113 protein-coding genes, 2 tRNA genes and 1 riboswitch (1 of these 116 only partly in view) are annotated in these 113505 nt (G+C 60.3%); of the genes, 45 read left to right on the top strand and 70 right to left on the bottom strand.

Annotated elements, in window-relative coordinates; all coding sequences use genetic code 11:
• The 8 genes from QZ196_RS03735 to QZ196_RS03700 all read right to left on the bottom strand — a co-directional run.
• On the bottom strand, nt 1-286 hold the start of the coding sequence (locus QZ196_RS03735) for an RDD family protein (protein WP_296424025.1). 641 nt of this gene lie to the left of the window's left edge; the window shows 286 of its 927 coding nt (coding positions 1-286); its start codon is at nt 284-286; its stop codon lies beyond the left edge, outside the window.
• Nucleotides 283-1305, bottom strand: coding sequence for a stage II sporulation protein M (locus tag QZ196_RS03730; RefSeq protein ID WP_296424024.1), 1023 nt, complete (start codon nt 1303-1305; stop codon nt 283-285). Before QZ196_RS03730 ends, QZ196_RS03735 begins: the two co-directional genes overlap by 4 nt.
• Complete coding sequence (locus QZ196_RS03725) at nt 1302-2606, bottom strand: DUF58 domain-containing protein (protein ID WP_296424022.1); 1305 nt, start codon at nt 2604-2606, stop codon at nt 1302-1304. Before QZ196_RS03725 ends, QZ196_RS03730 begins: the two co-directional genes overlap by 4 nt.
• Before the next feature lie 4 nt (nt 2607-2610).
• On the bottom strand, nt 2611-3567 hold the full coding sequence (locus QZ196_RS03720) for a MoxR family ATPase (RefSeq protein ID WP_296424019.1): 957 nt from the start codon (nt 3565-3567) through the stop codon (nt 2611-2613).
• Nucleotides 3536-4852 (bottom strand): hypothetical protein, encoded by a 1317-nt coding sequence (locus QZ196_RS03715; RefSeq protein WP_296424018.1) that lies wholly within the window; start codon nt 4850-4852, stop codon nt 3536-3538. Before QZ196_RS03715 ends, QZ196_RS03720 begins: the two co-directional genes overlap by 32 nt.
• Before the next feature lies 1 nt (nt 4853).
• Nucleotides 4854-5570: a hypothetical protein gene (locus QZ196_RS03710; RefSeq protein ID WP_296424016.1), complete on the bottom strand. Its 717-nt coding sequence runs from the start codon at nt 5568-5570 to the stop codon at nt 4854-4856.
• The gene (locus QZ196_RS03705; RefSeq protein WP_296424014.1) at nt 5570-6028 is read right to left on the bottom strand and encodes a DUF805 domain-containing protein; all 459 of its coding nucleotides are present in this window, start codon (nt 6026-6028) and stop codon (nt 5570-5572) included. The genes QZ196_RS03710 and QZ196_RS03705 overlap by 1 nt, the downstream gene beginning before the upstream one ends.
• Before the next feature lie 125 nt (nt 6029-6153).
• Nucleotides 6154-7809 (bottom strand): iron ABC transporter permease, encoded by a 1656-nt coding sequence (locus QZ196_RS03700; protein WP_296424012.1) that lies wholly within the window; start codon nt 7807-7809, stop codon nt 6154-6156.
• 85 nt (nt 7810-7894) lie between these two features.
• On the opposite strand from QZ196_RS03700, the gene QZ196_RS03695 reads away from it, so the two are divergent.
• Nucleotides 7895-8776, top strand: coding sequence for a hypothetical protein (locus tag QZ196_RS03695; protein ID WP_296424010.1), 882 nt, complete (start codon nt 7895-7897; stop codon nt 8774-8776).
• Nucleotides 8777-8779: 3 nt separating this feature from the next.
• On the opposite strand, the gene QZ196_RS03690 is transcribed toward QZ196_RS03695, so the two are convergent.
• Nucleotides 8780-9037 (bottom strand): DUF2312 domain-containing protein, encoded by a 258-nt coding sequence (locus QZ196_RS03690; protein ID WP_296424008.1) that lies wholly within the window; start codon nt 9035-9037, stop codon nt 8780-8782.
• A gap of 109 nt (nt 9038-9146) precedes the next feature.
• Between QZ196_RS03690 and QZ196_RS03685 the strand changes: the two genes are divergently transcribed.
• The gene (locus QZ196_RS03685; protein ID WP_296424006.1) at nt 9147-9362 is read left to right on the top strand and encodes a hypothetical protein; all 216 of its coding nucleotides are present in this window, start codon (nt 9147-9149) and stop codon (nt 9360-9362) included.
• Here the strand turns inward: QZ196_RS03685 and QZ196_RS03680 are convergent.
• Nucleotides 9359-10684: an enoyl-CoA hydratase-related protein gene (locus tag QZ196_RS03680; protein ID WP_296424004.1), complete on the bottom strand. Its 1326-nt coding sequence runs from the start codon at nt 10682-10684 to the stop codon at nt 9359-9361. The genes QZ196_RS03685 and QZ196_RS03680 overlap by 4 nt on opposite strands.
• Nucleotides 10677-11726 carry a phosphotransferase gene (locus QZ196_RS03675; RefSeq protein WP_296424002.1) on the bottom strand — a complete coding sequence of 350 codons (1050 nt, stop codon included), beginning with the start codon at nt 11724-11726 and terminating at the stop codon, nt 10677-10679. Before QZ196_RS03675 ends, QZ196_RS03680 begins: the two co-directional genes overlap by 8 nt.
• Before the next feature lie 100 nt (nt 11727-11826).
• On the opposite strand from QZ196_RS03675, the gene QZ196_RS03670 reads away from it, so the two are divergent.
• Complete coding sequence (locus QZ196_RS03670; protein WP_296424000.1) at nt 11827-13044, top strand: acyl-CoA dehydrogenase family protein; 1218 nt, start codon at nt 11827-11829, stop codon at nt 13042-13044.
• A 78-nt stretch (nt 13045-13122) separates the two neighbouring features.
• Nucleotides 13123-13557, top strand: a complete 435-nt coding sequence (locus tag QZ196_RS03665) for a TIGR01244 family sulfur transferase (RefSeq protein WP_296423998.1) — start codon at nt 13123-13125, stop codon at nt 13555-13557.
• Here QZ196_RS03665 and QZ196_RS03660 read toward each other — a convergent pair.
• The 5 genes from QZ196_RS03660 to QZ196_RS03640 all read right to left on the bottom strand — a co-directional run bounded on the left by QZ196_RS03660 (nt 13554) and on the right by QZ196_RS03640 (nt 19421).
• Nucleotides 13554-14639 carry a FliM/FliN family flagellar motor C-terminal domain-containing protein gene (locus tag QZ196_RS03660; protein ID WP_296423996.1) on the bottom strand — a complete coding sequence of 362 codons (1086 nt, stop codon included), beginning with the start codon at nt 14637-14639 and terminating at the stop codon, nt 13554-13556. The two genes, QZ196_RS03665 and QZ196_RS03660, sit on opposite strands and share 4 nt — an antisense overlap.
• A 56-nt stretch (nt 14640-14695) precedes the next feature.
• The gene (locus QZ196_RS03655) at nt 14696-17386 is read right to left on the bottom strand and encodes an ATP-binding protein (RefSeq protein WP_296423994.1); all 2691 of its coding nucleotides are present in this window, start codon (nt 17384-17386) and stop codon (nt 14696-14698) included.
• Nucleotides 17386-17655 carry a hypothetical protein gene (locus tag QZ196_RS03650; RefSeq protein ID WP_296423992.1) on the bottom strand — a complete coding sequence of 90 codons (270 nt, stop codon included), beginning with the start codon at nt 17653-17655 and terminating at the stop codon, nt 17386-17388. Before QZ196_RS03650 ends, QZ196_RS03655 begins: the two co-directional genes overlap by 1 nt.
• Complete coding sequence (locus QZ196_RS03645) at nt 17652-18020, bottom strand: response regulator (protein ID WP_296423990.1); 369 nt, start codon at nt 18018-18020, stop codon at nt 17652-17654. Before QZ196_RS03645 ends, QZ196_RS03650 begins: the two co-directional genes overlap by 4 nt.
• A gap of 96 nt (nt 18021-18116) precedes the next feature.
• Complete coding sequence (locus tag QZ196_RS03640) at nt 18117-19421, bottom strand: short-chain fatty acyl-CoA regulator family protein (RefSeq protein WP_296423988.1); 1305 nt, start codon at nt 19419-19421, stop codon at nt 18117-18119.
• A gap of 221 nt (nt 19422-19642) precedes the next feature.
• Here QZ196_RS03640 and QZ196_RS03635 point away from each other — a divergent pair, with 221 nt between their 5' ends.
• The 9 genes from QZ196_RS03635 to aat all read left to right on the top strand — a co-directional run bounded on the left by QZ196_RS03635 (nt 19643) and on the right by aat (nt 27946).
• A complete protein-coding gene (locus tag QZ196_RS03635) occupies nt 19643-20989 on the top strand; it encodes a substrate-binding protein (protein ID WP_296423987.1) in 1347 nt (448 codons plus the stop codon).
• A 124-nt stretch (nt 20990-21113) separates the two neighbouring features.
• Nucleotides 21114-22145 carry a branched-chain amino acid ABC transporter permease gene (locus QZ196_RS03630; RefSeq protein WP_296423984.1) on the top strand — a complete coding sequence of 344 codons (1032 nt, stop codon included), beginning with the start codon at nt 21114-21116 and terminating at the stop codon, nt 22143-22145.
• A 3-nt stretch (nt 22146-22148) separates the two neighbouring features.
• Nucleotides 22149-23339 carry a branched-chain amino acid ABC transporter permease gene (locus QZ196_RS03625; protein WP_296423982.1) on the top strand — a complete coding sequence of 397 codons (1191 nt, stop codon included), beginning with the start codon at nt 22149-22151 and terminating at the stop codon, nt 23337-23339.
• A gap of 12 nt (nt 23340-23351) precedes the next feature.
• Entirely contained in the window at nt 23352-24110 is a 759-nt protein-coding gene (locus tag QZ196_RS03620; RefSeq protein WP_296423980.1) for an ABC transporter ATP-binding protein, read from the top strand.
• 54 nt (nt 24111-24164) lie between these two features.
• The gene (locus tag QZ196_RS03615; RefSeq protein WP_296423978.1) at nt 24165-24914 is read left to right on the top strand and encodes an ABC transporter ATP-binding protein; all 750 of its coding nucleotides are present in this window, start codon (nt 24165-24167) and stop codon (nt 24912-24914) included.
• 117 nt (nt 24915-25031) lie between these two features.
• Nucleotides 25032-25364: a hypothetical protein gene (locus QZ196_RS03610; protein ID WP_296423976.1), complete on the top strand. Its 333-nt coding sequence runs from the start codon at nt 25032-25034 to the stop codon at nt 25362-25364.
• Between the two features lie 123 nt (nt 25365-25487).
• Nucleotides 25488-25964, top strand: coding sequence for an acetyl-CoA carboxylase biotin carboxyl carrier protein (accB, locus tag QZ196_RS03605; RefSeq protein ID WP_296423974.1), 477 nt, complete (start codon nt 25488-25490; stop codon nt 25962-25964).
• 9 nt (nt 25965-25973) lie between these two features.
• Nucleotides 25974-27320, top strand: coding sequence for an acetyl-CoA carboxylase biotin carboxylase subunit (gene accC / locus QZ196_RS03600; RefSeq protein ID WP_296423972.1), 1347 nt, complete (start codon nt 25974-25976; stop codon nt 27318-27320).
• Nucleotides 27296-27946, top strand: coding sequence for a leucyl/phenylalanyl-tRNA--protein transferase (gene aat, locus QZ196_RS03595; protein WP_296423970.1), 651 nt, complete (start codon nt 27296-27298; stop codon nt 27944-27946). Before accC ends, aat begins: the two co-directional genes overlap by 25 nt.
• Here aat and QZ196_RS03590 read toward each other — a convergent pair.
• From QZ196_RS03590 to metZ, 7 genes are all read right to left on the bottom strand, one after another.
• Complete coding sequence (locus tag QZ196_RS03590; RefSeq protein ID WP_296423968.1) at nt 27910-28269, bottom strand: DUF2155 domain-containing protein; 360 nt, start codon at nt 28267-28269, stop codon at nt 27910-27912. The genes aat and QZ196_RS03590 overlap by 37 nt on opposite strands.
• Nucleotides 28270-28278: 9 nt before the next feature.
• The gene (locus QZ196_RS03585) at nt 28279-28665 is read right to left on the bottom strand and encodes an NADH:ubiquinone oxidoreductase subunit NDUFA12 (RefSeq protein WP_296423967.1); all 387 of its coding nucleotides are present in this window, start codon (nt 28663-28665) and stop codon (nt 28279-28281) included.
• Nucleotides 28666-28725: 60 nt separating this feature from the next.
• Nucleotides 28726-29103 carry a RidA family protein gene (locus tag QZ196_RS03580; RefSeq protein ID WP_296423965.1) on the bottom strand — a complete coding sequence of 126 codons (378 nt, stop codon included), beginning with the start codon at nt 29101-29103 and terminating at the stop codon, nt 28726-28728.
• 9 nt (nt 29104-29112) lie between these two features.
• Nucleotides 29113-30378, bottom strand: a complete 1266-nt coding sequence (gene clpX / locus QZ196_RS03575; RefSeq protein WP_296423963.1) for an ATP-dependent Clp protease ATP-binding subunit ClpX — start codon at nt 30376-30378, stop codon at nt 29113-29115.
• 124 nt (nt 30379-30502) lie between these two features.
• Nucleotides 30503-31123 (bottom strand): ATP-dependent Clp protease proteolytic subunit, encoded by a 621-nt coding sequence (locus QZ196_RS03570; protein ID WP_296423961.1) that lies wholly within the window; start codon nt 31121-31123, stop codon nt 30503-30505.
• Nucleotides 31124-31283: 160 nt separating this feature from the next.
• Nucleotides 31284-32387 (bottom strand): GTP cyclohydrolase FolE2, encoded by a 1104-nt coding sequence (folE2, locus tag QZ196_RS03565; protein WP_296424052.1) that lies wholly within the window; start codon nt 32385-32387, stop codon nt 31284-31286.
• A gap of 295 nt (nt 32388-32682) precedes the next feature.
• The gene (gene metZ / locus QZ196_RS03560) at nt 32683-33870 is read right to left on the bottom strand and encodes an O-succinylhomoserine sulfhydrylase (RefSeq protein WP_296423958.1); all 1188 of its coding nucleotides are present in this window, start codon (nt 33868-33870) and stop codon (nt 32683-32685) included.
• 60 nt (nt 33871-33930) lie between these two features.
• Nucleotides 33931-34008, bottom strand: a riboswitch (SAM riboswitch).
• A gap of 122 nt (nt 34009-34130) precedes the next feature.
• On the opposite strand from metZ, the gene QZ196_RS03555 reads away from it, so the two are divergent.
• Together QZ196_RS03555 and QZ196_RS03550 are read left to right on the top strand one after the other, a co-directional pair.
• Nucleotides 34131-34838 (top strand): glutathione S-transferase N-terminal domain-containing protein, encoded by a 708-nt coding sequence (locus tag QZ196_RS03555; protein ID WP_296423955.1) that lies wholly within the window; start codon nt 34131-34133, stop codon nt 34836-34838.
• Between the two features lie 57 nt (nt 34839-34895).
• Complete coding sequence (locus tag QZ196_RS03550; protein WP_296423953.1) at nt 34896-35222, top strand: PilZ domain-containing protein; 327 nt, start codon at nt 34896-34898, stop codon at nt 35220-35222.
• Here the strand turns inward: QZ196_RS03550 and QZ196_RS03545 are convergent.
• The 4 genes from QZ196_RS03545 to QZ196_RS03530 form a co-directional block, all read right to left on the bottom strand.
• Complete coding sequence (locus QZ196_RS03545; protein ID WP_296423950.1) at nt 35219-35830, bottom strand: inner membrane-spanning protein YciB; 612 nt, start codon at nt 35828-35830, stop codon at nt 35219-35221. The two genes, QZ196_RS03550 and QZ196_RS03545, sit on opposite strands and share 4 nt — an antisense overlap.
• A 10-nt stretch (nt 35831-35840) precedes the next feature.
• Nucleotides 35841-36743 carry a DMT family transporter gene (locus tag QZ196_RS03540; RefSeq protein WP_296423947.1) on the bottom strand — a complete coding sequence of 301 codons (903 nt, stop codon included), beginning with the start codon at nt 36741-36743 and terminating at the stop codon, nt 35841-35843.
• A 37-nt stretch (nt 36744-36780) separates the two neighbouring features.
• Nucleotides 36781-37866, bottom strand: coding sequence for a signal recognition particle-docking protein FtsY (ftsY, locus tag QZ196_RS03535; protein WP_296423945.1), 1086 nt, complete (start codon nt 37864-37866; stop codon nt 36781-36783).
• Between the two features lie 64 nt (nt 37867-37930).
• The gene (locus QZ196_RS03530) at nt 37931-39616 is read right to left on the bottom strand and encodes an NAD(P)H-dependent oxidoreductase subunit E (protein ID WP_296424050.1); all 1686 of its coding nucleotides are present in this window, start codon (nt 39614-39616) and stop codon (nt 37931-37933) included.
• Between the two features lie 156 nt (nt 39617-39772).
• Here QZ196_RS03530 and QZ196_RS03525 point away from each other — a divergent pair, with 156 nt between their 5' ends.
• Nucleotides 39773-40777, top strand: coding sequence for an alkane 1-monooxygenase (locus QZ196_RS03525; protein ID WP_296423943.1), 1005 nt, complete (start codon nt 39773-39775; stop codon nt 40775-40777).
• Nucleotides 40770-41156: a hypothetical protein gene (locus QZ196_RS03520; protein WP_296423942.1), complete on the top strand. Its 387-nt coding sequence runs from the start codon at nt 40770-40772 to the stop codon at nt 41154-41156. The genes QZ196_RS03525 and QZ196_RS03520 overlap by 8 nt, the downstream gene beginning before the upstream one ends.
• Nucleotides 41157-41166: 10 nt before the next feature.
• Here the strand turns inward: QZ196_RS03520 and xseA are convergent, their stop codons facing one another.
• The gene (xseA, locus tag QZ196_RS03515; protein WP_296423940.1) at nt 41167-42645 is read right to left on the bottom strand and encodes an exodeoxyribonuclease VII large subunit; all 1479 of its coding nucleotides are present in this window, start codon (nt 42643-42645) and stop codon (nt 41167-41169) included.
• Between the two features lie 68 nt (nt 42646-42713).
• Here xseA and purD point away from each other — a divergent pair, with 68 nt between their 5' ends.
• Nucleotides 42714-43976, top strand: a complete 1263-nt coding sequence (gene purD / locus QZ196_RS03510; protein ID WP_296423937.1) for a phosphoribosylamine--glycine ligase — start codon at nt 42714-42716, stop codon at nt 43974-43976.
• Nucleotides 43906-44718, top strand: coding sequence for a hypothetical protein (locus tag QZ196_RS03505; RefSeq protein ID WP_296424056.1), 813 nt, complete (start codon nt 43906-43908; stop codon nt 44716-44718). The genes purD and QZ196_RS03505 overlap by 71 nt, the downstream gene beginning before the upstream one ends.
• Before the next feature lie 18 nt (nt 44719-44736).
• Here the strand turns inward: QZ196_RS03505 and QZ196_RS03500 are convergent, their stop codons facing one another.
• The 6 genes from QZ196_RS03500 to QZ196_RS03475 form a co-directional block, all read right to left on the bottom strand.
• Nucleotides 44737-45165 (bottom strand): cytochrome c, encoded by a 429-nt coding sequence (locus QZ196_RS03500; protein ID WP_296423936.1) that lies wholly within the window; start codon nt 45163-45165, stop codon nt 44737-44739.
• 225 nt (nt 45166-45390) lie between these two features.
• Nucleotides 45391-45897, bottom strand: coding sequence for a CarD family transcriptional regulator (locus QZ196_RS03495; RefSeq protein ID WP_296423934.1), 507 nt, complete (start codon nt 45895-45897; stop codon nt 45391-45393).
• A 221-nt stretch (nt 45898-46118) separates the two neighbouring features.
• Nucleotides 46119-46454 carry a ferredoxin FdxA gene (gene fdxA / locus QZ196_RS03490; protein ID WP_296423932.1) on the bottom strand — a complete coding sequence of 112 codons (336 nt, stop codon included), beginning with the start codon at nt 46452-46454 and terminating at the stop codon, nt 46119-46121.
• A 51-nt stretch (nt 46455-46505) separates the two neighbouring features.
• Nucleotides 46506-46895, bottom strand: a complete 390-nt coding sequence (locus QZ196_RS03485; protein WP_296423930.1) for an RNA-binding S4 domain-containing protein — start codon at nt 46893-46895, stop codon at nt 46506-46508.
• The gene (locus QZ196_RS03480) at nt 46892-49651 is read right to left on the bottom strand and encodes a helicase-related protein (protein ID WP_296423928.1); all 2760 of its coding nucleotides are present in this window, start codon (nt 49649-49651) and stop codon (nt 46892-46894) included. The genes QZ196_RS03485 and QZ196_RS03480 overlap by 4 nt, the downstream gene beginning before the upstream one ends.
• 26 nt (nt 49652-49677) lie before the next feature.
• Nucleotides 49678-50238 (bottom strand): tetratricopeptide repeat protein, encoded by a 561-nt coding sequence (locus tag QZ196_RS03475; RefSeq protein ID WP_296423926.1) that lies wholly within the window; start codon nt 50236-50238, stop codon nt 49678-49680.
• Between the two features lie 73 nt (nt 50239-50311).
• On the opposite strand from QZ196_RS03475, the gene QZ196_RS03470 reads away from it, so the two are divergent.
• The 6 genes from QZ196_RS03470 (at nt 50312) to QZ196_RS03445 (ending at nt 56741) form a co-directional block, all read left to right on the top strand.
• On the top strand, nt 50312-50602 hold the full coding sequence (locus QZ196_RS03470) for an SCP2 sterol-binding domain-containing protein (RefSeq protein WP_296423924.1): 291 nt from the start codon (nt 50312-50314) through the stop codon (nt 50600-50602).
• A gap of 3 nt (nt 50603-50605) precedes the next feature.
• Nucleotides 50606-51541: an alpha/beta hydrolase gene (locus QZ196_RS03465; protein ID WP_296423922.1), complete on the top strand. Its 936-nt coding sequence runs from the start codon at nt 50606-50608 to the stop codon at nt 51539-51541.
• 231 nt (nt 51542-51772) lie between these two features.
• On the top strand, nt 51773-52786 hold the full coding sequence (locus QZ196_RS03460; protein ID WP_296424048.1) for a ligase-associated DNA damage response exonuclease: 1014 nt from the start codon (nt 51773-51775) through the stop codon (nt 52784-52786).
• A complete protein-coding gene (locus tag QZ196_RS03455; RefSeq protein WP_296423920.1) occupies nt 52783-54372 on the top strand; it encodes an ATP-dependent DNA ligase in 1590 nt (529 codons plus the stop codon). Before QZ196_RS03460 ends, QZ196_RS03455 begins: the two co-directional genes overlap by 4 nt.
• Nucleotides 54373-54444: 72 nt before the next feature.
• Nucleotides 54445-56262: a M3 family oligoendopeptidase gene (locus QZ196_RS03450; RefSeq protein ID WP_296423917.1), complete on the top strand. Its 1818-nt coding sequence runs from the start codon at nt 54445-54447 to the stop codon at nt 56260-56262.
• On the top strand, nt 56259-56741 hold the full coding sequence (locus QZ196_RS03445; protein WP_296423915.1) for a GNAT family N-acetyltransferase: 483 nt from the start codon (nt 56259-56261) through the stop codon (nt 56739-56741). The genes QZ196_RS03450 and QZ196_RS03445 overlap by 4 nt, the downstream gene beginning before the upstream one ends.
• Here QZ196_RS03445 and QZ196_RS03440 read toward each other — a convergent pair.
• The 5 genes from QZ196_RS03440 to QZ196_RS03420 all read right to left on the bottom strand — a co-directional run bounded on the left by QZ196_RS03440 (nt 56738) and on the right by QZ196_RS03420 (nt 60343).
• Nucleotides 56738-57028, bottom strand: a complete 291-nt coding sequence (locus QZ196_RS03440; protein WP_296423913.1) for a DUF4389 domain-containing protein — start codon at nt 57026-57028, stop codon at nt 56738-56740. The genes QZ196_RS03445 and QZ196_RS03440 overlap by 4 nt on opposite strands.
• Before the next feature lie 9 nt (nt 57029-57037).
• Nucleotides 57038-58015: a Gfo/Idh/MocA family oxidoreductase gene (locus QZ196_RS03435; RefSeq protein ID WP_296423911.1), complete on the bottom strand. Its 978-nt coding sequence runs from the start codon at nt 58013-58015 to the stop codon at nt 57038-57040.
• A gap of 134 nt (nt 58016-58149) precedes the next feature.
• The gene (rpoH, locus tag QZ196_RS03430; protein ID WP_296423910.1) at nt 58150-59046 is read right to left on the bottom strand and encodes an RNA polymerase sigma factor RpoH; all 897 of its coding nucleotides are present in this window, start codon (nt 59044-59046) and stop codon (nt 58150-58152) included.
• A gap of 161 nt (nt 59047-59207) precedes the next feature.
• Nucleotides 59208-60239, bottom strand: a complete 1032-nt coding sequence (locus tag QZ196_RS03425) for an RluA family pseudouridine synthase (RefSeq protein WP_296423907.1) — start codon at nt 60237-60239, stop codon at nt 59208-59210.
• A gap of 27 nt (nt 60240-60266) precedes the next feature.
• Nucleotides 60267-60343, bottom strand: a tRNA-His gene (locus tag QZ196_RS03420).
• 127 nt (nt 60344-60470) lie between these two features.
• Here QZ196_RS03420 and QZ196_RS03415 point away from each other — a divergent pair.
• Nucleotides 60471-60665 (top strand): DUF6324 family protein, encoded by a 195-nt coding sequence (locus QZ196_RS03415; protein ID WP_296424046.1) that lies wholly within the window; start codon nt 60471-60473, stop codon nt 60663-60665.
• Here QZ196_RS03415 and QZ196_RS03410 read toward each other — a convergent pair.
• Nucleotides 60649-61107, bottom strand: coding sequence for an MmcB family DNA repair protein (locus QZ196_RS03410; RefSeq protein ID WP_296423905.1), 459 nt, complete (start codon nt 61105-61107; stop codon nt 60649-60651). The two genes, QZ196_RS03415 and QZ196_RS03410, sit on opposite strands and share 17 nt — an antisense overlap.
• 282 nt (nt 61108-61389) lie before the next feature.
• Between QZ196_RS03410 and QZ196_RS03405 the strand changes: the two genes are divergently transcribed.
• Complete coding sequence (locus tag QZ196_RS03405; protein ID WP_296423903.1) at nt 61390-61536, top strand: hypothetical protein; 147 nt, start codon at nt 61390-61392, stop codon at nt 61534-61536.
• 230 nt (nt 61537-61766) lie between these two features.
• Here the strand turns inward: QZ196_RS03405 and QZ196_RS03400 are convergent, their stop codons facing one another.
• The 5 genes from QZ196_RS03400 to QZ196_RS03380 form a co-directional block, all read right to left on the bottom strand.
• Nucleotides 61767-62321, bottom strand: a complete 555-nt coding sequence (locus QZ196_RS03400; protein ID WP_296423901.1) for a DUF308 domain-containing protein — start codon at nt 62319-62321, stop codon at nt 61767-61769.
• A gap of 69 nt (nt 62322-62390) precedes the next feature.
• Nucleotides 62391-62858: a transcription antitermination factor NusB gene (gene nusB / locus QZ196_RS03395; protein ID WP_296423899.1), complete on the bottom strand. Its 468-nt coding sequence runs from the start codon at nt 62856-62858 to the stop codon at nt 62391-62393.
• Nucleotides 62855-63394: a 6,7-dimethyl-8-ribityllumazine synthase gene (locus QZ196_RS03390; RefSeq protein WP_296423897.1), complete on the bottom strand. Its 540-nt coding sequence runs from the start codon at nt 63392-63394 to the stop codon at nt 62855-62857. Before QZ196_RS03390 ends, nusB begins: the two co-directional genes overlap by 4 nt.
• Nucleotides 63394-64524, bottom strand: a complete 1131-nt coding sequence (gene ribB, locus QZ196_RS03385; protein WP_296423895.1) for a 3,4-dihydroxy-2-butanone-4-phosphate synthase — start codon at nt 64522-64524, stop codon at nt 63394-63396. Before ribB ends, QZ196_RS03390 begins: the two co-directional genes overlap by 1 nt.
• A gap of 83 nt (nt 64525-64607) precedes the next feature.
• On the bottom strand, nt 64608-65204 hold the full coding sequence (locus QZ196_RS03380; protein ID WP_296423894.1) for a riboflavin synthase: 597 nt from the start codon (nt 65202-65204) through the stop codon (nt 64608-64610).
• Between the two features lie 136 nt (nt 65205-65340).
• Between QZ196_RS03380 and QZ196_RS03375 the strand changes: the two genes are divergently transcribed.
• Entirely contained in the window at nt 65341-66627 is a 1287-nt protein-coding gene (locus QZ196_RS03375) for a capsular biosynthesis protein (protein ID WP_296423892.1), read from the top strand.
• A 68-nt stretch (nt 66628-66695) separates the two neighbouring features.
• On the top strand, nt 66696-68693 hold the full coding sequence (locus QZ196_RS03370; RefSeq protein WP_296423890.1) for a capsular polysaccharide biosynthesis protein: 1998 nt from the start codon (nt 66696-66698) through the stop codon (nt 68691-68693).
• Here QZ196_RS03370 and ribD read toward each other — a convergent pair.
• The 10 genes from ribD to QZ196_RS03320 all read right to left on the bottom strand — a co-directional run bounded on the left by ribD (nt 68690) and on the right by QZ196_RS03320 (nt 82102).
• Nucleotides 68690-69751 (bottom strand): bifunctional diaminohydroxyphosphoribosylaminopyrimidine deaminase/5-amino-6-(5-phosphoribosylamino)uracil reductase RibD, encoded by a 1062-nt coding sequence (gene ribD / locus QZ196_RS03365; RefSeq protein ID WP_296424044.1) that lies wholly within the window; start codon nt 69749-69751, stop codon nt 68690-68692. The genes QZ196_RS03370 and ribD overlap by 4 nt on opposite strands.
• Nucleotides 69752-69774: 23 nt before the next feature.
• Nucleotides 69775-70245, bottom strand: coding sequence for a transcriptional regulator NrdR (gene nrdR, locus QZ196_RS03360; protein WP_296423887.1), 471 nt, complete (start codon nt 70243-70245; stop codon nt 69775-69777).
• Between the two features lie 565 nt (nt 70246-70810).
• The gene (locus QZ196_RS03355; protein WP_296423885.1) at nt 70811-70972 is read right to left on the bottom strand and encodes a hypothetical protein; all 162 of its coding nucleotides are present in this window, start codon (nt 70970-70972) and stop codon (nt 70811-70813) included.
• 268 nt (nt 70973-71240) lie between these two features.
• The gene (gene rpoD, locus QZ196_RS03350) at nt 71241-73220 is read right to left on the bottom strand and encodes an RNA polymerase sigma factor RpoD (protein ID WP_296423883.1); all 1980 of its coding nucleotides are present in this window, start codon (nt 73218-73220) and stop codon (nt 71241-71243) included.
• 129 nt (nt 73221-73349) lie between these two features.
• The gene (gene dnaG / locus QZ196_RS03345) at nt 73350-75314 is read right to left on the bottom strand and encodes a DNA primase (RefSeq protein ID WP_296423881.1); all 1965 of its coding nucleotides are present in this window, start codon (nt 75312-75314) and stop codon (nt 73350-73352) included.
• 80 nt (nt 75315-75394) lie between these two features.
• Entirely contained in the window at nt 75395-75940 is a 546-nt protein-coding gene (locus QZ196_RS03340; RefSeq protein WP_296423879.1) for a sarcosine oxidase subunit gamma family protein, read from the bottom strand.
• On the bottom strand, nt 75933-78839 hold the full coding sequence (locus QZ196_RS03335; RefSeq protein WP_296423877.1) for a sarcosine oxidase subunit alpha family protein: 2907 nt from the start codon (nt 78837-78839) through the stop codon (nt 75933-75935). The genes QZ196_RS03340 and QZ196_RS03335 overlap by 8 nt, the downstream gene beginning before the upstream one ends.
• Complete coding sequence (locus QZ196_RS03330; RefSeq protein WP_296423875.1) at nt 78836-79099, bottom strand: sarcosine oxidase subunit delta; 264 nt, start codon at nt 79097-79099, stop codon at nt 78836-78838. Before QZ196_RS03330 ends, QZ196_RS03335 begins: the two co-directional genes overlap by 4 nt.
• Before the next feature lie 9 nt (nt 79100-79108).
• Nucleotides 79109-80362, bottom strand: coding sequence for a sarcosine oxidase subunit beta family protein (locus QZ196_RS03325; RefSeq protein WP_296423874.1), 1254 nt, complete (start codon nt 80360-80362; stop codon nt 79109-79111).
• A 300-nt stretch (nt 80363-80662) separates the two neighbouring features.
• Nucleotides 80663-82102, bottom strand: a complete 1440-nt coding sequence (locus QZ196_RS03320; protein WP_296423872.1) for a Glu/Leu/Phe/Val dehydrogenase — start codon at nt 82100-82102, stop codon at nt 80663-80665.
• A 351-nt stretch (nt 82103-82453) separates the two neighbouring features.
• Here QZ196_RS03320 and QZ196_RS03315 point away from each other — a divergent pair, with 351 nt between their 5' ends.
• Genes QZ196_RS03315 through QZ196_RS03305 form a run of 3 tightly spaced genes read left to right on the top strand, consistent with a single transcriptional unit; the run spans nt 82454 to nt 85139 of the window.
• Entirely contained in the window at nt 82454-83974 is a 1521-nt protein-coding gene (locus tag QZ196_RS03315) for a pilus assembly protein TadG-related protein (RefSeq protein ID WP_296423869.1), read from the top strand.
• On the top strand, nt 83971-84537 hold the full coding sequence (locus QZ196_RS03310) for a TadE/TadG family type IV pilus assembly protein (protein ID WP_296423867.1): 567 nt from the start codon (nt 83971-83973) through the stop codon (nt 84535-84537). The genes QZ196_RS03315 and QZ196_RS03310 overlap by 4 nt, the downstream gene beginning before the upstream one ends.
• Complete coding sequence (locus QZ196_RS03305) at nt 84534-85139, top strand: hypothetical protein (RefSeq protein ID WP_296423865.1); 606 nt, start codon at nt 84534-84536, stop codon at nt 85137-85139. The genes QZ196_RS03310 and QZ196_RS03305 overlap by 4 nt, the downstream gene beginning before the upstream one ends.
• Here QZ196_RS03305 and QZ196_RS03300 read toward each other — a convergent pair.
• Both QZ196_RS03300 and QZ196_RS03295 read right to left on the bottom strand, forming a co-directional pair.
• Entirely contained in the window at nt 85136-85621 is a 486-nt protein-coding gene (locus tag QZ196_RS03300; protein WP_296423863.1) for a hypothetical protein, read from the bottom strand. The two genes, QZ196_RS03305 and QZ196_RS03300, sit on opposite strands and share 4 nt — an antisense overlap.
• Before the next feature lie 53 nt (nt 85622-85674).
• A complete protein-coding gene (locus tag QZ196_RS03295; RefSeq protein WP_296423861.1) occupies nt 85675-86262 on the bottom strand; it encodes a TetR/AcrR family transcriptional regulator in 588 nt (195 codons plus the stop codon).
• Between the two features lie 110 nt (nt 86263-86372).
• On the opposite strand from QZ196_RS03295, the gene QZ196_RS03290 reads away from it, so the two are divergent.
• From QZ196_RS03290 to QZ196_RS03270, 5 genes are all read left to right on the top strand, one after another.
• A complete protein-coding gene (locus QZ196_RS03290) occupies nt 86373-86609 on the top strand; it encodes a hypothetical protein (protein ID WP_296423858.1) in 237 nt (78 codons plus the stop codon).
• 55 nt (nt 86610-86664) lie between these two features.
• The gene (locus QZ196_RS03285; RefSeq protein ID WP_296423856.1) at nt 86665-87951 is read left to right on the top strand and encodes a homoserine dehydrogenase; all 1287 of its coding nucleotides are present in this window, start codon (nt 86665-86667) and stop codon (nt 87949-87951) included.
• 136 nt (nt 87952-88087) lie between these two features.
• On the top strand, nt 88088-89053 hold the full coding sequence (gene glpX, locus QZ196_RS03280; RefSeq protein WP_296423854.1) for a class II fructose-bisphosphatase: 966 nt from the start codon (nt 88088-88090) through the stop codon (nt 89051-89053).
• Nucleotides 89054-89096: 43 nt separating this feature from the next.
• On the top strand, nt 89097-90860 hold the full coding sequence (gene recJ / locus QZ196_RS03275; RefSeq protein WP_296423853.1) for a single-stranded-DNA-specific exonuclease RecJ: 1764 nt from the start codon (nt 89097-89099) through the stop codon (nt 90858-90860).
• Between the two features lie 74 nt (nt 90861-90934).
• Nucleotides 90935-91009: transfer RNA gene (locus QZ196_RS03270), tRNA-Glu, on the top strand.
• A 228-nt stretch (nt 91010-91237) separates the two neighbouring features.
• On the opposite strand, the gene QZ196_RS03265 is transcribed toward QZ196_RS03270, so the two are convergent.
• Nucleotides 91238-92062: a polysaccharide deacetylase family protein gene (locus tag QZ196_RS03265; RefSeq protein ID WP_296423851.1), complete on the bottom strand. Its 825-nt coding sequence runs from the start codon at nt 92060-92062 to the stop codon at nt 91238-91240.
• A gap of 726 nt (nt 92063-92788) precedes the next feature.
• Between QZ196_RS03265 and QZ196_RS03260 the strand changes: the two genes are divergently transcribed.
• Entirely contained in the window at nt 92789-93316 is a 528-nt protein-coding gene (locus tag QZ196_RS03260) for a hypothetical protein (protein ID WP_296423849.1), read from the top strand.
• An 8-nt stretch (nt 93317-93324) separates the two neighbouring features.
• Here QZ196_RS03260 and QZ196_RS03255 read toward each other — a convergent pair whose 3' ends face one another.
• Entirely contained in the window at nt 93325-95799 is a 2475-nt protein-coding gene (locus QZ196_RS03255; protein WP_296423847.1) for a DUF3131 domain-containing protein, read from the bottom strand.
• Nucleotides 95800-96042: 243 nt separating this feature from the next.
• Between QZ196_RS03255 and QZ196_RS03250 the strand changes: the two genes are divergently transcribed.
• The 5 genes from QZ196_RS03250 (at nt 96043) to QZ196_RS03230 (ending at nt 101580) form a co-directional block, all read left to right on the top strand.
• Nucleotides 96043-96417: a hypothetical protein gene (locus QZ196_RS03250; RefSeq protein WP_296423845.1), complete on the top strand. Its 375-nt coding sequence runs from the start codon at nt 96043-96045 to the stop codon at nt 96415-96417.
• Between the two features lie 3 nt (nt 96418-96420).
• Nucleotides 96421-99336 (top strand): glycosyltransferase, encoded by a 2916-nt coding sequence (locus tag QZ196_RS03245; protein WP_296423843.1) that lies wholly within the window; start codon nt 96421-96423, stop codon nt 99334-99336.
• Between the two features lie 407 nt (nt 99337-99743).
• On the top strand, nt 99744-100172 hold the full coding sequence (locus QZ196_RS03240; protein WP_296423840.1) for a VOC family protein: 429 nt from the start codon (nt 99744-99746) through the stop codon (nt 100170-100172).
• Nucleotides 100166-100870, top strand: a complete 705-nt coding sequence (locus tag QZ196_RS03235) for a DUF1194 domain-containing protein (RefSeq protein ID WP_296424042.1) — start codon at nt 100166-100168, stop codon at nt 100868-100870. Before QZ196_RS03240 ends, QZ196_RS03235 begins: the two co-directional genes overlap by 7 nt.
• On the top strand, nt 100867-101580 hold the full coding sequence (locus tag QZ196_RS03230) for a DUF1194 domain-containing protein (protein WP_296423838.1): 714 nt from the start codon (nt 100867-100869) through the stop codon (nt 101578-101580). Before QZ196_RS03235 ends, QZ196_RS03230 begins: the two co-directional genes overlap by 4 nt.
• A 178-nt stretch (nt 101581-101758) precedes the next feature.
• Here QZ196_RS03230 and QZ196_RS03225 read toward each other — a convergent pair whose 3' ends face one another.
• The 3 genes from QZ196_RS03225 to QZ196_RS03215 form a co-directional block, all read right to left on the bottom strand.
• Nucleotides 101759-102280, bottom strand: a complete 522-nt coding sequence (locus QZ196_RS03225; protein WP_296423836.1) for a winged helix DNA-binding protein — start codon at nt 102278-102280, stop codon at nt 101759-101761.
• Between the two features lie 90 nt (nt 102281-102370).
• Nucleotides 102371-102643, bottom strand: coding sequence for a succinate dehydrogenase assembly factor 2 (locus QZ196_RS03220; RefSeq protein WP_296423834.1), 273 nt, complete (start codon nt 102641-102643; stop codon nt 102371-102373).
• A complete protein-coding gene (locus QZ196_RS03215; protein ID WP_296423832.1) occupies nt 102640-103032 on the bottom strand; it encodes a helix-turn-helix transcriptional regulator in 393 nt (130 codons plus the stop codon). Before QZ196_RS03215 ends, QZ196_RS03220 begins: the two co-directional genes overlap by 4 nt.
• An 81-nt stretch (nt 103033-103113) precedes the next feature.
• Here QZ196_RS03215 and QZ196_RS03210 point away from each other — a divergent pair, with 81 nt between their 5' ends.
• Nucleotides 103114-104316 carry a pyridoxal phosphate-dependent aminotransferase gene (locus QZ196_RS03210; protein ID WP_296424039.1) on the top strand — a complete coding sequence of 401 codons (1203 nt, stop codon included), beginning with the start codon at nt 103114-103116 and terminating at the stop codon, nt 104314-104316.
• A gap of 3 nt (nt 104317-104319) precedes the next feature.
• On the top strand, nt 104320-104727 hold the full coding sequence (locus QZ196_RS03205; RefSeq protein WP_296423830.1) for a hypothetical protein: 408 nt from the start codon (nt 104320-104322) through the stop codon (nt 104725-104727).
• A 163-nt stretch (nt 104728-104890) separates the two neighbouring features.
• On the opposite strand, the gene QZ196_RS03200 is transcribed toward QZ196_RS03205, so the two are convergent.
• The 8 genes from QZ196_RS03200 to QZ196_RS03165 form a co-directional block, all read right to left on the bottom strand.
• Nucleotides 104891-105838 (bottom strand): D-glycerate dehydrogenase, encoded by a 948-nt coding sequence (locus tag QZ196_RS03200; protein ID WP_296423828.1) that lies wholly within the window; start codon nt 105836-105838, stop codon nt 104891-104893.
• Complete coding sequence (locus tag QZ196_RS03195; RefSeq protein WP_296423827.1) at nt 105835-106173, bottom strand: tRNA-binding protein; 339 nt, start codon at nt 106171-106173, stop codon at nt 105835-105837. Before QZ196_RS03195 ends, QZ196_RS03200 begins: the two co-directional genes overlap by 4 nt.
• Nucleotides 106166-106981 carry a pyrroline-5-carboxylate reductase gene (gene proC / locus QZ196_RS03190; protein ID WP_296423825.1) on the bottom strand — a complete coding sequence of 272 codons (816 nt, stop codon included), beginning with the start codon at nt 106979-106981 and terminating at the stop codon, nt 106166-106168. The genes QZ196_RS03195 and proC overlap by 8 nt, the downstream gene beginning before the upstream one ends.
• A gap of 76 nt (nt 106982-107057) precedes the next feature.
• Nucleotides 107058-107561, bottom strand: coding sequence for a YbjN domain-containing protein (locus QZ196_RS03185; protein WP_296424038.1), 504 nt, complete (start codon nt 107559-107561; stop codon nt 107058-107060).
• Nucleotides 107562-107816: 255 nt separating this feature from the next.
• Nucleotides 107817-108632: a hypothetical protein gene (locus QZ196_RS03180; protein WP_296423824.1), complete on the bottom strand. Its 816-nt coding sequence runs from the start codon at nt 108630-108632 to the stop codon at nt 107817-107819.
• The gene (locus tag QZ196_RS03175; protein ID WP_296423823.1) at nt 108629-108946 is read right to left on the bottom strand and encodes a hypothetical protein; all 318 of its coding nucleotides are present in this window, start codon (nt 108944-108946) and stop codon (nt 108629-108631) included. The genes QZ196_RS03180 and QZ196_RS03175 overlap by 4 nt, the downstream gene beginning before the upstream one ends.
• A gap of 36 nt (nt 108947-108982) precedes the next feature.
• On the bottom strand, nt 108983-111787 hold the full coding sequence (locus QZ196_RS03170) for a hypothetical protein (RefSeq protein WP_296423820.1): 2805 nt from the start codon (nt 111785-111787) through the stop codon (nt 108983-108985).
• 88 nt (nt 111788-111875) lie between these two features.
• On the bottom strand, nt 111876-113438 hold the full coding sequence (locus QZ196_RS03165; RefSeq protein ID WP_296423818.1) for a hypothetical protein: 1563 nt from the start codon (nt 113436-113438) through the stop codon (nt 111876-111878).
• Nucleotides 113439-113505: the final 67 nt, after the last annotated feature.

Below are 113505 nucleotides of genomic sequence, written 5' to 3'. Positions count from 1 at the left end.
GTATGTAATAGGGAATGCGGATCAGGAACGCGAAAAGCGCAAACAATGCATTGGCCGTTTCCTGCGACATCCCGCTGTAATACGACACCAGCGCCAGCAGCGCGATCAGCCCGCCGTAAGTCACCAGCAGATCAAGAAGTTGCGCCCCGATGCGTGCGCCCAGACCGGCGCAGGCAAAGCCGATGGGCACGCCTTCGGGCGGTGTGATCCAAAGCACCTGCTTGCCCTGCCGGGCACGCAGGTCCTGATCATATTGGGCGGCGGTTTTGGTTTCCCTGCGCCTCATACGCCTGTCTCCCGGTGTGGGCGGCCCGCGCAGGTCAGCCATGTCAGCCAGACCAGCCCCATGCCCCAGCCGATCACCAAGCGCAGCGTCGGCGATTGCACGGTCTGCCGGAAAAACCCTTCCAGAATCGCCGCCGCAAACAACATCACACCCGCAAGGATGAGCAGCTTCGTGGCGTCCCGCCCGCGCAGCCGCAGCGCATCCTTGCGGGTCAGATCGCCCGGCAGCAAAATCGCCAGCCCCAATTGCGCGCCCCCCGCCGCCGCGACACAGATCGCTGAAATTTCGGTGACCCCGTGGATCGAAAGCCAGGCAAATACGTCGTAACCCAGCCCCTTTTGCGCGAAAACCGCAAAGAACGCGCCCAATACGGTGCCGTTGTAGAACGTCAGCAAGACCGTTGGCAGCGCCCAGAACACACCCAGCGAAAACACCATGATGGCGATCTGGGTATTGTGTGAAAACAGATAGGTCGCAAAGCTGGCCAAAGAATTATGCGTGCCCCCCGCGTCATCATAAAGCGAGGCCCTGAGGACGTCATGACTGCTGGACGGATCACGCCCGCCCGCAAGTTCACCGGGCACAAAGGTGTAAAACCAACTGGGGTCGCGCATCACCAGCGTATAGCCCAACAGCGCGCCCACAACCATCAGGCCAAAGCCGATCAGAAAGGCCGGCGCACTGCGCCGCACCGCCTGTGGGATGCCCCGGATGAACAGGTTTGCGACCAGATTGCGGATGCTGGCCTGCGGTGCGTAGATCACCAGATAGGCACGCGCGGCAAGGTTATCGAGATATTCCAACAACGCCTGATCAAGCGAGATTTCGCGCGCCACGGACAGCGAATTGATCGTCTGCCGATAGGTCGCAGTCAGATCACGCGCGTCATCAAAGCCAAGGCTGGCGATGCCGCCCTGTTCCACCCGCGCCACCAGCCCCTCGAGCCGTTTCCAGCCGGGTTCGCGTTCGCGCCGGAACCGGACCGAACGCAGGTCTTGGGGCAGGATCGCATTGGTCATATCAGTTCTCTTGCTTTGATATCCAGATAGGCCGACACCAGCGCGGGTGTCAGTTGATCAGGCGCTATGTCAAGACACACCACCCCCAGCCGCCGCAGCCGGTCCAGCACGATCTGGCGTTCTTTTTGAATTTGCGCCGCAGCCACCGCGCGGGCGATATCATCAAGCGACGGTGCCACCGGGCTAATCATGGCCTCCAGCGCGGGATCTTTGAGCGCGACAAAGATCAGCAGATGATGCCGGTTCAGCACGGCCATATTTTCGACCATCAGTTCCGCTGTGATGCTGTCCACAAAATCAGAGAATACGATGATCAGGGACCGGCGGTTCAGCAGGCCGTTCAGATGCGCGAACGCCAGCGTGTGATTGCTTTGCACGCTGCTATAGGCCAACGCGGCGGCCTCGGCCCTGATCCGATTGAACGCCGCGCGCCCCGGTGCCGGTGGCAGATAGACCCGCGGTCGGCTGTCAAAGCTGTAAAAGCCGACAAGATCGCCACCGATGCCCGCCGCCCATGTCGTGGCAAGGGCCGCGTTGATGGCGCGGTCAATCTTGGGCAGCCCATCAATTTGTTCGCGCATCAGATATCCGTTATCGACGCACATGATGATCTGGTGGTTCTGCTCCATATGGGTTTCGCGCGCCACGAGGCCACCGTGCCGCGCCGAGCGTTTCCAATCAATCAGACGCGGGTCCATGCCGGTGGTGAAATCGCGCAACTGGTGAAATTCCGACCCTTCGCCGCGAAATGCCGTGTCCTTGAGCCCGTATAACGCGGCCTGCACAATCGTCGTGATCTGCCCGGACAGGACCGGTTGAATATTGGGAATACCTTTGATGGTGTGGTCGAATTTCTTGTACGAAATGATATCGAACAGCCCAAACCGCGATGGCCAGAACAGCCAGAGCCGCGCAAACGTGAATATCCCGCGTGCATTGCATGTCAACGGCACGTCAAAAACCGCATCGACCGCGCTGTTATCCCACTGGAATGGGCCCACCTGCAACGCGGGTGACACCTGAAACCGCATCGCCAAGCCGGTTGGCAACGGCCCCTTGGTAGAGGTCAGTTTGATATCTGCAATCCCCGTGGTGCCGACAAAAATCTGATCGGGAAACTTTGCCTCGGCCCCGACGGACCGACCCGTCCGCGACAGCGCAAGATCGGCAAAGGCCACGACGCCCAGCAGCGCCCACAGGCTTTGGACCGCAAACCCGCCTTCGGACCGCATCACGGCAATGACGCAGGTGATCAGCAAAAGGCCGACCGCAAGAATGATGAAAAAGCGAGAGGGGCGCATGATCTTACCGGGGCGCGTCGATGCGATTGAGGATATTGGTCAGCACATCCTCGGGCGTGCGCCCTTCAATCTCGGCGGTGGGGCCAAGCACGATGCGGTGGCGCATGGCAGGGATCAACAGGGCCTGCACATCGTCAGGGATCGCGTAATCGCGCCCTTCGATCGCAGCCTTGGCGCGCACGGCCGATGCCAGCGCATCCGCCGCCCGCGTCGAGGCCCCGTGCCGGATTTCGGCATCGCTGCGCGTGGCGCGGATCAGGTCCACGATGTAGCTCAGGATCGTGTCATCCAGCCGGATGCCGTCAACCATTCCGCGCCCCGCCGCCAGTGTGGCCGCGTCCAGCGTCTTGGCCACATCCAGCGCGCCGTGGTCCGCGCCCACAGGGCGGCTGCGGTTGCGGCGCAGGATTTCGAATTCGGCGTCCCGGTCGGGAAAATCGACGATCAGCTTGAACAGGAATCGGTCCAACTGTGCCTCGGGCAGCGGATATGTGCCTTGTTGTTCGATCGGGTTCTGCGTGGCCAAGACAAAAAAGTCCGCGCCCAGTGAATGGGTTTCGCCGTCAATCGTGACCTGCCGTTCGTTCATCGCCTGCAGCAGCGACGACTGGGTTTTCGGTGGCGCGCGGTTAATCTCATCTGCCAGCAGAATATCGGTAAAGACCGGGCCACGGGTCAACGAAAACGCGCCCGTATGAAAGTTAAAGATATTGGACCCCAAAACATCGCCCGGCATCAGATCCGGCGTGAACTGGATGCGGCCAAAATCAAGGTCCATCGTCTGGGCCAATGTCTTGGCCAGCAGTGTCTTTGCGGTGCCCGGCGGCCCTTCGAGAAGGCAGTGACCACGCGCAAACACCGCCACCAGCAGGCCGGTGACAATCGCGTCCTGACCGTGGACCACTTTGCCAATTTCACTGCGCGCCGTGTCAACGACGTCGCGAAACATATCCAAGTTCATCACGCAATCTCCGGTAAATATCTTCAAATTTCTCTGCCAGCCGCGCCAGTTCGGCGGGCGATGTATCGACACCGGCCTGCTGTATCGTTGCAAGCGCTGCTTCCAGTTGCGGTGTGGTGCGCGGGGCGATGGTACGCAAGCGCGCGATCAGTCTGGGGTGGTCAAGCCGGGCCTGCTTGCCCATGCTGTCGCGGCCAAGGGCGGTCATCTTTTCGGTCACATAGTCCAAAAGCACCGCACGATCATCGCCCGCAAGGCGCAGCAAATACCCTTTGGCCGCAATCGATGCGGTTTTTGACGCGCTGATCTGGCCCTCATCGGGGCGCCGGGGCGGGCCGAACCGGATCAGTCCGCGCCACAGCAAGATCAGGAAACTGATCCCCGCACCAAGCCATATCAACGAAAACGGATAAGTGAGAAGGCGCGCGACCTCTTTGACCGTGCGTGGCCGGATTTCACGATCGGCCGTCGGATCCTGCGCCAAAAGCAGGTCCGGTGCGGTGTCGATATAGACGGTGCCGGCATCGCCGCCGACCAGATCAGCGATGACATCAAGCGCCACAGCCGCATTACGGCCCAGCGACAGCCCGTGATTACTCAAAAAGTCAGGATCGGACAGAATGTAATAGGGCACACCCGATCCCTGATCACAGCGCGCGATCAGCACGCCTTGCGGCAGGGCCAGATGGGCACGGCAATCCCCCCGAACAGATTTGGGCGCAAACAATTGCGGCCGGTACAACGTGATCCCCTGCGGCGTCTGCAAGAATTTTACATCCGGGCGGGTGATCTGCAAACGCGGTGTCTGCATTTGCGACAGCAGTTGCGGGTATACGCCGGGCGCGATCAGTAGCTGCGCATCCAGCAGGTCCAGCGCGAGCACGCCCGACCGCCACTTTGGCAACATCACCAGCGACGGCACATAGGAAACCTTTTCGACAAAATTATAGGCGTCCATGTCGCGCTGGGTCGACTGGGCGTGCTGGTCCTGCCGGTCAGTCACGGCCGCTGCGTCGTTCTGAAGATCGGTATCATAAAGCGGCAGAATGCGCAGCGCGACATCCCGTTCGGTCAGCGTGGTACGGCGATGCGATTTGGTTGCGGGCATCGCATTGCCATCCAGCCAAAGCTGCAACCCGTCGGTCCCAATCGGGGACGCGTCAATCTGGCCGCTGCCACTGCCGCCCACGACGAAGACAAGCAGAAGCAGAAGCAGAAGCAGAAGCAGAAGCAAGGCCGCCGCAAAACCGCCCAAGACAAGGATTGGTGATTGGTTCCGGGTCATGTCAGCGGCGCGCCATCAGGATCTGGGAACCGTGGTCGATTGCCGCGTCGAACGCATCATCGGCAATGTCGCGCCCGCCGTAATGCACCAGTTCGGTCTGGAACATCAGCGCATGCAGTTGCCCATGCCGGCGCCAGCTTGTGGGCAGACGGGCCAGCGCGTCGCGTTCGGTATCGGCGCGCAGGAAATTGGTCTGTGTCTCATCGGCGGCTTGCAACAGACAGTGGCGCAGCAGAAAAATCAGCGCCTCGCGCCGGGACGCCATCACGCGGACCTGCGCCATGATATCGCCCGCCGTGTGATCGGCGGCGGTCAGCCCCCAGGCCTTGGCCCGCTTGCGCGGCTTTTTGGGGGCAGAGGGGTCAGCGCGCAACAACATCCCCCCGGCCCCAAATTTCACGAAAATGAAAAGCAGCGCCACGACAAGTGCAATCATCAAGAAGGTGCCGTAATTCGCCCCTTCGAAACCGCGCAGCGGCACGTCGACACGGCGCTCGGGGCGATCACCCGTCAGGAAATCAACATTGGTTTCATCAACATAACGGATGTCCGCCGCCACCCGGCGCGGCATTGCTTCGCCATAGGTGCCGTCAGGATCGCGCGGCGGATCAAGGAATGTCGTGACATCCTGCGCTGCCGCCGCACCGCCCAGCCAGCAGACAAGCCACAAAGAAACGCAGGACCGGCGCAATCTGCTGCGCCGGTCGTAACGTGGCATCAGGCGAAAATTTCCGCGTCACCGCCCTTGAGCGGGTCCGGGCCAAAGCGGTTCGGGCCATCGGTGCCCTTCAGCGCCATCAATACCAGAAATGCGATGCCGACCACGGCACCGACCAACGGGATTTGGCCCGCAATCATCGCGCCCAGATACCACCAGCCCGACATATTGCGATCATGCAGGCGACGCACCCCGACCGAAATGCCCGGCAAAAACAAAGCCACGAACAAGATCAACCCCAGGATAACCATGATGATCATCCCTGCGGACATCCCGTTGGACGCATTCGGATCAGAGACGCCCACCACAGCAAAGACAAGTCCCGCAAGCATGGCGAAAGCGATGTAAAACAAGAAGGTCGCCAGAAAAAACCACCAGTATTCCGAGCGCTGTGCGCGCCCCGAGAATGTCACGTATTTCTGGCGAAGGCAGGTGTTAATAGATTCGGTAAAAGTCATGTCATCGTTCCTGATTATATTTGTCTCAATTGCTTAACCGGTCCATCAACTTTGTGTTATGTTTTTGGCCGTTCCAACAGCAATCTGTGGTTGCTTGTTGTTTCTGCGCAACCCCGGTCCGAGGTCTAGCGATTGGCCCGCGCCAGCAGGGCAACAGCGGCCAAACCGACCAAGGTGATCATCAGCGCGGCGGGCGCGGCATCGGCGATGTTTTCCAATGATGCCTTGGCGTGTACGCGCGTCGCCAGCGTGTCATAGTTGAACGGACGCAGCAGCAAGGTCGCGGGCAGTTCCTTGACGCAGTCCACGAAGACCAGCAGCAGCGCGGACCCGATCGAGGCACGCATCAACGGCAAATGTACCGCACGCAGGGTCCCCCCCGCAGACCGCCCCAACGCCCGCGCCGCCATCGGCAAACTGGGCGACACCCGGCCAAACGCGGCATCCGCCGTGCCCTGCGCAATCGCAAAAAAGCGCACCACATAGGCCAGCGTCAGCGCGGCGGCACTGCCCGTCAGGATCAGACCCGGATCGGCAAGGCCCAGCCAGACAACAGCGTCGGCAACCGCATTGTCGAACGCGGCCAGCGGCACCAGAATACCAAGCCCCAGCACCGCCCCCGGCGCGGCATAGCCAATCGCCGTCACCGGCATCAGCAGCCGTGGCAGATTGCGCCCCGACAGCCGGACACCGTAAACCATGAACACGCCGCCCACGACGGTCAAAACCGCCGCCATGCCACCCACCTGAAGCGTGTGCCACATCGCCAGACGCAGGCCCGGCGTGACCCAGGCCGCAGCATCGAACGCATGCGTCAGCAACACGCCGACAGGCAGGACAAACCCCGCCAGCACAGGCAATGTGCAACACACTGCGGCAAGCCAGCCCTGCCAGCCCTGCAACGCCGCCGGTTGCACCGGGCGCATGCCACGGGCCGATCCAAAAAACCGGCTTTTGCGGCGGCTGAGCTTTTCCAGCGTGACCAGAAAGATGATCAAGGCCAGCACACAGGTCGCCAGTTGCGCCGCACCGCCAAGGTTGCCGCCCTGTAGCCAGACCGAAAAGATGCCCGTCGTCAGTGTCTGCACCGCAAAAAAGTCGACCGTGCCGAAATCATTCACGGTTTCCATCATCACCACAGCGACGCCCGCCGCAATCGCAGGCCGGGCAAGCGGCAGACCGACGCGCCAGAACCGCCCAAAGGCCCCTGCCCCCAACGCTCGCGCCACCTCATAGGCCGCGCCGGATTGTTCGCGAAACGCCGCGCGGGCAAGGATATAAACATACGGATAAAGCGCGACACTCAGCACCACGACCGCAGCCTCGCGGGTGCGGATCGCGGGGAACCAATAATCGCGGGCCGTTTGCCAGCCCATCATATCGCGCAGGCCGGTTTGCACGGGCCCGGCATATTCCAGAAAATCCACCAGCGCGTAGGCGCCGACATAGGCCGGCACGGCCAGCGGCATCAACAACGCCCACTGCAACACGGCGCGCCCCGGAAACCGATACATCGCCACCAGCCAGGCGGTGCCGGTCCCGATGATGGCCGTCAGAAAACCAACGCTAATCATCAAAAATGCCGTATTGCCAAGATAGCGCGGCAAGGTCGTGCGGATCAGATGGGGCCAGATATTCTCGGTCGGGGTCAGGGCGAACCAGACCACCGCAATGATCGGCACCATCACCATGGCAGCAATCACCAATGCCCCGGCGGACCAGGGATCAAATCGCAGTCGCAGGCGGCGCGCTGGTAATATCTGACTAGTTTGCTCGGGCATCTTTGCCGGGTTATCCGAAAGCGGTTTAACTGTCCAGAAATCCAACTATGATAATAAGACGCAGACCCGGAAGGCCCAGAACACGATGCAGATCGCATTTCATATCGGTGCAAACTGCACGGACGAAGATCGGCTGCTCAAGTCGATCCTGAAAAATGCAAGTGTTTTGCTGCAACAAGGCATTGCCGTGCCGGGGCCGGGAAAATATCGCAGCCTCATTCGTGAAACGATTCAAGCGCTGGATGGGGCGCCACCGGAACCGGACACCCGTGATATCCTGATCGACGCCATCGTCGAAAACGACAACTTGACCCGTCTGGTCATGAGCAATGACAACTTTATTTGCGTGCCGAACCGGATCTTTGGCAATGGCGTCTTCTATGAACAGGCCGGGCCCAAAACCCGCGCGCTGCACCGGCTGTTTTCGGGCGATGATATCGAACTGTTCCTTGGCATTCGCAATCCGGCCACGTTCCTGCAAGACGCATTTATCCGGTCCAAGGCCGCGTCAATCAGCGAATATCTGCGGCTGATGCACCCTGAAGATATACAGTGGTCCGACGTCGTCCGCCGGATCAAAGGCGCCGCGCCTGACACGCCGCTGACCGTCTGGTGCAATGAAGACACGCCGCTGCTGTGGGAACAGTTGATCCGGCAGATGTCGAACGTCAGCCCGCAAACCGAAATCGTCGGCGGGCTGGACATGCTTTCGACGCTTATCAGCGACAGCGGCATGCGGCGACTGCGAGAGCAGTTGCGCCAAAACCCGCCGCAAACCGAGGCGGCGCGCAATGACGTGATCGCCGACATCTGGGAACAGCATGCGCTGGAAGATCAGGTTGAAGACGTGATCGAACTGGCGGAACTTGATCCCGCTTTGATCATGGAAATGACCGAAAACTACGAAGACGACATTGCGCAGATCACCGCGATGGAGGGTGTGACGCTGCTGATGCCGCGCAGCTAGGCGTTACATCCCCAAGGCGGACATATACATTTCGAGCACGGCTTCCTCTTCGGCCAGATCATTGGCGTCGCGCTTGCGAATGGCAATGATCTTGCGCAGCACCTTGGTGTCGTAGCCACGGCCCTTGGCCTCGGCCATCACTTCCTTCTGGGCGTCTGCGATGTCTTTCTTTTCCGCCTCAAGACGTTCAAACCGCTCAACAAACTGGCGGATCTCTTCGCCGGCAATGGCGGATGATGTTTCAGTGACGATATCGCTCATGATTGCTCTCCTCGCAGGCGTGCCCATCCCTAGCCTTTGGCATTGGCGCCTGCAACCCTTGCGAAGCATCGGCCCCCGCGATAGGGCAGCGCAAACGCCGGAGGGAACGATGGAAATAGTGATTTGGATTGGCGCGGCCCTGTCAATTATCGGGCTGGTGGGTATCGGTTACAGCATTGTCGCGGTCACCCGCGCCAAGCGGGCAAAGCTGGAGGACGACGAATTGCGCGCCCGGATCGCGCGGATCTTGCCGGTCAACCTGATCGCGCTGTTTGTGTCGATGATCGGCCTGATGGCGGTCATCGTGGGTGTGGTCCTGAATTAGGGCGTGACCACGTCAAACCCGCCGCTCACCAGTGCGGCGTGGCGCAAAAACGGCGGGGCCTGCCAGATCGGGTCGTCCGCCGCCCATAGCTTCATCTGTTCTGTCAGGGTCAGCAACCCGGCCAGTTGCGCGGCCTTCATCGGGCCACCCCGCCCGCGCGGAAAGCCCAAGGCATGCACCGCCAGCGCATCAATATCAGCGGCCCGCGCGACCGCCCCCGCCGCGACCAGCCGCGCACCTTCGGCGACAACGGCGGCCAGCATGCGAAATTGGACATCGGCCGATTGCGGCCCGCGCACGGCATCCCGGCCACCGTAGGGCCCGCAGCCAAATCCATGTGCGACAAGCGCGCCGTCGATCATCGTCTCGCTGATCCCCTGCTGGCGCAGCGCCTCCAATGCCCGCTGCCACGCCATCCGCAAGGCCGCGACAACCGCAGTGCCTGCCGGATCGGCCACGACCCGCCCCTGATCGGTCTTGCGCAACAGATCGGGCGCGATTTGCCTCTCGGCCAGAAAAACATGGCGCAGCGCCTGTGACTGCGGATGTCGCAGACAGTCGGCAAATGCGTCCGCCTCAAGCGCGAGACCGGTCGCAAATGGCAGCAACAATGCCCCTTCGATACACTCCAGCGCCCGCTGCGCGGCATGGCGGCCAGATGCCGCAACGACCCCGCGCCGATCATCAACGGCGCGCAAAAACCCCGCACCATCCAACAGCATATCACGCCCGTCACGGGTCGGGCGTGCCCCGCTGACCTGACGGGCGAATGCAACGGCATTCAGCGGCAAATCATCAGCCACGACGCGGTCGATCAAACCCATCTCGCGCGCGCGCATCGCCGCAACCGCCCGTCCGCCAATGATCATCGCCAGCGCGTTTTTCGCCCCCACCAGACGCGGCAATCGCTGGGTGCCGCCCGCACCGGGCACAAGGCCAAGCGTCACCTCGGGCAGACCGATGACGGCCTGCGGCAACGCGATGCGATAATGCGCGGCCATCGCCAATTCGGCCCCTCCGCCCAGCGCGGCCCCCTGCATTGCGGCAACGACCGGCACTTTGCACGCTTCGATCAGATCGCACAGGTCAGACAGGGCCGGGGCCTGCTGCGACTTGCCTAACTCTTTGATATCGGCGCCAGCGCTGAACATCCGGCCCGCAGCAAGGATCACAACCGCCTTGATATCTTTATCCTGCGCCACACGCTGAAAGATATCCCAAAGCCGGGCGCACAGCGCGGCACCCAAGGCATTCACCGGCGGCGCATCCAGATGCACAAGACCAACATCGTTGACGATCCTGAACGTCGCGCCCTTAGCCATCGACCCCGTCCCGCATGATTTGCGTCGCCAGACCGGCCAGTACCGGCACCGCTGCGCCATATTTACGCGCCATTTCAGGGTTCGAGGCGTTCCCGGCCGCCGCACGCGACGCCACCCCGGCCAAGATCGCAGCAAGCCGAAAAAAGGCGAACACCAGATAGAACGGCCAATGCGTTATCGCAGCCAGACCGCGCCTGCGGGCATAGGCGGCGACGTAATCCGCCTCGGTCGGCAGGCCCATCGCGGCACGGTCAATGCCCCCAAGCCCGCGCATGTCACCGTGATTGGGCAGCCGCCACTGCATGCATTGATAGGCCAGATCGGCCATCGGATGACCCAGCGTGGACAGTTCCCAATCCAGAATACCCGCGATACGGGGCGCGCTGGCATCGAAGATCATGTTGTCGAGCCGCCAATCGCCATGCACCAGCGCCACCTGCCCGTCGTCGTCGGGCATTTGCGTCGTCAACCACGTCATGATCGCCACCATGGCCGGATCGGGGCTTGCTACGGACGCAAGGTACTGCTGGCCCCAACGGTCCAGTTGCCGGGCGAAATAATTGCCGGGCTTGCCAAAGTCGGACAGCCCGACCGCCGCCACATCCACGTTATGCAATGCCGCAAGGGCCGTATTCATCGCATCGTAAATCGCCGTGCGATCACCGCGTGCCAGATCGGGCAACGCCGGGTCCCAGAAAATCCGGCCCGGCAAATAGCGCATCACAAAGAACGCCCGCCCACTGGGCGATGTCGCGGCCTGCGCCAAATGCAGCATCTGCGGCACCGGCACATCCGTCGCGGCAAGCGCCTGCATCACGCGAAACTCGCGCTCGACTGCGTGGGCCGACGGCAGCAACGCACCTGACGGTTTGCTGCGCAGCACATAGGTGCCGCTTGCAGCGTCGATCCTGTACGTCGGGTTCGATTGCCCCGTGCCGAACTTGGTCACCGCGCCCAGCGCCGTGAACCCTTCAATCGCGTTCGCCAGATACGCGTCCAAATCCGCGAAGGCGATCCCAAGACCTGTTGCTGCTTCTTTCATGGCGCCATTAGGCGCAAGGCCCGCAGTATGTGCAAGCCATTGATTGACACCGGCCCCGCCCAATGCACGATAGGCACAGCACAGGGGGCAGGGACTTCGCATGGACCTAGGACAGACAGAGCGGCTCAAACCCGTATTGGCGGCGGTCAAGACCATGATCACTGATGAAATCATCCCGCTTGACGATGCATTTCTGGGCGAAGTTGCCGTTGGCGACCGTTGGGCCTTTACTCCGCGGCAGACGGACATCCTGGAAGGGCTGAAAACCAAAGCCAAGGCGCGAGGCCTGTGGAATTTCTGGGATACATTCCGCGACGGGCCGCAACTGAACACCGTCGAATACGCCTATCTGGCCGAGGAAATGGGCAAGAGCCACCTCGCCGCCGAGGTATTCAACTGCAATGCCCCCGATACCGGCAACATGGAGGTCTTTGCCCGCTACGGCACCGACACGATGAAAGAACGCTGGCTCAAACCGCTGATGGCGGGCGACATCCGGTCGGCCTATTTGATGACGGAACCCGATGTGGCCAGTTCGGACGCAACCAACATCGCAATGACCTGCGACGCGGACGGCGACTTCTATGTGCTGAACGGGCAGAAATGGTGGGCCACAGGTGCCGGCGATCCGCGCTGTGCGGTTCATATCGTCATGGTCCGCACCGGCACCGAAGGGACAAAGCACCAGCAACATTCGATGATCGTGGTGCCCGCCGACACCCATGGCATCAAAAAGCTGCGCGCGATGGAGGTCTATGGCCACGACGACGCCCCGCATGGCCATATGCATTTCGCGTATGAAAACGTGCGCGTGCCTGCCGAAAATCTGCTGCTGGGTGTCGGGCGCGGGTTCGAGATTGCCCAAGGGCGGCTTGGCCCCGGACGCATCCACCACTGTATGCGCGCCATTGGGCAGGCCGAAAAGGCGCTGGAGCTGATGTGCAAACGCGCCGTGTCCCGGCAGGCGTTTGGCAAACCTCTCGCGCAACTGGGCGAAAACTTTGACCTGATTGCACAGGCGCGGATGGACATCGAACAGGCCCGGCTCCTGTGCCTGAAAGCTGCGTGGATGATGGATCAGGGCGACAAACGCGCCGCCGCCCCCTGGATCAGCCAGATCAAGGTCGTGGCACCTGAAGTCGCCTTGCGTGTCACGGATATGGCGGTCCAGATGTTTGGCGCGGCGGGCGTATCACAAGACACACCGCTTGCCCGGCAATGGACCCATCTGCGCACCCTGCGATTGGCTGACGGACCCGACGCGGTCCATCGCAGACAGGTGGCACGGGCTGAATTGGCCCGCTATCCCGCACCATAGGCACAACAACGCCTTGCCAGCCGACAATCAGACCGGCAAAAGCAGACAGGCCCAGCGCATCACAAAGGACAGACCCACATGGATATCCGCCAGATCACCCCAGACTACGCCGTATCACCCCAGATCGACCCAGGCGATATTGCCGCGATCAAAGCTGCGGGATTTACCACGGTGATCTGTAATCGCCCCGACGCAGAGGTGCCGCCAAGCCATCACGCTGCGGTCATGGCGGACGCGGCCAGAGATGCCGGACTGACATTTGTCGTGATCCCTGTGACCCATCAGGGCCTGAATGCCGAAATTGTCGCAGCGCAAAAGCACGCAATGGACACGAGCGCGGGCCCGGTGCTGGCCTATTGCGCATCTGGCACACGGTCGTCGATTGTCTGGTCGCTGTCGCAAGCGACTGAACGGGATGCGGATCAAATCATCGCAGCCACCGCGGCTGCGGGCTATGATCTGGGCGGTTTGCGTCCGCAACTCGCCGCTTTGGCAGCCGCAGGTCAGGGTTAGTCGGTCAGCGACAGGGCGTCCATATCCATCGGCACCACGTCCAGCCCGCTGTCTGAATCAAATGCATTCCCCCCGCCCGTGTCAGGCGCGCCATCAATCAGACCGGCGTCACCGGCGTTCAGCGGGTCATCACCCTGAAAACCCAGCGGCTCTGCTGCGTCCAGCGCCATCATGCCGGATAGGCCAGTCGCGCCCAGATCACGCATCTGCGGCGCGGGTGCCTGTTCGATGCGGACGGCGCGCATGCCACCCAGCTGACCCAGTTTGGCCTGCGCGATCTTATGGCCATCAGGCGACATGATCCGCACCGAATTCACCGTGCATCCGGGCAATGGCAGCACCTGCCCCGCCCGCAGCGCGCGTGCCTGCGCCAGGGGAATGGTAAAGCGATGCAACTGCGCCTCAAGCGACGCAGGCGCGTCGGCAACGACGGCACGGAACTGCGTGCCCCAATCCATGTCATCGACAGGGTCACGGGCCGGTACGGCGGTTTTCGTCGCCAAAGGCAGCGCTAGCAGCAACGCGCCCTGACGGTCGGCAACGCCCAGATCAACGGTCAGCCGCAGCGTGCGATAATCGCGGTCGTCCAACACCAGCCCCGCGACGCGCCGGTTGTCAATCCGATCCCCAAGCAGGGCCCCATCGACCCAACCATCCAGCTCTGTCCCGGCCATGGCCAGCGGCAGCGCCGTCAGAAACGCCGCAAGAACAGGGTCGCACATCGTTTTGTCAGTGCCGGTCGGCGTGCGGTCTTCGGCCTGTTTGGCGATCAGCCGGCCCACGGTCTGCATTTCCATCACCGCCGCCCGCATCTGCATGTCCAGCGCCAGAATTCCAGCCAACTGCCCATTGCGCTGCAACCCGATCAACATCAGGGTGTCATCAAGCCCGCCCAGCAGATCATCCAGCGGCTGCACGTCTTCGCCCATCCCCATGACGGTCAGCACCAGTCCGATGGTATCGTTGGCCGCCTTGGTCAGTGCCAAACGCACGGCGCGCGACGATGTCAGCGGCACCTCTGCCGGATCGGTCCGTCGGCGGGCCATGCGCCGCAGAATTGTACTATGCATACTGTCGGTCATGCGCCTGCCACAGGTTAGTCAAGCGCCAGATTAACGCCGCAGACGTTACCGTTGTCCTAACGCCCGCCCGGACCCGGCCATATTTTCGGCACGACCACCCGAAATGCCGCACCATATTGACCCGGCAAATAGCTGATATCGCCGCCCAGCCGATGCATGATTTCGCGGCAGATCGCCAGACCAAGCCCGGCACCACCCGCCTTTGACTGGTCCGCCACCCGTGAGAATTTTTCAAAGATCAACTGCTGGTTTTCCGGGAAAATCCCGCTGCCGTTGTCTACAAAATCAATATGATATGCATCGCCCTTGGCGCGGACGGAAATCTTTAGCTTGGGGCGGTCTGCGTCGCAATATTTGCGCGCATTCGCGATCAGGTTGATGAACACCTGCGCCAGCCGATCCAGATCAGAGGTCAGCATCACGGCCTCGGCGGCGGGTTGGCGCACGATTTCCAATGCGCCGTCATGCAGGCCGGCAGCATCCAATGCACGATCCAGCAAACCCGCCAGATTGCCGGTTTGCCGATGCAGGGTGACCTGCCCGTTTTCCAGCACGGCGAGGTCAAGCAAATCATCAAGCAGCCGCGTCAGGCGGATCGCCTCATCATGGATGATCCCGGCGTAACGCTCTTGTTCTTGTGGCGACATATCGGCATCGCGCAGGATTTCCGAAAACGACCGGATCGAGGTCATCGGCGTGCGCAGTTCGTGGCTGATCTGGCTGAGAAAGGCATCTTTTTGGATCGACAGCGCGGTCAGCTTTTCATTGGCGTCGCGCAGCGCGCTGGCCGTGCGGGCCTGTTCGGCTGATTTGGCCTCGAGCTGGCTGGAGTATTCCAGAATTTGCGCCGCTTCATCGGCCACGGCGATCAGATCTTCGACCGACACCCCACTGCCGCCGATCAATTGACCGACCATCGCATGCGCCGTAGCCGCACCGACAGATCCGGCCAGTTGCCTCTCTAATCGGGCGACGAATTCTGGCGTGACTTCGGGCAGATAGCCAGATTTACCTTGCCGCACCGCCTCGGCCTGAAAAATCGCCTGCGCCTCGGCGCTGCCGATGATCCGCTGCGCCATGATCAGCAAATCTTCGGCGCCTGCGGAGGTCGTGGTCCAGGCGCGCGCGGCGGTCGAATGTTCAAAGACATTGACGAATTGCGCACCCTGCAGGCGTTCGACCGGGGTCGGGAAACTCAGCAGGGAACCCAGAATGAACATCCCGCTATTGAGCAGCATTGACCACATCACCCCATGCACCAACGGGTCCATGCCGATGATCCCAAACAGCGCCTCTGGTCGCAACCAATGCAGACCGAACGGGCCCGCATCCATCGCCGTCTGGCTGATCACGGCGTCCAGACCGAAACTGGGCAGGAACAAGGTCCACAACCAGACCACAAGCCCGGTCAGCAGACCCAGCGCGGCACCAATGCGCGTGGCCCCGCGCCAAAAGATACCGCCCAGCATTGCGGGCAAGATCTGCACCGCGCCGGTGAACGACACCAGACCGATCGCCGCAAGGGCGGTGCCCCCGCCCGACAGCCGATAATACACAAAGCCAAGCGCCAGAACGCCCGCAATCGACAGCCGCCGCGCCAGCAAGATCACATGCCGCACATCGCCCGACATCACCGCGCCCTTATCCGCTTGCAAGTGAAGCCATAGCGGCACGACAATATGGTTCGACACCATCGTGGCCAGCGCAATCGTCGCCACAATCACCATCGACGTGGCCGACGAAAAGCCCCCCAGAAATGACAGCATCGCCAGCCCCTCGCGGCCTTGGCTGAGCGGGACAGTCAGCACGAAAAGGTCAGGGTTGCTGCCCGGTGGCAGCAGGTCAAGACCGACCACGGCGATGGGCACCACGAACAGGCTCATCAAGAACAGATAAAGCGGAAATGCCCAGCTTGCGACGTTCAGGTGCCGCTCATCCGCGTTTTCAACGACCAACACCTGAAACATGCGCGGCAGGCACAAAAAGGCGGCGGCGGACAAAAAGATCAGGCTGACCCAGCGCCCGCCACTTTGCTGCCACAGCGTGATATCAGACGCATCAATCCGCACCAGCATCGCAGCGGGCCCGCCTGCAACCCCCCAGACCACAAACACCCCGACCGCCAAAAGCGCGAGCAGTTTCACGACCGCCTCGACCGCGATGGCCATGACGATGCCATGGTGGCGTTCGTTGGCGTCAAGATTGCGGGTGCCGAACAAAACGGTAAACACAGCCAACCCCACCGCCACCCAGATGGCCGCCGCATTCAGGTCCTTGTCCTGCCAGTCCTGCCCCCCGGCCTGTCCGAAAACCGCAAACGACAAGGTGACCGACTGCAACTGCAGTGCGATATAGGGGGTCGCGGCGACGACGGCGATGACGGTCACGATGACGCCCAGCACCGTGGATTTGCCAAAGCGCGATGAAATCAGGTCGGCAATCGAGGTGATCCGCTGGGACCGGCCAATGCGGACCAGCTTGCGCAGCCCCCACCACCAGCCGATCATCACCAACGTCGGGCCAAGGTAGATCGTCACGAACTCCAGCCCCGACCGGGCGGCATAGCCGACAGCGCCGTAGAATGTCCAGGCGGTGCAATAGATGCTGAGCGACAGGGTGTAGATGATCGGTGATTGCAGCCAGCCGACATGCCCCGCCGATGCCCGCCGCTCTGCGATGAAGGCGACCGTGAACAAAGCTGCGACATAGGTCAGCGCGACAGCGATCAGAATGTTGAACGACACCATTAGTCAGGCGTGTCCAACGGCGTGGCGTCATCGGGCCGCAGGCCACGCGACAGCACCGCGCTCAGCACGATCAGGGCCACCCAAACCCCAAACGTATAAAGAAGGGCATCGGCATTGGTCGATGCCGCCGGTTGATCGCGCGACCATAACAGCGGAATCATCCAAAGTATGGCACCCAGCACCGGCAGCAGCCGTGCCGCATCGCGCAGCCGGCGCTGCCGATAGCTGGCCCGTTCCAGAAACACCGGTGACTTGGGCGCGCGGTTCATGCCCCCATCAGATTGCGGACGTTGTCGCGCACCTCTGCGTTGGAAAACGGTTTGGTCATGAAATGGCTCGCCCCCAGCCGCAGCGCCAGTTCGCGGTCCTTGGCCTGACCACGCGCGGTCAGCATCATGACGGGGATCGCCTTGGTGACGTCATTGACCCGCAGATCGCGCAGGATATCAAACCCGCTGCGCCCCGGCAGCATCACATCCAGAATGATCAGATCGGGCGGCAAGGCCAGCACCTTGGCCATCGCGGTTTGCCCGTCTTCATGTGTGTGCACGGTCAAGCCATCGCGGGACAGAATGAAACTGATCGCCTCGATGATATTCGGCTCGTCTTCGATCAGAAGGACACGGTTGCCCATCTCATCGCCTCCCCTTTGCCAACGGCCTCCGCCTCACGGGGTGCCTTCTTGGGTGCGACTATCACGGCAATTGTCGGGACTGTCAAAGCACGTGGATCAATCACGCATCGCCATGACACCAATCATTGCCGGTTCGCGGCGGGCTGCGCAGTCCTGACGCGCACAAATTCGGCAAGACATCCCCACCTGCGTGGGCGGCAGCGCCCCCTCGGCGGGGTCCGGCAGCACCAGCATGGTGCTTTGCAACACAGGTGCGCTGTCGAAACTGGGGCCTTGATGTGGCTCTGCGATGGCGTAGCACAAGAACCGGGTCTGCACCGGTCCGGGCAATGCCACTTCGGCCCGCAACGGCTGCGCCGGGCGGCTGAATGCCCCGAAGATCGGCCACAGCGGGCAGGCCCCGCCGGCACGTGGCATGGTGAAACCGGGGACGGATTTAAGATAGCGCAACGTGCCCGAGGCATCACAGACCGCCAGCCCCATCGGCGGATGACCGGCACCCGGCGGCAGGAACGACAGACGGCGCAAAACGCTGCCGAACCCCGCACCGAACCGCTGGGCGAGCGCGACCGGATCATAGCCCAGATCGCGGCACGCCAGATCAAAATCAGCCAGCGGCAGGGCGTATGCATCGCGTACGTACAGCGTACAGATCGCGTCCAGCAAATGTCGGGCCGCCGCGCCCGACAAATCCGCCTGCGCCACAACCGCAGCCCTGTCAGGGTCTGCCGTTTCCAGCGCCGCGATATGAAACCCGGTTTTCGCCAGATAGGTTTCGACCTCTTCCAGCGGTGTCGTCGGCCTGTCGTTATCCGGCCCCGGCGCATCGAGATACGCAATAAGCGCCTCGCTGCTGGCGGCCAGACGCAGGCTGTCCTTGTGGATATTTTCATGGAACCGGCGCTGCCAATCGGCGTCCAGCGGTTCCTGCCCCACCAAAATGGATGCGGTCGAACGGATCGCCGTCACAGAGGAGATCACGTCGTGCAAAGATGCCGCCAACTGCGGGTCATGCGCCATGCGATCCGTCAACGACTGCACCCGCCCTTCAAGAATTTCCAACCGACGGGCCTGCACGGCGATCAGGCGGCTCCAACCCGGATAGCGCGCGGCAAGCTCTTCGACGCGCGCGACCTCGGCCACATCGCCAAGCAAAGCTGCGGCATCGCGCATCTGGTCCAGCAGATCGTTATCGGCGCCCGCGGTCAGCAAGGCGGCATCAACGCCCAGCACGCGGGCCAGATCACCCAGCAGCTTGCCCGCGATTCTGCGGCGATTGTGTTCGATCAGATTAAGATAGGACGGCGATATCCCCACCGCCTCGGCGACGGCGGCCTGCCGCAGCCCTTGATCGAGACGTTTTTCGCGAATGCGCGAGCCTGTCAGCCTACGGGTTGGCACATGATTTTCCTTCAACAGTTTCAACCGCTTTCTGCAGGTGCGGGAAAACAGATTTACAGAGTTAACAAGATATCTGTACAGCAATTTACAAAGAAGTCCATCAGTCCCAATGACTTGTTGCTGTCTTTGCCAATTTCGCCACAGTGGATCACAGTACTGAAAAGTGCGTGCCGTGGGGGCGAGGAGGCCCAGGCGGCAGGAAAACTCTAGGGAGGATAGTAATGTCCAAATCCAACTTCTCACGCCGTGGCGTGTTGAAAACCGGGGCCATCGCGGGCGCCGGTCTTGCTTTGCCGACGTATCTGTCGGCGGCAGGTCACACCGGTTTCACCAATGCACCCACTGGCAACAGCGTGAAATTCGGCTTTAACGTCCCACAGACCGGCCCCTATGCCGAAGAAGGCCTTGACGAGCTGCGCGCGCAGCAACTTGCCGTCGAGCATCTGAACGGCATCGGCGACGGCGGCATGATAAATACGTTCTCGTCCAAAATGCTGGACGGTACGGGTATTATGGGCAAAAGGGTCGAATTCGTCACAGGCGACACGCAGACAAAATCTGACGTTGCCCGTGCATCGGCCCAGTCGATGATCCAGAAAGACGGCTGCATCATGATCAACGGCGGCTCATCTTCGGGTGTGGCTGTTGCGGTTCAGGGTCTGTGCCAAGAAGCCGGCGTGATCTTCATGGCCGGTCTGACCCACTCCAACGACACGACCGGCAAGGACAAGAAGGCCAACGGCTTTCGTCACTTCTTTAACGCCTACATGTCCGGTGCGGCACTCGCACCCGTGTTGGAAAGGGAATATGGCAACGAGCGCCGTGCCTATCACCTGACCGCTGACTACACATGGGGCTGGACGCAGCAGGAATCGATCCAGGCATCGACCGAGGCCCTGGGCTGGGAAACTGTCCAGAACGTGCTGACACCCGTTGGTGCCGGTGACTTCTCGTCGTACATCGCGCCTGTGCTGAACTCTGGCGCAGATACGCTGATCCTGAACCACTACGGCGGGGACATGGTCAACTCTTTGACGCAGGCTGTTCAGTTTGGCCTGAAGGACAAGCAAGTCAACGGCAAGGACTTCAAGATCATTGTTCCGCTTTATTCGGAACTGATGGCCGCTGGTGCGGGTTCGAACATTGAAGGCGTGTTTGGTTCCATGAACTGGAACTGGCAGTTGCAGGATGCGGGCACACAAGCCTTTGTCCGTTCGTTCGGCGAAAAGTATGGCTTCCCGCCATCCAACGCCGCGCACACCTGCTACGTGCAGACACTGCTTTATGCGGATGCCGTAACGCGCGCAGGGTCGTTCAACCCATGTGCGGTTGTCGAAGCGCTTGAGGATTTCGAGTTCGACGGCATGGGCAACGGTCCGGTTCTGTATCGCGGCGCCGATCACCAGTGTTTCAAAGACGTTTTGGTCATGAAGGGCAAGGAAAACCCGGCAAACCAGTACGACACATTGGAAATCGTCGAAGTGACGCCGCGCGCACAGGTGGAATATGCACCCGATCACCCCATGTTCGCCGGTGGCGATCTGGGCGCGTGCAACCCCGGCGCATAAGCGTTTGTAAATCAGGGGACAGGCGGCCACCGCCTGTCCCCCACGCGATAACGCGCCCGCCCAGTCATTTGGGTCGGACCCTACACCCCAAATATACGCCTTAGCGGCAGGCAGGAGCGGACAGATGGACGCATTTCTTCTTCAAATTTTGAATGGTCTGGACAAAGGTGCCGCCTATGCGTTGATCGCCCTTGGGCTGACGCTGATCTTTGGCACATTGGGCGTCGTCAACTTTGCCCACGGCGCGTTGTTCATGATCGGTGCGTTCTGCGCGGTGACGCTGCAACGGTTTCTGGGCTACAGCTTTGTCACCGTCGATGAAACGCAGACCGACTTTCTGGGTAACCCGCTCAAGGTAAACACGCCCTATGTCGAAGCGTGGTTTGGCCCCGAAACGGGTGCCGCAATTCAGGATTGGTCGGTGCCGCTAGCCATTTTGCTGGTGATCCCCGTGATGTTTTTCATCGGCTATGTGATGGAACGCGGGTTGATCAAACACTTTTACAAGCGGCCACACGCGGATCAGATCCTTGTCACCTTCGGCCTCGCCATCGTGATTGGTGAGCTGATCAAGTCGATTTACGGTGCCAACCCGATCCAGACCCCTGCCCCGCAGATGTTCATCGGCACCCTCGATTTTGGTGTCATGCTTGGCTTTGATCCGGGGGCTGTCGCCTATCCGATGTGGCGTCTGGTCTATTTCTTCTTCTCGCTGATCATCATCGGCGCGGTCTTTGCCTTCCTGCAATTCACGACCTTCGGCATGGTGGTGCGGGCCGGTATGGCCGACCGGGAAACCGTGGGTCTGCTGGGGATCGACATCGACAAACGCTTTACGCTGATGTTTGGCATGGCGGCGGCCGTCGCGGGGCTGGCGGGTGTGATGTACACACCCATCCTGTCACCCCATTACAACATCGGCATGGACTTTCTGGTGCTTAGCTTTGTGGTCGTCGTTGTTGGCGGCATGGGCTCTCTGCCCGGCGCGGTGCTTGCCGGGTTCATGCTTGGCATCCTGCAATCCTTTGCCTCCATGAACGAGGTAAAAGCTCTCATCCCCGGCATCGACCAGATCATCATTTATCTCGTTGCCATTATCATTTTGCTGACCCGTCCGCGTGGCCTGATGGGCCGCAAGGGCGTGATGGAGGAATAAGTCATGCTTGGTCTCAACTCCCGCGACTTCAAACTATTCGTCATCGTGGTCATCCTGACCTTGGCGGCACCGATGCTGCTGAACCCGTTCCCGACGGAATCGGCGATAGGCCAAAGCTTTAACGCGGGTTACCCCGCGCTGATGCAACGCTTTGTGATCTTTGGCATTCTGGCGATCGGGTTTAACATCCTGTTCGGTCTGACGGGCTATCTGTCCTTTGGCCATGCCGCCTTTCTGGGTGTCGGTTCGTATGCGGCGGTGTGGATGTTCAAACTGCTCAGCTACAACGTGCTGCCTGCGATCTTGCTGTCGGTGATCGTTGCCGGGCTGTTCTCGGTCGTGATCGGCTATGTGTCGCTGCGGCGCTCTGGCATCTACTTCTCGATCCTGACTCTGGCCTTTGCGCAGATGTCGTATCAACTGGCCTATTCGGTGTTCACCCCCATCACCAACGGCGAAACCGGCCTGCAGGTCTACAACGACGACCCGCAAATCCTGATGAGCGCGGGCGATCCGACGGTGCCGCATCTGTTCGGCCTGCGCATGAATGGCGCCACGGAATGGAATATCGGCGGCTGGACCTTCATCTTCGAGAATGGCTACTACCTTTGCGCCATCTTGTTGATCGCATCGTTCTATCTGTCGATCCGCATCTTCCGGTCGCCGTTCGGGATGATGCTGCGGGCGATCAAATCAAACCAGACCCGGATGAGCTATACCGGGCTGAACATCAAACCCTACATGCTGGCCGCTTTTGTGATCTCGGGCATGTACGCCGGTCTGGCCGGTGGTTTGCTGGCGGCGATGGACCCGCTGACCGGGGCAGAGCGGATGTTCTGGACCGCGTCGGGTGAAATCGTCGTCATGGCGATCTTGGGCGGGGTCGGCACGCTGATCGGGCCGGTGCTGGGCGCCGGGTTGATCAAATATCTGGAAAACATCGTGTCCAAGATCAATGACACCATTCTGCACAACTGGTTCGCGTTCATGCCCGATTGGCTGGACAACCTGCTGGTCACGATCATCCACCCCTTCATCGGCAAGGGCTGGCACCTGACGCTGGGCCTGTTGTTCATGGCGGTCGTGATCTTTCTGCCCGGTGGCCTTGTTCAGGGTGGTCAAAAGATTGGCGCGCTGCTGCGCCGCAAGAAGTCCAAAGACACTGGCGAAACCGCCACCAAGCCTGCCGAATAAGGAGACAAAAACATGGGTATCCTTGAAATCAAAGGCATCAACAAACGCTTTGGTGGCCTGCAGGCGCTGGGGAACGTGAACCTCAGCGTGGCGGAAAACACCGTGCATGCGATCATCGGGCCAAACGGGGCTGGCAAATCCACGCTGCTCAACGTGCTGATCGGCAAACTGATCCCGGACTCGGGGTCGGTCATGTTCGACGGGCAATCGGTTCTGGGCCGCAAACCCCACGAGATCAACCAGTTGGGCATCAGCCGGGTGTTCCAGACGCCCGAAATTTTCAGCGACCTGACGGTGTTTGAAAACGTCATGATCCCCTGCTTTGCAAAACGCGACGGGTCATTCCGGATGCATGCCATCGAAAGCGTTTTTGCCGAAAAAGGCATCCAGCAGCAGGCCGAGGAAATGCTGGCTGATGTGAATATGCTTGAAAAGCGGCACATGATCGCATCCAGCCTGTCGCGCGGTGACAAACGGCGGCTGGAAATGGCAATGTGTCTGGTGCAAGATCCCAAATTGCTGCTGCTGGACGAACCGACAGCCGGCATGGCACGCGCCGATACCGAAAATACGATTCAACTGCTCAAGGACATCCGCGCCAAGCGCGGAATCACAATGGCCATTATTGAGCATGATATGAACGTCGTGTTCTCGCTGGCGGAACGGATTACCGTTTTGGCGCAGGGCATGCCTTTGGTCGAAGACACCCCCGAAAACATCAAAGGCCACCCCAAGGTTCGCGAAGCCTATCTGGGTGAAGCGCAAGTCTGACAACGCCCGCCGATCATTTTCCGGCAAGAATGATCGCCCCGGCAGGAGAGAATTATGAACGCACCATTCAACAAGAACGCCAACAACGCCGCGACCCACCCCGCCTTCCTGTCCGTCTGGGAGATCGAGGCCTACTACGGCGAAAGCTACATCGTCCAAAACGTCAGCTTCAACATCCACGAGGGCGAAATTCTGGCCCTGCTGGGGCGCAACGGGGCGGGCAAGACATCGACCCTGCGGGCCATCGCGCGCATGGATGATCCCGCGCTCAAGCATGGGGAAATCTGGCTGGACCACCAGCCGTTGCACGAAATGAAAAGCCATCAGGCGGCCGCAGCGGGTATCGCCCTTGTCCCCGAAGACCGGCGAATCATTCCCGGCCTGACGGTTGAGGAAAACCTCCAGCTGGCCCAGATTGCCCCGCCCATCGGCTGGTCCCTGGACCGGATCTACGGCCTTTTCCCCCGTCTTGGCGAACGGCGCAAACAAGAAGGCGTGACGCTGTCGGGCGGCGAACAGCAGATGCTGGCCATCGCCCGCGCCCTTGCACGGGACATCAAGGTGCTGCTGCTTGACGAACCCTACGAGGGTCTCGCGCCTGTCATCGTGCAGGAAATCGCGAAAACGCTCAACATTATCCGCGATCAGGGGATCACGACGGTGATCGTCGAACAAAACGCCGTCGCGGCTCTGAAACTGGCGGACCGGGCGGTCATTCTGGACACCGGCACGGTTGTCTTTGACGGGTCCGCCGCCGAGGTGCTGGAAAACGAGCAGCTTCGCTCGCAATATTTGGCCATCTGAGGGCTGATCGCTGCAATTTGAACCAAAACGTGGGCATGTATTGGGGCGACGTTAAGGTTTTGGTAGGCTGGAAGAGCGAATCTTTAGCAATAAGATTCTCGCTTTTCGGAGCCTGCCATGGATACCACACGCACCCTTGCGCCCCAGGCTGTTGCCGCGGTTCCCCATCTGGCCGCGCAACCGCCCGTGACTGGCACAAAGGTCCCCGCGACACGCGCGTCAGGGGGCCCGGCGACCCAGCCCGCCAACAAGGTATTTATCGCGCAAGTGGTCTCCGCGCGGCTTGCGGGCACTGCGTTTCCTGAAAATCCCGGCGAAATCGCGCCGCCGGAACGTACCCTGCGCCCCTATGACGTACCGATGCTGCCCTATGACCACGATGCCCCCGCACATGCAAAGAACGCCCAAGACGACGTCGGTGCAGCGGCCCCCGATGACACACCGGGGTAGGCCTTTTGTTTTTCAAGGCACCACCGCTTTCCACCTCCGCTGGCTTGCCCTATAAGCATGTTGAATTCGTGTGGCGTCACGTCGCGCGAAAGCCAAAAATATGGGCAACGGGCCGGGGACACGATGAGCAACAAAACCTCTCACGAAAGCGATGTCAGCTTTATTCAGGCGTTGGCAGAACTGCTGCGCGAAAACGATCTGACCGAATTGCAGGTCAAACGGGACTATGGCGAAAACGACAGCCTGAACGTCCGCGTCAGCCGACAGACACAGACCGTCATGCAAGCCGCACCAGTGCAGGCACCAGCCGCCATTGCCCCCGCCGCCGCCCCCGCTGCGGCCGAATCATCCGATCCAGCCGCCCATCCCGGCGCAGTCACATCGCCCATGGTCGGCACCGTTTATATGGCCGCTGAACCCGGCGCGCCCGCCTTCGTCAGTGTCGGCACCGTCGTAAAGGAAGGTGACACGATCCTGATCATCGAAGCCATGAAAACGATGAACCATATCCCCGCCCCACGCGGCGGCACGGTGAAACGCATCTTGGTTGAAGATGGCGGGCCGGTCGAATTTGGCGCCCCTCTTGTGATCATCGAATAGGCGGCCAGCATGTTCGACAAAATCCTTATCGCGAACCGGGGCGAAATTGCCCTGCGTGTCGTCCGTGCCTGCCGTGAAATGGGCGTGAAATCGGTGGCCGTGCATTCCACAGCCGACAGTGACGCGATGCATGTGCGCATGGCGGACGAGGCGATCTGCATCGGCCCCCCCGCGTCCGCACAAAGTTATCTGTCATTCCCGGCGATCATCTCGGCGTGTGAAATCACCGGCGCGCAGGCGATCCACCCCGGCTACGGCTTTTTGTCCGAAAACGCGGCCTTCGTTCAGGCGGTCGAAGATCACGACCTGACATTCATCGGCCCCACCGCTGCACATATCCGCATGATGGGCGACAAAATCACTGCAAAAGACACGATGAAGGCGCTTGGCGTGCCCTGCGTGCCTGGCTCTGACGGCGGTGTGCCCACGCTCAAGGATGCGCAGCGGATCGGCGCAGAAGTCGGCTATCCGGTCATTATCAAAGCCACCGCTGGCGGCGGCGGGCGCGGCATGAAGGTGGCCTTGACCGCCGCTGACATGGAAAAAGCGTTCCATTCCGCCCGCGCCGAGGGCAAGGCCGCCTTTGGAAATGACGAAGTTTATATCGAGAAATACCTGACCACGCCGCGTCACATCGAAATTCAGGTCTTTGGCGACGGTAAAGGCAATGCGGTGCATTTGGGTGAACGCGATTGTTCCCTGCAGCGGCGCCACCAGAAGGTACTGGAGGAGGCCCCCGGCCCCTGCATCACGCCTGAACTGCGCGCGCGAATCGGCAAAGTCTGTGCCGATGCCGTGGCCAAGATTAACTATATCGGCGCGGGCACGATTGAGTTCCTGTTCGAAAACGATGAATTCTACTTTATCGAAATGAACACCCGGTTGCAGGTTGAACACCCCGTCACCGAGGCGATCTTTGGCGTCGATCTGGTCCGCGAACAGCTGCGCGTTGCGTCCGGTTTGCCGATGTCGTTCACACAGGACGACCTGAAAATCAACGGCCACGCGATCGAAGTGCGGATTAACGCCGAAAAACTGCCGAACTTTGCGCCCTGCCCCGGCACGATCACGCAGTATCACGCGCCCGGCGGTCTGGGTGTGCGGATGGACAGCGCGCTGTATGATGGCTACCGGATCCCGCCCTATTACGACAGCCTGATCGGCAAGTTAATCGTTCACGGTCGCGACCGCCCCGAGGCGATGGCCCGGCTGGCCCGCGCATTGGGCGAGTTGATTGTCGATGGTGTTGACACAACGATCCCACTGTTTCACGCGCTTTTGGCCGAAGAGGCCGTGCAAACCGGCGATTACAACATCCACTGGCTAGAGCATTGGCTCGAACAGAACCTCGCCTGACCCCGGACCTGCTGCTGCAGGCCTATCGGGCCGGCGTGTTTCCCATGTCCGAAGGCCGCGACGACCCAGAGGTGTTCTGGGTCGACCCGCGGATGCGCGGGATATTTCCGTTGGACGGGTTTCGGATTTCACGCCGGCTGGCACGCACCATGCGGCGCGGACTGTTCGACGTGACCGTCGATACCGCCTTCGACGATGTGGTGCGCGGCTGTGCGGACCGTGATGAAACATGGATCAACGACACTATTTTTGATCTCTACCGCGCGCTATTCCGGCGCGGCGACGCCCATTCCATTGAAGTTTGGCAGGATGGGGCGCTGGTCGGGGGCGTTTACGGCGTGACGGTCGGCGCTGCATTTTTTGGGGAAAGCATGTTCAGCCGCGCGACCGATGCGTCAAAAGTGGCGCTGGCCTATTTGGTCGATCGCCTGCGCGCCGGTGGGTTTACCTTGTTCGATACGCAGTTCATCACCCCGCATCTGGCCAGCCTTGGTGCGGTCGAAATCCCCCGCGACCGATACCGCAAACTGCTGCATGCAGCCGTGCAAACCCCGGCGTCATTCACGGCACCCGGCGCATTACCCCCCGCTCAGGACGTCATACAGCGCAACACCCAGACGTCATAACGCGGATGATCCATCGCATGCAGCGCCGGCGATGATGCCAGTATCCACCCGGCAAAAACCGGCTCTGGCGCGTCGCGGTAACGCACGACGACCTCTGCATAGGCGTCGCCAGATGGGTTTGCGGTGGGATATCGGCACTGGTTCAACGTGACGTCCAAATAGCCAAGCCCGCCCGCTTCGCCAGCGCGCAGCGACAAGTCGGTGATCGCACCCGTCAATTTATCCAGAACACGCACAACCCCACCTTGGGCTGTCGTCACGTCTTGGGCTGCGGCGGGTGTCGCCAGCAGAACCGCGCATAAGAGGGGTTTCAGAAGGCGCATTGCACAACCCTATTCAGGGGTCCACGCCTCGTAATCGGACCGCGTGACGGGGGCCGCCGACCTGCGGATTGATCCGGCGGGGGCATAGGCGTCGGGCGTGCCGGTCAGGTTTGCCAAATGCGGCTTTTCCCACGACTTATGCGGCAGCGCGCGTTCGGTCGGCGGCTCGTCCCATGTATGGTGCAGCCAGCCATGCCAGTCGGGGCTGACGCGGGACGCTTCGTTTTGACCGTTGAAAATGACCCAGCGGCGGCTGTCGTCGGCATTACGGTAGAACACATTGCCCTGCGCGTCCTCGCCGACCCGTTTCCCATTGCGCCACGTCCACAGCTGGGTGCCAAATGTCTGGCCGTCCCACCATGTAAAGATGCGTTTGATGTTGTGACCAAGGCCCATGTCGCGTCTCCGATTACGATGCCTTGTCATGCACCAACTGGCCGCAAAGGTCCAGTGGCGTCAGGCAGGGACCCGCGCAGTCACCTCGATCTCGATCTTCATTTCGGGGTTCTGTAGCTGTGCGCAGATCATGGTTGCCGCTGGCCGCGCCACGTCAAACGCCGCAGCCAGCAAGGGCCAGCAGGCGGGCCATTCGTCAGCGTTTGGAACGATGTAATTGACCCGCACGACATGGTCTAGCCCGCTGCCAGCCGCGTCCAACGCCGTAGCTATGGTGGCCAGCGTGTTCCGGCATTGCGCCACGATACCGTCCGGCATGGTCATCGTGGCGTAATCATATCCCGTCGTACCTGCCACAAAAACCCAGCCATCGGCGACAACGGCGCGGCTATAGCCGATTTGCGCCTCAAATGGCGACCCCGTCGAGATGTGCCGCACGGCCACGGCCTAGCTCGCCGTGGCTGATTCTTTCTTGTTACCCTCGTCATGGATCATCAGCGGTGCCACATTGGATGTGACCGCCTCTTCGTTGACCACAACCTCTGTCACGGTATCCATGCCCGGCAGGTCGAACATCGTGTCGAGAAGGATATCTTCCATGATCGACCGCAGGCCACGCGCACCGGTCTTGCGGTTGATCGCACGCTTGGCAATCGCGGCAAGCGCATCTTCGGTGAATGTCAGCTTGGTGTCTTCCAGTTCGAACAGGCGCTGGTACTGCTTGACCAATGCGTTCTTGGGCTTGGTCAGGATGGTGATCAGCGCGTCTTCGTCCAGATCGGTCAATGTCGCGATCACGGGCAGGCGGCCAACGAATTCCGGGATCAAACCAAATTTCAGCAGGTCTTCGGGCTCCAGATCCTGAAACACCTCGCCGACGCCGCGTTCATCGACATCTTTGACATCCGCGCCAAAGCCCATACCGGACCCTTTGCTGCGCCGCGCGATGATCTTGTCCAGACCTGCGAATGCGCCGCCGCAGATGAAGAGAATGTTGGTCGTGTCCACCTGCAGGAATTCCTGCTGCGGATGCTTACGGCCCCCCTGCGGCGGAACCGACGCCACAGTGCCTTCCATGATCTTCAAAAGCGCCTGCTGCACGCCCTCGCCCGATACATCGCGGGTGATCGACGGATTGTCCGACTTGCGGGTAATTTTATCAACTTCGTCAATATAGACGATGCCGCGCTGCGCACGTTCGACATTGTATTCAGACGCCTGCAACAGCTTCAGAATGATGTTTTCAACATCTTCGCCGACATAACCGGCCTCGGTCAGGGTCGTCGCATCGGCCATCGTGAACGGCACGTCCAGAATCCGCGCCAGAGTCTGCGCCAAAAGTGTCTTGCCGCAGCCCGTCGGGCCGATCAGCATGATGTTGGATTTGGACAACTCGACATCGGATTTCCCGGCGTGGTTCAGGCGCTTGTAATGGTTGTGAACAGCCACGGACAGCACCCGCTTTGCGTGCACCTGGCCAATCACATAGTCATCCAGCACCTGACAAATCTCAGTCGGCGTGGGCACGCCATCGCCGGCTTTCAGGCCCGCCGATTTCGTCTCTTCGCGGATAATATCCATGCACAGCTCAACACATTCATCACAGATGAAAACGGTCGGCCCGGCAATCAGCTTGCGCACCTCATGCTGGCTTTTGCCGCAAAAGCTGCAGTAAAGTGTGTTTTTGCTGTCGTTACCGGATGTAGTTGCCATCTCAAACCTCTTGGCCCACTGGCCTTTCAAACATGTTTCGGGCTGTCCCCGTCTGTAACACTAGGACAGCCCGCCAAGGTCCACAATGTCAAAATGACCATGCGCACGGGACGTTAATCAGGGTTTACTCTTGCGATTTTTCACGGTTCACAACGATCTCGTCAATCAGACCCCAGTCCTTGGCTTCTTGGGGTGACATGAAGTTATCACGCTCCAGCGCCGTCTCAACTTTTTTCAACGTCTGACCGGTATGCGTGACGTAAATCTCGTTCAGACGGTCTTTCAGCTTCTGGGTCTCCTGGGCGTGGATCATGATATCCGTCGCCTGTCCCTGATAGCCACCTGACGGCTGGTGGACCATGACCCGGCTGTTGGGCAACGAAAAGCGCATGCCGGGATGACCGGCGGTCAACAGCAGCGACCCCATCGACGCCGCCTGCCCAATCACCAGCGTGCTGACCTTGGGCTTGATGTACTGCATGGTGTCATAAATCGACAAACCAGATGTCACCACGCCACCGGGGCTGTTGATGTACATGCTGATCTCTTTTTTCGGATTCTCGGATTCGAGGTGGAGCAATTGCGCAACGACCAGTTGGCTCATCCCGTCGTGGACCGGGCCACTGAGAAAAATGATCCGTTCTTTCAACAAGCGCGAGAAAATATCATAGGCGCGTTCCCCCCTTGCGGTCTGTTCAACGACCATGGGGACAAGGTTCATATAGGTTTGGACGGGGTCTTGCATATTTATTGCCTCATTGTTGGACGGTAACGTCCTACTTCTAAATTCCTGATAGAGTCTTAGTGTTGGGCGCCAAAGGCTTCAAGGGAAACCGGGCCGATTTAGCGCCGCACCCCCAATTAGCCATGTCACCGCGTGGGGTGGGTTAAAACCCACCTTACGGTCATCCAACGTGGAACAATGACGCAAACAGCTGTGGATCAAGGCTTTCGGCGGAAAAAGTGGCCCCCTCGGTCAGCACCGACACCGCATCATGGCTGTGCAGGCTTTCCTGATGGCTGGCAATCACGCGGAAATCTGAAATGCGCGGATCGCGCTGCAATTGCTGGGTAAAAAGGCGGGCCGCATCTTCGACAAAGATCGGATTAGCCGCGTTCAGCTCTGCAAATGCCTGCTCATCCTCGCGTTTGACCATGACTTGCGTCTCGGTGGGTACGGCTGTGCGGGCACGGTCGATCAGGTCTTCGAACCACAAACAACCGGCGCCGTCCTCGACCAACACAGAAATCCGTGCGACAGAGCGCTGCGAATGCGGGGTCGCCAACTGCCCCCGGAACTGGCGGGCATGTTCCGACAACTCCAGCGAACAGGGGCACGTCGATGAATAGACATAGTCCAGATGCACGATCTTCTTGCGCACGCCGGCGCTTTCCACCAGCTCAAGTGCGACGTTGTAATACTGATAGCCCGACAGGCCCGACCGCAGGCTTTCGACCTTCATCGGAAAGCTGAAACGCATCTGAATACGGGCGTCGAAACTGTCCAGATCGGATTTATACGCATCGAGCGCCCGCTCGATCACCTCGAAGCTGAATGTCTCTTCGGCATGCTTGTAAAACGTCCGCATGATCCGGGACATGTTGATGCCCTTCTTCTCGGCCTCCAGCGACACGGTGCCGGTGACCGAGGTTTCAAGCGTCAGATCGCCGTTGTCACGGGTGTGAAACCGGATCGGCAGGCGAAAGTTGGAAATGCCCACATGCTGAATTTGCTGTTTGACACCACGGATCAGGCTGGATGGACCATTTTGCAGATCCGGCATCGTCGCCTTATAGGCGTCATCCACCTCGAACGCATCGGGGTAGGCCCGCGCGAGGGCAGGATAATTCGACACCTCTTGCCCCGGGATCAACCGCGAAACAAGCGGATCAAGCGTTGCGACTTCCTCTGCGGTCACATCGACGGCCCAGCGGCGCAGCAATGCCAGCGCGGCCTCGGCCTCGGCGCGGGTCGGCTTTCGGTCCATATCGGGGGAATGGATATTCATCTGGCGATCCCTTTGCACTACGTCTGCAACCCCAAGATGGGGCGCATCGTCAGGTTTTCCAACGATATCTTCATAGATACGTAATAAATCGGCGTGCGGATCAGTCATGACAGCCACCTTTTACTGGCTCGGACATGCCACATTAACCCGTTTCCCGGCACAAAGCCACGGCGCGCCGCGCCACCGGTTCGGCAGAACGGCCAATCCCACATGGTCGCCCCTTGCCCTTCTTCCGAGCAAGAAATATCCCCGCCGGAGGCTCCGCCGCAAGCCCGGCCTGCGGCGGTCTCAATGCTCAGCGCTGGCTGCAGGCCGCGTCGATGGCCCCGCGCAGATCAGCCAGCAGATCATCCGTGTCCTCCAGCCCGACACTCAACCTGATCAGGCCGGGCGTGATCCCCAACCTTGCCTTGGTCGCATCAGGCAACCGCTGATGCGTCGTCGTGGCAGGATGCGTCGCAATGGATTTCGCATCGCCCAGATTATTCGAGATCGTGAAAATCTCCAGCGCGTTCAGCAATCCAAACGCCGCAGCCTGCGACCCTGCATCAATCGCCAGCACGGTGCCGCCTGCGCCCATCTGCGCCCGGGCCAGCGCCGCTTGGCGGTGGCTGTCCAGCCCCGGATAAATCACCTGCGCCAGATTGCCATCCGATTCAAGCAACTGCGCCAACCGTAGCGCGGTCGCCGTCTGCGCGCGCACCCGCAGGTCCATCGTCTCCAGCCCCTTCAGCATCAGCCAAGCGGTGAATGGCGACATCGACCCGCCGGTGTGCTTCATATAGGGTTCGACCGTGCCACGAATGAAATCGCGGGTACCCAGGATCACCCCGCCCAATGCGCGCCCCTGCCCGTCGATATGTTTGGTGGCCGAATACACGACCACATCGGCGCCCTGCGCGATTGCGTTCGAAAAGACGGGCGTCGCAAATACATTATCGACAACCACAACCGCGTTCACCGCATGCGCCAACATCGCAACGGTCGATATATCAATCACTTCCAAGGTCGGGTTTGACACGCTTTCAAAGAATACGGCCTTGGTATCTGGCCGAATTGCCGCCTCCCATGCGGTCAGGTCGGTGCCATCCACAAACGTCACCTCAACGCCATAGCGGCTCAGGATTTCCTCGAGGATATAAAGACAGGACCCGAACAGTGCCCGCGCCGACACCACATGATCGCCCGCCCGCAGCATCGACGTCAGCGCGCCATTGACCGCCGCCATGCCAGAGGCCGTGGCAAAGCCGTCCTCGGCCCCTTCCAGCGCGGCGATCCGGTCTTCGAACATCGCCACGGTGGGGTTGCCGTAGCGGGCATAGATGAATTCATCCGCGCCCGATTCGACAAACCGCTGCTCTGCCGCTTCTGCGGTGTCATAAACAAAGCCCTGCGTCATAAAGATCGCCTCGGACACCTCGCCATATTGGCTGCGCCGGATACCGGCATGCACCGCCTTGGTGCGTTTCTTCCACGTTTTCATCTTTAGTCCCCGCGCGATTGCGCAATAAAAAAACCCCGACACCGGGAAAAGGTATCGGGGTCTACAAACCCGCAACCCTCTTTAGCGGCATATTTAACGTGGCCCGCAATCCGGTAACAAATCGCCACGACTATGTGCATAAGCCCGCGCCATGCGCACGTCAAGAAGATGCCGCCGGCAACGATCCTGCGCCCAATACAGCCCTTGTCCTTTCGCCACAGCATGCCATTCTGGCCGGGGACATTGCCGAAGGACTGCCTATGACCGCGCCCATTGACCTGTATTTCTGGCCCACCCCGAATGGCTGGAAAATCTCGATCGCACTCGAGGAAATGGGGCTGCCGTACACGTTGCATCTGGTGGATATCGGCGCGGGCGATCAGTTCAAGCCGGACTTCCTGAAAATTGCGCCCAACAACCGGATGCCTGCGATCATTGATCCCGACGGCCCCGATGGCGCCCCGATTTCGATCTTCGAATCCGGTGCGATCCTGCAATATCTGGCCCGCAAGACCGGCCAGTTCCATGGCACGACCGCACGCGACCACATCCGGGTGGACGAATGGCTGATGTGGCAGATGGGCGGCCTTGGCCCGATGGCAGGTCAGGCGCACCACTTCCTGAAATATGCCCCGGCGATGGACCCGCCCAACGATTTGCCCTACGCCAAGGACCGCTACCGCAATGAAACGGCGCGCCTTTATGGGGTGCTTGACCGGCAGCTTGCGCTGCATGAATGCGTCGCGGGCGATTTTTATTCGATTGCAGATATGGCGATCTGGGGCTGGGCCTCGCTCTGGGAAGGGCAGCAGCAAACGCTGGACGACAAACCCCACATGGCGCGCTGGCTGGACATGATGGGCGCACGGCCCGGCGTGCAGCGCGGGCGCGCCCTCGCTGCCGAAAAGCGGGGCGATTTCCGCAAGAATCAAGGCGCTCAAAATATTCTGTTTCAAAAACCGTCGTAACGAATTGTTAGCCTCGGAGGCGTAGGAATCGCTTGTTTTTCTGAGTGAGGTCACGCCATGCACCATCGGCAACATAGATATAATACGCAGTACCCGATTGAGCTGCGCACCGCCACCGGACCGGAAAAGGCCCAGGTGGTCGACGTCAATAATACAGGGGCCCGGATCGAAGGTCTGTGTGGTGCCCGACGCGGCGACAAACTGCAGCTCAATATCCTGAGCTTGCGGGTGGATGCCGTGGTGCAATGGGTCGCAGGCGGGCGTGCAGGCATCGTCTTTCGGCCACAGATCACCAACGATCAGGTCGATACGCTGCGCTATCGCCGTGACGGCCGCAAAACGGACAATCGCGGCGTCGGCTTTGGCTTTGCGGAAATGCGCTAGTCCTCGGGGGTTTCAGGGTCCTCAATCAGATACCGCTGAAGCCCGGCTATCTGCACCCACAAAAAGACGAACAGCACCACAGGAAACGCGAACGTCTCAAGCTTGACCCACAGATCCGTCGATTGCGTGCGCCAAATCACCTCGTTTGCGACGGCCAGCGCGGCAAACATACCCGTCAGGCGGCGGGTGAAAATCATCCACCCCTCTGGCTGCATCGGCAAAAATTCTTCCATCACCAGCCGCAGATAGCTTTGTCCACGCAACAACCCGATACCAAGCAAAGCCGCCATGAACCCATAAACAATCGTGGTTTTTGCCTTAAAAAACCGCTCATCATTGAAATACGCCGTCAGGCCACCAAAGAAGATGACCATGAACGCGGTAAACATCTGCATCCGGCTCAGCTTGCCGGTCAGCAGCCACAGCAGCCCCATCGCCACCAGCAGGATCGGCACAAAGACCAAAGCCGCGACGATGAATCCGCTGTAATCGGTCCCGGAAATGGTGAACGTGTCCCCTTTGATCCGCATATAGATCAGGAAGAACGCCACTGTCGGGCCTAATTCAAGCACCTGTTTCAGCACCGGATTAATCGTTTTTTCAGCCATGACTGTCCCCCTAGCCCCCCATTTCCACAATCACGGCGCCCAGCGCAACCAGTGCCATCAAAAACAAACGGCGCGGACCCACTTTTTCGCCCAGGATAAACCAGCCGATCAGCGCCGCAAACACGGTCGAGGTTTCGCGCAATACCGCCGCTTCGCCCACCTTGTCCAGCCGCGTGGCCAACATCACCCCGCCAAAGCTGACCCATGCAATCAACGCCCCCGCGATGCCCCGCCACATCAGCGGCGCCAGCACCGGCGGGGTAACCATCCGGCGATAGCGTAACACCGCCAGAATCGGGAAATCCAAAGCCGTGACAACGAAAAACCAGGCCAGAAATGTGAACGGGTCCGGCGACTGCCGAATACCATAGGCGTCATATGTCGTATATAGCGCGACCAGCACACCACCCGCCACCGCCCACATCAACCCCAGTTTCAGGGCAGGCAGGTCAATCACCTCTTCCGACAGGTTACGCAGCGCCAACATCAAAATCCCCCCCGACAGGCAGGCGACCCCCAGCCATTGCACAGGGGTGAAATGCTCGCCGAAAAACACCGTTGCCGCGATCACCGTCACCAGCGGCCCAGTGCCACGGACCACCGGGTAAACCACTGTATACGCAGCCTTTTCATAGGCCATCGCCATCGTGACCTTATAGGCGAAATGCACCGCAATCGCGCCCACAAGGATCAGGGCCGTCGTCAGATTTGGCCAAGGCACCACAAACAACGCAATCGGCGCCGACAAAATCGCCAGCCAGCCGTCAATCGCCCCGCGCGTCAGCCACGGGTCATAGCGCCCCTTCTGCAGCGCGCCAAATACCGCATGTGCCAAGGCCGACATCAACGCCAGCATCGTGGCCAGACGCGCCCCCTCGGGCGTGCCGGCAATTGACACAATCCATTCCCCCATCAGTCAACCGCGCCATATGCGCAGGTCAGACAAGCGTTCAATTCTCCAACCCGACAAGCGCGGCTGCGAATTCCTCGGGATCAAATGGCGCCAGATCGTCGATCTGTTCGCCCACACCAATCGCATGGATCGGCAGGCCAAATTTATCGGCCAACGCCACCAGCACTCCGCCCTTGGCCGTGCCGTCCAGCTTCGTCATCACAAGGCCGGACACATCGGCAAGTTCCTGAAACACCTTCACCTGTTGCAGCGCGTTTTGTCCCGTCGTCGCGTCCAGAACCAACAGCGTGTTATGCGGGGCGTCGGGGTCCTTCTTGCGGATCACGCGCACGATCTTGGTCAGTTCTTCCATCAGATCGGCACGGTTCTGCAACCGGCCCGCGGTGTCGATCATCAACAGATCCGCGCCATCGGCCTGTGCCTGCGTCATTGCGTCAAACGCAAGGCTGGCCGGGTCCGACCCTTCGGGGGCCGTCAGAACCGGCACCCCGGCCCGTTCGCCCCAGACCTGCAACTGTTCGACCGCCGCCGCACGGAACGTGTCGCCCGCCGCAATCACCACATTTTTACCTGCCGCGCGGAACTGACTGGCCAGTTTGCCGATCGTCGTGGTCTTGCCCGACCCATTCACCCCCACGACCAGAACCACCTGCGGTTTCTTGGCATAAAGCGGCATGGGCCGTGCCACCGGCTCCATGATCCGGGTGACCTCATCGGCCAGTAACTGCTTGATCTCGTTCACTGACAGCTTCTTGCCCAGTCGGCCTTCGGCCATATTCGCAGTGACGCGCAACGCGGTATCCACGCCCATGTCGGCGCTGATCAACAGCTCTTCCAACTGCTCCAGCATGGCATCGTCCAGCGCACGGCGGACAACATCGGCATCATCGGCACCCCCAAAAAGACGGCCTATAATACCCTTCTTTTCAACAGGTTGCGTATCTTCCACGGCCTCTGGCGGCGGCGCGGAAACCGGGGCTGCGTCCTGCACCACGACCGGCGCCTGCGTCTCTTGGGGCGGTGCGTCCTGCGCCACCCCATCGCCGATGATCGCGTCCAGACCCTCGTCGATTTTCGAGGACGACCGCAGCATCCGGTCCTTGAGCTTTTTGAAAAACGACATCGGCGCGCCTTTGGATCATTACCTCAAATGACCTAATCCCTGTCAGACCAATTGAAAAGCCCAGTCAGATTTCATCGCTGAAATGCTGCATCACCAGCTTGATCGGGTTCGGCGCCGCCTGCCCCAGACCGCAAATGCTGGCATCGGCCATCGCGGTGCACAGATCATCCAGCAACGGTCGATCCCAGGTCTTTGCCTGCATCAGCTTTACCGCCTTTTCGCAGCCAACACGGCACGGCGTGCATTGCCCGCACGATTCGTCTTCAAAGAAACGCAGCATATTCAACGCCGCATCGCGCGCGCGGTCCTTGTCCGACAGCACAACCACAGCCGCCGACCCGATGAATGTGCCCAGCGGCTGCAAGGTGTCAAAATCCAGCGGCACATCGTGAATTGACGCCGGCAACAGCCCCGATGACGGCCCGCCGGGTTGATAGGCCTTGAACACATGGCCTGCCGCCATGCCGCCAGCCGCCGCGATCACGTCCAAAATCGTGGACCCCGCAGGCAGCAAATACACCCCCGGCTGCGCCACCCGGCCCGACACCGAATAGGACCGCAGCCCCCTGCGCCCGTTCTTTTCGGCGGCATTCAGAACCTCTGGCCCCTCGCGGCACACCCGCGCAACCCACAGCAGCGTTTCCACGTTATGCACCAGCGTCGGTCGGCCAAAAATACCCACTTGCGCGACGAAAGGCGGGCGATGACGCGGAATACCGCGTTTGCCCTCAATGCTTTCGATCATCGCGGATTCCTCGCCGCAGATATAGGCTCCCGCACCGCGCCGCAGATCAATATAACCTGCGGCGACGATCCCCGCATCTTCCAAGGCGCGGATTTCGCGGCGCAAAATCTCCAATACCGCCGGGTATTCGTCGCGCATGTAGATAAAACACGTCTCGGCCGCGACCGCCCATGCGGCAATCAGCATCCCCTCAAGGAACAGATGCGGCGTGCGTTCCAGATGATAGCGGTCCTTGAACGTCCCCGGCTCGCCCTCGTCCCCGTTTACGGCCAGATAACGCGGGCCTGCATTGCCGCGGACAAAGCCCCATTTCTTGCCCGACGGAAACCCGGCACCGCCAAGCCCGCGCAGACCCGATGCCAGAACCGTGTCCTGCACCGCCGCCCAATCACCAGTCGCGCGCAGCGATTTCAGCGTGTCGTAGCCGCCCGTCGCCGCATAGGCAGCAAACGCTTGGTAGTCCGGCACATGCGCGTGGGTATCCCCCGCCGCAATCGCCGCTGCGACCTTTGTCAAAGTCGCGTGATCAACGTGGTTATGGCCCAATTCGACCACCGGTGCCGTATCACACCGCCCCATGCACGGCGCGCGCACGACACGGACTTTTGCGGGGTCCATCCCATCGGTCAGCGCCGCCTGCAACTGCTGTGCGCCCGCCAGTTCGCACGACAACGAATCGCATACCCGTATTGTCAGCGCGGGCGGCACCGGCTCTCCTTCTTTTACCACGTCAAAATGCGCGTAAAAGGTTGCGACTTCATAAACCTCGGCCTGTGACATGCGCATTTCTTCGGCCAATGCACGCAGATGCGCGGCGGACAGGCAGCCGAACTGATCCTGCACCAAATGCAGAAACTCGATCAACAAATCACGGCGGCGCGGTCTGTCGCCCAAAAGCGCCTTGACCTGTTCCCAAGCGACATCATCCAGCTGACGCCCTTTGGGCGTATGGCGCCCCTTGCCCTTGCCGGTTTTCCAAACGCCTTTGCGCGTATCAAGTGCCATCACGCCATTCCCATGCCAAATCACGGGCAACATACCGCCGCCGCCCGCCCCGAACCACGCAAAAGCGACCCCATAAGCCACCAAACCGTTCCTTGGTGCATTTAATCCTGCCCAACCGGGAAACCCGTGTTAACTATCCGAAACATGACGACCCAAATGCGCCTTTTCACGATCGCAACGCTCGCGCCTGTGGGCCTGATCGCCGTGGGCGCAGTGCAGGGCGGCGTCTGGATCGCGCTTGCCGTTCTATACCTGACCGCGTTCACCGGCGCGCTGGACCGGATGGTCCGGCACATCCCGCCCGACAGCGCATTCCCGTCAGGCGACACGCTTGCCGTGACATTGGCCATCGCCCACTTTGGTCTGCTGGTGTTGTCCGTGGCCGCATTGGCGGGGCACGCCCTGACGCCCGTGGAAAAAACCGGCCTTTTCTTTGCAGCGGGGTTGTTTTTCGGGCAGGTCAGCAACGCCAATGCCCATGAACTGATCCACCGGGGGGCCCGACCGCTGCACCGGCTGGGGATGTGGGTCTATATTACATTGCTGTTCGGGCATCACACCTCGGCGCATGTGCTGGTGCATCACCGCCATGTCGCCACCCCGGCAGACCCCAATACATCGCGGCGCGGCGAAAGCTTTTATCGCTTTGCGCTGCGGGCGTGGGTCGGTTCGTTCCGCAAGGGCTACACCGCCGAGGCCGCGCGCCTGCGCCGCATCAAGCGTGCCGCATGGCATACCCCCTATGTGATCTACATCGGCGGTGCGGCTTTGTTGCTGCTGGGCGCATACATGACCGGTGGCAGGCGCGCCCTGATCGCGTATGTCGCGCTTGCGGGTTACGCGCAGATGCAACTGCTGCTGTCCGATTACGTCCAGCATTACGGTCTGATGCGCGGCACGGGCGCAGACGGCAAACCGCACCCCGTCGGCCCCCGACACAGCTGGAACAGCCCGCATTGGTTTTCATCTGCGCTGCTGCTGAACGCGACCCGACATTCCGACCATCACGCCCACCCCGCACGGCCCTATCCCGCGCTGACCCTGCCAAAGGACGCCCCGATGCTGCCAAGACCCCTGCCGCTGATGGCCGGTATCGCGCTGATCCCGCCCCTGTGGCGGCGGATCATGGACCCCTGCGCGGCCCGGTGGCGTGATGCGTAGTTTGCTTGTTTGCCTGGCACTGGCCACCCCCGCCACCGCCCAGGACATCATGAGCGCGGCGGAATTTGACGCCCATGTCAGCGGGCGCACAATCACATTCGGCACATCACAAAACCCATCCTACGGCATCGAACGGTATCTGCCCGGACGCCGCGTGATGTGGTCGGCCTTTGATGGGACCTGCAAATATGGCATTTGGTTCGAAAGCAAAGGCAGCATCTGCTTTCGCTACGACGGCGACCCCGAACATAAATGCTGGGTGATGTTCAATGACCCAGACGGGATGCGCGGCGTCTATATGACCCGGCCAAATAACACCGTCATCTACGAAATCCCCGACCGCGAAGACCCGTTGATCTGCAACGACCTGTCGTCATAGGCGGGCCGCGCTATTTCACCGACACGCGGCCATCGGCAAATTCGATCTCGAGCCGGGCGGCGTTTTCAGCCGCAGCGACACAGGTGACCACGGCACCATCGCCACGCACCACCGCATAGCCCCGTTTGAGCGTTTCGACATAGCCCAAGGTCTCGTGCAGCCGATCAAGCGCGTCAAGCCTGGCCACCCGTTCGGCCTGCTGGCGCGACGCGCGATCTGACAGACGGCGCAACAAGACGTCCAACCGCTCGCTCTGCCGGGCGACCCGGTCCTGCAAGACCTCCGCGCGCAACCCCCGGCCCGCCCGTTCCAGCGCCGCAGCACCATCGCGTGACCTGCGTTGCAATGCAGGCACCAGACGGCCCGCCAAAGCGTCCAACCGCCGCCGATCCTCGGCCACGCGGCGTGACAATATCCCCGGACGCAACGCCGCCTCGGACAGTTGCAATTGCTTGCGCGCCGCCGCCGTGCGCAACGCAACCGGCAACCGTTCGCCCAGATAATCCAGCCGTTGCCGGGGGCCTTCGACCAATGTCTCGACCTGTGGCAGGGCGCGACCCAAATCGCGCACGCGCTGCCGGCGCTGCTGCACCCCGGTCGACAAGGCCCGGCTTAACCGTGCGCCCTGCTGGTCCACCCAAGCCAGCAATTCCATCCGCACCGGCACGGCCAGCTCTGCCGCAGCCGTGGGCGTCGGCGCGCGCATATCGGACACGAAATCAATCAGCGTGGTGTCCGTCTCGTGGCCCACCGCCGATATCAGCGGAATCTCCGACGCGGCCGCCGCGCGCGCGACAATCTCTTCGTTGAACCCCCACAGATCCTCGAGCGATCCACCGCCGCGCGCCACGATCAACAAATCCGGGCGCGGCAACGCCCCGCCGGGTGTCAGCCGGTTAAACCCGGCAATCGCGGCGGCCACGTCGGGCGCACATTTCTGCCCCTGCACGGCCACGGGCCAGACCAGAACCTTGCGCGGGAACCGATCCCGCAGCCGGTGCAGGATATCGCGGATCACAGCCCCCGAAGGCGACGTGATGACGCCGATAATCTCGGGCAGATACGGCAGCGGCTTTTTGCGCTCGGGGGCAAAAAGCCCCTCGGCGGCCAGCGCGGCCTTGCGCTTTTCCAGCATCGCCATCAGCGCGCCCGCACCCGCAGGCACGATATCCTCGATCACCATCTGATATTTCGACTGACCGGGGAATGTGGTCAGCTTGCCCGTGGCAATCACCTCCATCCCCTCTTCGGGCCGATGCGCCAGCCCCTGCGCACGGCCTTTCCAGATCACCGCCGACAGGACAGATCGGTCATCTTTCAGGTCCAGATACAGATGCCCCGAACCCGGGCGCGACACGCGGCCCACCTCGCCGCGCACCCGGACATGGGAAAATCCGCCCTCAATCGCCTTCTTCACCGCGCCTGAAATCTCGGACACGGTAAATTCCGGCGTGTTGTCAACGGGGGTAGCGTCGTCAAAAAGGTCCATGGACTGCCCTTGTGGTCTATCGCGTGCAACCTTAGAACGCCCCCAACCAAAGGCCAAGCGGGGACGTGATGAACATTTTGATCTTAGGCAGCGGTGGGCGTGAACATAGCCTTGCATGGGCCATCAAACAGAACCCGAAATGCGACCGGCTGATCGTCGCACCCGGTAACGCAGGCATTGCGGCCATCGCCGAATGTGCGGACATCAATATCCTCGATGGCGATGCCGTCGCCACATTCGCCGAAGAAAACGCGGTTGATTTCGTGATCATCGGCCCCGAAGCCCCGCTTGCCGCCGGTGTCGCGGACCGTTTGCGCGCGGCAGGCCTGCTGGTGTTTGGCCCCTCGGCTGCCGCAGCCCAGCTCGAGGCCTCGAAATCCTTTACCAAGGCACTGTGCGCCGCCGCGAATGCGCCCACCGCAGGCTACGCGCATTTCACCGATGCCGAGGCCGCGCGCGCCTATATCCGCGCACAGGGCGCGCCCATCGTGGTCAAGGCCGACGGTCTGGCCGCAGGCAAAGGCGTCATCGTCGCAATGACACTGGACGAAGCGCTTGCCGCCATCGACGACATGTTCGACGGCAGCTTTGGCGACGCGGGTGCCGAGGTGGTGATCGAAGAATTCATGGAGGGCGAAGAAGCATCGTTCTTTCTGCTTTGCGACGGGAAAACCGTGCTGCCCATCGGCACCGCCCAGGATCACAAACGCGCCTTCGATGGCGACACCGGGCCGAACACCGGCGGCATGGGCGCCTATTCCCCGGCCCCCGTGATGACCGATGCGATCACCCAAAAGGCGATCACTGAAATCGTCCAGCCGACGATGGATGAAATGGCCCGTCGCGGCACGCCGTTTCAGGGGGTGCTGTTCACCGGCCTGATGATCAAGAACGGGCAACCCCGGCTGGTTGAATATAACGTCCGCTTTGGCGATCCCGAATGTCAGGTTCTGATGATGCGGCTGGGCGGGCAAATCCTCGACCTGCTACAGGCCTGCGCCGAACAGCGGCTGGATGAGGTGCAGGTGAACTGGGCCGATGACCACGCGCTGACCATCGTGATGGCCGCCAACGGCTATCCCGGTGCCTACACAAACGGGTCCGTGATCAATGGCCTGCACCAGCAACCCGAAAATAGCTTTCACATGGTGTTCCACGCAGGCACGGCGGAAAAGGACGGGCAGATCATCGCCACCGGCGGCCGCGTTCTTGGGATGACGGCCCGTGGCGCGACCTTGGAAGAAGCCCACGAAAAAGCCTATGCCATGGCCCAGACGGTCGATTGGCCGGGCGGGTTCTATCGGTCTGACATCGGCTGGCGGGCGCTGTGACATGGGGCAACCGCGCGCGTTGCCACCTGTGATTGATGTGGCGCTGATTGGCGATTCCCATGCCAATATCCTGCGCCAATATCTGGCCCCGCGCCTGCGCTTTGCCGCCAGTATGGTTGCGCCGTCCAAGCATTTCGCCGGACAGTTCTGCACCATCGCCGATGACCGGCTGCACATCGCCCAAGGCGACCTGCTGTCGATCTTTCCGCGCCTTGACGGGCCGCGCCGCGATGCGATGTTGAACGCCCGCGCGCGGCTGGACACCCAGCTACAGGCGATCATCGCGGGTCGGGGGCCAATCGTGTCCACGCTGGGATCGGCGACGCATCGCTTTTACCGCACGCATGCCGCTGGCTTTCGCACCCAAGATCAGGCCGCGCCGCAATATTCGGGGAAAATGCTGCGCGCGTTGCTTGGCTCTTTTTGCGCCCCCTACCTTGATTTCCACCGCCACCTCGTGACATCAGGCCGCACGGTGGTCTTTGTGCCTGCGCCCGCGCGGATACCGGATGAACACCCGGCGCCGTGGCTGGCCTATGACGGCTATATGCACGCCGAAATGACGCGGATGGGTGTCACCGTCCTAGACACGCATGGCGATACATGCGACGAAACCGGCACGCTGCGCGCGGATTTTGCGGCGGATGATGTGCTGCACGGGAACGACACATGGAACGCCCTGGTGATCAACAAACTCGCGCAGGTCTTGCCCGAAATGGCCATCGGCCAAGACCGCAGCTAAAGCGCCATCTGCGGCGGATTATGGCACTTGGATGCTGGCCAGATATTCCGTCAACGCCAGCACACGCGCATTGACATAGCGCTCCGTGGCCAGCGGTGAAAAGTTCCCATCATCCGACTCCGTTACCCTTTGGCGAAAACGGTTGCCCCAGATTGGCATATCTCTGGTGCCGTGCGCGCTTGCCGTGTCGGTGCCGACGATGATGTCGTATACCGCAGCCACCGGGAACACGCCGCCGTTATTCTGTTGCAGAACGGTCAGGTCCGGGGGGACCGCGCCGGACAGGAAATCGGTCACCGGACCGTCGCCTTTACCCGATGCGCCGTGGCACGCAACACAGCTGTTTTGATACTCGAACTCGCCGAACGACATGCCCTGCGATTGGGCCGCCGTTGCTGAGGCCATGACTGTCATGGCCGCGATGAATGCCGGACTGATCCTGCGCATCACATGGTCCTCCCTCACTTGGTTAACTTGCCTCCGAGGGTAGCCCACAGGCGGCGCTGGCGAATTGACATGCCTCAATCCGGCCACGTCAGGCGCGGCTAATCTGACGGCACATCACCCAAGGGCACGACCTTCCCAATGGCCACCAGACATGTAGATGATCGTCCAAAACAAAAAACCGCACCCTTTCAGGCGCGGCTTTCATTGGACGTTCAGACGCAGTGCCTACGCAGCGCGGCCGATCAGAACAGATGTGATCTCGTGACCTGCGGCGGTCTCGCCATCGCCGGAAACGGCGGCGAATTCACGGGTCAGACGCTCCAACGCGGCCTCGTAAAGCTGCCGCTCGGAATAGCTCTGCTCGCGCTGGTCATTCTGACGGTGGAGGTCGCGGACCACCTCGGCAATGGCGATCAGATCGCCCGAGTTGATCTTTTGCTCGTACTCTTGCGCCCGGCGCGACCACATGGCCTTTTTGACCTTGGCCTTGCCACGCAGCGTCTTCATCGCATGGGCCACCACATCGGGTGTCGCCAGCGCGCGCATGCCTACATCCGTGGCCTTATGCGTCGGGACGCGCAGGGTCATTTTGTCCTTCTCAAACGAGATCACAAAAAGCTCCAGCTCGAACCCGGCGACTTCTTGCTTCTCAATCGAGATTATCTTGCCAACGCCGTGTGCTGGATACACAACAAACTCGTTGGGGCTAAAATCGTTTTTCTTCTTGCTCATGATGGTCCTTCCATGGCGACCCACACATATACCCGACACAAAAACCGCCGGTGACATGATGTCTCCGTCGGAAAACTCGGGTCGGCACAATGGATCAATTTATTCGCGGCATTGGCGTCACCATACCACAAAACTGGTCGTTCTGGAAGCATGGCGCAACATACGCCATAATCCCATAAAAACAGGCGTTTCGCCCCCGTGGCGCAGGGCGGAGCCGCGAATCAGCCGCCCTCGCCTGCGGCTTCGGAAAACAGCTCCATCTTGCCGTCCTTGCCGTCCATCTCCTCTGCCGTGGGCAGCGGGTCTTTCTTGGTGATGATCACAGGCCACATTTCGGAATACTTGCGGTTGAATTCAACCCACTTCTCCATGTCCGGCTCGGTGTCCGGGCGGATTGCATCGGCGGGGCATTCAGGTTCGCAGACGCCGCAGTCGATACATTCGTCGGGATGGATCACCAGCATGTTTTCACCCTCGTAGAAACAATCCACAGGGCATACCTCGACGCAGTCGGTGTATTTACAGGCGATACAATTGTCGTTGACGATATAGGTCATAAGGCGTCTTTCGAAGGGACTTCGCCTGACTTGCTAGAATAGACGCCAGCGTCATTCAAGGTCGAAAGACCCGTCGCCCGCACGGTGCGTCATCATATCCCGCCGATCCTTCTTTGTCGGGCGGCCTTTCCTGTCAGACCCCGGATTATAGGGACGGCGTTCCACCACAGGTGACATATCCGCGTATAACGTCTGCGCCTCGGGTGCCGGGCCGCGCCGCACGCCGCACGCAATGATCCGCACGACCTTGGTTTCGGTCGCCTGCACGAACGTCAAAACGTCACCAGCGCCGACCGCGCGGGCCGGTTTGCTGACCAATTGGCCATTCATCCGGACCTTGCCCGCAGACACCACCCCGGCGGCCAGGCTGCGCGATTTGAAAAACCGCGCCTGCCACAGCCATTTATCCAGCCGAATCGTTTGCCGGGGGGCGTCGGTCAACCCTTGTTGAACCCCGCCAACGCGGCGGCGAATGGGTTATCGGGATCAATCTGCTTTTCACGCTTGGGCTTGGCCGCAAAGGTCTGCGGCTTGTCATCACCACGCTGTTGCGGCTTGCCGCGCGGCTTTGGCTTGCCCTTGCTGCGGGGTTTATCCGACACTGCGGGCCGCGCCGCGCGGGGCGCACGCCCACCCCAGGTAAAGGTGTAATACGCCTCCATCTCGGGTGTGTCGGGTATTTCCTGCGGCACATCGACGGGCGTTTCAGACGGCGGATCGGCCGGCGTTTCCTGCGGCGCTTCCGCAGGTGTTTCAGACGGCGCGTCATCGGGCATTTCTTCGGGGGCCGGGGGCGGTGTCTCGGCTGGCGGACGGGCCGCTTTGATCTTTGCCCGCTCGGCCTTTTCAGCCTTATAGCCCAGACCGGCCATTAGATCGGCGAACTGATCCAGCGTCATGCCCGTGATCGACAGCATATCTGCGTTCGCTTCAAAACCACCACGGCTGTCTTTGTCGCGCAGCATGTCGGCCAGCCGTTCCAGCATATCAATCCGGATCGCACGATCACCGGCAGCACGGTAGCCCGCCATGGCATAATAGCCCGGCACCGCATCTTTGGCGGCGGGCACCGTTACCAGACCGGGGGGCGGGCTTTCGGGGAATTCCTGCAAGCCTTTGGCCAACGACCAAAGCACCAGCCGCAACCGGGTCGGCGCAGGCTTGAGCACCAGAGGCAAAAAGATCGTGAACTGACCAAAGCGGATGCCATGCTTGCGCAATGCGCCGCGCGCCTCTTGATCCAGCGCCTTGACCTCGTCAGCCACATCGCCACGCGGCAGGATGCCAAAACTTTCGGCCATCCGAAACGCAAAGCCCTTGGCGGCACCTGTCAGCGTCTCATCATTCTTCAGCGCCAAAAGCGGCTCGAACCCCGCCGCGACCTTGCGGTCGATGAAATGTTGCAGACGCCGTTGCACCTTGGCTGTCACATCGGGGCCGGCCTCTTCGTCGACAAACGCCTCGATGCCCGGCTTGAACGGATCAGACCCGGCAACCAGTTTGCCAACCGCCTGATCGCCCCACATCAGGCCACCTTGTTCGGTAAAATCAATCTCGGGATCGGGCGCGTTATAAAACCGATCGGCGCGCAGATGGAACTGCGGCACCAACGCCTGAAATGAGGCCTGACGCAATGTCTTGGCCTCGTCCGGACTGCCCGCTTTATCCATACGGAAGCGAAACCCTTCTAACCGTCCGACGAATTCGCCCTCGACAGTCACTTCACCCTTTTCGTTCACGTCAGCCAAAAGGCTCTCCTTCTGTTTGAGCCGGCGAAGCAGAATGCTTGTCCGCCGGTCCACAAATCTTTGTGTCAACGCGCCATGTAGCGCATCCGATAATCGGTCTTCTACAGCGCGCGTCTCATCACGCCAATGAGATTCGTCAATCAACCACCCGTTGCGCTGCGCAACATACGTCCACGTGCGGATGTAAGCGAGCCTTTTTGACAGCGTATCAATGTCCCCATCAATGCGGTCAATACGGCGCACCTGCAATCCGAACCAATTGGCCGAAACATGCCCAAGCTGGTGCAGGTCATTGAAAATCTGCGTCAGCAGGCTGGCATGCTCACCTTTGCTTATACCACGAAAATCGGGAATTCGGCAAACGTCCCACAGCAATTTGACCGATGGGCCGTCCGTGGCCCGCGCCGCGACCTCCGCATCGGCGGACAGCGCCTTGAGCGCGGCAAGGTCATCGCTCTCGCGCACGCGGGTCAGCCATGGGTCGTCGGTGCGCGTTTCCAATGTCTGGATCAGCCGCTTGACCGACCCGAACTGTAACCGGCTGTTGCGCCACTGCAACTTGGCCACGGGCCGGAACTGATGGTTGCAGATCGCCTCGGCCACCGCATCATCCAACGGCGGTGCCTCGCCGGTGACGCCAAACGTCCCGTTTTCCATATAGCGCCCGGCGCGGCCCGCGATCTGCGCCAATTCATCGGGCTGCAAATGGCGCATCCGGCGACCGTCAAATTTGGTCAGCGATGAAAACGCGACATGCGAAATGTCCAGATTAAGGCCCATGCCAATCGCATCCGTCGCCACCAGATAATCGACATCGCCATTTTGATACATCTCGACCTGCGCGTTGCGGGTGCGCGGCGACAGCGCGCCCATCACCACCGCGGCACCGCCCTTTGTACGGCGCAGCAGCTCTGCGATGGCATAGACATTTTCAACCGAAAATCCCACGATAGCGGCCCGCGCGGGCATCCTGCTTATCTTTTTCGAACCTGAATAGCTAAGCTGCGACATCCGCTCCCGGCGCATGAACTGCGCATCGGGTATCAGCGTCGCAATCGCGCCGCGCATCGTCTCGGCCCCCAGAAACAGCGTCTCGTGCAGGCCGCGCGCGTGCATCAAACGGTCGGTAAACACATGCCCGCGCTCTGGATCGGCGCAAAGCTGAATTTCATCCACCGCCAGAAAATCACAGCCCATCCCCTCGGGCATCGCCTCGACCGTGCAGACCCAGAACGCGGCGCGCGGCGGCACGATTCGTTCTTCCCCCGTGATCAGCGCCACGACCCCCGGCCCGCGAATGGCAACAATCCGGTCATATACCTCGCGCGCCAACAGGCGCAGCGGCAGGCCGATCACGCCCGTGCGGTACGACAGCATCCGCGTGATCGCGTAATGCGTTTTGCCGGTGTTCGTCGGGCCAAGAACGGCCGTAATCCGGGAAGGCTTCATATCATTCCCCGATTGGGGCCAAGACGCTAAAGCGCCTGACCCGCGCGCTGTGACAGCAGATTATTCACCGCATCTTGCGTTTCCGCCGACTGCGGGTTGATCGCGAGGATCATCCGATAAAGCGACAGCGCATCATCGGGGCGCTGCAACTCTTCCATCAGCAAAGCCAAGGCGCGGATCGCCTCGAAATGCCGCGGGTTTTGACGCAACGCCGTGCTGATATCATCCAAAGCGGGGCCAACAAGCCCCAACGCATAATAGGCCGTCGCGCGTCCGTAATAGGCTTGGGTGAACTCCGGCGCGTGATCTACCAGCGCCGAGAAATGTTCAACCGCGATATCTGCCGCGCCCTCATCCAGGGCATCCTGGCCCCGGCGCAACAACAAATCCATCGCGGGCGACCCGCTCTTTTCCCACTGGGCGACGATACGGCTTTCGATGCGCGGATAACTCGCCTCATCCGCCTCAAGCAGCTCTTGATAAAGCGTGTCCAGCGTGGCTTGTTGCGCAAAAGCAGGTAAGGAAACCCCTACTACCAGCACAAGTGCCGTAACGATACATTTGAAGCGATGTGTCTGCTTGCTCATAACCCTAATGTAGCGCACTGCGCGGCCAGCACCAGTGGCCTTGCCGCCACTTTAATAAAGAAGGACAAAATACATGAGCGAAGTCGTAAACGAAGCCGTCGCCGCCCTGAATGCCAAAATGAACGGCGTCGGGTTTGACGGAAGCGCAAAGTTTATAATCGAAGACGAAGGCGCGATCATCATTGATGCAAATGGCGCCCACGCCGGCGACGAAGACGCAGACGTGTCCCTGACCGCCAGCACCGAAACCTTCAAGGCGATCCTGGACGGAGAGATGAACCCGACCACCGCGTTCATGACTGGCAAGCTTTCCGTCGAAGGTGACATGGGCCAAGCCATGAAGCTGGCCGGCGTCCTATCCTAAGACATGGAAACCGCACCATTTTTTGACGATATCGTGCAGGGGCCGGTTGGTGGCGCCGCCCATTGGCTGAAAACCGCCGATGGAGTGCGCATCCGCGTGGGTCACTGGAACCGGGCCGATGCCAAAGGCACGGTGGTCATCTTTCCCGGTCGCACCGAATATGTCGAAAAATATGGCCCGACCGCGCAGGGGCTGCATGATCGCGGCTATGCCACCCTCGCCATCGACTGGCGCGGGCAAGGGATCGCGGATCGCTTGACGCCGAACCGCGCCATCGGCCATGTCAGCCGTTTCGCCGATTATCAAAATGACGTGTCCGTCGTCATGACCCACCTTGCCGCACTTGGTCTGCCCAAACCGTATTTCATGATCGGCCATTCGATGGGCGGCTGCATCGGCCTGCGATCACTGATGCACGGGATCGACATTCAGGCGGCCATGTTTTCGGCGCCGATGTGGGGTATCTTGATGTCCGCCCACCTGCGTCCATTCGCATGGGGCCTGTCGTCGCTCAGCCGAACCCTGGGCTTTGATCAGGCGCTTGCGCCGGGGCAATCGGAACAATCCTATGTGCTGCGCACTGATTTTGCCGCCAATATGCTGACCACGGATCAACCGATGTTCGACGTTATGCGCGCCCAATTGAATGCGCATCCTGATTTGGGTCTTGGCGGCCCTTCGCTGCGCTGGCTGAACACATCCTTGCGTGAAATGCAGCGGCTGAGCCTGCGGCCCACGCCGCACGTCCCCTGCCTGACCTTTCTGGGTGGCCAAGAGGCGATTGTCGATCCCCGGCGCATCCGCAACCGCATGGCCAACTGGCCCGCCGGCACGCTGCGCGTGATCGACAGCGGCCTGCACGAGATGCTGATGGATACGCCTGCCGTCCGCACCTTGCTGCTCGATGAAACGGTCGCCTATTTTGACGCCCATCGGTAGCGCACAAACCTTAACGACCGGTTCACATATCCACCGCACGCCGCGTTCACGGGCCATATGACGGCGAAACGTACGTACAGGGTCTGTACGGCTTTCACACGGGTTCCTTATCGCCATTTGCCGCGAAAGCCCCCGCATTAACAGATGATTTCCGCCCTGCGGCGCGGCAGTCCAGGGCGGACCCACCGCGCGTTGCGTGACCCCGCCGCAGACCACGCTATCATTACCGCCATGACCGATATTCTGACCTTCACAGATCGCGGCATCTACTGCCCCGCAGGCGATTTCTACATCGACCCATGGCGCCCGGTTGACCGCGCATTGATCACCCATGCCCACAGCGACCACGCCCGCCCCGGCATGGGGTCGTATTTGGCCACCGATGGCACCGCTCCGGTGATGAAACACCGACTTGGCAATATCCGCGTAGATACCGTAACATACGGAAGTGAAACGCAAATTGGCGACGCGCGTGTGTCGTTCCATCCCGCCGGCCACGTCCCCGGTTCGGCGCAGATCCGGGTCGAAGTCAAAGGTCAGGTCTGGGTCGTGTCGGGCGATTACAAGACGGTCGCCGATGGTCTTTCCACGCCGTTCGCACCCGTTAAATGTCATGCCTTTATTACCGAATGCACCTTTGGCCTGCCGGTCTTTTCATGGACCCCCCAAGCGATTCTGACAGGTCAGATCAATGATTGGTGGGCGGCCAATGCCGCCGCCGGGCGCACGTCGATCCTTGGTACCTACGCCTTGGGCAAGGCGCAACGCCTGCTGCGCCTTCTGAACCCCGACATCGGCCCGATCCTGACCCACGCCGCCATTGAAAACACCAACGAAGTTATTCGAAATCAAGGTGTTACTCTGCCTCAAACAATTCGTGTCACTGCGGAGACAAACGCCAAAAATCACCCCGGCGCCTTGGTTTTAGCAACCCCAAGCGCCGTCGACAGCACATGGGCGCGCCGCTTTGGCCCCGCCTCCACTGCGTTCGCCAGCGGCTGGATGGCTCTGCGCGGCGTGCGGCGCAGACGTGCTGCCGACCGGGGTTTCATCGTCTCGGATCACGCCGACTGGGACGGCCTGAACATGGCCATAAAAGCCACCGGCGCGACCAAAATATTTGCCACACACGGCTACACCGCAACCTTCCGGCGCTGGCTGTGCGAACAGGGTTATGACGCCCATGTCGGCAGCACCGACTATCAGGGTGAAGGCTTTGATAACCCAAAGGAAATCGAAGAATGAAAGACTTCGCCGCCCTCTTTGCCCACATCGACGAAAGCACGAAAACGACCGTCAAGATTGCCGCCCTCGCTGACTATTTCGGCACTGCGCCGCTTGATGACCGGCTCTGGACGATCGCGCTTTTTACGGGCCGCCGCCCCAAGCGAACCATCACCGCCACACGCCTGCGCGAATGGGCCGCCGAGGTGGCAAACCTGCCCGATTGGCTGTTCGCGGAAAGCTACAGCATCGTCGGTGACTTGGCTGAGACGATCGCGCTGGTCCTGCCGCCCCCGACCCAAACCACAGAAATCCCGCTTTCCCATTGGATTAATTACATAAAATATCTTTCAACACTGGACGATGCGGCGCGAAAAACCGGTATTCTGCAAGCATGGGACAGCCTGCCCACGACCCAGCGTTTCTTGTTCACCAAGCTGCTGACCGGCGGTTTCCGCATCGGCGTCAGCGCCAAGCTGATCACCCGTGCCCTTGCCCAATCCACCGGCCAGCCCGAGCCGCGATTGGCCCATAAATTGATGGGCAACTGGACCCCCGACACGGCCACCTGGGACAGCCTGATCGTGGCCGATGATCCCACCGCAGACCTGTCGCGCCCCTACCCTTTTTATTTGGCATATCAACTGGATAGCCTTGATGACCTGGGCCAGCCGGATGACTGGAATGCCGAACGGAAATGGGATGGTATCCGGGGCCAGCTGATCATCCGGGGGGGCGAACAGCACCTGTGGTCCCGTGGCGAAGACCTGATGACAGACCGTTTTCCCGAACTCGCGCGGCTCCGGGATGACCTGCCCGACGGGACCGTGATCGACGGTGAAATCCTTGCCTACAAGGACGAAAAACCACTGTCTTTCAATGCCCTGCAAAAACGGATCGGGCGCAAGACAGTGCCCGGAAAGCTGCTGGTCGATGCGCCCGCAATCCTGATGGCCTATGATATTCTGGAACACGATGGTCAGGACATCCGCGCGCTACCCTTCACTGACCGGCGCAAGCTCTTGAAAACGCTGACGGATCAATCGCCCGAAGGTGCGCCCCTTCGCCTGTCGGCGTCGCTCGCCTTTGCCAATTGGGACGACCTGCGCAATGCCCGCGCCCAGTCGCGCGCGGTCGGCGCCGAAGGCCTGATGTTGAAGCGCCGGAAAAGCCCATATCTTGCGGGCCGCAAACGGGGCGATTGGTGGAAATGGAAGATCGACCCGCTGACCATCGACGCCGTGCTGATCTATGCCCAGGCCGGTCACGGCAGACGGGCCAATCTGTTCACCGACTACACGTTCGCCGTGCGTGACGGTGAAAACTTTGTCCCATTTACAAAGGCTTATTCCGGACTGACCGATGCAGAGTTTCGCGAAATCACCGCCTGGGTCCGCAAGAACACATTGCAGCGATTCGGCCCCGTCCGGCAGGTCCCGCCCGTGCATGTCTTTGAAATCGCGTTCGAGGGGCTCCAGCCAAGTCCGCGGCATAAATCCGGCGTTGCCCTGCGTTTCCCGCGTATGTTGCGCTGGCGCCGCGACAAACCCGTGCACGAAGCGAATACCTTGGCCGATCTGCAAGAAATGCTGGCCACATTCGGCTGACGCACGGGTCAAGCCTTTCAACCTGCCATTCCAATACCTATGCTATGTGAAACAGATGATTAGAGGTAACAAATGCACTTCCCCCAACCCGTTTTCGACGTCACCACAAGCGGCGGCAAAAGCCTTGGCAATCTGCCCGAATGGGACCTGACAGACCTTTACGCCAGCACGGACTGCGCGGAACTGGCGCGCGATCTGACGTGGCTGGAAACGGAATGTGTCGACTTTGCCAAAACCTATGAAGGCAAACTTGCGACATTGGATGCCGCAGGTCTTTTGGGCGCTGTGCTGCGCTATGAACAAATCGACGTGATCGCCGGGCGCATCATGTCCTATGCCGGCTTGCGCTACTATCAGATGACGACCGACAGCGAGCGCGCCAAATTCATGGCAGACTGTCAGGATGAAGTCACCGACTTCACCACGCCGCTGGTGTTTTATGGGCTGGAATTCAACCGGTTGGACGATACACACCTTGCCGGTCTGCTGGCCGCCAATGCCGATCTTGCCCGCTATAAACCGGTCTTTGACCGGATGCGCGCGATGAAGCCGCACCAATTATCAGACGAGTTGGAAAAGTTCCTACACGACCAATCCACAGTGGGTGCCGCCGCGTGGAACCGCCTGTTTGACGAAACCATGGCGGGTCTGGAATTCGAGGTGGATGGCGACACACTTGGCCTTGAAGCAACGCTGAACCTGCTGACCGAACAGGACAGATCCACGCGCGAGTCCGCGACCCGTGCGCTCGCTGAGGTTTTTCAAAACAAAATCAAGCTCTTTGCCCGCGTCCATAACACGCTGGCCAAAGAAAAGGAGATCGAAGATCGCTGGCGCAAAATGCCGACCCCGCAAACCGGCCGACATCTGGCAAACCATGTCGAGCCAGAGGTGGTCGAGGCATTGCGCAACGCCGTCGTTGCCGCCTACCCCCGCCTGTCGCACCGTTATTATGCCCTGAAAGCCAAATGGTTAGGCCTTGACCGGATGCAGGTCTGGGACCGCAACGCGCCACTGCCAATGGAAATCACCCGCACCGTCGGTTGGGAAGAGGCGACAGATACCGTCCTGTCTGCCTATGCCGATTTCGACCCCGAGATGGCCGCGATTGCCAAGCCGTTCTTTACCAAGGGCTGGATTGACGCCGCCGTGAAACCCGGCAAGGCTCCCGGTGCCTTTGCCCACCCGACCGTCACGCCCGTGCACCCCTACGTGATGCTGAACTACCTTGGCAAACCGCGTGACGTCATGACGCTGGCGCATGAATTGGGCCACGGCGTGCATCAGGTTCTTGCCGCTGAACAGGGCGAACTGCTCAGCTCGACCCCGCTGACACTGGCCGAAACGGCGTCGGTCTTTGGGGAAATGCTGACCTTCCGCAAACTGCTTGGAGGGGCCAAAACCAAACAAGAACGCAAGGTCCTGCTGGCCGGCAAAGTCGAAGACATGATCAACACGGTCGTGCGCCAAATCGCGTTTTACGACTTTGAATGTAAACTCCACGCCGCCCGTGGCGAAGGTGAGCTGACGCCCGATGACATCAACGCACTATGGATGTCGGTGCAGGCGGAATCGCTGGGCGATGTGTTTGATTTTGCAGACGGATATGAAACCTTCTGGGCCTATATTCCACACTTTGTCCACTCGCCGTTCTACGTCTATGCCTATGCATTTGGCGACGGTCTGGTGAACGCGCTTTATGCCGTCTACGAAGAAGGCGATCCGGATTTCCGCGCAAAGTACTTTGACATGTTGCGCGCGGGTGGGTCCAAACACCACAAAGAACTTCTTGCCCCCTTTGGTCTGGACGCGTCAGACCCCAAATTCTGGGACAAGGGTCTGTCGATGATCGAAGGCTTCATTGATGAACTGGAAGCGATGGAGGATTGACCATACCGGTCAGCCTGACACCCCTGTCACCTGCCTTGGCCCATTCGCTGCGGCAGGTGACGGTGGCCCCCGATCAGGTGGTTTTCTCGGGCCAGCCCGCAGCATTCATATATCTGAATGATCCCGCGATAGACATACATGTGATGCGCTATGGCGATCAGGTCGCTGGCATGTTCCGGATTGATCGCGCTTATCATACCCACTACCCGTTTGCAGATCCGGCCACCTTTGGCCTGCGGACATTTCTGGTCGATCAAACGCTACAGGGGCGCGGGATTGCCACGGCAACGCTGCGTTTGCTGCAGGCCTATCTGCGCGATCACTACCGCGACGCCAATGCGATCTACCTGACCGTCAACCTGCGCAACCCGGTCGCGCGCAAGGTCTACCTTGATGGCGGGTTTCATGACACCGCTCAGCAATGGCAGCACGGCCCCGCAGGCCCGCAACATATCCTGAAACTAGATCTTGGCGTCTAATCCAGCTCGGTCCACGGCCACGGCTTCACCTCGCTGGCACCCGTCTGATAGCGGGCTGCCTTGGCCATCCAGACCCCCATGGTCGTGCCAAACTCGGCCAGACTTTCATTGGGTTCGCGCTTGTTCAGCAACATAATCAGGAACTGGGCAACGGTCATGATCCCCAGCAGCGTGCTTGCCATGCTCAACAACACCCCGATGATCAGCATATGGATCAGCCGCAGCCACATGCTTTCGAAATCGGGCGGCGCATCCGCGTTGGGCGTTGTTTCGTTATCTTGTGCCATCGTCGTCTCCTAATCCGCCGGGCCACCGGCGGCAAATACCATATCCATCATCTCTTGCGTACCACGCGAAAACTCCAACGGACACGCGTAGGGTGTCCCATTGCGCACCGCATTGCCAAAGTTTTCGACCTGCAGCACATAATGATTGGCAGCCGGCCACCGCTCTGTCACCACCGTGCGCTCGTCCGTTTCCAAGGTGAGCTGGGCCACATCGAACAGATTGGCGTTATAGGGGCAGGTCAGACGCAGGACGCCCTTGTCACCATGGAACGTAATCTGCTGGCGCGGGAACATCCGCATTGAAACAATCGCCGAATAGCTGAACCCCGGAAACTGCGCCCCGACTTGCGCAAAAACATCGACCCCATTTTCATAGCGCAGCTTGGCATATGGCACAGCCACCGCATCCTGACCCGTCACATAGCGGGCTGACCCAAACGTATAGACGCCGATATCGCGCAATCCGCCGCCGCCGGTTTCGGGCCGGTTGCGAATATTCCCAACGGCACCCGCGTTATCATAGGTGAATGTCGCATCCACATGCGCCACTGTGCCAATCGCACCGCCCTGCACCAGCTCTTTCGCGCGGATGAATTGCGGATGATGCACGATCATGAACGCCTCGGCTGCCAGCCTGCCCGCCTTGTCGCGGGCCGCAATCAACGCATCAAACGCATCCGCCCGCAGCGCAATCGGCTTTTCGCACAAAACATGCTTTCCCGCCTCCAACGCCTTGATCGTCCACGCCACATGCAAATGATTCGGCAGCGGAACATAAACCGCATCAATTTCCGGGTCGGCCAGCAATGCGTCATAACTATCATGCACCCGCATCTCCGGTGCAAAGGCCTGAAACCCTGCAGCCTTTGCCGGGTCAGATGTCGCAAGCGCCGTCAACTCCGCGCCATGCGCCGCGTGAATGGCCGGGGCCATATGGTCGCGTGCAAACTGCGCGGCCCCCAGGATGCCCCATCGGATCGGTGTCATGTGATGCTCCTTCAAACACCGGCATGTTAGCGCAAACGCCGGGCCAAGGGAAACCACTCTGCCCTTCTTCCGAGCAAAAAATATCCCCGCCGGAGGCTCCGACGGGGATATTCAGTACAATCACGCGGGACGCATTACGCGTCCGCAAGCATCCCTTTTTTGCGCGCCAGCTCCTGCATCCTCGCTTGCAGTTTTTCAAAGGCGCGCACCTCGATCTGGCGGATACGTTCGCGGCTCACATCATATTGGCCGCTCAGGTCTTCCAGCGTAATGGTTTCATCAGCCAGACGGCGCTGGACCAGAATATCCTTTTCGCGATCATTAAGGACTTGCATCGCCTCGGCCAGCAGCGCCCGCCGCGCATCCAGCTCGTCATGTGCTTCATAATCGGCCGCGGTGTTGGCGCTGTCATCCTCAAGCCAATCCTGCCACTGCGTCGTCCCTTCGCCGTCCGATCCTACGGTCGCGTTCAACGATGCATCGCCACCCGACAACCGCCGGTTCATGGAAACGACTTCCGCCTCGGTCACGCCCAGATCGGTTGCGATCCGTGCGACGTTTTCAGGCCGCAGATCACCGTCTTCCAACGCACCGATACGGGATTTCGCCTTGCGCAGATTGAAAAACAGCTTCTTTTGCGCAGACGTCGTGCCCAATTTCACCAGCGACCACGACCGCAGGATGTATTCCTGAATCGACGCACGAATCCACCACATGGCATAGGTCGCCAGACGAAAGCCCTTTTCAGGGTCAAACCGCTTCACCGCCTGCATCAGGCCAACATTCGCCTCCGAGATCACCTCGGCCTGTGGCAAACCATAGCCGCGATAGCCCATGGCGATTTTTGCGGCCAGCCGCAGATGCGACGTGACCATTTTATGCGCCGCTTCGGTGTCCTCATGGTCCACCCAGCGTTTGGCCAGCATATATTCCTCTTCCGGCTCCAGCATCGGAAATTTGCGAATTTCCTGCATGTAGCGGTTCAGACCTTGTTCCGGCGATGGCGCCGGGAGATTCTTAAAGTTACTCACTGTCGTTGCCCTCCTAATGTTTAAAGGCTTAACATGAAGATAGTAACACACCCACCGCGTTTCAAGAACGGCCAAGCGCATTTCGTTCCTGATTTATGAACCGATCAGTTCAGCTTGGCGAGGCCCATCTGCGTGCATTCACGCACATGGGATCAAATATTTCAGCCCTGCCAGCCAAGAACGCGCAGTAATGCGCGCATATCAGCGGGCAATTCCGCCTCAAACTCAAGAAACTCGCCCGAGACCGGATGCTCAAAACCAAGTGTTGCCGCGTGCAACGCCTGTCGTGGGAATACGGCAACCGCTGCGGCGCCCGCCTCGGTCACAGCTTTGGGCGACAATTTACGCCGCCCGCCATAAACAGGATCACCAACAAGCGAATGTCCGCAATGGGCCATATGCACCCTGATCTGATGGGTGCGGCCCGTTTCAAGCCAACATTCAATCAACGCAGCACAGGACGGATTGCCCAAAGGTTCGACAATCCGGGACCGCGTGATCGCATGGCGCCCGGCATTAAACGACACCGCCTGCCGTTGCCGGTCGGTCTTGTGGCGCCCCAACATGGTCTGCACCTTCAAGATATTGCCCGGCTCGAACGACGTCCCTTTGATGCCGCGCAGACGCGGGTCGTTGGCGTCAGGCACGCCATAGCATATCGCAAGATAGCGTCGCTCGACCGTGTGGGCGGCGAATTGATCGGCAAGGTGATGATGCGCGCGGTCCGTTTTCGCCGCAACCAGCAGGCCGGTGGTTTCCTTGTCGATCCGGTGCACAATGCCGGGCCGCTTCATCCCGCCGACACCGGACAGCGTTTCGCCGCAGTGGTGGATCAACGCATTCACCAGCGTGCCGCCGGGCGTACCGGGTGCGGGATGCACAACCATGCCCGCAGGTTTGTTGATAACAATCAGATCATCATCTTCAAACACAACATCAAGCGGAATGTCTTCTGCGCCAATATGGCTTTCCTCGGCCACAGCGACAGTCACGGCCACCGCCGCACCTTCGACAACCCGGAAACGCGGGTCGGTGATCACGATACCGTCCACAGCGACAGCGCCCTGCGTGATCAATCTGGCCAACCGCGACCGGCTAAGTGCGGCATCATCAGGCACATCACGCCCCAGCGCCTTGTCCAGACGGGGCGGCGGGTTTGGTCCGATGTCAAATTCTATAAGGGCTTCACCCATGTTCGTCTCCGTGCGGCATGGGAGGGATGGTACCGCCTCCCCGGCTTGAACGGGGGACCCCTGGTTCCACAAACCAGTGCTCTAACCAACTGAGCTAAGGCGGCATCGAGGGTGATTTAGCGCCCTGCGCTTATGATTGCAAGACCTGTTCAGCGGTTTGATTGCGGTGAAACTATTGCCAAGCCTTGGGCGATCGGGCTAGGAAAACCAGAACAGATCAAGGGGATCACCATGGGTATCAACAACGAACGCGACATCGAAGCCAACATGCAGATCGGTCCGACCGACCTTGGCATGGTGCGGATTTTCATCGAAGCCAACGGCGTTGAGATCCCGATGGATTTTGAGCCCGAAGAAGCGGAAGAGATCGCCGAAGAAATCCGGGCCGCCATAATTGCCGCCCGCTCGGTCAAAAAACGCCGGTAAACCCGGGGTCGCGCGCCGCCTGTGCCCGCACGGCGGCATGGCGCGCGAATTTTTGCACCATGACCTTACGGCGGGCCGGTGCCAGTTTGGTCAGCGGCCCAAAGCGCACAATCTCTGCGTCATACTCATCGGCGATGATCAGCCCGGTGTCGTCGGGCAGCAGTTCGGTCGGGAAATTGGTGTCCACGGCCCAGAAAAACCGGTCACACCACGCCAGATAGCCCTGCCATTTATGGTCCGATTGAAAATCAGCCCGGCTTGATTTGCATTCGACGATCCACACCTCGCCCTTGGGGCCCAGCGCCATAACATCAACCCGTAACCCCGATGCCGGCACCAGCTCTTCGACGCTCACAAAATCATGGCCGCGCAGATGTCGGCTGACCCCACGGGCAAGCAATTGGCCGGGCAGCATGGCAAACGGAAAATCATCATCAGACATGCCGTGAATATGAACAAACCGTAAACATCGGTCAAGCGCAGCTTGGTGCCGTGTTGCGCGCCGCAAATATCCGGTCGTTCATCTTATCAAAGCATGAATTTCCGTTTCCTATCAGCGCCCAAGCGGAAATCCGCCGAAATCCCGTTCATCGAAATGGATCAGGAATGTGACGCGATTGGGGCGCCTTACGTGCAGAGGCTGGGGAAAATTCATCTGACGGTCACGATTTGGTCGGGATTAGCTGACAGAAGCAAAGGTGAGAAGAACGCAAGGAGCCACCCAATGTCGATTTTCACTGATATCACTTTTTTCGAGGTCTGCATGGCGCTTGTCACGGTTGGCATGGCAGAACGCGCGCTCTTGGCATATGCACCGATCAAGATGGTCGGTCCCAATGGCTGGCTGATCCGAGCCGATATCGAAGAATAAGCTACAGCACCACTTGCTCTCTGCGCCATTGCTACCTACCTATTGTTGTGGCGGGTTTCTGCGCTCCTCGTAAGTATGGGTACAAATCCAGTGGCCTTAAGCAAATCCGAGGGGGCTGGCTCTGTTCAGATCTTGGTCTGATTACCTGGCGCCCACCTGTACATACAGGTCCTCGGGATTAGTTGCCTTTACGGCTGCCGCGGTTCCCGCCACTCCCCCCAGACGCCGCGCTATTGGCCGGATGCCGCGCTTGCAAGTGCGACAAATCCAATACCCGACATCAGGAAATTGATCCCTAAAATCACCCCAATCGCCCAAAGCGCCGTGCCCGGCAGCCCGGCAATCAGCAAGATACCCAACAAAAGCGTCACGGCCCCGTTCAGCGCCAGCCAACCCCACCCCCGACCGGGGCGATGTTGCAGCGCAATGACACTTTCCAATCCGCCCTGTAGCAAGAACACAACGCCGACCAAAAATGTCAGGCCGACCAGGCCAGTCAGCGCGAAAAACGCCAGATAGACCCCCAGCGCAAGATGTAGAACGGCAATCACACCGCTCAACATCGCAGAGCGCCAGCCCCTTGCCTGAAAGGCATGATACAAAAGCGCCGCACCGGTCAGCAGGAAGACCCAGCCCAGCAACGTCTTGGCCGCGATGCTGAAGAACAGCGGGAACACGATGGCCAGCACGCCAAGGACGATCAAGACGATGCCGACATTGCGGAAATATTCATGAAACTGCCGCACAGCGTCCATCACATCGGGGCGCATTCGTTTGTCCGTCATTGCAAAACTCCTTTCATCTGACGTGTGTCGTCGGATGGCCGAGTTCAATGGGCGGTGTCCAATGGGCGGTCAGAATTTCTCTGGCTGGGCTTCACGCGCCATGTGATCCAACACGGCATTCACGAACTTGGGCTCTTTACCATCGCTCGAAAACGCTTCGGCGACACTGACGAATTCGCTTATCACCACTTTCGGTGGGGTCTGCTTTTCGACCAATTCGGCCCCGGCCGCCCGAAACAAGGCGCGCCATGTCGGGTCGATCCGTGCGATTGGCCATTTGGCAACCAGCGCGCGGTCGGTCATCTGGTCAATACTGGCCTGATTATCCACGGCTTTTTCCATCAACAGACGAAACGTCTCGCTGTCGCCTTCGGCCATTTCCATATCATCGTAGGTCGCGCCAAAGCGATGATCTTCAAACTCGCCTATGACGGCATCAACGGTCTGCCCGGTGGCTTCCATCTGGAACAGCGCCTGCACGGCATAGAGCCGGGCTGCGGATTTCATTTTACGGCGTTGGTTGTTTGAAATTGTCATGCTTTTGTCTTGCTGTCCGTGTCACCAGCCAGCCTTATTTCCCGTGTGAAGCCGACACCCTTGTCGGCGTTGCCCCACTTACGGGCCAGCGCAATCAGGTGCAAGGCCGCAGCAGCCGCACCGCCACCTTTGTTCATTTTTGCCGGATCGGCACGGACGACGGCCTGATCGTAATTCTCGACCGTCAAGATGCCATTCCCGATACAAAGCCCCTGCAATCCCAAAAGTTGCAGCGCCCGCGAGCTGTCATTGCACACCGTGTCATAATGTGTCGTCTCACCACGAATAACACAGCCAAGGGCGACATAGCCGTCAAAATCACTCATCCGTTCCGCGATGCCAATCGCAGTCGGGATTTCCAGCGCGCCGGGAACTGCGACCAAATCCCACGTGGCACCGACCTTTTCGATCTCGGCTTTGGCACCCGCAATCTGATCGTCCGACACATCCTTGTAATACGGCGAGGCGACGATCAGAATTTTCACCGGCTTGTCGAATGTTGGCAGCGCCATGATGTGATGCGACGGTCCGGCCATTATCCAATCTCCGAAATTTTGCGCGTCCCGACAATCTCAAGACCATATGCATCAAGACCCACGACCTTGGGTTTGGGCGAATTGGTCAAGAGCACGATGGCATGCAGGCCCAAAGAGCTCAGAATTTGCGCGCCAAGACCGTATTGGCGCAGGGTCTGCGGCGATACGTCTTCGGTTGTATCCAGCTTCATATGCACATCACGCAACAGCACAAGCGCGCCGCGCCCCTCGGCAGCGATCATCGCCATCGCATCGCCAAATTCATTACGCCGTCCGGCCGCACCAGCGCCCACCACATCAAGCAGCGGATCCATCGCATGCATGCGGACCAGTACGGGTTCCGGCGTTGTAATGTCGCCTTTGATCAGCGCGATGTGTTCCGCACCCTGGGTTTCGTCGGTATAGATACGCAGCTCCCAGGTGCCGCCGAATTCCGAAACGATCATGCGGGTGTCACGCACCCGCACCAGGTTGTCGTGGCGGCGACGATACGCAATCAGGTCACTGATCGTGCCGATCTTCAGGCCATGCATCTGGGCAAAGGCGATTAAATCAGGCAGACGCGCCATTTCGCCGTCTTCCTTCATGATTTCGCAGATCACACCGGACGGGTTAAGCCCCGCAAGCCGGCTGATATCGACGGCGGCCTCGGTGTGGCCTGCCCGCACCAACACGCCGCCATCGCGCGCGCGCAGCGGAAAGACGTGGCCGGGGGTGGCGATATCGCTGGCCCCTTTGCTGGCATCAATCGCGACGGCCACGGTGCGGGCGCGGTCATGCGCAGAGATGCCGGTACTGACCCCTTCGCGGGCCTCGATGCTAACGGTAAAGGCCGTTTCGTGCCGCGATGAGTTGTGCGAAGCCATCAACGGCAGACCCAGCGCGTCAATCCGTTCGCTGGGCAGCGTCAGGCAAATCAGGCCACGCCCGTGCTTGGCCATGAAATTGATCGCATCGGGCGTCGCCATTTGTGCAGGAATGACAAGATCACCTTCGTTCTCGCGATCCTCATGATCGACGAGGATGAACATCCGGCCATTGCGCGCATCTTCGATGATATCTTCGATCTTGCTGATGGCGTCGGACCAGTCGCGTTCGACCGGACCGGGCGTTTCGAAATTCTGCGTCATGAACGTCCCCGATAGCTTGTTGCAAGGCAGATAGCCCAGCGCCCTGGATTTGAAAAGGGCGGTGGGTCTTGACCCACCCTGCGTCATCCATAATCACGCAGGCGTGCCACGTACCGCGCCATCGTGTCGATCTCAAGATTGACACGGTCGCTCACGGCCACCGCGCCCCAGGTCGTCGCGGCCTTCGTATGGGGGATGAAATTGACGCCAAATTCGCGCCCATCGACCGCATTCACAGTCAGCGACGTCCCGTTCAGCGCAACAGATCCTTTTGGCGCAATAAAACGGGCAAGATCGTCAGGCGCGCGAAACGTCACGCGCGTGCTGTCGCCCTCATCATGCACCGCCACGACCTCGGCAACGCCATCCACATGGCCCGAAACGATATGACCGCCCAGCTCATCACCGACCTTCAGCGCCCGCTCAAGGTTCAGCGGTGTGCCGACGCGCCAGCCGCTCACATTGCTGGCCGCTACCGTCTCGGCTGAAATTTCGACATCGAACCAGTTCTGCGGCTCACGCCCCAGCGCGATTACGGTCAAACACACACCCTCACAAGCGATGGATGCACCGATATCAATGCCACCCACATCATAGCCCGTGCCGATCCGCGCCCGCAGATCGCCGCGCTGCTCAAGCGCCAGCACGTGGCCGATATCCGTGACAATCCCTGTAAACATGTCGCAACCCTTTCGCTTTCCCATGACCTAGCGGCTTGGCCCGCAACGGGCAAGACAACATCCTTGTCAGCGCGCCGCAATCCGGTCACAGAACATTGCTAACCAAACCTGCACACTTGTTACCTAGAACCGGATCATGACGCCAACACCCGACCGCAACTTTCTGTTCCTGCAAGGACCGCATGGGCCGTTTTTCCGCCAGCTTGGCAGCATGCTGCGGGCCACCGGGGCGACCGTCTGGCGGGTCGGGTTCAACGCCGGTGACGCCGCCTTTTGGTGGCGCGAACCGGGTTATATTCCGTTTCGCGCGGCGCTGGCGGACTGGCCGGCCACCCTCGCCACCCTGCTGCGCGACCGCCACATCACCGACATCGTTCTTTATGGGGATACGCGCCCAATTCATGCACAGGCCGCGCGGCAGGCACAGGCCGCCGGTCTGCGGGTCCATGTGTTCGAAGAAGGCTACATGCGCCCCTATTGGGTGACCTACGAACGCGGCGGCAGCAATGGCAATTCGCGCCTGATGGGGCTGTCGGTGACCGACATGCAAAACCGCCTCGCACGGTCCGAGACCGAGATGCCGACCCCATCCGCCCATTGGGGCGACATGCGCCAGCATATCTTTTACGGTGCCCTGTATCATTGGTACGTCATGTTCCTGAACCGGCGATACCCGGCGTTTCGCACCCACCGCGCGCTGCCCATAGGCCGCGAGGCGGCGCTTTACACCAAACGGTTGCTTCTGATGCCGATGTTCGCGCTGCAGCGCCGTTGGGCGACACGGCGCATCAGGGCCAGCGGACACCCCTACCATCTGGCACTGCTGCAGCTAGAGCATGACGCCAGCTTTCAGGTCCATTCGCCATTTGACGATATCGGCCAGTTTCTGGACCTTGTCATCGTCGGTTTTGCCAAAGGCGCGCCGCGTCATCACCACTTGATTTTCAAGGCGCATCCGCTGGAAAACGGGCAGTCGCCACTGCGTTGCATGATCAGGGAAATCGCCGCGCGGCACGGCATCGCCGCGCGGGTCCATTATGTGCGTGGCGGCAAACTGGCACAGTTGCTCGACGATGCCCGCACCGCCGTGACGGTCAATTCAACGGCGGCCCAACAGGTGCTTTGGCGCGGCATCCCGCTCAAAGTGTTTGGCACCGCCGTCTATGACCAGCCAGAGTTCGTATCCGATCAGCCACTGCCAGAGTTCTTTGCCAATCCAAGCTACCCCAACCGGCGCGCCTATCGTGACTATCGTCGGTTCTTGCTGGAGACCAGCCAAGTGCCCGGCAGTTTTTACGCATCCAAAGGGCGCCAGCAATTGCTGCGCCATCTGGTGGACAAATTACTGTCCGGCGCAGACCCATATGATGCGTTGCAGCGGACGGAACCGCAGCCGCATCCTCGCTTGAAAGCGGTGAACTGAGACGGCAGGTCTGGCCAACCCCGCACCCTTGCCCTAGCGTTTCGCGCAACCACTGAAAAGGACACCGCGTGGCGGATCAGGCGCGACAAAACCTTTATGTCTACAATGGCGGCTTTCTGACCCAAGGCCGGGTCAGGCGCATCCTTGATCTGGCGGGGTATGACATCCGGCTTGGTGCGCCCGGCGCCGGTGATCTGGTCGGCGTCTGGGGGCACAGCCCGACCGCGCCGCGCGGTGAAACCGTTGCCGAACGGCGCGCGGCCCCTGTGGTGCGAATAGAGGACGCATTTTTGCGATCGGTCAATCTGGGGCGCGCCGGCGATGTGCCAATCGGGCTGAACATCGACCGGCGCGGCGTGCATTTCGACCCGCGCACGCCCTCTGACCTGGAAGTACTGCTGGCTGAAAACCTGCTTGATGATACGGCGCTGCTGAACCGTGCGCGTGCGGGCATTGCCGCGCTGAAGACCGCGCATTTGTCAAAATACAATGCCTTTGACCCCGCACTGCCCGCGCCCGCGCCGGGCTATGTTCTGGTGATTGATCAGACCCGCAAAGACGCATCCATCAAGGCCAGCGGGGCCGACAGCAATACCTTCCTCGAAATGCTGTTCTACGCCCAGACCGAACACCCCGGTGCGCCCATCGTGATCAAGACGCATCCCGAAACCACAGCAGGCCACCGTGCGGGGTATTTCAAACCCCAGGATGCAACCGACCGGATCAGCATTTGCGATGCGCCGCTGTCACCCTGGGCGTTGCTGGAGGGGGCGATTGCAGTCTACACCGTCAGTTCACAACTGGGGTTCGAAGCAATTCTGGCCGGGCACAAACCGGTCGTCTTTGGCCAGCCCTTTTATATGGGATGGGGGCTGACGGATGATCGCACGCCGTTGCAGCGCCGCCAGCGCAATCTGACGCGCGCGCAGTTATTTGCGGGCGCGATGTTGCTTTATCCAACCTGGTACGACCCCTATCACGATCGCCTCTGCACCTTCGAGGAGGCGGCCGCGACCCTGACCGCACTCAGCGGCGCATGGCGCGACGATCATCGCGGCTGGGTCGCGGCAGATATGCGGCTTTGGAAACGCGGGCCGCTGCAAAAGATCTTCGGCGGAACCAAACGCGTCCAGTTTGCAGATGGTCCACCCGCCTTCGCCAAGGCAAAGGCCACGCAACGGCGTCTGATGTGCTGGGCAAACACAGGCCACGCCGATGCGGTGCTGGTCGAAGATGGCTTTGTGCGCTCGCGCGGGTTGGGGGCCGATCTGGTTGCGCCGCTCAGCTTGGTGCTGGATGACATTGGCATCTACTATGACGCGACGCGGCCCAGTCGGCTGGAAAACCTGATCAATGCAGCCCCCGACCTTGACGATACGCAACGCACGCGCGCAGCCGCCTTGATCGACCGGATCACCGATGCAGGGCTGTCCAAGTACAATCTGCGGCACGCCCACCCCCTGCCTGACCTGCCCAAAGGCCGCCGTATTCTGGTGCCCGGCCAAGTCGAAGATGATGCGTCAATCCGGTTGGGAACCGCAGATATCACGACCAACCGCGCCTTGCTTGGCATGGTCCGTGCGGCCAACCCCGCGGCTGTGATCATTTACAAACCCCATCCCGACATCGAGGCCGGGTTGCGCCCCGGTGCGGTGCCCGACGCAGATCAGGTCGCAGACGTGGTCCTGACCCGATCAGATCCGATTGCCGCGCTGACTGCCGTCGATGAGGTGTGGACAATGACGTCGCTGCTGGGGTTCGAAGCCTTGCTGCGCGGCAAGCAAGTGACCTGTCTGGGGATGCCGTTCTATGCCGGATGGGGCTTGACCGATGACCGGGCCATGCCGATCACACGCCGCACGGCGCAGGTTGATCTGGTCGCATTGGTCCATGCCACGCTCATCGCTTATCCGCGCTATTTCGATCCGGTAACCGGGCTGGCTTGCCCGGTCGAAGTCATCGTTGACCGGCTCGAAAACAATGACATCCCCAGCCCCGGACCGATGAACCGCAGCCTTGCCAAGCTGCAGGGTCTCTTGGCCAGCTATGCGTCACTGTGGCGCTAGACGCGGACCCAACGGTGCATGATGTCGCCGCCGACCGCGCGCACCTGATCCAATTCAAATCGCGGCGCAGCGGCCAGCCTGTCGATCCCCATCGCCGACAGGGCCGGTGTGCCCTCTGCACCGATGACAATGCCCGCCGTAAACACGACCAGCGCATCAACCAGCCCCGCTGAAAGCAACGACGCGGCAACCATGCCACCACCCTCGCAAAATACCCGCGTGATGCCTTGCGCGGCCAGCACCTGCATGGCCGCAACCGGATCGACCTGCCCGGCAGTGACCGTACAGGGCAGGCTGACAGCCCCCTTCAGCGTCCACGCCGTGACGTTCGCACCCTGCCCATGGCAAAGCCATACAGGCGTTTCGCGGGCGCTATTGGCCAACTGCCCCGTCGCAGGAATTTTCATCGCGCGCGACATCACCACGCGCACGGGCTGCCGGGTCAGCCCCATGCCGCGCACCGTCAGCGCCGGATCATCGGCCCGCACGGTCCCGGCCCCAACCAGCACCGCATCGTGGCGCGCACGCATCATATGGACCGCGCGGCGCGCATCAGGCCCGGTAATCCATTGGCTTTCACCCGCCGCCGTGGCGATACGCCCATCCAGCGTTCCGGCCAGCTTGAGCGTGACAAACGGGCGGTTCTGCGTGACCCGCAGCAGAAATCCGGCATGGTCCCGCGCCGCCGCATCGCCCAGCACATTGGTATCCACATCAATCCCGGCGTCGCGCAACATCGTGATACCACGCCCGGCCACCCGCGGGTCAGGGTCGCCCGCCGCAATCACGACGCGCGCTACCTTGGCCGCGATCAGCGCCGTGGCACAGGGCGGCGTCCTGCCGTGATGGGCGCAAGGCTCCAGCGTGACATAGGCGGTGGCACCGCGCGCGGCAGGTCCGGCCTGCGCCAGCGCCAAAGTCTCGGCATGGGGGCGCCCGCCGTCAGCGGTCTGCCCGCGCCCGACAATCACGCCATCCTTGACGATCACGCAGCCAACCGCCGGATTGGGCCACACGCGCCCCATGCCGCGCCGCCCCAAGGTCAGGGCCAGCGCCATGAAACGGGCGTCAGCTGCTGCGCTCACTCGTCTTCTGCGGCGGCGCCGGGGCGTAATTCACTGACAAATTTATCGAAATCATCCGCAGCCTGGAAATTCTTGTAGACGCTCGCAAACCGCACGTAGGCGACCGTATCAATCCGTGCCAGGCTTTCCATGACGATCTCACCAATGGTGCCCGACGGGATGTCGGTTTCGCCCAGACTTTCCAACCGGCGCACGATGCCACTGATCATCTGGTCCATCCGTTCCGGCTCCACCGGGCGTTTCTGCAACGCAATCCTGATTGAGCGTTCCAACTTGGGCCGGTCAAAATCCTCGCGCCGACCGTTCGATTTGATCACCACCAGATCGCGCAGCTGCACGCGCTCGTATGTCGTAAACCGGCCACCACATGCCGGGCAAAGGCGACGCCGGCGAATTGCAACGTGGTCTTCAGCCGGGCGAGAATCTTTTACCTGCGTGTCAACATTTCCGCAAAAGGGGCAACGCATATCGGGTCCTTATGTCCAGTGCTGGGGCCTGAGCCCCATTTATCCACAGCCACTATAGGAACGTGTACAGGTTTTGGGTAGTGGGCAAATTGCACCGCTACATGCAGGACAAAAACCGCAGCGCGCAGGGTCGGCTTTGGTTTGGGCCCGGGGTCAGGATCATGAAACGGGGCGTCAACTGCACGTCAAGCGCCGCTTTAGCGCGCAGCACAGGGCCGCACCGTCAGCACTGGCAGACCAAAAGCGGCGGCCATTTGCGGGCTGATCCGCGGCGGACACATCTGTGCCACCCGCACGTCCTGCCCCGGTCTTACAACAATCAAAGGTTTTGCCCCATAGGCATGTGCCGCCGTGGCGACCAATAAGGCCACAATAATTATGGCGCACAAACGCGATACTCTGAACATGAAGACACCTGACCGTAGCACCAGAACCGACTCATCAAACACGAGTTATATTGCTACTAAAATCAGGCAAAAATATGCCAGAATTGATCAAAGCTGGCACAGATGTTATCCCAGAAAGACCGCGCCGGGGTCACGTCCCGCCGGGCAAATGGCGCAATTTAGCGGATCATCGGCACCACCATATAATTGCTGGCGTCAAGCGACAGCACCGGGTCCGTGGGCGCGCACGCCTCGCCCGACAGCGGATACCGCCCGTCTTGCGCGCAGGCGGTCAGGGCAAAGGCCGCAACAATGCCCGCAGTCCAGATCATAAATTTCATGGCGTCCTCGCTTTGGTTGCGCTCTGGTCAGACACGCCGACCCATGTTGAACAACCTAAAGATCGCAGGATGACCACGATTTGATCTTTCTCAATCGTCGCGGTTGCAAGACCGGGCGCGCGGCCGTGCATTTAGATCAACCGGCGACCTGCCCCGCGCGGCCAAGGAAATCGCATATCCATTAGGCTCCGGCTGGCACCCACGCATCTGCATCTGGGTCGGTATAAACTAAAAAAGGCGCCCTGCGGGGCGCCTTTCCTTCTCGGGGTTACTGATCGAGAAAACTTCGCAGCTTCCTGCTCCGACTCGGATGTTTCAGCTTGCGCAGCGCTTTCGCCTCAATCTGGCGGATCCGCTCGCGGGTCACACTAAACTGCTGGCCGACCTCTTCCAGCGTGTGGTCGGTGTTCATGCCGATGCCGAACCGCATCCGCAGCACGCGTTCTTCGCGCGGGGTTAGCGATGCCAACACACGCGTCGTGGTTTCCTTCAGGTTCTCCTGAATGGCGGAATCCAACGGCAGGATCGCGTTCTTGTCTTCGATGAAATCGCCAAGCTGGCTGTCTTCCTCGTCGCCGATCGGCGTTTCCAGCGAAATCGGCTCCTTGGCGATTTTCATCACCTTGCGGACCTTTTCCAATGGCATCTGCAGCTTTTCCGCCAATTCCTCGGGTGTCGGTTCGCGGCCAATTTCGTGCAGCATCTGGCGGCCCGTCCGGACCAGTTTGTTGATCGTCTCGATCATGTGGACGGGAATCCGGATCGTGCGCGCCTGATCCGCGATGGACCGGGTGATCGCCTGACGAATCCACCATGTTGCATAGGTGCTAAACTTATACCCGCGACGATATTCGAACTTATCGACCGCCTTCATCAGGCCGATGTTGCCTTCCTGAATCAAATCCAGAAACTGCAGGCCGCGGTTGGTGTATTTCTTCGCGATCGAAATAACGAGCCGCAGGTTCGCCTCGACCATTTCTTTCTTGGCCTGCCGCGCTTCTTTTTCGCCCTTCTGGACCTGCTGCACGATCCGGCGGAATTCCGTGATATCCACACCGACATATTGCCCGACCTGCGCCATCTCGCCGCGCAGTTCTTCGATCTTGGCGGTCGATTTTTCGACCAGACCCTGCCAGCCGCGCCCGGCCTTTTCGGCCATATCGTCCAGCCAGTTGGGGTCCAATTCGCGTCCCCGGTACGCGTCAATAAACTCACGGCGGTTGATCCGGGCCTGATCGGCCAGCTTTACCATCGAGCTGTCGATTGACATGATCCGGCGGTTAATCCCGTACATCTGATCAATCAGCGCCTCGATCCGGTTGTTGTGCAGGTGCATCGAATTCACCCGTTCCACAATCTCGGAGCGCAGTTTCTGGTACTTCTTTTCATCCTTGACCGAAAACGACGAATCCTCATTCAGGGTCGCCGACATCCGGGCGTCCTGCATGTCGGACAGCTTGCCAAAGTCGCGGGCGATGATTTCCAATGTTTCCAGCACGCGCGGCTTCAGTGCGGCCTCCATCGCGGCCAGTGACATATTGGCCTGTTCATCATCGTCTTCTTCATCGTCCTTCGCGATCGGATTGCCGTCTGCGTCCAATTCCTCGGACGCCGTTTTTTCGGCCGTCGCGACTCCGGCAATGGGGGCAACAACGGGTTCGTCGCCGTCTTCCTCCAGCTGATTGCCAAAGGTGGTTTCAAGGTCGATCACATCGCGCAACAAAATGTCTTCGGACAACAATTCGTCGCGCCAGATCGTGATCGCCTGAAACGTCAGCGGGCTTTCACACAGCCCGAGAATCATCGTATTCCGGCCCGCCTCGATCCGCTTGGCAATCGCGATCTCGCCCTCGCGCGAAAGCAACTCGACCGAGCCCATTTCGCGCAGATACATCCGCACGGGGTCATCGGTACGGTCCAGCTTCTCAGCCTCGGCGCCGCCGATTGTCACATCGCGCGATCCCGCAATGGTCGCAACATCGGTGCCACCCTGCGGCTCTTCGCTCTCTTCGGATTCTTCGTCCTCGGTGACCTGAATGCCCATTTCGGACAACATCGACATCACATCTTCGATCTGATCCGACGATACCTGCTCAGGCGGCAGAACCGCGTTCAACTGATCGTAGGTGATGTAGCCCCGTTCGCGTGCATCAGCGATCATCTTTTTGACCGCGGCTTGGCTCATATCAAGGCTGATATCTCCGTCCTGGTCTGCATCCTTATGATCGTCTGTATCTTTCGCAGCCATTCGGGGCCCTTTCAAAGTCGTCAATTGTCCGCCGATATGATTCGGCTGATTCGGTTAAGGTCGAATCAATCCCGCATCGGAACGATTCGCAAGCAGATCACGCCTTATTTTCAAAGTATGTTGCGCCAGTCATGACTTAGGTCGTTCATGCCCCTTGGCAAAGTTGATTCCATCGACCAGATCATCCAGCGCATTGCGTTCGTCTTTCTTCATGCGCGCCCCATTGGCGCCAAAATCATACTCTGCCCGATCCTCGGTATCGCCGCGCTCTGCCCGGTCCATCGCAGCCGAAGCCTGCGCCAAACGCCACGTCAAACCTTCATCGGCCACACCACTCAGGTCCTGGACGGCATCCTCGATTTCGCGTGCATGTCCCCGGCGCGCGGCCAGCTTGGCGAATTCTTCGGCCAGACACAAACGTGCGACGGTCACATCACCGCCGCGGCGAATTGCAGGGCTGATAGCGACATGGTTCTGCGCCATCAGCTTTTCAAGGGGCGCACCACCAAGATCGGCACGCACTGCGGCTCCCAAATCATGGTTGCCCAGATGCCGCAAGATGCTGGCCAAAATATCGCGATGTCCGGCGTCACGACTGTCCATCCGTTCAAGGATCATCTCGAATTCCGGGGCAACAGCCGGGGTGGCGATCAGGGTCGCCAGAATGACCGCCTCGCGCAGATGATCTTCATCCGCCGCTCCCGCACCCAGAAATGACATCTTGCTGGTCGCAACCGGGCTGATATCGCGCTGCCAGGGGTCTTGATTGCGCGACCAGGCTTTTTGCAAATTCCTGCGCGCCGCAGGCCTGCGGTTGCTGAACAACTCCCAGCGCATCTGTTTGATCGCATCGCCATAGTGATTTCGGATCGACGGATCGGCAATCAACTTGATCTTTTCGCGCAACACCTTGTCCAAAGCAGCCTTGCGCTCGGGGCTGTCGATACTCTTGCCCTCGGTTTCGCGCTGCCACAACAGTTGCACCATGGGAATGGCACCATCAAGCAGCTTCTGCATGGCCCCAGCCCCCTGCGTCTTGATCAGATCATCGGGGTCAAGCCCCTCTGGCATCAACGCAAATCGCAGCGATTGCCCCGCCTCCAACAGCGGCAGCGCCACATCAATCACACGCATGGCGGCCCGCAAACCTGCCGTATCGCCATCCAGCGCGATGATCGGCTCGGGCGCGATACGCCATAACAGGCGTAGCTGATGTTCGGTAATCGCCGTGCCAAGCGGCGCCACGACCGCCCCGAACCCCGCCTCTGACAGGGCAATCACATCCATGTAACCTTCGGCCACGATCAGCGGCAGACCCTTGCCCGCAGCGCCACGCGCAGGCCCCTGATTATACAGGCTGCGCCCCTTGTCAAACAGCGGCGTCTCGGGCGAATTCAGGTATTTCGCACGCGCATTGGGGTCCATTGCGCGCCCGCCCAACCCAATGGGTCGGTCCCGTCCATCGCGAATCGGGAAAATAATGCGGCCACGAAACCGGTCATATGGCGCGCCACCCCGTTCACTTGGCGCAGCAAGCCCCGCCTCGATGACCAACTTGGGATCAATCCCCTTACCCGTCAAATAGGCCAAAATGCCGCCATTGTCGGGCGCAAAACCGATGTCCCAACGCGCCTGCGCCTCCGGGCTCAAGCCACGACGCACCAGATAATCGCGCGCCTCCGCCGCCGCCGCAGTCTGCAACTGAAGCCGATGCCATTGCACGGCCTGCTCCATCACCTCCGTCAGGCCGGTCCGCTGATCAGCTTTCTGCTGGGCCTGAGGGTCGTTTTCCGGCACGGGCATCCCGGCCTCGGCGGCCAGAATTTGCACTGCTTCCATGAAGCTGACATTCTCGGTCTCGCGGACAAATGAAATCGCATCGCCCTTCGCGTGACAGCCAAAGCAATAATAAAAACCTTTACGATCATCCACATGAAAGCTGGCGGATTTTTCCTGATGAAAGGGGCACGGCGCCCATAGGTCGCCCTTGCCCTGATTGGACTTGCGTGTGTCCCACATGACTTTGCGCCCAACAACCTGCCCAAGGGACAGCCGGGTGCGCAACTCATCAAGGAAACCGGGAGGCAGACTCATACCTCCATTATCGGCTATTGTGACGCAAAGGCCAATCGCTTCTTCCAAGCGAAAATATCCCCGCCGGAGGCATCAAATTTCTAGAAATTTGATCCGCGCGCCGCGACACCCCGCATCGCACCATCAAGATCATGCACCAGCGTGGCCGCCATCGACCGCATCACCATCACGTCAAACGCCTGGGTATCCACCCGCGCCACGGCCACCGACATATGCCCCAGCATCGTGCGCGCCGCAGCCCCCACATCAAAGCGCGCCAACCGCAGATCCATCGGCACCAGCCGCGCCAGCACGTCTTCCACGCCCGCCCCCGCGACCCGGACGACCCCCCAGGCATCACTTTGATCCGTGACCGCCGCCAAACCCTCAAGCGCGACCGCACCTGTTACCAACCATGTTCCATGCCCAAACCACTGGACCCTTGCCTCACCACGGCCAACCCACCGATTGGCCAGCGGCAGACCAACCCCGATTTGATCGCGCAAGGCTGCTGCGACAGCATCATGTTGTCCGGCGAAAGGCATCACCGACAGCGCAATGTCCACGACCACCTCCGTCAAGGCGACCCCACCCGCAGATCGTGGCAAAATCCCGGCACCGGGCGGCACCGCAAGCAAATTAACCACGTGCACGCCCTCCCTCTGGGTCAAGGAAAACCGGATCACACACCTCGGCCACCGCATCAATCCCGCGCAGATGATCGACGACGCGGATCACCTCGCCAAGCCGCGCTGGCCCGCCGCGCAGAAACGCCATGCCCAAATACGTCTGCAACGTCGGCGAATAGCACACCGATGTCACATATCCGAGATCATTCACGCGGACCGCTTTCGCGTCTTTGGCAAACAGATGCGCACCCGCCGTCAGCGCCTCTGCCGCATCCAGCGGCCGCAGCCCCACCAACTGCGCGCGGCTATCGTCCCGCAACCCCGGCCTGCGCGATGCCGCCTGACCGATGCAATCTTTCTTCAGGCTCACCATGCGGTCCATGCCGATATCAAAGGCCGTCGTGCGTCCGTGGATTTCCGCATGGGTGATAAAGCCCTTTTCGATCCGCAGCACATTCAGCGCCTCCATCCCATAAGGACCGCCACCCAACATCTCGGCCTGCGTGACCAGCATCCGAAACAGGCTCTCGCCACGCCGGGCCGGCACGGCGATCTCATACGCATGCTCGCCCGAGAATGAGACGCGGAAAAGCCGCCCCTGCACCCCGGCAACCGACACCGCACCGCAGGCCATGAACGGCCACGTATCATTGCCGATCTCTTGATCCAGAATGGAATTCAACAATTCACGCGCCCTTGGGCCCGCCACCGCAAACTGCGCCCATTGTTCCGTGACGGACATCACCCGCGCATCCAGATCAGGCCGCAAAGCCTGCAGGACGAATGCCAGATGCCGCATCACAAGGCCCGCCGCCGCAGTCGTGGTCGTCATCACGAAATGGCCCTCTGCCAAGCGCGCGGTCGTGCCATCATCCAGCACATGACCATCCTCGCGCAGCATCAGCCCATAGCGGACACGGCCGACCCTCAGCGTCGAAAACATGTTGGCGTAAACAAAATCCAGGAGCGCCGCCGCATCCGGCCCCTGAATGTCAATCTTGCCCAGCGTGGAGACATCGCAGACCCCCACGGCATTGCGCACGAAACCCACCTCGCGGTCACATGATTGCCGCCATGTCGTCTCGCCGGGCAGCGGGAAATAGCTGGGCCGATACCACAGCCCCGCCTCAATCATGGGGGCACCGCGCGCGACACTGACCTGATGCGATGTGGTCAGCCGTTCGGGCGCAAAGCCTTTGCCCTGCGATCCGGCCCCCATCGCGGCAATCGACACGGGCACATAGGGCGGGCGGAACGTCGTGGTCCCGGTCTGTGGTATCCCGCGCCCGGTCGCATCTGCCAACACGGCAAGCGCCACAACATTGGATGACTTTCCCTGATCCGGTGCCATCCCCTGGGTGGTATAGCGCTTCATATGCTCGACCGACCGGAAATTCTCCTGGGCGGCCAACTTGATATCTTTCACATGCACATCGTTCTGGAAATCAATCCACTTGCGGCCCTTGCCCGGAACGGCCCACAGGGGCGTGATCACATAGGCACTGTCGTCAGCGACCGGAACCGCCGCCTCTGCCTGGCGCCCCAGACCGCGCGCGACCTGCACGGCAACCGCGGCCCCTTCGGCCAGACAGGCGGCCGTGCTGAAACTGCCATTGCAGGCCCCTGCCGTCACCATCCCCGGAATACTATCCGGCGTCGGCACGAATGACGCGATATCCTCGCGCCATGCGGGCCGCCCGTTCATGTGGCAGGTCAGATGCACGGTCGGATTCCAGCCACCCGACATCGCAAGGCAATCAGTGCGTATCTCGCGAACACCGCCGGCATGCGAAACCGTAATCGTTTCAAGCGCGTAACGGCCCTTTGTTGCGGTCACCTGACCGCCCACAAAGATCGGGTAATCGCCGGCAATGGCCACCTCTTCGCGGCTGTCGATCACTGCCGCAACCTTGACCCCCGCCGCGACCAGATCGCGTGCGGTGCGGTGGGCGTCATCATTGTTAGCGAAAACGGTAACCGACTTGCCGGGCGCCACGCCCCAGCGGTTGACATAGGCGCGTACCGCGCTGGCCATCATGATCCCGGGCCGGTCATTGTTGGGGAACGCAATCGGGCGTTCCAACGCACCGGCACATAAAATCGACCGCTGCGCGACAATGCGCCAGAAACACTCCAGCGGCTTGTCCGGCGCGCGCGGCCCGGCCACGCGTTCCAATGCGCCAAAAGTGCCCTGATCATACGCACCCGTCACCGTCGTCCGGGTCATAAGACGGACGTTTTCCATCGCCTGAAGCTCACCAAGAGCATCGGCAACCCAATCCACCGCAGGCCTGCCGTCAATCTGTTCCACCTCGCGCAGCAGACGCCCGCCCATCGCGGTATCTTCATCGGCAAGGATCACATCCGCCCCCGCCCGGCCCGCGGTCAAGGCCGCCATCACCCCCGCAGGCCCCGCACCAATCACGAGCACATCACAAAATGCGAACGCCTTTTCATAGCGGTCCTCATTGCGCAGACCGCTCAGGCCGCCAAGGCCAGCGGCACGGCGAATGATCGGTTCATAGACCTTTTCCCAGAACGCGCGGGGCCACATGAACGTCTTGTAATAAAACCCCGCCCCCAGAAACGGCGAAATCAGATCGTTCACAGCCATCAGATCATGCTTCAGGCTTGGCCAGGCGTTTTGACTGAACACCTCCAACCCGTCGGATACCTCCAGTGTCGTGGCCCGCACATTGGGTTCGGTTTGCGCCCCGCGCCCGATGGTGACCAGTGCGTTCTGCTCTTCGGATCCCGCAGACATGATGCCGCGTGGGCGGTGGTATTTGAACGACCGCGCGACCAGCTTTATACCATTGGCCAGCAGCGCCGCCGCCACAGGCTCTCCGGCAACCCCCCCAAGACGCTGCCCGTCAAAGGTGAAACTGACGGTGTTTGCGGGGTCACGCAGCCTCATCGGATGGCCGTTTCAGCAAGGGTCGCGCTGTGGATGGCATGGGTCAGCGTGTTGCGTTCCACCACCAGCCATGCGCCGCAGCCCGCCTCGTGGAACCAAAGATCGCGGGTTTCGCCCGCCGGATTTTTCCGATTGTGCAAATAATCATCCCACACAAGAGGTCCCGCATCAGGTGCGGGACGATCCAGCGCCAGTGCATCACCCTGATAATAAAACTCGCGCCGGTCGCGCGTCCCGCAGTTGGGGCAATTGATCCGCATCCCTATCCCCTAATGCAAATTATGCTGAGAGCCGGTGCCCTCTTCGTCCATCAGGCCCACGCCGGTGCGGAACCTGTCCAGCCGGAACTTGGCTGCGGGTTCATGGTGCTGCCCCGTCGCCATCAGATGCGCAAAGCTGAAACCGGACCCCGGCACCGCCTTGAACCCGCCGTAACACCAGCCGCAATCCACAAAAAGCCCCTCGGTCGGGGTCTTGTCAATAATCGGCGACCCATCAGGCGTCATATCCATGATCCCGCCCCATGACCGCAAGACGCGCGCCTTGCCGATCACCGGCATCAGCGTCATCGCCGCATCCATCACATGCTCCTTCATCGGCAGGTTCCCCCGCGCGGCGTAAGAGCTGTAAAAATCCAGATCGCCACCAAAAACCAGCCCGCCCTTGTCGGACTGGCTGATGTAAAAATGGCCCATGCCAAAACTGACGACATGATCAATGATCGGCTTCAGCCCTTCGGTGACAAAGGCCTGCAACACATGGCTTTCGATCGGCAGGCGCATTCCCGCCATCGCGGCGACCTGCCCGGACCGACCGGCCACGACAATCCCAACCTTCTTGGCCCGGATTACCCCGCGCGTCGTCTGCACGCCCTTGACGACGCCGCCCTCGATATCAATGCCGGTGACTTCGCAATTCTGGATGATATCAACGCCGCGCTGATCCGCGCCACGCGCATAGCCCCATGCCACCGCATCGTGCCGGGCGGTGCCGCCCCGCGGATGCAGCAACCCGCCATAAATCGGAAAACGGACGTTGTCGAAATCAAGATAGGGCAAATGGCGGCGCACGCCTTCGCGGTCCAGCAAAACGGCATCATCGCCTTGATTGATCATCGCGTTGCCGCGCCGCACGAAGGCATCACGCTGGCCATCGGAATGAAACAGATTGATCAGCCCGCGCTGCGAATGCATGACGTTATAGTTCAGGTCCTGCGCCATCCCCTCCCATAACTTCAGGGAATGGGAATAAAACTCGGCATTGCCGGGCAGGAAATAATTGGCGCGCACAATGGTGGTATTCCGGCCCACATTGCCGCCGCCGATATACCCTTTTTCCAGCACCGCGATATTGGTCAGCCCATGCTCCTTGGCCAAATAGTAAGCGGTAGAAAGACCGTGCCCCCCGCCGCCGATGATCACAGCATCATATGCAGCTTTGGGTTCGGGATCACGCCAGACAGGTTTCCAACCCCGTTGGCCGAAAAGCCCCTCTTTGATGACCCGGAAACCGGAATATCCCATGCAACGTCCCCTTGCCTGCAGGACAAGACTAGCAAGGGTTGGCTTTCACTGCATGTCCTCTTTTCGACGCAGCAGAGGCGATGGGCGACAGGTCGTATCAATTCCGATCTCTGTTATATGAAACGCGCGCCGGGACATGGGGCGTATCCGCTCTTGGCACCGCGCACGGCGGGGCAAGCTGTGCCAATCGTGTTCACCTGCTGCATCGGGCTGCCAAGACAACCCAACATACGCCCGACCAAAGTTCCCCCTGATCGCGCGTACGCAGATGTGCAAGGCATACGCCTTGCGCTTGAGGGCCTAAAGCCCTTTGGCCCGATAGCTGTCAGCCACTTTGCGGATCGACACCAAATAGGCCGCCGTGCGCAGGTCCTTCACATCGTCACGGCCATGCCACACCGCACGCATCGCCTGATAGGCCGCGCGCATCGTGTCATCCAGACCGGACCGGACCAGCTCCAGCTCGCCCGCGCCACGCAGATAGCGTTCCTTGAAGTTGGGGCTCAGCTCCCACCCAAGTCCCTTATCCGCCGACAGCCGCTCCAACTCGTCCACGACAAGCTGGTGACGGCTTTCTTCGGCCCGCCGCTGCATCCGGCCAAAGCGGATATGCGACAGGTTCTTGACCCACTCAAAGTAGGACACGGTCACACCGCCGGCGTTGGCATACATATCAGGGATGATCACACAGCCCTTTTCGCGCAGAATATCATCGGCACCGGCTGTAATCGGACCGTTGGCGGCCTCGACGATCAGGGGGGCTTTGATCCGGTCCGCATTCGACAGGTTGATCACCCCCTCAAGCGCCGCCGGGATCAGGATATCGCATTCAGCTTCCAGCAACGCCGCACCATCGGTGTGGTGATTGGCAGCGGGGTAACCCGTCACGCCGCCGTGTTTCGCGATCCAGGCATGCACGGCTTCGACATCCAGACCGGCCTCGTCGTGCAATGCACCGTCGCGTTCGATGATCCCCGTGACGATCGCGCCGTCTTCCTCTGACAGGAACTTGGCGGCGTGATACCCCACGTTGCCCAGACCTTGCACAATGACGCGCTTTCCCTTGAGCGTGCCCGACAGATTGGCAATCGCCACGTCTTCGGGATAGCGGAAAAACTCTTGCAGCGCATATTGCACGCCACGGCCTGTCGCCTCGATCCGGCCCGCGATACCGCCCGCATTCAACGGCTTGCCCGTGACGCAGGCAGCGCCGTTGATATCTGTCGTGTTCATGCGCTTGTACTGGTCGGCGATCCAGGCCATCTCGCGCTCGCCGGTGCCCATGTCGGGTGCGGGGACGTTTTGCGCAGGGTTGATCAGGTCACGTTTGATCAGCTCATAGGCAAAGCGGCGCGTGATCAACTCAAGCTCGTGTTCGTTCCATGCGCGCGGGTCGATGCAAAGACCACCCTTGGAGCCGCCAAACGGGGCTTCGACCAAGGCGCATTTATACGTCATCAACGCCGCCAGCGCCTCGACCTCGTCCTGATTGACGCTCAGCGCAAAGCGGATACCGCCTTTGACAGGTTCCATATGCTCGGAATGCACAGACCGATACCCGGTAAACGTATGCAGCGCGCCGCGCAGGCGGACACCGAAACGGACGGTATACGTGGCATTGCAAACCCTGATTTTTTCCTCAAGACCCGGACTAAGGTCCATCAGGGCCACGGCCCTGTTGAACATCATATCAACGGATTGGCGGAAACTAGGTTCAATGGGGGACTGGTGCGCAGTCATAATTCTTCCTTCCTGCTCCGGCTTTGCCGGTAGTGACGGGTCTCAAATGGCCCTTCGCGCAACATAGCGATGATTCTCTTAAAGGCGTCTAAAAAATGGGCAGTTTAGAAAAAAGGAAGATTTCCCGCGCCCCTGACTTTTCGCAGCACAATCGCACCCCGCCGCATTGTTTCCAACGGTTGGGCAATTTTGTAATTTCATTCGGAATGTCACATTTTGCGCGATTGAATCAGCCTTACGGCGATGATTTCGCCCCAATTTTGCCACAGTGGTGTGCTTTGATGTGGTTTGGGGATGTGTGAGTACCGCTTTGGCGGTATGATTACGCGCTGCGCTGCCACGAGGGATAACATGATGTTCAGACCACGCAAGATTGTTAGAACTGCAATCGCTTCCGATGTGAAACCGGCCCCGACGACGTTTCTGGGCAAGTTTGCGCGCAATGAGGAAGGCAGTATCTTGATCATGGCCTTGTTGCTATTGGTCCTCATGCTGGTGCTCGGCGGTATGGCCGTTGATTTCATGCGCTTCGAATCGCGGCGCGCTTTGTTGCAAAGCGTGTCGGACCGGGCCGTGCTGGCCGCCGCCGAACTTGACCAAAGCCTAGATGCCAAAGCCGTCGTGATCGACTATTTCGACAAGGCCGGATTTGACGGTGCCATCATCGGCGAACCGATCATCGGCACGCAGGTCGGCTCGCGCTCTGTAGAGGTGCGGTCAGAGTTGGCTTTGAACACTTTCTACCTCAAACTCGTCGGTATCGACACTTTGGAAGCCCCCGCGAAATCCGCCGCGATCGAGGGGACAGGTAATATCGAAATATCCCTGGTCCTGGATATCTCCGGTTCGATGGGCAGCTGGGTCAGCAGCGCCAGAAATTACAGGTATCGACTGCTGCGCACCGCTGCGACCAATTTTATCGATGAGCTGCTCAAGCCGGAATACGAAGATCAGATTTCCATATCATTGGTGGCCTATTCGGCAAACGTCAGCATTGGTGATGAACTGTTTGCTGCGTTGACCACCGAACCTATTCCGATGACCGTGTCGGGCAGTGATCCTGTGGACCCCGCAGTGACCGCCGGATTAAATCCGTCCCGTTGCGTCGACTTCCTGCCGTCCGAATTCAACACCACCGAATTCGACATTTCCCGGACCTATCGGCAAGTTGAAACATTTGACTATTATTCAAGCTCCGGCGACGGCACGGTGCGTGAACCAAGCTGTCCAAAAGAAAGCTTCGAAGGCATCATTCCGTTAAGCCAGGATGCGGATGTTCTGAAGGCAGCCATCAACCAATACAGCCCCCGGACCTACACCGCGATCCATCTTGGCCTGAAATGGGGCCTGTCGCTGCTTGACCCATCAATGCGCCCTTTGATCGCTGGAATGCCAAGCATCGACCCCGCGTTTGCGGGTCTGCGCCCGTCGGATTACCCGACAGCCAGCTCGGCATTGGATACCGTGAAATACATGGTCCTGATGACCGATGGTGAAAACGTCGCAGGGCGGCGGCTCAAAACGAAATACTACGACACAGCAGAAGAACAGCTGCGCTGGAGAACCTATAACCAAAGATACTGGTATTATCACCTGTCCCCTCGATCGCGGCGGATTTCGCTCAATTCATTGACCTACAATGGCTATACTGCGTGGCAGGCAGACACCATGATGCAAAGCTTGTGTGACGCCGCCAAAGCCCAGAATATCACAATTTTTGCGATTGCGATGGGTGCCACATCCCATGGTGAAGATGAAATGCGCGACTGTGCCTCATCATCCGCGCATTACTTTGAAACCGAAGGTGCCGCGCTCAACGATATTTTCGCCAATATCGCCGAACAGATTACGGACCTGAGGTTGAGCCTTTGACACGCGCATTCGCAACACTCAAAACCTTGCTCCGACGGTTTCGGGCGTCCGAGGACGGCACGGCCACGCTTGAATTCGTGATCGTGTTTCCGGTTTTTTTCATGTTCTTCCTGATGACCTACGAAAACGGCATGATCTCTGCGCGCCATGTCATGTTAGAGCGCGGAGTCGATATTGCCGTACGGGATGTGCGGATCGGACGGATGCCGAACCCCACCCGCGAAACGCTCCGCGAGCGGATTTGCGATGTGGCCGGCATTATCCCCAATTGCACCAGTCAGCTTGAACTCGAAATGGTGCGGCGCAACCCACGCAACTGGGCTGCGGTCGATCCTGTCGTGAAATGCATCGATCGGGGTGCCGCCGTGCAGCCTGTGATCGAATTTACGAACGGATCCAATAATGAACTCTTGATCCTGCGCGTCTGCGCCCGGTTCGATCCGATGCTGCCAACCTCTGGTATTGGCAAGGCCATTGCCGATAGCAATACAAGCAGCGCCGCACAGGGGTCCTATGCGCTGGTCGCAACCTCGGCATTTGTTGTGGAGCCATTTGCGCAATGACCAAAATCGCGAAATTACTGCGTGACTTTCACGAAGATGACGCAGGCAACATGTCTGTTGAGCTGCTGCTGGTCGTGCCGATGCTGGTTTGGGCACTGCTCTCGACCCTTGTGTACTTTGATGTGTTTCGGGCGGAATCAATCAGCACGCGCGCCGGTTTGACCATCGCAGACATGATCAGCCGTGAACAAACGCCGATCGGCTGGGAGTATCTCGTCGGGATACGTAATGTGCTGCGCGTCCTGACATCATCGGACAGTGACCCCGATTTCCGCGCAACCGTCTACGAATACCGTGCATCAACCGACAAATACATGGTGGTCTGGTCACGTCATCGTGGCATGGGATCAAAACTGACCAACACAGACCTTGAAGGTCTGCGCGACAGGCTGCCTCTGATGGCAAACGGCGACAAGGCGATTCTGGTAGAGACCCGGATCCAATACAGCGCGCCTTTCTCAATCGGCATGGGGCCTTTTACCGGGACAAGACTGGACGATCTCGAATTCCAGTCGTTCACCGTCATCACCCCACGCTTCACGAGCACAATTTGCTTTGATCCATCGCCGGCAGACCCATCAAACGGCGACGAAATCTGCTAGTCGTCGCGTGTGGCGATACGAAAGGCGATTTGTTCCGCCATGAATTTCGCTTCGCCCGCCGACGTGACGCCGCCAACACCAACCCGGTTGCCCAGACGCCACCAAAGCCCCGGCGCCCAGGCACGGGGCTTTTTACTCTTCAAAACCAGTGTGAACCCATTTGATGGCTTCATGGCAAGCGCGCCGCGCTCTACACTGCGCACATCGTCAAGCCGTGCCAGAACCCGGCCAGTGCTGTCGCGGACTTCGGTCTCGGTTAATTCAATTGACACGCGGGTGCCCCGGCGCAATTGCTCGGCCAGCCACAACACCAACCCACCGAATCCAAGCATGAACACCAGCCACGGCAACGCAGGTGGCTTTGCCAATGGCGCATAAATCAGCAGCGCCCCCAGCGAAAAAAGCACGCCATAGGCAAAAAACCTGCGCGCCGACGACGCTTGCACCCGGGCATAGACCCCATTTTCATCCGCGTTAAACATCCCTGCCCTCTTACATGTGATGAACCCGGCCTATCCCAGCTACGCGCGAATGCCTAGACAGAGACGGCCTTTCGCACCAAATCCCAATAGATCGCCTCAATCTTATTCATCGCCAGCCGCCCGCCCTCGCGGTACCAATGGCTCAGTCCCGTCAGCATCGCGATCAGGGCCATCGTGGCGACACGGGTGTCCGGGACCGCAAATATCCCCTCGGCCTCGCCGGCACGCAAAATATCCTCAAGCACATCCTCGTAATCGCGGCGCATCGCCTCAATCGCGGCGAAATTCTCGGGCGCGAGATTGCGCAGCTCCATATAAGACACAAAAACCTGATCTGATCGCGGCAAATGAAACCGGATATGGAAGCGGGTGAACCCTTCAAGCCGTGCCAGCGCATCACCCTGCAGGTCAGCCGCGGCCAACGCATTCAGCAAATCGGCCATGTGGCTGCGCATCAAATCGAACAAAAGGCTTTGTTTATCAGGTGTGTAATTATACAGCGCGCCCGCCTGCACACCGACCTCCGCCGCAATCTGGCGCATCGACACCGCTGCAAACCCATGCTGCGCAATCAGGCGCAGCGCCGTTTCAAGCACCCTTGGGCCGGTGATATCGGAATGTGAACCTTGCTTGCGCGCCATACCCTGCATCTAACTGAACAGATGTTCAGTTGAAAAGCCTTGATGCACGTCTTGCCCTCACCGGGGCGCAGCGGATACCCTGCTGCAACACTGTGAACGCCGGGACTATCATGCGCATCGCCCTTTTCCTGATCTGCTGTGGCGCCTGCGCCCCGTTTCCCGCCCTGGAAGGGTCCGTCAGCGCAACGGCGCGCAATGCGCCCTACCCGCAATTGACGGCGCTCTCACCGCTTTTGCAGCAAACCACCGACACGGCCACAAATGACACGGTACTGGCCCGCCGCATCGCCGCCTTACAGGCACGCGCCGCCCGCCTGCGCCAGACTGACATCGCCGCGTTGCAGTAAGTGGTTCTATTCGCTAGTACGTTTTTCAAATACCCCAACCGATGGATATAAGCCGATGACTGAACCACTGCGCCTTGGAATTGCGGGTCTTGGCACCGTCGGAATCGGCATTGTACGGATCGTGCAAAAACACGGTGCATTGCTCGAAACCCGTGCGGGCCGGCCCATCGTGATCAGCGCCGTGTCGGCCCGTTCGCGCAGCAAGAACCGCGGGGTCGATCTTTCCGGTTATGCTTGGGAAGACGATCCCGTGACCCTTGCCCAACGCCCGGACGTCGATGTCTTTATCGAAGTCATGGGTGGCCACGACGGCCCCGCCAAACACGCGACCGAGGCCGCCATAAAAGCGGGCAAGGACGTGGTGACAGCGAACAAGGCCCTGATGGCCATCCACGGTCAGGCCCTTGCTGAAATGGCCGAAGAGGCGGGCCTCGTGATCCGGTTCGAAGCTGCGGTCGCCGGTGGCATCCCCGTGGTCAAGGCGCTGACCGAAGGTCTTGCCGGAAATGCAATCACCCGTGTCATTGGCGTGATGAATGGCAGTTGCAACTACATCCTGACCCGGATGGAGGACGCCGGGCTCAGCTATGATGCGGTATTCGACGAGGCCAACCAGCTTGGCTATCTCGAAGCAGACCCCGAATTGGATGTGGGCGGCATTGACGCCGGTCATAAACTGGCGCTGCTCTCTGCCATCGCCTTTGCCACTCAGGTTGATTTCGATGCCGTCGAATTGGAGGGCATCGGGTCCATCACCATCGAAGACATCCATCAGGCCGCCGATATGGGCTACAAGATCAAACTGCTTGGCGTGGCGCAGATGACCGGGCGGGGGCTGGAACAACGCATGTCACCCTGTCTGGTTCCCGACACGTCGCCGCTCGGGCAACTTCAGGGCGGCACCAACATGGTTGTGCTCGAAGGTGATTCTGTGGGTCAGATCGTGCTGCGCGGCCCCGGCGCCGGCGAGGGGCCGACCGCCAGTGCCGTGATGGGCGACGTGATGGATATCGCACGTGGCGCGCGGATTTCAACCTTTGGCCAGCCCGCCAGGACACTGCGAAAAGCACGCGCGGCGCGCGCCGCCGTCGCCGCCCCCTATTACCTGCGGATGCTGCTTCTCGATAAACCCGGTGCCTTGGCGAAAGTGGCCCATGCTTTGGGCGAGGCGGGGATTTCGATCGACCGGATGCGCCAGTATGACCATCATGATATCACAGCCCCCGTCTTGATCGTGACGCACAAGACAACACGAACCGCACTGGACGCGGCGCTGGCTGATTTCAAAGCCACTGGCGTCGTATCCGGCACCCCCGTCGCGATTCGCATTGAAGCCGTCTGACGGCGCCGCAACATTCCAGACTGTCGGGAACCGGAATGTTCCCGAAAATTCTGCCTGACCGGCGTTTAGCGCAAACAGGCTTGTCCACGCACCCCAGACAGGCTTTACGGGCTCCACGCCATCAAAGGACGACCCGATGCTAAATCCTGCCGATTTCAACGACCGTATGCTGTCGCTCGGGCTTGCCCGCGTGTCAGAAGCCGCCGCGATTGCCTGCGCGTCCCTCATTGGGCGCGGTGACGAAAAAGCCGCCGATCAGGCCGCCGTAGACGCGATGCGGACCCAGCTGAACAAGCTCGACATCGCCGGTGTCGTCGTGATCGGCGAAGGTGAACGTGACGAAGCCCCAATGCTGTTCATCGGCGAAGAAGTCGGCACCGGCAACGGCCCCGGCGTGGACATCGCCCTTGATCCACTCGAAGGCACGACACTTACGGCCAAGGACATGCCCAACGCGCTTGCCGTTATTGCCATGGGTCCACGCGGGTCCATGCTGCACGCGCCCGACGTCTATATGGACAAGCTCGCCGTCGGGCCGGGCTTTCGTACCGGCGTCGTCACCCTTGATATGTCGCCGGCCGAACGGGTCTCGGTGCTGGCCGCCGCCAAGGGCTGTTCAACCAACGACATCACCGTTTGCGTCCTTGAACGTCCAAGGCACGAAGACATGATCGCCGAAATCCGCAGCACTGGCGCTGCCATCCGCCTGATTACCGACGGCGATGTGGCGGGCGTGATGCATTGCGCCGAACCCATCACGACGGGCATCGACATGTATATGGGCTCTGGAGGCGCACCAGAGGGCGTTCTCGCGGCCGCCGCGCTGAAATGCATGGGCGGGCAGATTTTCGGCCGCCTGATGTTCCGCAATGATGATGAACGCGCGCGCGCGACAAAGGCCGGCATCACCAATTTCGACCGGGTCTATACCCGCGACGATATGGTCACCGGCGACGTGATTTTCGCCGCGACAGGCGTCACCGACGGGTCGCTGGTGCCGGGGATCAAACGCGAGGTCGGGTTCGTGACCGCTGAAACGATCCTGATGCGCTCCAAGACCGGATCCGTCCGGCGCATGCGTTATCGCAACCCGACGGGCTAATGGCCGTGGTCAACTGCGCCGATCGCGCATATCGTAGCAGTTGATGATAAACACACCAGATAAACCCGCTTTTCTCAATGTCGCCGCCTCTGCAACGGGGCGGCGCTGGATCGGTCCGTCTGTCGAAGAGGACCGCCTCTCAGAGGCGATGACCCAAGCCACCGGCCTGCCGGCGCCACTCTGCCGGACCTTGGTGCGGCGCGGCATCGGTGCCGAAGACGCGACCACCTTCCTTGCGCCGACCCTGCGCGATCTGCTGCCTGACCCCCATGCGATGCGCGACATGGAAAAAGCCGCCGCGCGGTTCCTGCACGCGGTCGCGACCCGCGAAAAGATTGCGATCTTTGCCGATTATGACGTCGATGGCGGCACCTCTGCGGCCCTCATTATCACGTGGCTGCGGGATATGGGCCTGCCGTCCACGCTCTACATCCCCGACCGCATCGACGAAGGCTACGGCCCCAATGACGAAGCCATGGAAATGCTGGCCAGGGATCACGACCTGATCATCTGCGTCGACTGTGGCACCTTGTCGCACGGCCCCATTGCAGCCGCCAAAGGCGCCGACGTCGTGGTGCTGGATCACCACCTCGGCGGCGAAACCCTGCCCGGTGCCCTCGCCGTTGTGAACCCCAACCGGCAGGACGAAAGCGGCGATCTGGGCCACCTGTGCGCTGCGGGCGTCGTGTTCTTGATGCTGGTCGAATCGAACCGCCAACTGCGCGCCAAGGGCGAAAAAGGCCCCGACATGATGGCAATGCTGGACCTTGTCGCGCTGGCCACCGTTGCCGATGTCGCGCCGCTGATCGGCGTCAACCGGGCCTTTGTCCGGCAAGGCCTGACCGTCATGGCCCGCCGCCAGCGCATCGGCCTGACCGCATTGGCCGATGTCGCAGGGCTTGATGCGACGCCCACCAGCTATCACCTCGGGTTTCTGCTGGGTCCGCGCGTCAACGCAGGCGGGCGCATCGGCAAGGCCGATCTGGGCGCGCGCCTGCTTGCCACCATCGACCGCCACGAGGCCACAGCGCTTGCCGCGCGCCTCGATCAACTCAACACCGAACGCCGCGAGGTCGAAGCACAGGTGCGCGACCTTGCCTTTGAACAGGCCACCGAACGCGGCCTTGATGGCCCACTGGTCTGGGCGGCTGGCGAAGGCTGGCACCCCGGCGTTGTCGGCATCGTCGCGGCCCGTCTGAAAGAAGCCACCAACCGCCCCGCCGTTGTGATCGGTCTGGACGGCCCCGAGGGCAAAGGCTCTGGTCGCTCCGTTTCGGGAATCGATCTGGGTGCCGCAATTCAGCGTACCGCCGCCGAAGGGCTCCTGATCAAAGGCGGCGGGCACAAGATGGCCGCAGGCCTGACCGTTGCACGCGACCAGCTTGATGCCGCGATGCAACGCCTTGGTGATTTACTCGCCAAACAAGGCGCGGGTGACATCGGCCCTGCGGACCTGCGGCTTGACGGCATCCTGATGCCCGGCGCCGCCACCGTTGAACTGATTGATCAGATCGAAAATGCGGGTCCCTTCGGTGCCGGTGCCCCTGCCCCGCGCTTTGCCTTTCCCGATTGCCAGATCCTGTTTGCCAAGCAAGTTGGCGCAAATCACCTGAAAATAAGCTTTGGCGACGGCTTGGGTGCCCGGATCGACGCCATCAGCTTTGGGGCAATGGACGGCCCGTTGGGGCCCATGCTGATGGGCCACAACGGCGCGCGGTTCCACCTTGCCGGGCGGTTGGAAATCAATATCTGGCAAGGGCGGCAGTCCGTACAACTGCGCCTGGAAGACGCCGCACCCGCGCACTGAACAAAAGCCAAAAAAACGACAAATACCCTCTTGCGCGCCGCCCGCGCTTTCCCTAAAACCTCCACACCAAGTGCGGTCCCTTCGTCTATCGGTTAGGACGTCAGGTTTTCAACCTGAAAAGAGGGGTTCAATTCCCCTAGGGACTGCCATTGGTGAATTGCATGATAGTCACTTTGTCCAACAATCTGAAAATCTTCATGCACGACGGAATTCTCCCTGAAACTTGGTTGACCTGCGCTGCGGCGGATAAAAATCAACCGCGCTTTCGTGAATGGTCTGGATACGTTCCTATTTGGCAATGCCGACATCGGCGGCAGGCCGGAACTTGCGCACGCTGCGGCCCGGACAGCCATACAAAAGCATGCCCAGGATGGCCACTATTGCGTGGGCATCCTTTCTTGCGCGGTGATCAGGGCCATCGCATCGCGGACTGTCATGTTTTCGACCACGCCCCTGCGCGTGAGCAGCCCCAGACAGGTGACAACTTCGGTATAGACCGCCTCGGACACCTCATAGGCGACGGGCTCGCCTGCGACGATGGTGTGAAACAGCAAGACCAGCCATGTCCCCGTCTCGGCGGCGCGCACCATTTCGCCGCAGACTTCGGCAGAACTCATCGCCGGGATCACTTCCAATCGCCCTATATAGCGCGGGTCGATGTCAGGGATGGGATTGCGGCCACCGTGGCCTTTCCAGGAAAGTTGATAATCGTAGTATGCCATGATCCTTGTGATCGTCGTATCGTTGAAGTCTCCGAACGGTGACGAAAACGACACAGGGGGCACGCCGATTTGCGCACCGATATCGTCGATTGGATCGGTCAGCTCGCTTTCCATCGTCGTGGGGCCAAGTTGGGTCATGGGCAGATGGTGGGCACCATGGGCACCGATCTCCCAGCCGGCATCGCGGAAATCACGTATTTGATCCCAGCTCATCACCCAGGACGGTTCATTCGCGTCCGTGACCAGCCCGGTTGGCACAAACAATGTCCCGACAACGCCCTCGGCCCGCGCCACCCGCAAACCGACGTCGTATTGCGACAGGCCCGCGTCGTCAAAGGTGATGGTGACGATACCGCGTTTCGGCGCCGGTGAACCTTCCGTGCCGATACGCAAGTGCGGTCCCAGAACCACAAGACCCAATCCAATCGCTGCAATGGCCGCAACTGCAAGCAGGTATCTTCTTGCGGCGTGATTGTTCATCCTCGGGCGCCTGCGTTTGGCCGTTTTGCGGGTATGCGCGGCGGCACCGCAGCCCGCAGTCTTGCGATGTTACCCAAAAACCTGTGCCCTTGCCCGAATCGCACCGCGCGGCCACGCAAGACACGGCATCTGTTCGCTGCGCCGCTGTGTGGTTCGGCGCATGCGCCCGCGTTGCAGGCCCCGAATGCGCCATCCTTTACCGACAAGCCGGTTCGCTGGGCAGGTAACTGGCGCATAACAAACAACATAAGCGGCTACTTCTCAAATCCGGTCGCGGCGGGCTTCACTGGCCCCGCCCATCGACCCATGAAACGAATATGCCTTACGCTATGAGCGACGGCCTCCATTTTCAAGAAAAAGCACAGTTATTCAGGGCAAGCGTCTGCGTCGGCAAGTCGCCTTGCAAGTCAGGCACCGTCTGTTGCCATGATTTGCGTCAATTTCAGAAGAACATTGGCAAAGAATTGCCCGCATAGGCGGGGTTTCGCGCAAATGACCCCATGTGTGGTGATGCGCTGCCTTGTTGACCCAAGATCGGTCATGCGTTCTTAATGTGGCCGCAATTGGCCAATACGGTCCTAAAATCGATCACAACAAAGACAAACAAACCGAGCAGGCTCCGGCAACTTCATTGGCGTCCGCACGGGAATCCGATCTGGATTTTCCGTCTTGGCGTCGCACTACCTTTGCTCGTCCGCTTGTCGCGGGCCCGAGAGGACTATGTCTATGTCAAATTTTGGCGCATTTCTTATCGCCTTGAAAATGATGGAATCCGGCGGGGACTATCAAATCGTCAATTCACTCAATTTCATCGGCGCCTATCAATTTGGCGAGGCGGCACTGATTGACCTCGGCTACGTCAGCCGCGACCGCGACCCATATGACAACAACTTCAGTGGTGGCTGGACCGGCAAAAACGGGATCAACTCGACCAACCAGTTTCTCAACGCCCCGGCGGTCCAGGATGATGCGGCCGTGGAATGGATGCATGTCATGTGGGGCTACATCGAGGATCAGCAGATCGACAGCTATGCCTGGACCGAAGTCGGCGCGATGGAACTGACGCCAAGCGGCATGCTCGCCGCGGCGCATCTGCTGGGTGCGGGATCGCTGGCGCAATACATCAAATCGGATGGGCGGGCAGATCTGCGCGATCCTTATGGCATGCCCCTGTCCAATTATATCGAAAAACTGAACGGCTATGATATCCCTTTCGGCCCCGGCGATCCGCAGGTGGTTGCGCTCAACAACTGACCGCGCATTCAGGATCGGTCGCGGAATTTATGGGCGATGGCCTGCAAAATAATGCCGTTGGTATTCAAGTCACTGTAGTCACGCATCGCAGACAAGTCGCTTTCGAACAGCCCGACGCAGAAGCCACCACCGTCCGACCGTCCGTTTTCACGGATCACGCCGACAAGTGTGTCAGAATAGGCATGCGGATAGACCGCCGACCATAAATAGGCCGATTTGGCGCTGATCACGGCGGCGCGTCTCAGGAACGCCGGGCTGGAATGCCGTGGATCGCGGCTCCGGCTTGAAACGACCCAGGCACTCTCCCCTTCCCGGCCAAGCCGAAGCCCCTGAAAACTGAACCATGGCGCAAAGTTGAGCGGGGCCTCGGAAATGCATTTGAAACGCCCGGTGTCCTCAAACCAGCTCAGCTGCGCATCGAACAAGATATCGGCCAGATAACGCGATTGCGCGCTCAGACGCCCCTCTATCGCCTCCAACAGGTACGGTTCCGTGCCATAATGGCCCACATCGTCGGCCATATATAGCAAGCGCAGATAATGATCTGCGGTGCTTTTTTCATCGACGGCGGGCATCGGGTCCGTCATCGGCATTCCCCACGCGGCATAGCCCTGTCGTGCGTAGGCCGTGCAATGCGACAGGGTCACATCCCGCCATTGGCCGCTGGCATACCCAAAGGCCCGCCCATCCTTGATCGTTGCCGGCAAATCCCATCGGCCCACGACCGTTTTCGCCTGATCAGGTGTCAGCAACCCCGCATCAACCGCACATTTCAACGACAAAAGAAACCGCCCCACGTCGCAGGAATCAAACCCCGCATTCACGATCGCAAGCGTCCCGGAATCGAACAGGGCCGTGGGCAAGGACAGCCCTTCGATCGCGGTGGTCGGCAAATTCCCAAGGACCAGACCGATGCGCCCCTGCGCGTCTTCTCTTGCCACAAGCCCCAGTTCTTGGGCGGCAATAGTCCCCTGAATCTGGCTTGCCACATCCCAAAACGTCACGTCTCGGTTCAGCGTGACACTGGCCCCGCCCTGCCGTGTGCCCGCGCAAACTCCCGTTGCACGATGCGCGGTTTCATCAAGATAGCGCCACGCCCATGCCGCATCATCCAGATACGCCGCGCGGTCGCCCGTGCCCATGACCGTCGGCGCGGACATGCCTTGGGTCTTGCGACGCCGGTCTGACCAATATCGCGCAAGGATCTCGTCAGGTGCCAAATGTGCATCCACATAATCCGTCACGCCATGGAATTGCGCCAAACCGTCCTGCCGCGCCAATTGAAACTGCGCCAGCAGCGATTGCCGCTGCAGCGGTGTGGCAACATCGTCTGCGGAAACCAGCACAACCGCGTCCGTCATTGGATCGGCGTCCAGAGACCGCAGAAACTGCGCCGGATGGAACCGGGCCAGCGGCACGACGAACCTGCCGTTCTCATCCGGGCCGCTCCAGCCGGTTGCCAAATGCGAAGGCTGCAAAACGATCCGCCCAAGACTGTCGCCCGCAAGCGCCGTGTCGTCCGACAACAGCACGCAATCGCTTGGCGCATCCGGCCCGTCGTCTGCAATGGGGATACAATCGCCCTTGATCGCGGCTGACCCATCCGCCAGCCGCCCAAAGGCAAAATTGCTTCGGTCAAGGTCCTGCATGAAGGCGGCCATTGACGCGGTCTGCGCCGCATGGCCACGCGCGTCCATCAGCAGTCCGATCAGCTTTGACGCGCCCGGCCTGACCTGAAGGATGTAATCCGATGATCTCGTCGTGAAAATCCGCCCGTCCCAAACAGCCTGTTGCAGATGGTCAATCCAACGCGCGGCCTGTGGAACCGTATCGCCGGGGCGCAGCGAAATCATAAGAACCTGATCACCGACGGCGGCATCCATGTCGCCCAGTATCTTACCGGCATCGGCACCCAGCGTCACCGCCGCACCACCTGCAAGTTCAAGTTGCCCCCAATCCGGTGCTGCGATGGAACTTTGCGGCACAAGACCTGACGCGCCGCCTGTTTCGGGCAAGGTAAATCGCACCCGAAAGCCCGCTGATCGCATCGCATAGGGATCGACCTTGGGATATGTCGCGGGCTGCCATGTGGCAATGACCGGCGGCGCGGGCATACCCCAGATGCCCACCATTCCGCGCCGCGCCTCGGTCAGGGCACGCAAAACCTCATAGCGTCGCGTGGCCGTTATTTCCGGCAGGCCCACGACAATGTCCACAAGCCCCGGCTCTGCCAGCGCGCGTTCGGCGGCAAACCTGTAAATTGCGTCAGACCGCGCCGCCGATGGCCCCGCGTCTGACAGGGCAGGCAACACGACGGAAACCGATATCCCGGCAGCGACAAAGGCGCTGACAACAGGCCGAATATCATTGATCCGCAGGTCTTGCGCCGTTGCATCCAAGAGCAGGAACAGTGATTTTTGCGACGCGTCATCAGCCCATGCGCGCACAGGCAAATGCACGAACGGTAGTGCGGTCGTTGCCATGATCACGGTGCGGCGACTGATCATTTTCAATCTTGAATAATTTCTCGATTATCCAGCTATGCTACCCGATACATTGCCTAAAATCCAGCTTTCGCTAGCTGCAAACCCGCATCTTATGGTAACATGGGATTTGTAGTGGTCCTGTCTTGGCAGGTATGTGATGAGTGCGCGGGGCGAAAGTTGAACAAGCTGGAGAAAACAGAAGTTTTCCGATTGCCCGATCCTCAAAGAGTTTTTGAGGACTTGTCCGGCCAACGTGCGCGGCGTCTGGGCCTTGCGGTTTTGCTGATATTTTCCGTGATCACCGTCTGGACCACCGATTTTCTCTACCGCACCTACACCCTGCCCGCGCCGTCAGCACAAGCTGCTGAAATCCTGCCGCTGGCCGTCGCACGGGATGATTTGAACGCAATCGGCACCGCCCGCCTGCTGGTGATGGCATCGGCAACCGGGTCAGATTGCGGCCTGCGCTTGTTGCCGCGTTCCTTCCGGTCTGTCGGCGTGGCGGGGTATCTTCCCTTCAATGATCCAACCGCATTGTCAGGTCTTCGGGCCAACTGCCGAAATTTGGATAGCGTCCTTTACGACGCCTACACATTTGGTGCCGTCGGTCCGTAAATCATGCTGCGCGGCAGCGATGCCGGGGCCTTTCCGCTGGATGACCTCCGCGACCCGTTCTTGTGGCAAAGAGTCCCCGCAGGCTATCCGATCATTCGCCCCTCGGCAGGATTGGGCCGCGATACGGTTGAAACGATACTGGCCAGCCAGCCTTTTCTGCAAAGCCTGCAAACCCTTGCGCCACCGGTCCGCGATGGCGGGGTCTGTCTGGACCTCACGGACTATCCCAATACGCCACATGTTGTCCTGCGCCGCGTGCTGAACGCCCTTCGGGCCGGATTGACCGGGTCGGGGCTGGAAACCTGCCTTATCGGCACAGCGGGCGCGGCATTTTGGACGGACGCGGCCTTGGTGCAAGACGTCGATCGGGCCGTCGCCATAACGTTCGACCCGCAACCCGGGCCAACCTCGCCAACAGCCTCGCAAACCCGATCCGAAAATGACATCCCACGGTTCAATGCCCTCGTCCCCGCCGAAAAAAGCATCCTCGCAATCGGGGGGTTTGGCACGGCATGGCGCAGCGGCCAGCGCCAGTCAGAGCGTATCCCCTTCGCGATGGCGATGCAGCGTGCCGCAATCCATCAGGGTGCGATAACCTTTCAGCCAGACGCCGGAAACACCAACATCCGCTATCTGGATGCAAGCAGGCGGATCAACCAGATCTGGTTGCTCGATGGTATCTCCTTTGCCAGTCAGCGCGCATTGGCGGTCGCGGGACAGCAGGTGGCGGTCTGGCCGCTGGGTTACGAAGACCCGTCAATCTGGACCCAGTTGACCGCGGCGGATCAGTCACGCGCTGGCAATTCAGGTATCGACGGGCCGCTGCGCTTTGACAATCAACTGATCGTCTCGGGCAACGGCCCTTTTGCGCGTCTGACCGCCCCGCAGACCGATGGGCTAAGACAGACAGACCGCGACGCGCGCGATGGCCGGATCGTTGGCCAGACGTATCAAAGCATCCCGCAGCCGGTGACCTTTTCCTTCTTCGGCGCAGGCGGTCCGGGAACATTGGCTCTCAGCTTTAACGGTCTGGGCGACAGGACCAGCACCCAAAAGCTTTTCACCTTGCTCGCGGACTACGGCATCGAAACGACCTTCTTTGCCAGCGCGTCTGATTTGCTTTTGTCGCGTGATCAGCTTGCACAGGTGCTGGCGCATGGCCACCAGATCGGGACAACCTCACCCCAGCAGACAAGCAGATCGTGGCCGACGCAAATCTGGTCGCGCATTACCGACAACATGGCCCAAAGCATTCTGGCCGGAGAACTGGGGATAGGGGCAATTCTCGTCCGTACGCCTGCGTTGAACGGGCCGCTGCCCGTGCGCGAGACAGAATTGAACCAGTTGAAATCGCTTCTGGCGCGCGGATATATTCCGGTCTTTGCCAGCCTTCCCGCGGCGTTCGGCAAAATCGACACGACGCGGCTGGTGTCGGACGTCAGGGCTGCGGCACTTGCGCGCGATATCAATATTCTCAGCTTTGATTTCTCGCCCCAGAATGCCGCCGATGTCGTCGCGGCACTCCCCACCATTCTTGCGGCGTTGGACAGGGATGGATTTGCCTTTCGTTCGGTGCGCGAAATCGGCGGTCTTGACACAGTCACGATCATGCCCCCCGCCAACACGCTGCCGCCCGCCCGCGACCGTTTTACCTATGGGTTTCTGGGGCTGTCATGGATCGGCGTGCAGGGCTACATCCTGCTGCTGGCATTGATCGTGACGATCCGCGCGCCGATTTACCTCGTGCTGGCGCTCTTGCGTCGGCCACGGACCGGGATTGACCCCGCCTTCCGGCCAGCGGTGAACATCATCGTGCCTGCCTATAACGAAGAAAAGGTGATCGCGCGGACGATCACATCCATCCTTGCGTCACACTATGATAACTTCGAAATCACCGTCGTCGATGATGGATCGACCGACAATACGGTCGCGATCATAGAGACCCTCCAGAAACACCACGAAAAGGTAAATCTCCTGCGCGAGGAAAACCACGGGAAATGGCACGCCGAAGACCTCGCGATTTCCCGGTCGTCAGCGCCGATCTTTATCATTGTCGATGCTGACACGCTTTTGCATCCCGATGCCATCAGCATGATTGTGCAACCGTTTCAGGACCCACGCGTCGGCGCGGTTGCGGGCACGGTCGAAGTGGGCAATGCGGGCAATGTACTGACCGTTCTTCAGGCCATTGAATACAAGATCAGTCAGATTCTCGTGCGCCGCGCCTACGAGACGTTCGGCGGCATTCTGGTGGTGCCCGGTGCCATCGGCGCATGGCGCAGAGCGGCTGTCGAAAAAGCGAACTACGTTTCAGGCGAGACGATTACCGAAGATGCCGATTTGACCGTCGCGATCCACCGCGCCGGTTACAAGGTCATGTATCAAGAAGATGCGCGGTCCTATACCGAAGCCCCGGAAACGCTCAAAGATCTGATGAAACAACGGTTCAGGTGGTCATATGGCATGTTGCAGGTCGCCTGGAAGCATCGGCGCTCCGTACTCGAGGGCAAGGTGGTGGGGCTTGTGTCGATCACCGATGCGCTGTTGCTGCAACTGATCGGCAGTCTGCTTTATCCCGTGATCGACATCATTCTGGTGATCACGCTGTTCCAGTTTGGATCGGACTTGCTGATGAACGGCACGGCGGTGATTGGCAATCTTTCAACCATCGCAATTGCCACATATCTGGCGCTGACACTTGTCGACGTGTTCAACCTGCTGTCGGTCTTCTATTTCGAAAAGAAATGGGAGTGGCGCTTGCTGCTCTATATCCCGCTGTTGCGCTTTGGCTTTCGCCAGTTGCTTTATATCTCCTCCATGCGCGCCATCTTCCGCGCCCTTGTGGGTGGCACAAGCCAATGGAACAAACTCAACCGGACCGGAACCGTCACGATGGAGCTTCACAGCCGCACACCCTGACATCGCGCAGCTGCAAAAATGCCCCCCCCAGGGCCGGGGCCGCGCAAAATGCCTTACGTCGTTGTATCCACGTAAAGAAGGTATAGCCCCTCAGCGGTCAACCATCGGCGGACGTTGCCGTAGCCGTCACCGCGCTCACATCGGGATTGGTCGCCTTGACCGTGATACCGGTACAATTGCTGCCCCCCAGATGTGTGCCGGTGATCGGCCCCCCGGCAACGCATATGTTGCGGCCAATTCCCGACAGCGCGCGGCGGCCACAAAATGCCCGTCCGGCTACCGGTCTCGGACGTCATCGCCTGTGGGCCGGCTGACGGATCGGGCGCACCGCAGGGCAGTTTCGCATTTCATAGCCGCAGGACACCCGTTAAGCTCGGGACCAATGCAACTTGCAAAGGAACCGTGATATGTCGCTCAAATATCTGCACACTATGGTGCGCGTCAAAGATCTCGAAAAATCCATGGCCTTTTACGAACTGCTCGGCCTCAGGGAAACCCGCCGCTACGACAACGACGGCGGGCGGTTCACGCTGGTTTTCATGGCCCCTCCCGGACAAGAGGAATGCCCCGTTGAACTGACCTACAACTGGGACGGCGACGACGGGCTGCCGTCCGATGGGCGGCACTTTGGCCACCTCGCCTACCGCACGTCGAATATTTATGAACTATGCCAGCACCTTATGGATAACGGCGTGACCATCAACCGGCCCCCGCGCGACGGTCATATGGCTTTCGTGCGCTCACCCGACAACATCTCGATCGAGCTTTTGCAGGAAGGTGACAACCTGCCCCCTGCCGAACCTTGGGCCAGCATGCAAAACACCGGCCATTGGTAAGGGGCGCCCTCATCACCGGGCTTTGCCTTGCGGCGGGTCCGGGCCACGCCTGCCGCCTGGCGCTTGTCTTGGCAATGGATGTGTCATCGTCGGTTGATGCCGACGAAGACATGCTGCAGCGCGGCGGCCTTGCGGCGGCGCTGATCGCCCCCGATGTGCAGGCCGCATTTTTCGCCAGCCCCGATCCCGTTGCGCTGTTCGTCTTTGAATGGAGCGGGCGCTACAACCAGCAGGACCTGATTGACTGGACCCTGATCAGCGGCCCTGCCGATCTGCTGGGGGTCGCCGAAACCATCGCGACCAGCAAACGCAGCCACAACGACTTTCCTACCGCCATGGGGCACGCATTGGGGCACGCCGCGACACGCCTGCGCGACGCGCCCGCCTGCCTGTTCCACACGATCGACATGGCAGGCGATGGCGAAAACAACGATGGCTTCGGCCCCGCCGACGCTTACGCCGCCTTCCCGCTGGACCACGTGACCGTCAACGGTCTGGTCATCAACGCCGCCGAATTCGAAGCCGAGACCGAACTGATCCCCTTTTACCGCGATCAGGTGATCAAAGGGCCCGGTGCGTTCATCGAAATCACCAATGGTTTCACCGATTACGAAGCCGCGATGCGGCGCAAACTGATCCGCGAACTGTCGGCGCAGATCATCGGCCAAACCCATATGCCACCGGACCCCAACGGATGATCCGCGCCCTGATCCTATGCGCCCTGCTTCCACAGGGCGCCGCAGCGGGGTGTCGGCAGGCCCTTGCCCTTGGGCTTGATGTATCTGGGTCGGTCGATGCCGCCGAATACCGCCTCCAGCTTGATGGGCTGGCGGCGGCCCTGACCAGCGACGCGGTGCAACAGGTGCTTTTCGCCCAGCCCGACGCCCCCATCCGCATCACCGTCTATGAATGGAGCGGCCCCGAGGACCAGTCCATTATCCTGCCATGGACCCCCCTGACCGCCCCTGATGATCTGGCCCGCGCCACCACCACCCTGCGCGCGCACCAAAGGGGTCGCGCCGCGCCGACCACCGCCATCGGGTCCGCGATGCTGGCTGGTTTTGCGCTTCTGGCGGATCAAACCGACTGTTGGAAACGCACCCTTGATCTGGCCGGCGACGGCCCCGCCAACACCGGCCCGCGCCCGCAGGACATCGGTCACGATCTGCTGCCCGGCGGCGTGATCGTCAACGGGTTGGTCATCGGATCCGGGGACCAGCGCGGCGACGATGAACGCGTGGCCGACATCAAGGCGCTGTCGTCCTACTACCGCAATTACGTGCTGCGCGGGCCCGGTGCCTTTGTCGAATCGGCGCTTGGGTTTGATGACTACGCGGCGGCCATGGAACGCAAACTGCTGCGCGAACTGCAAAGCATCGCCATCGGCCACGCAGCACCCCCGCAGTAATGGCACCACGCATCCGCCCAGACCGCCCCGATGCGTACAGCCAGTCCGCGCCGCCATGCCCCGCAGCAGTCCGATGCCGGAAACCCCGTTCAAAATACTTGAACCCGGGCTGGCACCCCGCGGCACCAGATCGCCGAACAAATCCCTCGTTACACACAAGTTGCCGCACCGAAATGCGTCAATAGATATAGCGGATCTGCTCCGTCCAATATCTTTCCACCCGGCGCAATGCCGTGGCGATATCCTCGATCCCGGTCTGATCCAGCACCCCGCGATCCACCAGCCCCTCGGAATGGGCGGCGAACAGCTTGGACACGACCACGCGCACCCCACGGCCTTTTTCGGTCAGGCGCACCCGCACGGACCGGCGATCAATCTCGCTGCGTTCGTGATGCATATAGCCCATGTCGACCAGCTTCTTCAGATTATAGGACACGTTCGATCCCTGATAATAGCCGCGCGTTTTCAGCTCACCGGCCGTCACCTCATTGTCACCGACATTGAACAGCAACAGCGCCTGAACCGCGTTGATCTCCAACACGCCGACCCGCTCGAATTCGTCTTTGATCACATCCAGCAACAGCCGGTGCAGCCGCTCTACCAAGGTCAGCGCATCCAAATACGATGCCATGAACGCCGCACTGCGCGCCGCTGACATGCCATCTTTTCTGGTGACGTCCAGATCAGTGTGAATACTCATTTTCTTACTCCGTCTTCTGCCCACAATCGGCATAAGACGAAACAAAGAAAAATCAGTTAAACGATAAAATTTAACGTATTTGGCCGCAAATCACGCTGGGCGGGTGACGCCATGGGCGCCGGCCGCAATCTGTGCGACCAGATCGGCATAGGGGGCAGGCACTGCAAACTGGCCATTCACCCAGCCGTAAATATCATGATCATTCTCGGCCAACAGCGCATCATAAAGCGTCAGCATCGCATCCGACATCTGCGCCAGATGCGCCCCGGCAAAGGCCGACAGGATCAGGTCCATCTCCTTGATGCCGCGCCGCATCGACCGCATGTGCAGCCGCTTGACCCGTGCGTCCGGCGTTTCCGTCATATGTTTTCCTTCAGCGCAGCCCGCAGCCGCTTTTCCAACTGCCCCAGTTTTTCACCCGACCGCGTGATTTGCCCGCGCAGCGCGCGCAACTCGGTCAACAGCGCCAACACATCATCGGACATCGGTGCAGCATCGGCAGGCGCATCAGGCCCGTCGCCCGCGCCCGTCAACAGCCAACTCAGCGAGACGCCCAACATCCCCGCCAACATCTGCAACCGGTTCGCGCGCGGCTCTTTGATATCGTTTTCCCATGCGGCCAGCGTCGCCGCCTTCACACCCAGCTTTTGCGCCAACAGCTCTTGGGTCAGCCCCGCACCCTCGCGCGCACCGGCCAGCCGGTCCCCAAATGTTGCTGCATCTTCACTGAACCAACCTGCATCGTCTGTCATTACGTCATCCTTGCCGCTTGCCATCTGTCGTGCCTGCATCCTATGTCATATCAGGCACCCTTTTACCACCGGATCACTGACATGACTTTTCTCTCTGCGACACTCGACCGCGTCAAACCATCTCCCACGATCGCCGTGACCACCAAAGCCGCCGAACTCAAGGCCGCCGGGCGTGACATCATCGGCCTCGGCGCAGGAGAGCCGGATTTCGACACCCCCCAGAACATCAAAGACGCCGCCGTCGCCGCCATCGCCGCAGGCAAGACCAAATACACCGCCGTCGATGGTATCCCAGAGCTGAAACAGGCGATCTGCGCCAAATTCGCCCGCGACAACGCGCTGACCTACACCGAGGCTCAGGTCACCGTCGGCACGGGCGGCAAACAGGTCCTGTATAACGCCTTCATGGCCACCCTGAACCCCGGAGACGAGGTGATCATTCCCGCCCCCTACTGGGTCAGCTACCCCGATATGGTCCTGCTCGCCGGTGGCGAACCCGTCATCATCGAAGCCACGCTCGCGGCCAACTTCAAAATCACCGCCGCCCAGCTCGAGGCCGCGATCACGTCAAGGACCAAATGGTTCCTGTTCAACTCTCCGTCCAACCCCACCGGGGCCGGCTATAGCTGGGACGAGCTGAAGGCCCTGACCGATGTGCTGCTGCGCCATCCCCACGTCTGGGTCATGACCGATGACATGTACGAACATCTGGCCTACGGAAACTTCAAATTCTGCACCCCCGCACAGGTCGAACCCGCCCTTTATGACCGCACCCTCACCGTCAACGGTGTGTCCAAGGCCTATGCCATGACGGGCTGGCGGATCGGCTATGCCGCCGGGCCTGAAATGCTGATCAAGGCGATCCGCAAGGTCCAGTCACAGTCCACCTCCAACCCCTGCTCGGTCAGCCAATATGCCGCCGTCGAGGCGCTGAACGGCACTCAGGATTTTCTGGCGCCCAACAACGCACTGTTCGAACGTCGCCGCGATCTGGTGGTCGGCCTGCTGAACGAGGCGCCGGGCGTGATCTGCCCACAGCCCGAAGGCGCCTTCTATGTCTACCCGTCCATCGCGGGCTGCATCGGCAAGACCTCGGCGGCCGGGACCCTGATCGACAACGACGAAACCTTTGCCACCGCCCTGCTCGAAGAAACCGGCGTTGCCGTCGTCTTTGGCGCGGCCTTTGGCCTGTCTCCCAACTTCCGGGTCAGCTACGCGACATCGGACGCCGCATTGCAAGAGGCCTGCACCCGAATCATCAACTTCTGCAAAGGCCTGACCTAGCCGATGACCGACCTGCCGCAATATTACTTCCGTATCCGCGACAACGGCGCGATCGTGTTCCGGCTGGACACCCAAAACCCGCATCGCCGGATCGAGATGGAACAGATCGCCCTGATCAATACCAACCGTGGGGATTTCAAACCCCACGGTGATCAGGTCCTGACCGACGCCGACACCGATGCCATCCAAACATGGCTTACCAGCCGCATGGCGACGCTGGCCCAGCGCAGCATCGACGACATTCACCGCACCATCGACCACCTGAACCTCACGACCCAATGGGCACAATCCAAGGCCACGGATGAACAACTGGCCGCACTGACCGACCCGCTTTTGCTGGCCATGCACGACCTGCGGACCGTGCTGGTGCGCAAAAAAGCGGACCGTCTTGTGACCGGTCAGGATACCTAAAGCCATTCGCGGCAAAAAAACCCATCGCCCGGACCGACACGTCGTCGTCTAAATCGGCAGAACCCGTAGGGCGGGGATTTCCCCGCCACACGTCAAAGACAGACAACCGTACGTACGCTGTCTGTACGGGATCGGTACGCGATCCGGCAGGGCTTACAGGCCCCTAAACCGCCTGCGGCGGGGGCCGCCCTTCATCCCATGCGATGATATTATCCAGCGCCATCTGCCCCATCGCTTCGCGCACTTCCAACGCCGCCGTCCCCAGATGCGGCAAAAGCACGACGTTTTCCAGCGCGCGCAATGCTTTGGGAACAAAGGGTTCCTTGGCGAATACATCCAGCCCCGCACCCGCGATTTGCCCCGTCTGCAAGGCCGCGATCAGCGCATCCTCATCCACCACATCGCCGCGCGCGATATTGATGAAAATCCCCGTAGGCTTCATCGCGGCCAAGGCGCCAGCATCAATCAAATGCGCGTTCCTCCCACCCCCCGGCACCGTCACCACCACAATATCCGACTGCGCCATCAGCGCCTCGAGCGTGTCCACCTGACGCGCCGGAACGTCCACATCCTTGGGCGACCTGTTGTAATAAATCACAGGCATATCAAAGCCATAGTGGCACCGCCGCGCGACCGCCTGCCCGATCCGACCCATGCCGATAATACCCACACGCTTGCCCGTCACATGGGTGCCGAGCATCTGCGTCGGTGCCCAGCCGGTCCAGTGGCCTGCACGCACCAGCCGCTCGCCCTCGCCTGCGCGGCGACAGGTGGACAGGATCAGGGTCATCCCAATGTCAGCGGTCGCATCGGTCACAACATCAGGTGTGTTCGACACCACGACCCCCGCCATCTTGGCCGCGTCCACGTCAATATGGTTGTAGCCCACACCGAAATTGGCCAGCACGCCACAGCGGATATCGCCCGCGAACGCGCCCTTCACGAATTGGTCACCCAAGGTCGGCAGAATCGCATCATAGGCGCGCAAGGCCGCCGCCGCCTCGTCTGGGGTCAACCCCTGCGCCGCATCGCGCAACGTCACGTCATAGCGCGCACGCGCCGCCGCCAGCGTCGCATCGGGCAACAATCTGGTAATCAACAGCTTTTTCAATGCAAACGTCCTCCTACGGGCACCGTCTGATCCGGCCCGACCAGCACAATCTCGCCGTTTTCATCCGGCAATCCCAGCACCAGAACCTCCGACATGAACTTACCGATCTGTCGCGGCGGAAAGTTGACGACCGCCATCACCTGCTTGCCCACCAACGTCTCGGGCCTGTAATGCGCGGTGATCTGGGCCGATGTCTTTTTCTCGCCAATCTCATCACCGAAATCAATCCACAGCTTGATCGCAGCCTTGCGCGCCTGTGGAAACGGTTCGGCGCGCAAGACGACCCCGACCCGCACATCGACCTTCAGAAAATCATCAAATGAAATCTCACTCATTGGCCAGTTCCCGCGACCGGGCAGCCGCCGCCGCGACCGCGCGTCGCAGCAAGGCCGGAAACCCGTTTTCCGGGTCCATCAACACCGCAAGTGCGGCCTGCGTCGTGCCATTGGGTGATGTGACATTCTTGCGCAGCTGCGTCGGATCGTCGTCTGCGTTCTCGGCCAGATCACCCGCGCCGCCCACCGTGGCCTTGGCCAGCGCCATCGCCAGATCATCGGACAGACCCTCTGCGACGCCCGCCGCGGCCAAGGTCTCGATCAGATGAAACACATAGGCAGGCCCCGACCCGGACACGGCGGTGACAGCATCCATTTGGTCTTCATGGTCCAGACGGACCGTCTGCCCAATCGCGCGCATCAATGCCTCGGCCAAGGCCAAATCGGCTTCGTCGGTGTTTTCATTACCAATCAATGCGGTAATGCCCCGCCCAATCGCTGCGGGCGTATTGGGCATGGCGCGGATAATGGGGGTTTGATCGCCCAACATCTGCGCGAACATCCGTATCGGCGTGCCCGCCGCGACGGAAATCACCAAGGTGCGGCCATTCCCCAAAACCTTCATGTCCGGCAGGGCCGCGGCCATCATCTGCGGCTTCACTGCGATCAGTGCAATCGCCGGATCATCGGGCAAAGCTTCGCCGATATGCACGCCCTGCGCCTTGAGCCAGTCCGATGGATAAGGTTCAATCACCCAAACCGATTGCTGCGGCAAGCCGTTGCGCAACCATCCGGCCAGCATCGCCGAACCCATTTTGCCACAGCCCAAAAGGACAAGGCCCCGTGCGGCAACATCATTCATATCCATAAGGTGTCCCTCCTGTTTTATGCGCAGAAGGTTAGGCAAACGAAGGGTGGGTTGAAACCCACCTTACGGTATATTTTCACGCGCGCCCGTATGCCCCGCCGATTGCCACCTGCACGGCATCCGCCGGCGTCCGCTCGGCCCATGTCACAAGCTGTATCGCCGGATAATACTGTTCGCACGCGTTCACGGCCGCACTGATCATCGTATCGACCTGCTCCGGGCCGGCCACCTGATCGCCTGCCAATACCAACCCATAGCGATAGACCATCAGCTTTTGCTCTTCCCACCAAGTGAACGAACCCGCCCAGCAGCGATCATTGATCGTGTTCAGCGCCTCGTAAAGGGCGGGAATACGGTGCGGCGGCGGCTCCATCTCGTAGGTGCAGATCAGGCGCAGGGTTTCATCAAAAGCCGACCATGCCAGCGTGATGGAATAGCTGCGCCACTGGCCCGCGACGACCATTGCGATTTGATCGTCGTGGATCCGGTCAAATTCCCACGCATGGTGTTCCGCGATGTGTTCGACAAGGTCGATGGGATGAAGATCGTCAGCCTCAAGGTACTGCTCGGACAATGCCATATGCTCGGCCTCACTGCGTTGGCGCATGGGGACATGGCAGTGCCCAAGCGCTAGGTGCCTGCTCTAGGTGCGGTATGGTTCACGATCCGCCCCTACGACATATGGTGCGGGATGTCAGGGTCATCTGTAAAGCAGTTTTTTGGGGATAAGTCGTGCGTCAGGGGAAAATCATGGGGATATGTCTGTAGCGCGACAGTGAAATTTGCAGTGCGAAACAGTTAAAGTTGCAGCGGAGCGCTTTTTCTTTCGCCGCCATTATGGCTGCAAGATCACACCAAAATTGAAAACGAGGAACCGGCGCTGCGCGAGCGGGCCTACCGGCTGGACATAGACGACCAGTGCGCCGGGGCGATCCGTGGTGTAATTGATGGTCTCATCAAACGTTTGCCATGCGAATTTAGAGATTGGAAAATTGGTCAACTGCGCCAGTAGCACGCGGTTTTCGACACCCGTGCCACTACCCCAATCACCGCCGGGTTCGGCGCGCAGTAAATAGAGCCGCAGATTGACAGCCGTCAACTCATTGTCCGACGGGGTGATCCGACCAAAAAAGGATTTTATCTGCGACCCGGCCCGCACATATGGCCCGCTCTGCGCCCAGTCATAGGTTGGGTCGACGCCCGTCCCGGCATCGTCCAACTGGTTCGTCGTCGAAATGCCTAAATCCTTGTTGAATGTCACCCAGCGGTTGTTTGTCTCCATATAAAACCGCCCGCTGACCTCGACCAAAACGCCATCGCTGTCGGCTGCTGGGCCGACATCACCCTGATCGCCCTTGATTCCCTGCTGACCTGCTGGACCAGCCGGGCCCGCCTCTCCGATCACTCCTGCATCGCCTTGCAGGCCTTGCAACCCCTGTGGGCCGGTGGGTCCGGCTGGTCCTATCGGGCCAGATGGGCCGGGATCGCCCTGTGGACCTGCCGCGCCTGCAGCCCCCTCGTATACTGTCACAACCACGGTCTCCGGCGCGCCACCTGCGACCGTGACCGTCACGGTGTCAGTTTCCGGTGCGACGGTGACGGCGACCGTCTCGGTGATTTGGGTCACGGTGATCGCTGTGGTGTCAGTCATGCGCGGTTTCTCTGGACTGGCATCTGCCCGGTCAGATACGTGCGCACCGCCCCGTCGGGGAATGTCAGGCGCAGGTCGTAAAGGTAGATATCCGAACTCAGTTGCGGGTTTGGCGCCACGAACGGTTCGAGCGTAATCGTGTTTCCACTCAGGCTCAGACCATTGCCAATCGTGGCGGTGATGATCATTTCTTTGTTCAGAGAAAGGGCGAATTCTGCAGTGATGCCGGTCAGATCAATGCTGAACGCAAACGGAACCGGATGCGTCGTGTCGCCGCCATACTGCCGAGGCAAATCATAGGTAGCTGGGGTCATTTCAATCCTCGTTTAATGGGGTCTTAAACACTCTGTTTATCCGGCACAGATCAGACCGGCATCTGGTGCGGGCAGTGTCCGGTACAATTTGACCACACGCGACACGTGCCCGGCAGGCAGCGCAATCCCATCCGTGACCAGATCCCCGCCAAAGCTACGCAGGTACGCCTTGGCCAGATGTGCCGCATTATCCTGCAACAGCACATTGTTGCGGCCTGTCAGATATGGTCGGTATTGGCGCAAAACCTCTGCCGGGTTCAGCAGGGCCACATAGTTGCAATAACTGCCATTCCAGCCGGCAACGCAGGTCGACCATGGATCGTCAGGCGTGCCAAGCCCATCAGAATTGCCCAGATCAAAATTGCCGCTGCGCTCTGCCGCCCAATCCGCAAAACCGCCACCCACACCGGCCGACCGCGTATCGCCGCCATTGGGGGCTTGCAGCATCATGATGTAATCATCGCTCAGGATCGCATCAGCGCTCAGCGTGCGCGTTGTCTCGACCAGCACCACGCCACCGCGAATGTAGGTCACCTTGCGCGCCAACGTGGCAAAGGGCGTCGCCGTCCCCGGAAAGCTCAGTGTCGTTTGGTATGCCAGCACAATTTCCGTCCCGGTAAAGCGCGTGTATTGTGCCGCACCGTCCCAATCGACCACGACACCATCGACCGTGACCATCAGATCGGCATTGCTCAGCGCCGTTTCTGCGCCATGCACGCCGGAGACAAAGTTATCACCGGCGGGCCATGCCACACTGTCTGCCGGACGCCACCGCGAGGCGTACCAGTGATTGCCCGGCCCGCTCAGGACATGTGTGCCAAAGTCAGTGCCCGGCGACGTGGGCATGTCACGTATGTCGAAATTATCCTCTGCGGGGTTCGCCTCGACGGTTTCATCAATCGCGATGATGCCCGTGGAATAAACCCCCGCCGTTGTCGAGGTGCCGGGCACCACCGCGACATGGATAAAATAATCGCCCAGCGGCAACCCAATCGCCACCTGCACGCTCTCCACACCACTGGTGCCGTTCATATCCAGCGTTTTGGTGGTATATGTGGCAATCTCGGCCCCCGTCGCATCATAGACAAAGAATTCGACTGTGCCGCGCCCGGTGCCGCGCCAATAACTGAATTCCATGCCCGTAGCATTGGGTACGGCGTAAACCAGCACCGTGCCCGGCGTCAGCGTTTTGTCCGACGTCTGGCCGGGGTCGGAATTGGTGACGGTCCAGCCGTGTACCCCTACATCATCAAACGCAATCGGATCCCACGCCTGCACGCGCAGGTCATAAATGCGCCCTGTATCGTATGGCGTGAAATACTCGATTTTGACATTATAGGACCCGGCGCTGATGACCGTTGCCACCGGATATACGCCCAATGCCCCGTTAGGGTCGCGGTAGTCGATCATATATTGCGCGGGGGTCGGCAACCCCACCCCCGTACCAGGCCTGCGGGGCGCGAGGTATTCTCCGGTAGCCACGTATATCTCAGGACCGCCACTCTCTCTCACCGTGACACGGGCAGTTGCACCATCCGCATAGACAGCGGGCGCTTCGACCGTGATTCTCCCGCCAGCGGGCACGCTGATGGTATAGGACACGGTCGACGTGAAGCTGGCGGCATCGTCGGTATAGTAACAATCTGCGATCCCATTCTGCGTCACCGGCCCGGTCCATGTACCAGTACGTGTGGCCGCGGCGGCCAGCACGGTTGCCGTCGGCGTCGCGGCGGTGATCCCCGATGTGCCCGTGGCACCCAGCAGCGGGCGTGTCGCACCACTGTAAAGCAAGGCCAGTGTCCCAATCGTGTAATCCGGCGCACCAGCGGCACCGGGCAACAACCGCGTGCTGGAAAAGTGCCGGATCCAGTCAGTGCCAGCTTTGCCCAGACATGACAGAACAGCAAATTCAACATAATCAGTCCGGCGCTTTTCGATCACGACCTCTTGGCGGATCGCGTTCAGCGGCTCCAATGCGTCCAGCGCGGCGCGCAGGCCACGCGCCGGGACCGGGTCGGTCGGCTGCAACACGCGCAGGCGCACGCCGCCACCGGTTTGCGCGTCAAACAGCGTCGCGTCTGATGGCACCACTTCGTAGGGTGCACTGCCATCCGCAATCCGCACCACATCGCCGTCCGCGACCGTCCCGACCTGACCGCCAACATAGGTCAGGACCGTATCCTGCAGCAGGTCCAGCACCGACCGTTTGGTCGTTGTTACAAACGCCACAACATCGGCATAGACGCCGGCCACGACCTTGGAATAATCTGCGCGGCTCCAGCCTGGTGCAAAGTTCGTAGTGGATGCAGCATCGGCCAGCGGGATCAGCCAGTCACCGACGGCAAAAACTTGGCCGTCAACAGATCCTGCGACCTGCGTGATATAGAAGGTGCCCAGCACGGCCGCACTTGGAAATGCGCCCGCCGTTGCGTCCCATGCCCCGGCCGGGGCCAAACCCGCCGCCAGCGCCGCAACTTGTGCAGCCAGCGTGCCCACGGCGGTGGCACTTGCCTTTTCGGCCAACAGGGCCGCACTCAGAGCGGCCAGTGGCAAATCACCGATCCGCACCCATGCCCCGGCGCCGCTGATACCCGTTTTTTGATAGACCCCATTGGCACCCGACGCCGCCTCGCCCCACACGCTGGCCAACGTCCCGGCAGCCCACCCAAGGTCAGCGGTCAAGCTCGCCTGCGTGGCATAGGCCGGCCCAAGCCGCCCGCTGACGGCGGCGACAAGACCCGCCATCGACAGCGACCCCGTCGTGCCGTCCTTGTTGCCCAGAACGGCATCAAGATCCGAAAAGCCGGGAAAGTCAGTCGTGCGTTGTCCATTTTGTGCCATGTCACATCCTCTGAAAGGTCTGCCCGCACTCTCGCGCGCGCGTGACCCCAAAGAAACCCACAAGCGCTTGCGGGGGCGTGACGGATGATCAGGTAATGGTGACGGTAAACGGCCCCGCCAATGGCCCCGCTTCGCCTGCAACTGTCCGGGCTTCGACGTGGTAGTCATAGACACCGGCAGCGGCCGTATTGATCACGCTGACCGTCATCGATGGCGTCGATGCCACCGGGCTGCCAATCGCATGTACGGCCCGGTCAACGGCGCCCCCCGTTGGCACGCGGTAGATTTGGAACGACGCAGTTGCAGTGTCCGGCCCCGCAGTAATAGCCACCTCTGCACTCCCCACGAAGCCGGTCACAACCACGGCGCCGTCAGGTACCGTTGGCGGCGTGGTGCTGGTGCCGGTCGCAATATCAAAGGTGATCACGGCGGTATAGGCACTGGCCACGATCCCCGTCATGGCGCGGCCCCGGATTTCGATATCATCGCTCAGATGATAGCCCGTGATTGCTGTGCCACCATCGGCAACAGGCACCATAATCGTCGTCCAGACACTGCCACCAACCGGTCGATGATCAACCTCAAACGTGGTTGCCAATACGGCTGATCCAAGACCCCCGGCAAGCAGCACCTCAACGGTGTCTGACCCGCCGCCCTGAACCGTCCCTGCCGATACAGCCAGCACCTGTGGCGTTGCCGGGGGGCCGGCAATGTCCGTCACCTCTGCCCCCACACGGCCATCCCAGACGGGGGGCAGATCGGCGTCGGTCAGCGTGTCGATCTGTGGTGCGGCAGCCACCAGTAGAAGCCGCGCTGCAAAGTCCTGTGCAGGCTCCACACCACGCACCCGCAATGCCAGACTTTCGGTTGCAATTGGGCCGATATGAACCACTTCACCAACGTCCGGCACCGGCCCCGAAATGACAAAGCGCAGGCTGCGTGTCGGCTCCGTCGTGGCCATGATTGCACGCACCAGCGAGGTTCCAATCAAATCATCGGCGTCGGCATATATCCGAAACCGCATGCCATAGCCTTCCGGGATCACCATATCTTCGTCCAGTGTGACCAGATCACCCGTGACCGCCTGCACCCGTGCTGCCGATTGTGTATTCTCAAGAACATCAAAGCTGCCCATCACCAGATCACCGCGTGTCGCCACCCGCGAAACCCCGCCCTGAATAACACTAAAGGCGTCGGGCCGATGGATCAGCTCGTACATGCGGCGGCGTGTCTCGCGCCAGATTTCATCGGGGTCGGTCTTGCCGGGCATCTCCAACGCCTCGGTCAAAGTGATGTCACCGGTGTGACCCGGCCAGGGGATCACCCGCTCGGCCTCTTGATAGTCGTTGGTCGCATCCAGAAACCGCACGCGCATTGCGTCGGGCGGCGTAAAATATGATCGTGTCCAACCAAATTCAGCGCTGTTACGCGGGTTCGCGTGATCAATCACCAAATCCTGCGGACGATCAATAACAACGCCCCAACGCAACCCGTCGTGCCGTGGTGTTGCGCGACCGGCGGCACAGATCACCGTCAACATATCACCCAGACTTTCGGACTGATCATGCACCCGGTCGTATTTCAGGCCCTTGGTCAGGCACCAGTCATGCCAGTCTGCAATCAGGTCCATGTCGATTTCGCCCTCGGTCACAGGGTAAGGCGATGAAGGGCTCTGTTGCACAAATTCTGTGAGGGATTCATCTAGTGAATCCAGTGTG

The sequence above is a fragment of the Yoonia sp. genome (genome assembly GCF_017854565.1).
Classification (GTDB): Bacteria; Pseudomonadota; Alphaproteobacteria; order Rhodobacterales; family Rhodobacteraceae; genus Yoonia.
Note: the sequence above shows the minus strand (reverse complement) of the source record. Positions and strands in the feature narration are given on the sequence as shown.

What these genes read in the sequence shown, in the direction of transcription:
- QZ196_RS03730 (WP_296424024.1), bottom strand. Translation starts at nt 1,305, where the DNA reads ATGACCAATGCGATCCTGCCCCAAGACCTGCGTTCGGTCCGGTTCCGG.
- QZ196_RS03725 (WP_296424022.1), bottom strand. Translation starts at nt 2,606, where the DNA reads ATGCGCCCCTCTCGCTTTTTCATCATTCTTGCGGTCGGCCTTTTGCTG.
- QZ196_RS03720 (WP_296424019.1), bottom strand. Translation starts at nt 3,567, where the DNA reads ATGAACTTGGATATGTTTCGCGACGTCGTTGACACGGCGCGCAGTGAA.
- QZ196_RS03715 (WP_296424018.1), bottom strand. Translation starts at nt 4,852, where the DNA reads ATGACCCGGAACCAATCACCAATCCTTGTCTTGGGCGGTTTTGCGGCG.
- QZ196_RS03710 (WP_296424016.1), bottom strand. Translation starts at nt 5,570, where the DNA reads ATGCCACGTTACGACCGGCGCAGCAGATTGCGCCGGTCCTGCGTTTCT.
- QZ196_RS03705 (WP_296424014.1), bottom strand. Translation starts at nt 6,028, where the DNA reads ATGACTTTTACCGAATCTATTAACACCTGCCTTCGCCAGAAATACGTG.
- QZ196_RS03700 (WP_296424012.1), bottom strand. Translation starts at nt 7,809, where the DNA reads ATGCCCGAGCAAACTAGTCAGATATTACCAGCGCGCCGCCTGCGACTG.
- QZ196_RS03695 (WP_296424010.1), top strand. Translation starts at nt 7,895, where the DNA reads ATGCAGATCGCATTTCATATCGGTGCAAACTGCACGGACGAAGATCGG.
- QZ196_RS03690 (WP_296424008.1), bottom strand. Translation starts at nt 9,037, where the DNA reads ATGAGCGATATCGTCACTGAAACATCATCCGCCATTGCCGGCGAAGAG.
- QZ196_RS03685 (WP_296424006.1), top strand. Translation starts at nt 9,147, where the DNA reads ATGGAAATAGTGATTTGGATTGGCGCGGCCCTGTCAATTATCGGGCTG.
- QZ196_RS03680 (WP_296424004.1), bottom strand. Translation starts at nt 10,684, where the DNA reads ATGGCTAAGGGCGCGACGTTCAGGATCGTCAACGATGTTGGTCTTGTG.
- QZ196_RS03675 (WP_296424002.1), bottom strand. Translation starts at nt 11,726, where the DNA reads ATGAAAGAAGCAGCAACAGGTCTTGGGATCGCCTTCGCGGATTTGGAC.
- QZ196_RS03670 (WP_296424000.1), top strand. Translation starts at nt 11,827, where the DNA reads ATGGACCTAGGACAGACAGAGCGGCTCAAACCCGTATTGGCGGCGGTC.
- QZ196_RS03665 (WP_296423998.1), top strand. Translation starts at nt 13,123, where the DNA reads ATGGATATCCGCCAGATCACCCCAGACTACGCCGTATCACCCCAGATC.
- QZ196_RS03660 (WP_296423996.1), bottom strand. Translation starts at nt 14,639, where the DNA reads ATGACCGACAGTATGCATAGTACAATTCTGCGGCGCATGGCCCGCCGA.
- QZ196_RS03655 (WP_296423994.1), bottom strand. Translation starts at nt 17,386, where the DNA reads ATGGTGTCGTTCAACATTCTGATCGCTGTCGCGCTGACCTATGTCGCA.
- QZ196_RS03650 (WP_296423992.1), bottom strand. Translation starts at nt 17,655, where the DNA reads ATGAACCGCGCGCCCAAGTCACCGGTGTTTCTGGAACGGGCCAGCTAT.
- QZ196_RS03645 (WP_296423990.1), bottom strand. Translation starts at nt 18,020, where the DNA reads ATGGGCAACCGTGTCCTTCTGATCGAAGACGAGCCGAATATCATCGAG.
- QZ196_RS03635 (WP_296423987.1), top strand. Translation starts at nt 19,643, where the DNA reads ATGTCCAAATCCAACTTCTCACGCCGTGGCGTGTTGAAAACCGGGGCC.
- QZ196_RS03630 (WP_296423984.1), top strand. Translation starts at nt 21,114, where the DNA reads ATGGACGCATTTCTTCTTCAAATTTTGAATGGTCTGGACAAAGGTGCC.
- QZ196_RS03625 (WP_296423982.1), top strand. Translation starts at nt 22,149, where the DNA reads ATGCTTGGTCTCAACTCCCGCGACTTCAAACTATTCGTCATCGTGGTC.
- QZ196_RS03620 (WP_296423980.1), top strand. Translation starts at nt 23,352, where the DNA reads ATGGGTATCCTTGAAATCAAAGGCATCAACAAACGCTTTGGTGGCCTG.
- QZ196_RS03615 (WP_296423978.1), top strand. Translation starts at nt 24,165, where the DNA reads ATGAACGCACCATTCAACAAGAACGCCAACAACGCCGCGACCCACCCC.
- QZ196_RS03610 (WP_296423976.1), top strand. Translation starts at nt 25,032, where the DNA reads ATGGATACCACACGCACCCTTGCGCCCCAGGCTGTTGCCGCGGTTCCC.
- accB (WP_296423974.1), top strand. Translation starts at nt 25,488, where the DNA reads ATGAGCAACAAAACCTCTCACGAAAGCGATGTCAGCTTTATTCAGGCG.
- accC (WP_296423972.1), top strand. Translation starts at nt 25,974, where the DNA reads ATGTTCGACAAAATCCTTATCGCGAACCGGGGCGAAATTGCCCTGCGT.
- QZ196_RS03590 (WP_296423968.1), bottom strand. Translation starts at nt 28,269, where the DNA reads ATGCGCCTTCTGAAACCCCTCTTATGCGCGGTTCTGCTGGCGACACCC.
- QZ196_RS03585 (WP_296423967.1), bottom strand. Translation starts at nt 28,665, where the DNA reads ATGGGCCTTGGTCACAACATCAAACGCATCTTTACATGGTGGGACGGC.
- clpX (WP_296423963.1), bottom strand. Translation starts at nt 30,378, where the DNA reads ATGGCAACTACATCCGGTAACGACAGCAAAAACACACTTTACTGCAGC.
- QZ196_RS03570 (WP_296423961.1), bottom strand. Translation starts at nt 31,123, where the DNA reads ATGCAAGACCCCGTCCAAACCTATATGAACCTTGTCCCCATGGTCGTT.
- folE2 (WP_296424052.1), bottom strand. Translation starts at nt 32,387, where the DNA reads ATGAATATCCATTCCCCCGATATGGACCGAAAGCCGACCCGCGCCGAG.
- metZ (WP_296423958.1), bottom strand. Translation starts at nt 33,870, where the DNA reads ATGAAAACGTGGAAGAAACGCACCAAGGCGGTGCATGCCGGTATCCGG.
- QZ196_RS03555 (WP_296423955.1), top strand. Translation starts at nt 34,131, where the DNA reads ATGACCGCGCCCATTGACCTGTATTTCTGGCCCACCCCGAATGGCTGG.
- QZ196_RS03550 (WP_296423953.1), top strand. Translation starts at nt 34,896, where the DNA reads ATGCACCATCGGCAACATAGATATAATACGCAGTACCCGATTGAGCTG.
- QZ196_RS03545 (WP_296423950.1), bottom strand. Translation starts at nt 35,830, where the DNA reads ATGGCTGAAAAAACGATTAATCCGGTGCTGAAACAGGTGCTTGAATTA.
- QZ196_RS03540 (WP_296423947.1), bottom strand. Translation starts at nt 36,743, where the DNA reads ATGGGGGAATGGATTGTGTCAATTGCCGGCACGCCCGAGGGGGCGCGT.
- ftsY (WP_296423945.1), bottom strand. Translation starts at nt 37,866, where the DNA reads ATGTCGTTTTTCAAAAAGCTCAAGGACCGGATGCTGCGGTCGTCCTCG.
- QZ196_RS03530 (WP_296424050.1), bottom strand. Translation starts at nt 39,616, where the DNA reads ATGGCACTTGATACGCGCAAAGGCGTTTGGAAAACCGGCAAGGGCAAG.
- QZ196_RS03525 (WP_296423943.1), top strand. Translation starts at nt 39,773, where the DNA reads ATGCGCCTTTTCACGATCGCAACGCTCGCGCCTGTGGGCCTGATCGCC.
- QZ196_RS03520 (WP_296423942.1), top strand. Translation starts at nt 40,770, where the DNA reads ATGCGTAGTTTGCTTGTTTGCCTGGCACTGGCCACCCCCGCCACCGCC.
- xseA (WP_296423940.1), bottom strand. Translation starts at nt 42,645, where the DNA reads ATGGACCTTTTTGACGACGCTACCCCCGTTGACAACACGCCGGAATTT.
- purD (WP_296423937.1), top strand. Translation starts at nt 42,714, where the DNA reads ATGAACATTTTGATCTTAGGCAGCGGTGGGCGTGAACATAGCCTTGCA.
- QZ196_RS03505 (WP_296424056.1), top strand. Translation starts at nt 43,906, where the DNA reads ATGCCATGGCCCAGACGGTCGATTGGCCGGGCGGGTTCTATCGGTCTG.
- QZ196_RS03500 (WP_296423936.1), bottom strand. Translation starts at nt 45,165, where the DNA reads ATGCGCAGGATCAGTCCGGCATTCATCGCGGCCATGACAGTCATGGCC.
- QZ196_RS03495 (WP_296423934.1), bottom strand. Translation starts at nt 45,897, where the DNA reads ATGAGCAAGAAGAAAAACGATTTTAGCCCCAACGAGTTTGTTGTGTAT.
- fdxA (WP_296423932.1), bottom strand. Translation starts at nt 46,454, where the DNA reads ATGACCTATATCGTCAACGACAATTGTATCGCCTGTAAATACACCGAC.
- QZ196_RS03480 (WP_296423928.1), bottom strand. Translation starts at nt 49,651, where the DNA reads ATGAAGCCTTCCCGGATTACGGCCGTTCTTGGCCCGACGAACACCGGC.
- QZ196_RS03475 (WP_296423926.1), bottom strand. Translation starts at nt 50,238, where the DNA reads ATGAGCAAGCAGACACATCGCTTCAAATGTATCGTTACGGCACTTGTG.
- QZ196_RS03470 (WP_296423924.1), top strand. Translation starts at nt 50,312, where the DNA reads ATGAGCGAAGTCGTAAACGAAGCCGTCGCCGCCCTGAATGCCAAAATG.
- QZ196_RS03465 (WP_296423922.1), top strand. Translation starts at nt 50,606, where the DNA reads ATGGAAACCGCACCATTTTTTGACGATATCGTGCAGGGGCCGGTTGGT.
- QZ196_RS03460 (WP_296424048.1), top strand. Translation starts at nt 51,773, where the DNA reads ATGACCGATATTCTGACCTTCACAGATCGCGGCATCTACTGCCCCGCA.
- QZ196_RS03455 (WP_296423920.1), top strand. Translation starts at nt 52,783, where the DNA reads ATGAAAGACTTCGCCGCCCTCTTTGCCCACATCGACGAAAGCACGAAA.
- QZ196_RS03450 (WP_296423917.1), top strand. Translation starts at nt 54,445, where the DNA reads ATGCACTTCCCCCAACCCGTTTTCGACGTCACCACAAGCGGCGGCAAA.
- QZ196_RS03440 (WP_296423913.1), bottom strand. Translation starts at nt 57,028, where the DNA reads ATGGCACAAGATAACGAAACAACGCCCAACGCGGATGCGCCGCCCGAT.
- QZ196_RS03435 (WP_296423911.1), bottom strand. Translation starts at nt 58,015, where the DNA reads ATGACACCGATCCGATGGGGCATCCTGGGGGCCGCGCAGTTTGCACGC.
- QZ196_RS03425 (WP_296423907.1), bottom strand. Translation starts at nt 60,239, where the DNA reads ATGGGTGAAGCCCTTATAGAATTTGACATCGGACCAAACCCGCCGCCC.
- QZ196_RS03415 (WP_296424046.1), top strand. Translation starts at nt 60,471, where the DNA reads ATGGGTATCAACAACGAACGCGACATCGAAGCCAACATGCAGATCGGT.
- QZ196_RS03410 (WP_296423905.1), bottom strand. Translation starts at nt 61,107, where the DNA reads ATGTCTGATGATGATTTTCCGTTTGCCATGCTGCCCGGCCAATTGCTT.
- QZ196_RS03405 (WP_296423903.1), top strand. Translation starts at nt 61,390, where the DNA reads ATGTCGATTTTCACTGATATCACTTTTTTCGAGGTCTGCATGGCGCTT.
- QZ196_RS03400 (WP_296423901.1), bottom strand. Translation starts at nt 62,321, where the DNA reads ATGACGGACAAACGAATGCGCCCCGATGTGATGGACGCTGTGCGGCAG.
- nusB (WP_296423899.1), bottom strand. Translation starts at nt 62,858, where the DNA reads ATGACAATTTCAAACAACCAACGCCGTAAAATGAAATCCGCAGCCCGG.
- QZ196_RS03390 (WP_296423897.1), bottom strand. Translation starts at nt 63,394, where the DNA reads ATGGCCGGACCGTCGCATCACATCATGGCGCTGCCAACATTCGACAAG.
- ribB (WP_296423895.1), bottom strand. Translation starts at nt 64,524, where the DNA reads ATGACGCAGAATTTCGAAACGCCCGGTCCGGTCGAACGCGACTGGTCC.
- QZ196_RS03380 (WP_296423894.1), bottom strand. Translation starts at nt 65,204, where the DNA reads ATGTTTACAGGGATTGTCACGGATATCGGCCACGTGCTGGCGCTTGAG.
- QZ196_RS03375 (WP_296423892.1), top strand. Translation starts at nt 65,341, where the DNA reads ATGACGCCAACACCCGACCGCAACTTTCTGTTCCTGCAAGGACCGCAT.
- ribD (WP_296424044.1), bottom strand. Translation starts at nt 69,751, where the DNA reads ATGGCGCTGGCCCTGACCTTGGGGCGGCGCGGCATGGGGCGCGTGTGG.
- nrdR (WP_296423887.1), bottom strand. Translation starts at nt 70,245, where the DNA reads ATGCGTTGCCCCTTTTGCGGAAATGTTGACACGCAGGTAAAAGATTCT.
- QZ196_RS03355 (WP_296423885.1), bottom strand. Translation starts at nt 70,972, where the DNA reads ATGAAATTTATGATCTGGACTGCGGGCATTGTTGCGGCCTTTGCCCTG.
- rpoD (WP_296423883.1), bottom strand. Translation starts at nt 73,220, where the DNA reads ATGGCTGCGAAAGATACAGACGATCATAAGGATGCAGACCAGGACGGA.
- dnaG (WP_296423881.1), bottom strand. Translation starts at nt 75,314, where the DNA reads ATGAGTCTGCCTCCCGGTTTCCTTGATGAGTTGCGCACCCGGCTGTCC.
- QZ196_RS03335 (WP_296423877.1), bottom strand. Translation starts at nt 78,839, where the DNA reads ATGAGGCTGCGTGACCCCGCAAACACCGTCAGTTTCACCTTTGACGGG.
- QZ196_RS03330 (WP_296423875.1), bottom strand. Translation starts at nt 79,099, where the DNA reads ATGCGGATCAATTGCCCCAACTGCGGGACGCGCGACCGGCGCGAGTTT.
- QZ196_RS03325 (WP_296423874.1), bottom strand. Translation starts at nt 80,362, where the DNA reads ATGGGATATTCCGGTTTCCGGGTCATCAAAGAGGGGCTTTTCGGCCAA.
- QZ196_RS03320 (WP_296423872.1), bottom strand. Translation starts at nt 82,102, where the DNA reads ATGACTGCGCACCAGTCCCCCATTGAACCTAGTTTCCGCCAATCCGTT.
- QZ196_RS03315 (WP_296423869.1), top strand. Translation starts at nt 82,454, where the DNA reads ATGATGTTCAGACCACGCAAGATTGTTAGAACTGCAATCGCTTCCGAT.
- QZ196_RS03305 (WP_296423865.1), top strand. Translation starts at nt 84,534, where the DNA reads ATGACCAAAATCGCGAAATTACTGCGTGACTTTCACGAAGATGACGCA.
- QZ196_RS03300 (WP_296423863.1), bottom strand. Translation starts at nt 85,621, where the DNA reads ATGTTTAACGCGGATGAAAATGGGGTCTATGCCCGGGTGCAAGCGTCG.
- QZ196_RS03295 (WP_296423861.1), bottom strand. Translation starts at nt 86,262, where the DNA reads ATGGCGCGCAAGCAAGGTTCACATTCCGATATCACCGGCCCAAGGGTG.
- QZ196_RS03290 (WP_296423858.1), top strand. Translation starts at nt 86,373, where the DNA reads ATGCGCATCGCCCTTTTCCTGATCTGCTGTGGCGCCTGCGCCCCGTTT.
- QZ196_RS03285 (WP_296423856.1), top strand. Translation starts at nt 86,665, where the DNA reads ATGACTGAACCACTGCGCCTTGGAATTGCGGGTCTTGGCACCGTCGGA.
- glpX (WP_296423854.1), top strand. Translation starts at nt 88,088, where the DNA reads ATGCTAAATCCTGCCGATTTCAACGACCGTATGCTGTCGCTCGGGCTT.
- recJ (WP_296423853.1), top strand. Translation starts at nt 89,097, where the DNA reads ATGATAAACACACCAGATAAACCCGCTTTTCTCAATGTCGCCGCCTCT.
- QZ196_RS03265 (WP_296423851.1), bottom strand. Translation starts at nt 92,062, where the DNA reads ATGAACAATCACGCCGCAAGAAGATACCTGCTTGCAGTTGCGGCCATT.
- QZ196_RS03260 (WP_296423849.1), top strand. Translation starts at nt 92,789, where the DNA reads ATGTCAAATTTTGGCGCATTTCTTATCGCCTTGAAAATGATGGAATCC.
- QZ196_RS03255 (WP_296423847.1), bottom strand. Translation starts at nt 95,799, where the DNA reads ATGGCAACGACCGCACTACCGTTCGTGCATTTGCCTGTGCGCGCATGG.
- QZ196_RS03245 (WP_296423843.1), top strand. Translation starts at nt 96,421, where the DNA reads ATGCTGCGCGGCAGCGATGCCGGGGCCTTTCCGCTGGATGACCTCCGC.
- QZ196_RS03240 (WP_296423840.1), top strand. Translation starts at nt 99,744, where the DNA reads ATGTCGCTCAAATATCTGCACACTATGGTGCGCGTCAAAGATCTCGAA.
- QZ196_RS03230 (WP_296423838.1), top strand. Translation starts at nt 100,867, where the DNA reads ATGATCCGCGCCCTGATCCTATGCGCCCTGCTTCCACAGGGCGCCGCA.
- QZ196_RS03225 (WP_296423836.1), bottom strand. Translation starts at nt 102,280, where the DNA reads ATGAGTATTCACACTGATCTGGACGTCACCAGAAAAGATGGCATGTCA.
- QZ196_RS03220 (WP_296423834.1), bottom strand. Translation starts at nt 102,643, where the DNA reads ATGACGGAAACGCCGGACGCACGGGTCAAGCGGCTGCACATGCGGTCG.
- QZ196_RS03215 (WP_296423832.1), bottom strand. Translation starts at nt 103,032, where the DNA reads ATGACAGACGATGCAGGTTGGTTCAGTGAAGATGCAGCAACATTTGGG.
- QZ196_RS03210 (WP_296424039.1), top strand. Translation starts at nt 103,114, where the DNA reads ATGACTTTTCTCTCTGCGACACTCGACCGCGTCAAACCATCTCCCACG.
- QZ196_RS03205 (WP_296423830.1), top strand. Translation starts at nt 104,320, where the DNA reads ATGACCGACCTGCCGCAATATTACTTCCGTATCCGCGACAACGGCGCG.
- QZ196_RS03195 (WP_296423827.1), bottom strand. Translation starts at nt 106,173, where the DNA reads ATGAGTGAGATTTCATTTGATGATTTTCTGAAGGTCGATGTGCGGGTC.
- proC (WP_296423825.1), bottom strand. Translation starts at nt 106,981, where the DNA reads ATGGATATGAATGATGTTGCCGCACGGGGCCTTGTCCTTTTGGGCTGT.
- QZ196_RS03185 (WP_296424038.1), bottom strand. Translation starts at nt 107,561, where the DNA reads ATGGCATTGTCCGAGCAGTACCTTGAGGCTGACGATCTTCATCCCATC.
- QZ196_RS03180 (WP_296423824.1), bottom strand. Translation starts at nt 108,632, where the DNA reads ATGACTGACACCACAGCGATCACCGTGACCCAAATCACCGAGACGGTC.
- QZ196_RS03175 (WP_296423823.1), bottom strand. Translation starts at nt 108,946, where the DNA reads ATGACCCCAGCTACCTATGATTTGCCTCGGCAGTATGGCGGCGACACG.
- QZ196_RS03170 (WP_296423820.1), bottom strand. Translation starts at nt 111,787, where the DNA reads ATGGCACAAAATGGACAACGCACGACTGACTTTCCCGGCTTTTCGGAT.